101 protein-coding genes and 1 riboswitch (1 of these 102 running past the window's edge) are annotated in these 115,343 nt (G+C 50.3%); of the genes, 84 read left to right on the top strand and 17 right to left on the bottom strand.

Features of this window, described 5'->3' with window-relative positions:
* From V8F51_RS07250 to V8F51_RS07170, 17 genes are all read left to right on the top strand, one after another.
* Window positions 1–646, top strand: the end of a protein-coding gene (locus V8F51_RS07250) for a RelA/SpoT family protein (RefSeq protein ID WP_337099503.1). It extends 1,535 nt beyond the left edge of the window; only the last 646 of its 2,181 coding nucleotides appear in the window; its start codon lies beyond the left edge, outside the window; it ends in the stop codon at window positions 644–646.
* Window positions 647–808: 162 nt separating this feature from the next.
* Window positions 809–1,252 (top strand): D-aminoacyl-tRNA deacylase, encoded by a 444-nt coding sequence (gene dtd, locus V8F51_RS07245; protein WP_337099502.1) that lies wholly within the window; start codon window positions 809–811, stop codon window positions 1,250–1,252.
* 90 nt (window positions 1,253–1,342) lie between these two features.
* Window positions 1,343–1,504, top strand: coding sequence for a hypothetical protein (locus V8F51_RS07240; protein ID WP_337099501.1), 162 nt, complete (start codon window positions 1,343–1,345; stop codon window positions 1,502–1,504).
* A gap of 827 nt (window positions 1,505–2,331) precedes the next feature.
* Complete coding sequence (hisS, locus tag V8F51_RS07235) at window positions 2,332–3,591, top strand: histidine--tRNA ligase (RefSeq protein ID WP_337099500.1); 1,260 nt, start codon at window positions 2,332–2,334, stop codon at window positions 3,589–3,591.
* 60 nt (window positions 3,592–3,651) lie between these two features.
* Window positions 3,652–5,463, top strand: coding sequence for an aspartate--tRNA ligase (gene aspS, locus V8F51_RS07230; protein WP_337099830.1), 1,812 nt, complete (start codon window positions 3,652–3,654; stop codon window positions 5,461–5,463).
* A 33-nt stretch (window positions 5,464–5,496) separates the two neighbouring features.
* Window positions 5,497–6,252, top strand: coding sequence for a tRNA threonylcarbamoyladenosine dehydratase (locus tag V8F51_RS07225; protein ID WP_337099499.1), 756 nt, complete (start codon window positions 5,497–5,499; stop codon window positions 6,250–6,252).
* Entirely contained in the window at window positions 6,249–6,920 is a 672-nt protein-coding gene (locus tag V8F51_RS07220; protein WP_337099498.1) for a YdeI/OmpD-associated family protein, read from the top strand. Before V8F51_RS07225 ends, V8F51_RS07220 begins: the two co-directional genes overlap by 4 nt.
* Before the next feature lie 311 nt (window positions 6,921–7,231).
* Complete coding sequence (locus V8F51_RS07215) at window positions 7,232–8,542, top strand: replication-associated recombination protein A (RefSeq protein WP_337099497.1); 1,311 nt, start codon at window positions 7,232–7,234, stop codon at window positions 8,540–8,542.
* A 170-nt stretch (window positions 8,543–8,712) separates the two neighbouring features.
* Window positions 8,713–10,149, top strand: coding sequence for an LLM class flavin-dependent oxidoreductase (locus tag V8F51_RS07210; RefSeq protein ID WP_337099496.1), 1,437 nt, complete (start codon window positions 8,713–8,715; stop codon window positions 10,147–10,149).
* Between the two features lie 10 nt (window positions 10,150–10,159).
* A complete protein-coding gene (locus tag V8F51_RS07205) occupies window positions 10,160–11,467 on the top strand; it encodes a 4-hydroxyphenylacetate 3-hydroxylase C-terminal domain-containing protein (RefSeq protein ID WP_337099495.1) in 1,308 nt (435 codons plus the stop codon).
* Window positions 11,464–12,381 carry an ABC transporter ATP-binding protein gene (locus tag V8F51_RS07200; RefSeq protein WP_337099494.1) on the top strand — a complete coding sequence of 306 codons (918 nt, stop codon included), beginning with the start codon at window positions 11,464–11,466 and terminating at the stop codon, window positions 12,379–12,381. Before V8F51_RS07205 ends, V8F51_RS07200 begins: the two co-directional genes overlap by 4 nt.
* A 24-nt stretch (window positions 12,382–12,405) precedes the next feature.
* Window positions 12,406–13,836: a 4-hydroxyphenylacetate 3-hydroxylase family protein gene (locus V8F51_RS07195; protein ID WP_337099493.1), complete on the top strand. Its 1,431-nt coding sequence runs from the start codon at window positions 12,406–12,408 to the stop codon at window positions 13,834–13,836.
* Window positions 13,833–15,470 carry a copper resistance CopC/CopD family protein gene (locus V8F51_RS07190; protein ID WP_337099492.1) on the top strand — a complete coding sequence of 546 codons (1,638 nt, stop codon included), beginning with the start codon at window positions 13,833–13,835 and terminating at the stop codon, window positions 15,468–15,470. Before V8F51_RS07195 ends, V8F51_RS07190 begins: the two co-directional genes overlap by 4 nt.
* Before the next feature lie 40 nt (window positions 15,471–15,510).
* On the top strand, window positions 15,511–16,149 hold the full coding sequence (locus tag V8F51_RS07185; RefSeq protein WP_337099491.1) for a YcnI family copper-binding membrane protein: 639 nt from the start codon (window positions 15,511–15,513) through the stop codon (window positions 16,147–16,149).
* Window positions 16,150–16,185: 36 nt separating this feature from the next.
* Window positions 16,186–17,271 (top strand): ABC transporter substrate-binding protein, encoded by a 1,086-nt coding sequence (locus V8F51_RS07180; RefSeq protein WP_337099490.1) that lies wholly within the window; start codon window positions 16,186–16,188, stop codon window positions 17,269–17,271.
* Window positions 17,272–17,321: 50 nt separating this feature from the next.
* Window positions 17,322–18,104 carry an ABC transporter permease gene (locus V8F51_RS07175; protein WP_337099489.1) on the top strand — a complete coding sequence of 261 codons (783 nt, stop codon included), beginning with the start codon at window positions 17,322–17,324 and terminating at the stop codon, window positions 18,102–18,104.
* 18 nt (window positions 18,105–18,122) lie between these two features.
* The gene (locus V8F51_RS07170) at window positions 18,123–19,103 is read left to right on the top strand and encodes an ABC transporter substrate-binding protein (protein WP_337099488.1); all 981 of its coding nucleotides are present in this window, start codon (window positions 18,123–18,125) and stop codon (window positions 19,101–19,103) included.
* A 59-nt stretch (window positions 19,104–19,162) separates the two neighbouring features.
* Here V8F51_RS07170 and V8F51_RS07165 read toward each other — a convergent pair whose 3' ends face one another.
* Window positions 19,163–20,248, bottom strand: a complete 1,086-nt coding sequence (locus V8F51_RS07165) for a copper resistance D family protein (RefSeq protein WP_337099487.1) — start codon at window positions 20,246–20,248, stop codon at window positions 19,163–19,165.
* Complete coding sequence (locus V8F51_RS07160) at window positions 20,249–20,833, bottom strand: copper resistance CopC family protein (protein WP_337099486.1); 585 nt, start codon at window positions 20,831–20,833, stop codon at window positions 20,249–20,251.
* A gap of 279 nt (window positions 20,834–21,112) precedes the next feature.
* On the opposite strand from V8F51_RS07160, the gene V8F51_RS07155 reads away from it, so the two are divergent.
* The gene (locus tag V8F51_RS07155) at window positions 21,113–22,459 is read left to right on the top strand and encodes a hemolysin family protein (protein WP_337099485.1); all 1,347 of its coding nucleotides are present in this window, start codon (window positions 21,113–21,115) and stop codon (window positions 22,457–22,459) included.
* 274 nt (window positions 22,460–22,733) lie between these two features.
* Here the strand turns inward: V8F51_RS07155 and mnmA are convergent, their stop codons facing one another.
* Window positions 22,734–23,870, bottom strand: coding sequence for a tRNA 2-thiouridine(34) synthase MnmA (gene mnmA, locus V8F51_RS07150; RefSeq protein ID WP_337099484.1), 1,137 nt, complete (start codon window positions 23,868–23,870; stop codon window positions 22,734–22,736).
* Window positions 23,871–24,084: 214 nt separating this feature from the next.
* Here mnmA and cymR point away from each other — a divergent pair, with 214 nt between their 5' ends.
* The 17 genes from cymR (at window position 24,085) to V8F51_RS07065 (ending at window position 41,484) form a co-directional block, all read left to right on the top strand.
* Window positions 24,085–24,504, top strand: coding sequence for a cysteine metabolism transcriptional regulator CymR (cymR, locus tag V8F51_RS07145; protein WP_337099482.1), 420 nt, complete (start codon window positions 24,085–24,087; stop codon window positions 24,502–24,504).
* A 20-nt stretch (window positions 24,505–24,524) separates the two neighbouring features.
* Window positions 24,525–25,676, top strand: a complete 1,152-nt coding sequence (locus V8F51_RS07140) for a cysteine desulfurase family protein (protein WP_337099829.1) — start codon at window positions 24,525–24,527, stop codon at window positions 25,674–25,676.
* A gap of 25 nt (window positions 25,677–25,701) precedes the next feature.
* Window positions 25,702–26,238 (top strand): PRC-barrel domain-containing protein, encoded by a 537-nt coding sequence (locus V8F51_RS07135; RefSeq protein WP_337099481.1) that lies wholly within the window; start codon window positions 25,702–25,704, stop codon window positions 26,236–26,238.
* Window positions 26,239–26,251: 13 nt separating this feature from the next.
* Complete coding sequence (locus V8F51_RS07130) at window positions 26,252–26,455, top strand: hypothetical protein (protein WP_337099480.1); 204 nt, start codon at window positions 26,252–26,254, stop codon at window positions 26,453–26,455.
* Between the two features lie 171 nt (window positions 26,456–26,626).
* Complete coding sequence (locus tag V8F51_RS07125; protein ID WP_337099479.1) at window positions 26,627–27,697, top strand: AI-2E family transporter; 1,071 nt, start codon at window positions 26,627–26,629, stop codon at window positions 27,695–27,697.
* A gap of 357 nt (window positions 27,698–28,054) precedes the next feature.
* Entirely contained in the window at window positions 28,055–30,688 is a 2,634-nt protein-coding gene (gene alaS, locus V8F51_RS07120; protein WP_337099478.1) for an alanine--tRNA ligase, read from the top strand.
* Window positions 30,689–30,791: 103 nt separating this feature from the next.
* A complete protein-coding gene (locus V8F51_RS07115; protein WP_307200181.1) occupies window positions 30,792–31,055 on the top strand; it encodes an IreB family regulatory phosphoprotein in 264 nt (87 codons plus the stop codon).
* A 56-nt stretch (window positions 31,056–31,111) separates the two neighbouring features.
* Window positions 31,112–31,528: a Holliday junction resolvase RuvX gene (gene ruvX / locus V8F51_RS07110; RefSeq protein WP_337099476.1), complete on the top strand. Its 417-nt coding sequence runs from the start codon at window positions 31,112–31,114 to the stop codon at window positions 31,526–31,528.
* An 8-nt stretch (window positions 31,529–31,536) separates the two neighbouring features.
* Window positions 31,537–31,833 carry a DUF1292 domain-containing protein gene (locus V8F51_RS07105; protein WP_307200178.1) on the top strand — a complete coding sequence of 99 codons (297 nt, stop codon included), beginning with the start codon at window positions 31,537–31,539 and terminating at the stop codon, window positions 31,831–31,833.
* Window positions 31,833–32,144 (top strand): DUF1292 domain-containing protein, encoded by a 312-nt coding sequence (locus tag V8F51_RS07100; protein WP_337099473.1) that lies wholly within the window; start codon window positions 31,833–31,835, stop codon window positions 32,142–32,144. Before V8F51_RS07105 ends, V8F51_RS07100 begins: the two co-directional genes overlap by 1 nt.
* Window positions 32,145–32,469: 325 nt before the next feature.
* Window positions 32,470–33,510, top strand: a complete 1,041-nt coding sequence (gene mltG, locus V8F51_RS07095; RefSeq protein ID WP_337099828.1) for an endolytic transglycosylase MltG — start codon at window positions 32,470–32,472, stop codon at window positions 33,508–33,510.
* 109 nt (window positions 33,511–33,619) lie between these two features.
* A complete protein-coding gene (locus tag V8F51_RS07090) occupies window positions 33,620–34,552 on the top strand; it encodes a peptidase U32 family protein (RefSeq protein ID WP_337099472.1) in 933 nt (310 codons plus the stop codon).
* A 19-nt stretch (window positions 34,553–34,571) separates the two neighbouring features.
* On the top strand, window positions 34,572–35,834 hold the full coding sequence (locus V8F51_RS07085; protein WP_337099471.1) for a peptidase U32 family protein: 1,263 nt from the start codon (window positions 34,572–34,574) through the stop codon (window positions 35,832–35,834).
* A gap of 23 nt (window positions 35,835–35,857) precedes the next feature.
* On the top strand, window positions 35,858–36,133 hold the full coding sequence (locus V8F51_RS07080) for a DUF3886 domain-containing protein (protein ID WP_337099470.1): 276 nt from the start codon (window positions 35,858–35,860) through the stop codon (window positions 36,131–36,133).
* A gap of 186 nt (window positions 36,134–36,319) precedes the next feature.
* Complete coding sequence (locus V8F51_RS07075) at window positions 36,320–38,536, top strand: methyl-accepting chemotaxis protein (protein WP_337099468.1); 2,217 nt, start codon at window positions 36,320–36,322, stop codon at window positions 38,534–38,536.
* 149 nt (window positions 38,537–38,685) lie between these two features.
* Window positions 38,686–39,474 (top strand): N-acetylmuramoyl-L-alanine amidase family protein, encoded by a 789-nt coding sequence (locus V8F51_RS07070; protein WP_337099466.1) that lies wholly within the window; start codon window positions 38,686–38,688, stop codon window positions 39,472–39,474.
* 141 nt (window positions 39,475–39,615) lie between these two features.
* Complete coding sequence (locus tag V8F51_RS07065) at window positions 39,616–41,484, top strand: peptidoglycan D,D-transpeptidase FtsI family protein (protein ID WP_337099465.1); 1,869 nt, start codon at window positions 39,616–39,618, stop codon at window positions 41,482–41,484.
* Between the two features lie 71 nt (window positions 41,485–41,555).
* Here V8F51_RS07065 and ytvI read toward each other — a convergent pair whose 3' ends face one another.
* A complete protein-coding gene (gene ytvI, locus V8F51_RS07060) occupies window positions 41,556–42,758 on the bottom strand; it encodes a sporulation integral membrane protein YtvI (protein WP_337099463.1) in 1,203 nt (400 codons plus the stop codon).
* 162 nt (window positions 42,759–42,920) lie between these two features.
* Between ytvI and V8F51_RS07055 the strand changes: the two genes are divergently transcribed.
* Window positions 42,921–44,327 carry a polysaccharide deacetylase family protein gene (locus V8F51_RS07055; protein WP_337099461.1) on the top strand — a complete coding sequence of 469 codons (1,407 nt, stop codon included), beginning with the start codon at window positions 42,921–42,923 and terminating at the stop codon, window positions 44,325–44,327.
* A 153-nt stretch (window positions 44,328–44,480) separates the two neighbouring features.
* Here V8F51_RS07055 and ilvD read toward each other — a convergent pair whose 3' ends face one another.
* Complete coding sequence (gene ilvD, locus V8F51_RS07050) at window positions 44,481–46,166, bottom strand: dihydroxy-acid dehydratase (protein WP_337099459.1); 1,686 nt, start codon at window positions 46,164–46,166, stop codon at window positions 44,481–44,483.
* Between the two features lie 281 nt (window positions 46,167–46,447).
* On the opposite strand from ilvD, the gene V8F51_RS07045 reads away from it, so the two are divergent.
* The 18 genes from V8F51_RS07045 to V8F51_RS06960 all read left to right on the top strand — a co-directional run bounded on the left by V8F51_RS07045 (window position 46,448) and on the right by V8F51_RS06960 (window position 64,731).
* Window positions 46,448–47,176 carry a response regulator transcription factor gene (locus V8F51_RS07045; RefSeq protein ID WP_337099458.1) on the top strand — a complete coding sequence of 243 codons (729 nt, stop codon included), beginning with the start codon at window positions 46,448–46,450 and terminating at the stop codon, window positions 47,174–47,176.
* A 16-nt stretch (window positions 47,177–47,192) separates the two neighbouring features.
* Entirely contained in the window at window positions 47,193–48,269 is a 1,077-nt protein-coding gene (locus V8F51_RS07040) for a sensor histidine kinase (protein ID WP_337099456.1), read from the top strand.
* A 99-nt stretch (window positions 48,270–48,368) separates the two neighbouring features.
* Window positions 48,369–49,370, top strand: a complete 1,002-nt coding sequence (locus V8F51_RS07035) for a D-alanyl-D-alanine carboxypeptidase family protein (protein ID WP_337099454.1) — start codon at window positions 48,369–48,371, stop codon at window positions 49,368–49,370.
* 745 nt (window positions 49,371–50,115) lie between these two features.
* Window positions 50,116–50,421 (top strand): urease subunit gamma, encoded by a 306-nt coding sequence (locus V8F51_RS07030; protein ID WP_337099452.1) that lies wholly within the window; start codon window positions 50,116–50,118, stop codon window positions 50,419–50,421.
* Between the two features lie 29 nt (window positions 50,422–50,450).
* Window positions 50,451–50,819: an urease subunit beta gene (locus V8F51_RS07025; protein ID WP_337099450.1), complete on the top strand. Its 369-nt coding sequence runs from the start codon at window positions 50,451–50,453 to the stop codon at window positions 50,817–50,819.
* Entirely contained in the window at window positions 50,816–52,531 is a 1,716-nt protein-coding gene (gene ureC / locus V8F51_RS07020) for an urease subunit alpha (protein WP_337099449.1), read from the top strand. Before V8F51_RS07025 ends, ureC begins: the two co-directional genes overlap by 4 nt.
* Window positions 52,532–52,549: 18 nt before the next feature.
* Window positions 52,550–53,242, top strand: a complete 693-nt coding sequence (locus V8F51_RS07015) for an urease accessory protein UreF (protein ID WP_337099448.1) — start codon at window positions 52,550–52,552, stop codon at window positions 53,240–53,242.
* Between the two features lie 37 nt (window positions 53,243–53,279).
* Entirely contained in the window at window positions 53,280–54,008 is a 729-nt protein-coding gene (gene ureG, locus V8F51_RS07010; RefSeq protein WP_337099447.1) for an urease accessory protein UreG, read from the top strand.
* Window positions 54,008–54,925 carry an urease accessory protein UreD gene (locus V8F51_RS07005; protein ID WP_337099445.1) on the top strand — a complete coding sequence of 306 codons (918 nt, stop codon included), beginning with the start codon at window positions 54,008–54,010 and terminating at the stop codon, window positions 54,923–54,925. Before ureG ends, V8F51_RS07005 begins: the two co-directional genes overlap by 1 nt.
* Window positions 54,926–55,081: 156 nt before the next feature.
* A complete protein-coding gene (locus tag V8F51_RS07000) occupies window positions 55,082–55,540 on the top strand; it encodes a MarR family winged helix-turn-helix transcriptional regulator (RefSeq protein ID WP_337099444.1) in 459 nt (152 codons plus the stop codon).
* A 213-nt stretch (window positions 55,541–55,753) separates the two neighbouring features.
* Complete coding sequence (locus V8F51_RS06995) at window positions 55,754–56,812, top strand: BMP family lipoprotein (protein WP_337099443.1); 1,059 nt, start codon at window positions 55,754–55,756, stop codon at window positions 56,810–56,812.
* A 121-nt stretch (window positions 56,813–56,933) separates the two neighbouring features.
* Window positions 56,934–58,448: an ABC transporter ATP-binding protein gene (locus V8F51_RS06990; RefSeq protein ID WP_337099442.1), complete on the top strand. Its 1,515-nt coding sequence runs from the start codon at window positions 56,934–56,936 to the stop codon at window positions 58,446–58,448.
* Window positions 58,426–59,490: an ABC transporter permease gene (locus V8F51_RS06985; RefSeq protein ID WP_337099441.1), complete on the top strand. Its 1,065-nt coding sequence runs from the start codon at window positions 58,426–58,428 to the stop codon at window positions 59,488–59,490. The genes V8F51_RS06990 and V8F51_RS06985 overlap by 23 nt, the downstream gene beginning before the upstream one ends.
* Window positions 59,477–60,397 (top strand): ABC transporter permease, encoded by a 921-nt coding sequence (locus V8F51_RS06980; RefSeq protein WP_337099440.1) that lies wholly within the window; start codon window positions 59,477–59,479, stop codon window positions 60,395–60,397. The genes V8F51_RS06985 and V8F51_RS06980 overlap by 14 nt, the downstream gene beginning before the upstream one ends.
* A 36-nt stretch (window positions 60,398–60,433) precedes the next feature.
* Window positions 60,434–61,108 carry a sulfite oxidase-like oxidoreductase gene (locus V8F51_RS06975; RefSeq protein WP_337099439.1) on the top strand — a complete coding sequence of 225 codons (675 nt, stop codon included), beginning with the start codon at window positions 60,434–60,436 and terminating at the stop codon, window positions 61,106–61,108.
* A 3-nt stretch (window positions 61,109–61,111) separates the two neighbouring features.
* Entirely contained in the window at window positions 61,112–61,843 is a 732-nt protein-coding gene (locus V8F51_RS06970) for a nucleoside phosphorylase (protein WP_337099438.1), read from the top strand.
* Window positions 61,844–62,184: 341 nt separating this feature from the next.
* Window positions 62,185–63,108, top strand: coding sequence for an AraC family transcriptional regulator (locus V8F51_RS06965; RefSeq protein WP_337099436.1), 924 nt, complete (start codon window positions 62,185–62,187; stop codon window positions 63,106–63,108).
* A 120-nt stretch (window positions 63,109–63,228) separates the two neighbouring features.
* On the top strand, window positions 63,229–64,731 hold the full coding sequence (locus tag V8F51_RS06960) for an alpha-glucosidase/alpha-galactosidase (RefSeq protein ID WP_337099435.1): 1,503 nt from the start codon (window positions 63,229–63,231) through the stop codon (window positions 64,729–64,731).
* 17 nt (window positions 64,732–64,748) lie between these two features.
* Here the strand turns inward: V8F51_RS06960 and V8F51_RS06955 are convergent, their stop codons facing one another.
* Entirely contained in the window at window positions 64,749–65,372 is a 624-nt protein-coding gene (locus V8F51_RS06955) for a 3'-5' exonuclease (RefSeq protein ID WP_337099434.1), read from the bottom strand.
* 535 nt (window positions 65,373–65,907) lie between these two features.
* Between V8F51_RS06955 and V8F51_RS06950 the strand changes: the two genes are divergently transcribed.
* From V8F51_RS06950 to V8F51_RS06940, 3 genes are all read left to right on the top strand, one after another.
* Window positions 65,908–67,209: an MFS transporter gene (locus V8F51_RS06950; RefSeq protein WP_337099433.1), complete on the top strand. Its 1,302-nt coding sequence runs from the start codon at window positions 65,908–65,910 to the stop codon at window positions 67,207–67,209.
* Between the two features lie 6 nt (window positions 67,210–67,215).
* Window positions 67,216–68,355: a glycerate kinase gene (locus V8F51_RS06945; RefSeq protein ID WP_337099431.1), complete on the top strand. Its 1,140-nt coding sequence runs from the start codon at window positions 67,216–67,218 to the stop codon at window positions 68,353–68,355.
* Window positions 68,356–68,490: 135 nt separating this feature from the next.
* Window positions 68,491–69,096, top strand: coding sequence for a pentapeptide repeat-containing protein (locus V8F51_RS06940; protein WP_337099430.1), 606 nt, complete (start codon window positions 68,491–68,493; stop codon window positions 69,094–69,096).
* Window positions 69,097–69,123: 27 nt separating this feature from the next.
* Here V8F51_RS06940 and V8F51_RS06935 read toward each other — a convergent pair whose 3' ends face one another.
* Complete coding sequence (locus V8F51_RS06935) at window positions 69,124–69,858, bottom strand: EcsC family protein (protein ID WP_337099429.1); 735 nt, start codon at window positions 69,856–69,858, stop codon at window positions 69,124–69,126.
* Between the two features lie 310 nt (window positions 69,859–70,168).
* Between V8F51_RS06935 and V8F51_RS06930 the strand changes: the two genes are divergently transcribed.
* The 3 genes from V8F51_RS06930 to V8F51_RS06920 all read left to right on the top strand — a co-directional run bounded on the left by V8F51_RS06930 (window position 70,169) and on the right by V8F51_RS06920 (window position 72,187).
* Window positions 70,169–70,645 (top strand): GNAT family N-acetyltransferase, encoded by a 477-nt coding sequence (locus tag V8F51_RS06930; RefSeq protein ID WP_337099428.1) that lies wholly within the window; start codon window positions 70,169–70,171, stop codon window positions 70,643–70,645.
* 31 nt (window positions 70,646–70,676) lie between these two features.
* On the top strand, window positions 70,677–71,654 hold the full coding sequence (locus V8F51_RS06925) for a phosphotransferase enzyme family protein (protein ID WP_337099427.1): 978 nt from the start codon (window positions 70,677–70,679) through the stop codon (window positions 71,652–71,654).
* Between the two features lie 74 nt (window positions 71,655–71,728).
* Window positions 71,729–72,187: a shikimate kinase gene (locus tag V8F51_RS06920; RefSeq protein ID WP_337099426.1), complete on the top strand. Its 459-nt coding sequence runs from the start codon at window positions 71,729–71,731 to the stop codon at window positions 72,185–72,187.
* A gap of 98 nt (window positions 72,188–72,285) precedes the next feature.
* On the opposite strand, the gene V8F51_RS06915 is transcribed toward V8F51_RS06920, so the two are convergent.
* Window positions 72,286–73,293, bottom strand: a complete 1,008-nt coding sequence (locus tag V8F51_RS06915; RefSeq protein ID WP_337099425.1) for a DUF1835 domain-containing protein — start codon at window positions 73,291–73,293, stop codon at window positions 72,286–72,288.
* A gap of 37 nt (window positions 73,294–73,330) precedes the next feature.
* Window positions 73,331–74,512 carry an ArnT family glycosyltransferase gene (locus V8F51_RS06910; protein WP_337099424.1) on the bottom strand — a complete coding sequence of 394 codons (1,182 nt, stop codon included), beginning with the start codon at window positions 74,510–74,512 and terminating at the stop codon, window positions 73,331–73,333.
* 246 nt (window positions 74,513–74,758) lie between these two features.
* Between V8F51_RS06910 and V8F51_RS06905 the strand changes: the two genes are divergently transcribed.
* From V8F51_RS06905 to V8F51_RS06855, 11 genes are all read left to right on the top strand, one after another.
* On the top strand, window positions 74,759–75,169 hold the full coding sequence (locus tag V8F51_RS06905) for a GNAT family N-acetyltransferase (RefSeq protein WP_337099423.1): 411 nt from the start codon (window positions 74,759–74,761) through the stop codon (window positions 75,167–75,169).
* 94 nt (window positions 75,170–75,263) lie between these two features.
* Entirely contained in the window at window positions 75,264–75,803 is a 540-nt protein-coding gene (locus V8F51_RS06900; RefSeq protein WP_337099422.1) for a DinB family protein, read from the top strand.
* Window positions 75,804–75,829: 26 nt separating this feature from the next.
* Window positions 75,830–76,333, top strand: coding sequence for a DinB family protein (locus tag V8F51_RS06895; protein ID WP_337099421.1), 504 nt, complete (start codon window positions 75,830–75,832; stop codon window positions 76,331–76,333).
* A 399-nt stretch (window positions 76,334–76,732) separates the two neighbouring features.
* A complete protein-coding gene (gene csaA / locus V8F51_RS06890) occupies window positions 76,733–77,065 on the top strand; it encodes a chaperone CsaA (RefSeq protein ID WP_337099419.1) in 333 nt (110 codons plus the stop codon).
* A gap of 42 nt (window positions 77,066–77,107) precedes the next feature.
* Complete coding sequence (locus tag V8F51_RS06885; protein ID WP_337099418.1) at window positions 77,108–77,455, top strand: VOC family protein; 348 nt, start codon at window positions 77,108–77,110, stop codon at window positions 77,453–77,455.
* 117 nt (window positions 77,456–77,572) lie between these two features.
* Window positions 77,573–78,508, top strand: a complete 936-nt coding sequence (locus V8F51_RS06880) for a nucleoside hydrolase (RefSeq protein WP_337099827.1) — start codon at window positions 77,573–77,575, stop codon at window positions 78,506–78,508.
* 2 nt (window positions 78,509–78,510) lie between these two features.
* Window positions 78,511–79,449 (top strand): phosphotransferase family protein, encoded by a 939-nt coding sequence (locus V8F51_RS06875; protein WP_337099416.1) that lies wholly within the window; start codon window positions 78,511–78,513, stop codon window positions 79,447–79,449.
* A gap of 96 nt (window positions 79,450–79,545) precedes the next feature.
* Window positions 79,546–79,625: riboswitch (ZMP/ZTP riboswitch) on the top strand.
* A 56-nt stretch (window positions 79,626–79,681) separates the two neighbouring features.
* Window positions 79,682–80,527, top strand: coding sequence for a bifunctional 5,10-methylenetetrahydrofolate dehydrogenase/5,10-methenyltetrahydrofolate cyclohydrolase (locus V8F51_RS06870; protein ID WP_337099414.1), 846 nt, complete (start codon window positions 79,682–79,684; stop codon window positions 80,525–80,527).
* 43 nt (window positions 80,528–80,570) lie between these two features.
* Entirely contained in the window at window positions 80,571–81,566 is a 996-nt protein-coding gene (locus V8F51_RS06865) for a hypothetical protein (RefSeq protein ID WP_337099412.1), read from the top strand.
* A 121-nt stretch (window positions 81,567–81,687) separates the two neighbouring features.
* Window positions 81,688–82,383: an SDR family NAD(P)-dependent oxidoreductase gene (locus V8F51_RS06860; protein WP_337099411.1), complete on the top strand. Its 696-nt coding sequence runs from the start codon at window positions 81,688–81,690 to the stop codon at window positions 82,381–82,383.
* Window positions 82,384–82,413: 30 nt separating this feature from the next.
* Window positions 82,414–82,776 carry a hypothetical protein gene (locus tag V8F51_RS06855; RefSeq protein WP_337099410.1) on the top strand — a complete coding sequence of 121 codons (363 nt, stop codon included), beginning with the start codon at window positions 82,414–82,416 and terminating at the stop codon, window positions 82,774–82,776.
* Between the two features lie 89 nt (window positions 82,777–82,865).
* Here V8F51_RS06855 and V8F51_RS06850 read toward each other — a convergent pair whose 3' ends face one another.
* Window positions 82,866–83,171, bottom strand: a complete 306-nt coding sequence (locus V8F51_RS06850; protein WP_337099409.1) for a hypothetical protein — start codon at window positions 83,169–83,171, stop codon at window positions 82,866–82,868.
* A gap of 202 nt (window positions 83,172–83,373) precedes the next feature.
* Between V8F51_RS06850 and V8F51_RS06845 the strand changes: the two genes are divergently transcribed.
* The 4 genes from V8F51_RS06845 (at window position 83,374) to V8F51_RS06830 (ending at window position 88,155) form a co-directional block, all read left to right on the top strand.
* Complete coding sequence (locus V8F51_RS06845) at window positions 83,374–83,967, top strand: DUF2087 domain-containing protein (RefSeq protein ID WP_337099408.1); 594 nt, start codon at window positions 83,374–83,376, stop codon at window positions 83,965–83,967.
* 262 nt (window positions 83,968–84,229) lie between these two features.
* Window positions 84,230–84,781 carry a guanylate kinase gene (locus tag V8F51_RS06840; protein ID WP_337099407.1) on the top strand — a complete coding sequence of 184 codons (552 nt, stop codon included), beginning with the start codon at window positions 84,230–84,232 and terminating at the stop codon, window positions 84,779–84,781.
* A 254-nt stretch (window positions 84,782–85,035) separates the two neighbouring features.
* The gene (locus V8F51_RS06835; RefSeq protein WP_337099406.1) at window positions 85,036–86,535 is read left to right on the top strand and encodes a malate:quinone oxidoreductase; all 1,500 of its coding nucleotides are present in this window, start codon (window positions 85,036–85,038) and stop codon (window positions 86,533–86,535) included.
* A gap of 123 nt (window positions 86,536–86,658) precedes the next feature.
* Window positions 86,659–88,155: a glycoside hydrolase family 32 protein gene (locus tag V8F51_RS06830; protein WP_337099404.1), complete on the top strand. Its 1,497-nt coding sequence runs from the start codon at window positions 86,659–86,661 to the stop codon at window positions 88,153–88,155.
* Between the two features lie 552 nt (window positions 88,156–88,707).
* On the opposite strand, the gene V8F51_RS06825 is transcribed toward V8F51_RS06830, so the two are convergent.
* The gene (locus V8F51_RS06825) at window positions 88,708–89,511 is read right to left on the bottom strand and encodes an HAD family hydrolase (RefSeq protein WP_337099403.1); all 804 of its coding nucleotides are present in this window, start codon (window positions 89,509–89,511) and stop codon (window positions 88,708–88,710) included.
* 351 nt (window positions 89,512–89,862) lie between these two features.
* On the opposite strand from V8F51_RS06825, the gene V8F51_RS06820 reads away from it, so the two are divergent.
* The 4 genes from V8F51_RS06820 to V8F51_RS06805 all read left to right on the top strand — a co-directional run bounded on the left by V8F51_RS06820 (window position 89,863) and on the right by V8F51_RS06805 (window position 95,242).
* Window positions 89,863–90,816, top strand: a complete 954-nt coding sequence (locus tag V8F51_RS06820; protein ID WP_337099402.1) for an ABC transporter permease — start codon at window positions 89,863–89,865, stop codon at window positions 90,814–90,816.
* An 18-nt stretch (window positions 90,817–90,834) separates the two neighbouring features.
* On the top strand, window positions 90,835–91,734 hold the full coding sequence (locus V8F51_RS06815; RefSeq protein WP_337099401.1) for a carbohydrate ABC transporter permease: 900 nt from the start codon (window positions 90,835–90,837) through the stop codon (window positions 91,732–91,734).
* 117 nt (window positions 91,735–91,851) lie between these two features.
* Window positions 91,852–93,648, top strand: a complete 1,797-nt coding sequence (locus V8F51_RS06810; protein ID WP_337099400.1) for an extracellular solute-binding protein — start codon at window positions 91,852–91,854, stop codon at window positions 93,646–93,648.
* 172 nt (window positions 93,649–93,820) lie between these two features.
* Entirely contained in the window at window positions 93,821–95,242 is a 1,422-nt protein-coding gene (locus tag V8F51_RS06805; protein WP_337099399.1) for a response regulator transcription factor, read from the top strand.
* 90 nt (window positions 95,243–95,332) lie between these two features.
* Here V8F51_RS06805 and V8F51_RS06800 read toward each other — a convergent pair whose 3' ends face one another.
* The 3 genes from V8F51_RS06800 to V8F51_RS06790 are packed head-to-tail and all read right to left on the bottom strand — an operon-like array spanning window position 95,333 to window position 98,617.
* On the bottom strand, window positions 95,333–97,168 hold the full coding sequence (locus V8F51_RS06800; protein WP_337099397.1) for a CotH kinase family protein: 1,836 nt from the start codon (window positions 97,166–97,168) through the stop codon (window positions 95,333–95,335).
* Window positions 97,169–97,193: 25 nt separating this feature from the next.
* Window positions 97,194–97,901: a DUF4956 domain-containing protein gene (locus V8F51_RS06795; RefSeq protein ID WP_337099396.1), complete on the bottom strand. Its 708-nt coding sequence runs from the start codon at window positions 97,899–97,901 to the stop codon at window positions 97,194–97,196.
* 2 nt (window positions 97,902–97,903) lie between these two features.
* Window positions 97,904–98,617 carry a polyphosphate polymerase domain-containing protein gene (locus tag V8F51_RS06790; protein ID WP_337099395.1) on the bottom strand — a complete coding sequence of 238 codons (714 nt, stop codon included), beginning with the start codon at window positions 98,615–98,617 and terminating at the stop codon, window positions 97,904–97,906.
* 171 nt (window positions 98,618–98,788) lie between these two features.
* On the opposite strand from V8F51_RS06790, the gene V8F51_RS06785 reads away from it, so the two are divergent.
* Complete coding sequence (locus V8F51_RS06785) at window positions 98,789–100,039, top strand: metallophosphoesterase family protein (protein ID WP_337099394.1); 1,251 nt, start codon at window positions 98,789–98,791, stop codon at window positions 100,037–100,039.
* 671 nt (window positions 100,040–100,710) lie between these two features.
* Here the strand turns inward: V8F51_RS06785 and V8F51_RS06780 are convergent.
* The 3 genes from V8F51_RS06780 to V8F51_RS06770 form a co-directional block, all read right to left on the bottom strand.
* Complete coding sequence (locus V8F51_RS06780) at window positions 100,711–102,219, bottom strand: sensor histidine kinase (RefSeq protein ID WP_337099393.1); 1,509 nt, start codon at window positions 102,217–102,219, stop codon at window positions 100,711–100,713.
* Window positions 102,216–102,908: a response regulator transcription factor gene (locus V8F51_RS06775; protein WP_337099392.1), complete on the bottom strand. Its 693-nt coding sequence runs from the start codon at window positions 102,906–102,908 to the stop codon at window positions 102,216–102,218. Before V8F51_RS06775 ends, V8F51_RS06780 begins: the two co-directional genes overlap by 4 nt.
* A 123-nt stretch (window positions 102,909–103,031) precedes the next feature.
* Window positions 103,032–103,811 carry a helix-turn-helix domain-containing protein gene (locus tag V8F51_RS06770; protein WP_337099391.1) on the bottom strand — a complete coding sequence of 260 codons (780 nt, stop codon included), beginning with the start codon at window positions 103,809–103,811 and terminating at the stop codon, window positions 103,032–103,034.
* 125 nt (window positions 103,812–103,936) lie between these two features.
* Here V8F51_RS06770 and pyk point away from each other — a divergent pair, with 125 nt between their 5' ends.
* The 4 genes from pyk to V8F51_RS06750 form a co-directional block, all read left to right on the top strand.
* Window positions 103,937–105,355 carry a pyruvate kinase gene (gene pyk / locus V8F51_RS06765; RefSeq protein WP_337099390.1) on the top strand — a complete coding sequence of 473 codons (1,419 nt, stop codon included), beginning with the start codon at window positions 103,937–103,939 and terminating at the stop codon, window positions 105,353–105,355.
* Window positions 105,356–105,799: 444 nt separating this feature from the next.
* Complete coding sequence (locus V8F51_RS06760; RefSeq protein WP_337099389.1) at window positions 105,800–111,235, top strand: InlB B-repeat-containing protein; 5,436 nt, start codon at window positions 105,800–105,802, stop codon at window positions 111,233–111,235.
* A 153-nt stretch (window positions 111,236–111,388) separates the two neighbouring features.
* Entirely contained in the window at window positions 111,389–113,944 is a 2,556-nt protein-coding gene (locus V8F51_RS06755; protein WP_337099388.1) for a LuxR C-terminal-related transcriptional regulator, read from the top strand.
* Between the two features lie 820 nt (window positions 113,945–114,764).
* Window positions 114,765–115,343, top strand: a 579-nt coding sequence (locus V8F51_RS06750) for a peptidoglycan-binding domain-containing protein (protein WP_337099387.1), incomplete at its 3' end; no start/stop codon positions are given.

Raw genomic sequence — 115,343 nt, 5'->3', positions numbered from 1 at the left:
TGCTGCTGGCAAGTTCGCATTCAACGATATTGAGGATATGATGTCGGCCATCGGCTTTGGAGGCATAACGGCAGCACAGATCTGCACGAAGCTGACGGAGAAGATGCGCAAGGAAGCCGAAGAGGCGAATCTGATCGAGCTGACAAGCGAGCCGAAGGAGCTTAAGTCTCCCGGTGCGAAGAAACCGCGCCCGAATCATGGCGTTACGGTGAAAGGCATCGATAACCTGCTCGTTCGTTACGCACGCTGCTGCAATCCTGTGCCTGGAGACGCGATTGTCGGCTATATAACGCGCGGGCGCGGCGTATCCGTTCACCGCATGGATTGCCAAAACATCCCGTTCGGCATGGACGGTGAAGAAGCGGAGCGCGTAATTGAGGTCGAGTGGGAAGAATCGACGGACGCCAATTACAGCGTTGACATCGAGATCACCGGTCATGACCGCCGAGGTCTGCTGAACGAGGTGCTGCAGGCGGTATCCGAGAGCAAGACGAATATTTCCGCCGTGACAGGCCGTTCGGTCAAAAACAAAATGTCGCTCATCCATATAACGGTGCTCATCCGCAACATCGATCATCTGTCATCCGTGGTCGAGCGCATTAAGCGAGTGCAGGACATCTATTCCGTGCAACGGACGATGCAATAAACGAAGGAGCGTCAGCATACATGCTTGTGTGCTGGCGTTTTACATAAAATATAGGAGTATAAATTTCACTCTTATACATGCGCCTATATTTCATCCGCGAAACGTTAGCATACGCCGCCAAAGGACGGCGATAGCCGTTTACGCTTGTGGGGGATTAGTGAAGTGAGAGTCGTCGTACAACGAAGCAAGCAAGCGAAGGTAGTTATTGATGGCGAGACCGTAGGAGCAATCGACTTTGGTCTCGTGCTGCTGGTAGGCATTACGCACGAGGATACGATTGACGATGTGAAATGGATGGCTGACAAAGTGGCGGGACTGCGTATTTTCGAGGACGAGTCGGGCAAAATGAATCTAGCCGTAACCGATATCGGCGGACAGCTGCTGTCGGTATCGCAATTCACCCTGTATGGGGACTGCCGGAAGGGGCGGCGACCGAACTTCATGGCGGCAGCTAGGCCGGAGCAAGCGGAGCCGCTGTATGATGCGTTCAACGTTGCGCTGCGTGAACGCGGGCTTAAAGTCGAGACTGGACGTTTCGGCGCGATGATGGACGTGGAGCTGATTAATTCCGGACCGGTGACGCTTATTTTGGAGAGCGGCGCTTAAATGGTGCAGGAGCGGGCAACAATAAGCATGATACGGCGGCTTGCCGAAGGCGGGCGGCTTTAATATGTGAATTGGAGGAAGATACCGCTTATGCATCAATCACGCAAGGAGCAAGGGATAGAGCGCGCGATGAGAAGGCTGCTTCATCCGGATCGACGGGAAGCGAGAGCGATGGCCGAGCTGGAAGAGGATGTAGAGGCGGCCGAGGAGTGGGCAGGATTTCCCCAGCATCCGCGGCGCGACAATCCTTAGCTTCGATGAAACAGTGAGGCTGACTCACTAAAAGGTGAAGGTGATTTCACTATATTATGCAAATGACGATTGCTTAATCGAGTTAGTGAGGTAAATCTCATTACCCATGAAGCTAGGTTCACGGGAAGTTAGGTTTGCCTCACTGCTTGTGCGAGAAACGAAGCAGGCGGTCGATTTGAATGAGGATGGCATCAGAAATAGTGAGATTTGCCTCACTTCTAGATGGTTTAGACAAGGCATAGATTACAGTGGCAAAGGTTCGTCGTAAAAACGCTTACGAATTTGTAATATTACTGTAATCAATCTCTAACTTTTTCTTAACACTGCTGTCCTATAATAAACCTCGACCCCCTTTTTTAAAATATATTTTACTTTTGGACCTACAACTCGTTTGTAGGTTTTTTTCTTTGTATGGGCAGCATAGATAAGAGCCGCTTGACTTTACACGTCGCGACAGGTAAAATAAGTCCTCAGTATAACTAAATTGGATTTGTTGATGGGAAAAAGTAATTCTTCTCGTATACCCAGAGAGGGACGCCACTTGGCTGCAAGCGTCCTTATAACGATTGAATGAACAGACCTCCCGGAGAACAGACAGTGAACCTTGTAGTGCGCAAGCTATCAAGCTTGACCTCACGTAGAAGTAGCTGGCTGCGGCTAACGGACGTTAACCGTTTTGAAGCGAGTCACCTTCCATTAGGAAGCGGCTCGGAATGTGGGTGGTACCACGGGAGATACACTCTCGTCCCTTTCGGCGCAAGCCGTTAGGGCGAGAGTTTTTTTGTGTTTAAATGAGCAAATGACTAACAATGGCAGGGGGCTTTACAATGGCATTTCAAAAATCTCCGGGAACGCAGGATATTTTGCCGGGCGCGGTGGAGAAATGGCAGTACGCGGAACAGAAGGCCCGCGATATTTGCCGCCGGTATAATTTTCGCGAAATAAGAACGCCGATCTTCGAATCGACGGAGTTGTTCCAACGCGGTGTCGGCGAGACGACGGATATCGTGGAGAAAGAGATGTACACGTTCACCGATCGCGGCAACAGAAGCGTTACGCTGCGCCCGGAAGGAACGGCAGGCGTTGTCCGATCATACGTCGAGAATAAGCTGTATGGCGAGCCAGACGTAACGAAGCTCTATTATGTGGGGCCGATGTTCCGGTACGAGCGCCAGCAAGCGGGGCGTTACCGTCAGTTCCATCAGTTCGGCATCGAGGCGCTTGGTTCGGTAGATCCGGCGATTGATGCAGAGGTAATTGCGCTCGGCTACACATTCTACACCGAGGTTGGTCTGAAAGGCGTCCGCGTCGAGATCAATTCGGTCGGTACGCCAGCCGTTAGAGCGGTGTTCCGAGAGCGTCTGCTTGCTTTCCTGGAGCCGAAGCGGGAACTGCTTTGCAAGGACTGCCAGTCGCGCATTGATCGCAATCCGCTGCGCGTGCTTGACTGCAAAGTGGATCAGCAGCACTTCACGGACGCGCCGTCGATTTTGGACAGCTTGGACGAGGAATGCAGCAACCATTTTGACAAAGTAAAAATGTATCTTAGCGACATGGGCATCCCGTTCGAGATTAATCACAGACTCGTCCGCGGTCTCGATTACTACACGCATACCGCTTTCGAATACAAGTCGGAAGGCATTGGCGCGATCGATACGATCGGCGGCGGCGGCCGTTACAACGGTCTTGTCGCAGAGATTGGCGGTCCCGATCAACCGGGCGTCGGCCTCGGCCTTGGACTTGAGCGGACGATCATGCTGCTTGAGCATCAGGCAACCGAGCTGCCGGCGCTGAATGAGGTGGATGTATATCTCGTAGCGTTGGGCGAAGCGTCCGAGCGCGAAGTAACGAAGCTTGTCTATCAATTGCGTCAGCGCGGCGTACGCGCGGAGCGCGATTACCTCGGCCGTAAGATGAAGGCGCAGATGAAGTCAGCCGACCGTCTGCAAGCGAAGTTTACAGCTATCCTTGGCGACGACGAGCTTGCACGCGGCGAGATTGCGCTGAAGGATATGGCCAAAGGCGAGCAGCGCCAAGTCGCGCTGGATAAGCTTGCCGACGAAATATTGGGTACAAGCAACAATTAAATAGATGAACGATGGAATGAATTTATCACCCATTAGAAGAGGAGCATGAACATTATGACTATGATGTTAAAAACGCATAACTGCGGCAGCTTGACGAAAGCCGACGTAGGCCAATCGGTAATCTTGAACGGCTGGGTACAACGTCGTCGCGACCTTGGCGGCGTATTATTTATCGATCTGCGCGACCGCACGGGTATCGTACAAACGGTATTCAACCCCGATTTCTCCGGTGACGCGCTCGCAATAGCCGACCGTGCCCGTAACGAATTCGTTCTTGCCGTAGAAGGCAAAGTCGTAGAACGCGATCCGGAAACGTACAACGCGAACCTGGCAACAGGCGAGATTGAAATTCGCGTAACGAAGATTGAAGTATTGAACGCAGCGAAGACACCTCCGTTCCCAATCGAGGACGGCGTTGAAGTAGACGAATCGCTTCGTCTTAAATACCGTTACCTGGACCTGCGTCGTCCAGAGATGCAAAAAACATTGCTGCTTCGCTCGAAATCGGCTAAGATTTTCCGCGATTTCCTTGACGGCGAAGGCTTCATCGACATCGAAACGCCAATCCTGACGAAGAGCACGCCGGAAGGCGCTCGCGATTACTTGGTACCAAGCCGTGTGCATGAAGGCGAGTTTTTCGCGCTTCCGCAATCGCCGCAAATTTTCAAGCAATTGCTGATGGTCGGCGGCATTGAGCGCTACTACCAAATCGCACGCTGCTTCCGCGACGAGGATCTTCGCGCTGACCGTCAACCGGAATTCACGCAAGTCGACATCGAGACTTCGTTCCTGTCGCAGGATCAATTGCTGGCTCTTATGGAACAGCTTGCTGCTAAGCTGCTTCGCGAGACGATTGGCGTCGAGCTGGCGCTTCCTTTCCAACGCATAACTTACGCGGACGCTATGAACAAATACGGCTCCGACAAGCCGGATCTTCGTTTCGGCTTGGAAATTCAAGACATTACGGACATCGTATCGACGAGCGAAGTGAAAGTATTCGCAAGCGTTGCTGCTGGCGGCGGCGTTGTCAAAGCGTTGAACGCGAAAGGCTGCGCAAGCTGGAGCCGCAAGGAGCTTGATGATCTACAACCGTTCGCGGCACGCTACGGCGGCAAAGGTCTTGCTTGGATCACGGTGAAGGACGGCGAATGGCGCGGTCCGATCGTGAAGTTCTTGAAGCCGGAAGAAATCGCGGCATTGACAGAGCGTCTTCAAGTCGAAGAAGGAGACTTGCTTACCTTCTCCGCCGACAAGAAAAAAGTCGTTGCCGACGTGCTTGGCAACCTGCGCCTGAAGCTCGGCCGCGACCTAGGTCTGATCGACGAGTCGCAATTCAAATTCGCATGGGTCGTTGACTTCCCGCTGCTTGGTTATGATGAGGAAGCGAAACGTTATGTTGCGGAACATCACCCGTTCACGCGTCCGAACGAAGAGGACATTCATTTCTTCGATACCGACCCAGGACAAATCCGCGCTCAAGCGTACGACCTTGTTCTGAACGGCTACGAAGTAGGCGGCGGTTCGATGCGTATCTACAAACGCGACGTGCAGGAGCAAATGTTCAAAGCGCTTGGTTTCTCGATGGAAGAAGCGCATGAGAAATTCGGCTTCTTGCTTGACGCGTTCGATTACGGAACACCTCCACACGGCGGTATCGCCTTCGGCTTCGACCGTCTCATCATGTTGCTTGCCGGACGCACGAACCTGCGTGAAACAATTGCCTTCCCTAAGACGGCAAGCGCAACGGATCTGCTCTGCGATGCGCCTTCCGAGGTGGAATTGTCGCAGCTTGAGCAGCTTCATATTCGTACCGTGCTTAAGCCAAAGCCGGCACCGGCAGCAGTTGGAGCAGCAAAGGAACAAGGCGAATAATAAACGAGGATTAGCAAAGGAGGCGGCAGCTGAATGCTTCATCAATTTTCACGTACGGAGCTGGCGATAGGACCTGAAGGGCTCGAGCTGATGAAGGGGAGCACGGTTGCCGTGCTCGGCATCGGCGGCGTAGGCTCGATCGCGGCTGAGGCGCTGGCGCGTACCGGCGTCGGCCGCATTATTCTGATCGACAAGGACGTTGTCGATATTACGAATATCAATCGGCAGATTCATGCTTTGACGACGACAGTCGGAGAGCCGAAGGCAGATTTGATGCGCGACCGCATTAAGCTTATTAATCCGGAATGCGAGGCCATTTCGCTGCGGATGTTCTATACGGAAGAGACGTATGAGCAATTGTTTGCTTATCCGCTCGATTACGTTGTGGATGCATCGGATACGATTTCGTACAAAATCCACTTGATCAAGCAATGTCTGGAGCGGAAGATACCGCTCATCTCCAGCATGGGCGCTGCTAATAAAATGGATCCGACGAAGTTCCAAGTCGTCGACATCTCCAAGACGCATACCGATCCGATAGCGCGCGTCGTTCGCACGAAGCTGCGCAAGGACGGCATCAAGAAGGGCGTTAAGGTCGTATTCTCGTCCGAGCTGCCGAATAAGCCTCGCGAAGATGTTACGCAGCGAATCGTGCCGGAGAACGCGCCGGAAATTCGCAAAGCGCAGCAGCCGCCGGCAAGCAACGCTTTCGTTCCGCCAGTTGCCGGACTTATTATGGTCAGCGTTGTCGTTAAGGATATGTTGGAGGCCGGAGGCATCAAGGTATGAATGCGGAGCTCGTCAAGAAGCTGCGCCTAAGTTCCGAGATGGCAGTGCTCGTCATTCAGCCGCCCGATAGCAGCTATTTGACGGAGCTTGGCTTATCCGAGCGGGCTGTGGAGGCTGAGGCTGGCGAAGGGCATTACGATTACGTCCTGCTGTTCGCCAGCACACTCGCCGATCTGCAGGCGAGAGGTCCGTCCGTGATTCGCTCGCTTAAGGAAGACGGCATGCTTTGGATCGCGTATCCGAAGGGGACGTCGAAGATTAAGACCGATCTGAACCGGGATACGGGCTGGAAGCTCATGCAGACGATGGGGATGGAAGGCGTTGCGATGATCTCGATGGACGATACGTGGTCGGTCATGCGCTATCGCTCCGCATCTGCTGTCAAGAAGAAGCCATCGAACGCGAAGAAATCTGCTGCCGCTTCTGTGACATCGGCGGTGCAATCCTCTTCGATCCAGGCCGAGACTGTAATCCCTGAGGATGTAGCCGCAGCGTTCGGCCAGTCGCCGGCAGCCGAGCAGTTCTTCGGAACGCTGACTGCTGCCATGCGCCGCGATTACGTCAATTGGGTAACGGAAGCGAAGCGCGAGGATACGCGTACGAAGCGGATTGCCTCGATGATCGAGAAGCTGGAGCACGGCCTGAAGCGTCCGACGGACAAGCTTTAAAATGAGAAAGGACCATGACTTAAACGGCTAGTGCCGCTTAGGTCAGTGGTCCTTTTTGTGTCTGTAAGGGCACATATGCTCTTACAGACACAGTAACATTCCCGACCTCCCGCTGTAAGCTCATATATGCGCTTACACGCAGTCTATAGTGTGCTCCAACCTATACATTTGCTTTGTAAGTGCACATGTGCCCTTACAGACACCGTAACATTCTTAATCTCCCGCTGTTTGCCGCAACGCTGGCGAACAAATGTGCTTGTATGCTATGATCGAGCTAATAGATTAACAGGTGGAGAAGGTAGAGGGACAACATGGACTTATTTTCATACCAAGAGGAAGAAGCGCCGAGGGCCAGGCTGCTGGCTGATCGAATGCGTCCGCAGACGCTGGATGAATATATTGGACAAGAGCATATTGTGGGAGAGGGCAAGCTGCTGCGCAGGGCGATAGAGGGCGACCAAGTGTCATCGATCCTCTTATACGGTCCGCCGGGATGCGGCAAGACGACGCTGGCTCATATTATATCGCTGAAGACGGCAGGAGATTTTGTTAAGCTGAATGCGGTCGATGCGTCGGTGAAGGATGTGCGGGAGGTTATCGACCGTGCCCGAGTAAGCAAATCGATGTACGGCAAGAAGACGATCCTGTTTCTGGACGAGGTGCACCGGTTCAACACGTCGCGTCAGGACGCTCTGTTGCCTGCGGTGGAGCAGGGCATTATTATTTTCATAGGGGCGACGACGGAAAATCCGTTCCATCATGTGAACGGCGCTTTGCTGTCGCGCTCGACGCTGTTTCAATTGGAGCCGCTAGGCGAGGAGCATGCATACGAGGCGATGCGCCGGGCGCTCGTGGATCGCGAGCGCGGCCTCGGCTTCATGACGTTGCATGCCGATGAGGAAGCGCTGCAGCATATCGCTTCGATGGCCGGCGGCGATATTCGCCGGGCGCTCAATGCGCTTGAGCTGGCGGCGGTGACGACGCCTTCCGAGCCCGACGGCTCGGTGCGCATTACGCTGGAGGTTGCGCAGGAGTCAGTGCGCAAGCCGTCCATACGCGCCGACATGTCTACGCAGTATGACGTGCTGTCGGCGTTTCACAAGAGCGTGCGGGGTTCTAGCGACGCAGCGCTGTTCTGGTTCTTGTACGCGGTAGAGAAGCTGGGCATGGACCCGATGACGTTCATTCGGCGGCTTATCGTCGCGTGCAGCGAGGACATTGGTCTTGCGAACCCGCAGGCGATGATCCAGGCAGTGACGGCGATGGACGCCTATCACAAGATCGGCTGGCCGGAGGCGAAGTACAATATCTCGCAGGCAATTCTATTCGCGGTCGAGAGTCCGAAATCGAACGCCACAGCGATCGCCATCGGCAATGCAACCGCAGCGATCGAGCGGGCGGGCAATGCCGAAGTACCGCTGCATCTGCGCGATACGCATTATAAGGGCGCACTGCAGCTCGGGCATGAAGGGTACAAGTATCCGCATGATTACCCGAACCATTACGTGAAGCAGCAGTACTTGCCCGACGCTTTGCACGGAGCTGCTTTCTATAAAGCAACTGACCAAGGCACGGAAAACAAAATACAACAAAACCAAAATCATCGAAAATCGTCGCAATAAAAAATTTTGGAAAATCCGATTGACGCTGGAAATTTTATATGATACCATTCAAAACATACTAATCCACTAGGAATAAACGGTATACCGGTTAACCGGAGACCCTATCTAATCAGATAGCGCGTCTTCGGTTTTTTTATTTTATTAACGCAATTGAACGAGGAGGCAGACCAATGAGTAAGGCAAACAGGCAAATCAAGCTAGGCGCTTTCTTAATGACGCCCGGCCATCATGTGGCGGCGTGGAGATATCCGGATACGGAAGCTTCGGAAGTGTTGAATTTCAAGTTTTACAAAAAGCTGGCCCAAATCGCGGAGCAAGGCAAGTTCGACTTGTTATTTCTTGCTGACGGTTATGCAGTATCTGAAACGTATCCAGAAGCGGTTACTCAGACGGTTACGGTGCGGCCAGAACCGATTACGCTGTTGTCCGCGCTATCCTCGGTAACCGAGCATGTCGGACTGGTCGGGACGGTATCAACCACGTACAATGAGCCGTTTCACGTAGCCCGCAAATTCGCATCGCTCGATCATCTTAGCGATGGCCGGGCAGCCTGGAATGTGGTTACATCGGGAAATTCAGCCGAAGCGAAAAACTTCAACAAGGATGACCATTTGCTCCATTCGCTTCGTTACGAGCGCGCGCAAGAATTTCTTGATGTGGTGAAGGGCTTGTGGGACAGCTGGGAGGATGATGCATTCGTCTATGACAAGGATAATGCGGTATTCGCCGATAGAAGCAAGCTGCATACGCTTAATCATAAAGGGGAATGGTTCTCCGTTCGCGGTCCGCTCAACGTGGCTAGACCCGTACAAGGGTATCCGGTCATTGTGCAAGCAGGTGCTTCCGAGCCAGGCAAGGAGATTGCTGCAAGAACGGCAGAGGTTATCTTCACCGCCTGGCAGACGCTAGAAGAGGCACAAGCCTTTTATGCGGATGTGAAGGGACGGCTAAGCAAATACGGTCGTTCGCCGGATGAGCTGCTCATCATGCCGGGGGTATTCCCGATCATTGGACGTACGGAAGAAGAAGCGATAGAGAAGAAAGCCCAATTGGAGCAGCTGATTCCTTTGGAGGCTGGGGTAAGCTTGCTCTCCAATCTGATTAGCGTGGATCTAAGTCCGTACCCTGTTGACGGCCCGTTGCCGGATCTTCCGGAGCTCGAGCAAATTAACGGAGGGAAAAGCCGCTTCACGCTGCTGAAGGATTTGGCGGAACGAGAGGGCTTAACGATTCGACAATTGTATCAACGAATCGCAGGAGCTAGAGGACATCGTGAGATTCTTGGCACACCTGTCCAGATTGCCGATCAATTGGAGGAATGGTTCGTTAATGGCGCGGCAGACGGCTTTAATGTTATGCCTCCTTATTTGCCAGGCGGCTTAGAGGATTTCACCCGGCTCGTTGTACCTGAGCTGCAGCGCAGAGGGTTATTCCGTACCGAATACGAGGGAACGACGTTAAGGGGCAATTTAGGACTCAAAAGACCTCCGCACCCTGCCGTTGCTCAATCATCATTCGAGAGCACAATCGAAACCGACCGGTCAACCGGAGGTCTTGTCACCCCTAATAGGGCGGATGAGGCCTCTTTTCATTCCGTGAAGAGGTAGGAGGAGAAAGATGACGACGAACAAAAGTCAGGAGACAATCGCAACGACAAGCCGGCGTTCCATTCGACTGGGTGAGAAGCTCATCGGCGCTGCGGAGGAGCATGCAGCCTATGTCCGTGAATGGACGAAAGTCGCGCACGTAACGGACAATGCAGAGCATCCGCTCCGGGAGCAGGCCTATCTGCTGCCGAGCTCACTGGATGAGCTGAGGCGCAAGAGAACCGGATATTACAGCTTAACGGGCGGCGGTTCCATATTCGGAAACGGTTGGGCTGATTACGCACATTCCTTGCTTGCGGGGTGGTACGGACATGTATCCTTGTTATCTTCGGTGAATCCGCCAGCAGCTAAAGGACGATTGGCGGTACTGTTCCAGCAAAGCTTAAAGCAGCGTTCGATTATTACGACTTCGCTCCAGCCTATAGTTAGAAAAAACGCGGATCTGCCGATTGTTCAGCATACGAAGGAAGGTATAACTTTGCATGGCGAGCAGACCTTTGACTCCGATGCGCTGTTCGCGGACGAATTACTGGTGTTCATTCGCGAACAAGGGGAAGCAGCGCCTGCTTCTGCAGTTCTTATTCCCGTACAATCTGCTGGATTGGAACTCAGACCGAATGGAGTCCAATCAGAGAGCCTGAGCGCGGGTGTTCAGGTGTCGTACGAACAAGTAGCGATACCGAGGGAGAGGATATTGCACGATAACGATGCTCCCGAGCTTCGCAGGCTGCTTGGTCATCACCAAGTCAAAGCAATCGCCGACTACCAATGGGTATCGAGACAGCTTGATGCGCTGGAGCTTGTTACGGGCACGGCATTCGCTCTGGCGGAGTTGACAGGTGAGGTCAAGGAGCTGCATATTCAAGGCGACTTAGGCGAGGTTATTCAAAATGTGGAGACGTTAAAAGCGCTGATCCATGCTTCGGAGATTGGGGCGGATGCCAGCTTAACCGGAATTGTTCTGCCTTCGAGTGTTCCGCTGGAAGCAGCTCGCAAAGCGGGCGGCCTCTATTATGCTCATGCCGTGCAAGTGTTGCAAAGAATAGGAGCCGGCATATTTTTGCGTGACCAGCATCTCTTGCAGCAAAGGGAGTTGGGGGAGAAGCCAACGATCCTCCAGCTGGCTTGGCGGCTCTCGGGAAGCGCGGAGGCTGCTAAGCGCAAGCTGCATGAGCTGCATGCGTTTGGAGATCCAATTGTGCAGTCGTCAGAGTTGTTCAGACAATATCCCGTACAGGTGCTGCGTGAAAGATATAAGCAATTCTGGCACGGTATTGATGCAAGGTCGAAAGCAAATCCAAAGGAGGCTCAGCTATGACGGTAAAGATAGCGGCGAGAAAGGTTGGCATGCAGTTTAAAGCATTAAATGAGGCTGGCAAGAAAGACAGTATATCCGTGCTCGACGACTTCGATCTAGACGTCAAAGAAGGAGAATTTCTAGCTATACTCGGACCGAGCGGCTGCGGCAAGTCGACTTTCTTGAATATATTGGCGGGGCTATCCCGCCAGACGGAAGGAGATATCGAGGTTGACGGCAAGCCGATCAACGGCGTCGACAAGAAGCACGGCGTCGTGTTCCAAGGTTATGCGCTGTTTCCTTGGCGCACGGTGCTTCAGAACGTCGAGGTTGGCCTGCAAATTCGAGGGGTTCGAGCGAAAGAGCGGAAGGAAATCGCGCGTGAATATATCCAGCTTGTCGGCTTGCAAGCGTTCGAGAACCGTTATCCGCATGAGCTGTCCGGCGGCATGAAGCAGCGTGTAGCGATTGCCCGTTCGCTCGCTTATGAACCGGATGTGCTGCTCATGGATGAACCCTTCGCTGCGCTTGACGCGCAAACGAGGGAAATCCTTCAGTCGGAGCTGCTTCGTATTTGGGATTCGAAGAAAAAAACGATCGTGTTCATCACGCACAGTCTGGATGAGGCGATCTTCTTGGCGGATCGGGTCGCGGTCATGACGGCAAGACCCGGAAAAATTAAAGAGTTGATCGACATTCCGCTGGAGCGACCGCGTCCGGCCGATATTCGCAATTCCGAGGCGTTCGTTAAGCTGCGCCAAAGAGCGTGGGAGATATTGAAGGATGAAGTAGATAAATCCGATTCATTGGGTCAACCTGGAGTTAAGCCGGCGCCTGCGCACACCGTTGTAGCAATAGCAGGGGGGCATGGGGGAGGGCAGCCGTACCAGGTTGCCGCTGAATTATTGCCCGAGAAGGCAGCGAACCATGGCTAGGACAGATGAAGGATGTGAGTGCCTATGACGGCAGGAAGCCGCTATATACAAAGATTGAATGACGGAAGAAGGGTATGGCTGAACGGAAATATCGTGCCGGATATAAGGTCGTCCCCCGCGTTTCGGGGGACGATTGAATCGGTGGCAGCCATTATGGATCTGCAAGACGACCCGTCTGTAGAGCAGCAGTTAACTTTCATTGCCGAGACCGGGTCTAGAGCGAATCTAGCCTTCCTCATACCGGAGCAGAAGGAGGATTTATTTCGTCGCAGCCATTCTTTCAAACTATGGTCGGATGCTACATTCGGCGTTATGAGCCGCGTCGGCGGATTTTATCGCTCGCAGCTGACCGGCTGGCATATTGCCAGAGGATTGATCCGAGATGAGCAGCCGCAATTTGCCCAAAAAATATCCGATTATTTCGCTTACGTAAGAGATAATGACTTGCTTCTTACAGCGGCGGGCCATGATCCGCAGATCGACAGGACGAAGCTCGCGTCGGAATTAGGCGATCTGTACACTGCGGTTCGCATCGTACGCGAGACGGAGGACGGAATCATCGTAAGGGGCGCGAAGATGATTGCTACAGGCGGACCTTATATGGATGAAATCATGGTCTCCCCTCACAGCAAAAAAACAGGCGAAGAACAGCAATATGCCGTCATGTTCGCCATTCCTGTCAATCAAGAGGGTGTTCATCTTATTTGTCGGGAATCGTTTGCCTCGGAACGAGATGAATGGGAGGATCATCCCCTAAGCGCGCATTACGATGAGATGGATGCCGTGCTCGTATTCGAAGATGCGCTGATTCCTTGGGAGCGGGTATTCATTAAGGAAGATCCTGAAGCGATCTGGAAAATCCGCTCTGATCGAACGGTATCTTCGCTCAGCCTGCACGAGAACATCGTTCGTTTGGTAAGCAAGCTGGAATTTACGGCAACGGTCGGCAACGAGCTTGCTGAATCGATAGGCATTACGAGATTCGCGCATGTTCAGGATAAGCTTGCCGAGCTGTTCTTCCAGCTGGAGTCGATCAGATCTCTTCTTTTATCCGCCGAGCATCATGCGATCTATAGCCCGCATGGCGTTTGGGAGCCCGCGTTTCAACCGATCTTGACGGCCAAAAACCTAGGCAATCGTTATTATCCGAGAGCGCTGGAAATCCTTCAGCAGCTGTCGGGCGCCGGGATGCTGCAAGTACCGTCGACTATTGCCGAGCTGAGAGGTCCGCTAGGCACACAGTTACAAACCTATTACCGGGGTGCGGACCGTGGAGCAGAAGAGCGAGTCAGACTGCTTAAGCTGGCTTGGGAGCTGGTGGGCAGCCAGCTGGGCGCCAGGCATGAGCTGTATGAACGCTTCTATGCGGGCGATCCCGTACGTACATACGCAGGCCAGTATACCGAGTATGACAAACAAGCGCTGCTCGATAAGGCTTTGCGTATATCCGTATGATCCCTGTCATCCGGCAACGTTTGTACCGTATTGCGGCCGGGTATACGCTACTTCTAATGGCGCTTCTCGCATTCCCTTATGCGTCTGTATCCGCACATTCCTCATTGACGAGAGCAATACCGGCACCGGATAGCCGTATGGAAGCTTCGCCTCCGGAGGTTACGCTATCGTTTAACGAAAGAATTGAAAATACAGGCTTTGAGGTAAAGGTATATAACCGTCAAGGGCTCCCGGTTACGGATTCCGAGGCAGTCATAGATAAGAATCGAAGAACGTTGACTTTAGCACTCCCGCAGCTGGAGGACGGAGGTTATACCGTCACTTATCGTCTCCTGTCGGCAGACGGTCATCCGATCAAAGCATCGTATGTATTCACGGTAGGAGCAATGACTGACGCCAATATCGGCTATTCCTCGGCTGCGCGTCTTCATGAAGAGCATGACATCGGGAAAAATGCAGGTTATTGGGCCATAAGAGCTTTCTATTATCTCGCTCTGCTTGCCGCGACTGGCTGGGCTGGCTTGCAGCTATACGCCAAAGGGCTCGTCGATGAGAATCGTCGGAAATATAAGCTATGGCAAAAGCTTCTGCTAACGGTATTGTTGCTGGCGTACGGGCTGCTTGCTTGGAGCGATTACCGCAATTTGGCGGAGGGATTCGAAGCGTCTGACCTTACTGCTGTACTGACCCGTACATCGATTGGTATTTCTTACATGCTTTCCTTGATTATCGCCGTCGCCGGATATTTCATATTAGGCAGGAAGAAAGGCGTCGATGCGGGTTGGGTGCTGTTGCTTTTCGGCGCTAAAGGCTTGAATGGTCATGCTATGGGATTTGCAATTCCGATCGTGACATTCGTGCTAGATGTAGCACATTTGGTTGCGGCGAGTCTATGGGCAGGTGTTCTGCTTGCATTCGTAGCGTTCGGAATAAGAAAGAGAAGCAGTAGTGTCGAATCGTATTATCCCGTGCTCTCGCAAACAGCGCTTATAGCAATCGCTCTGCTCGTCGTCAGCGGCCTGACCACTGCGATCTTGTATACGGACGGCTTCAAGCATCTGCTCGATACTTGGTGGGGAAGGCTGATGCTTGGCAAAGCCGGGCTTGTGCTGCTCGTGATTGCAACAGGCGGACTCATTCGCTCGCAAATCAGGAAGCGAAGGCGTGGCCGATTGCTTGCGTGGTTAGGTGTGGATCTCGCATTGTTCGTGGCCATCGTCGCAATAACCGGCATATTCACGTACCTGAATCCGCTCGCCGCGACAGGGCCACTATTCTGGCATGAGAACGTGAAGGGCGTACATATTGCTGTCATTATTACGCCTAACGAGCCGGGATCTGTCAACCAGTTCAATGTTTCCATCGGCGGTCAAGCCGCAGGAGGCGGCGAAAAAGAGCTTAGAAAGGTAACGCTGCGGCTGCATTATGAGGATAATCCGGATATTGCGCCGGTCGATGTCGCGTTGAAAGAGGTCCGAACGAACGGAAGCCCGTTAAGTCTTTACGACTTTAATTACAGCGTAGAAGGTAACTATCTCGCGTTTCCCGGCAAATGGAGGCTTGAGGTGCGCGTTCTGAACGCCGACGCGGATGAATTCGTAACCGAGAAAATGTTCTATAGCGAAGCAAGATAGAAAACCAATTCAGCAACAAACAGGAGGAGAGGGAGAGGTTATGAGAAGAGTATTTCCGATAGCGATTATCGCCGTACTATGGCTGACGCTATTCGCCGGAACGGCTTCGGCGCATGTAACGGTATCTCCTGCGGAAACGACGCAGGGGTCCTATGAGGTGTTTACAGTAAGAGTTCCGACGGAGAAGGAGTCGGCGACGACGAAAGTGGAGGTGTTATTCCCGGACAGCGTATCGATTAGCCGCGTACAGCCGCAAGCAGGGTGGAGCTACCGTTTCGATACGAATGCGGACGGCAATCATACGGCGATTGTATGGATGACGGAAGGAGAAGGTCTGAAGGACGGCGAGTTCGGCGAATTCAAGCTTCAGGGCAAGGTGTCGGATGACGCGAAGGAGCTTGTCTGGAAAGCGTTCCAAACGTATGCGGACGGTTCAGTAGTGGAATGGATCGGAGGCGCAGAGGCGGATACTCCTGCTTCGGTAACGAAGGTGCTTCCCGGAACAGGCAGCGACGGCCACCATGCTTCAGGCGCAGGGCATGTTCTAGCCAGCTCATCGCCCAATTCGGGTTATGAAGGTTGGTTAAGCTCTTCCGCCTTCTATGTCGCGCTTGCGGCGCTGGCCGCTGGAGTTGTGGCCTTGTCTTTGACGCTGCGTAGAAGAAAAGGAATTGCTTAACGATAGTTACTATTTTCATATGAGGAGCGTAAAAAAATGATAATCGACAAATTAGCAAAAAAGGGACACTTAACAAAGCTGGCCGCCATCATCGTGCTGGCGCTATCGATCAGCGCATGCGGCAATGCCGGCAATAAAGAAGAGGATTCAGCCGCAACTGGCAATAGCGGGGCAGCATCGGACATTAAGGAAATCGTAGAATTCAAATATCCTGACAACCCGGGCTTTGATCTCGTTTACTTGGCAGATGAGCTCGGTTATTTCGACGGAACGACTACAAAACCCAAGTATGTCGGCAAAATAGCCGCGCCGCAAATTATTCCATTGGTCGGTACGGGCGACATCGATTTTGGCTCCCGAATGGTGCCGCTTGTCATATCGGCTATTGCTAGCGGCGCCGACATTAAAGTCGTCTCCGCAGGAGGCAAGACGCTTCAAGAAGCACCGCATATGAAGTATTTCGTAAGGGATGACGGCAGCATCAAAACGCCTAAAGATTTGGAAGGCAAGACGATTGGATTCAACAGCTTCGGAGCCTGCGCGGAATTCGTATCGAAGAAATGGTTCAAGGAGCAGGGGGTCGACATTAGTAAAATCGAGTTCCTCGTCGTACCTGACGATAAGCAGGAGCAGACGCTGGAGCAAGGCGGAATCGATCTTGCCATTATCCATGCGCCGTTCTCGGGCAAAGCGGAGTACAATGAGAAGCTGGTCAAACTATGGAGCGACTACGATCTTGACGGCGGGTTAGGTGGAATGGCCCCTTACAGCGTCAACGGCAAATTCGCGAAAGAGCATCCGCAAGCGGTTAAGGATTTTGTATCGGCAATTGCCAAAACGGCGAATTGGGTCAATGAAAATCCGGATGAGGCAAAAGGAATTATTGCGAAGCGGCTCGGCGTAGATGTGAAATATATCGATCGTTTTGCTTATGTGGATGACCTGGTTGTAACGGAGGATCCGATTCAATACTATATCGATATTTTGGAAGAGTACGACAAAATTCCGAAGGGTAAGATTACGGTCAAGGACGTATATACGAATGAATTCAATGAATTTGCCCGGAAGACGGCTGCTATAACGGGCACCGACAAAGAGAGCGGCAGCGATGCTACTACGTAACGGAATCTTTGTCGTCATAAATCCGACTAAACCAATGAAAGGAGTGCAGTATGAAATTGAACACGAAATGGCTTTCAAAAACGATCGATCGCAGTTTGGCGATTCTATTGTTCTTCGTCGTATGGGAGCTGCTGCCTCGTCTCGGCATTGTTAACCCGGCCTACTTAAGCCCGCCGTCCGATGTTGTCATCTCCATTGGGAAGCTAATCTCGAACGGAGAGCTCTGGACGCATGTCTCAGCAAGCTTGCGCAGGTCGTTATCCGGCTTGCTGCTCGCGATTGCATCCGGTACGCTGCTCGGGTTGCTGCTGGGCTGGTTCAAGCGATTCGAAACGATTCTAGACCCGTTGCTGCAGCTGGCAAGGCAGGTATCGGCATTCGCCTTGTTCCCGGTATTCATTCTTTTCCTCGGTATCGGCGAATCATCCAAAACGGCTATCATTTTTTGGGCATCATTCTGGCCGATTCTGCTCAATACCGTGAGCGGCGTCAAGCATGTCGAGAAGCTGCTTATCGATTCGGCAAAGTCTATGGGCGGCTCGCAGCTGTTCATTTTCTTCCGGGTTATCTTGCCGGCAGCCGCTCCCAGTATTTTTACGGGCATTCGCTTAGGCGGGGCATATTGTATCACGGCATTGGTAGCTGCAGAAATGATCGGCTCCTCGGCGGGGCTTGGTTTCTATATTCTCAACTCGCAGGAAATATTCCAAATTCCAGATATGTACGCAGGCATTATTCTGCTTGCGGTTGTAGGCCTGCTGCTCAATTATGTGCTTGCATTGATTGAGGCGCGGTTCACTCGCTGGCGGAAAGGTCTGGCGAATAATGCCTAGCTTTAGGAGGCAGTCGGTATGATTAGGTTGCAGGGCGGCGTAGCTTGTTTATTCCTGCTGGCGGCTATGTCGCTGCTGATTGGCTGTACTGGGCAGCAACTTGCTGCCGAGCCATCTGCTGAGCAATCGATCCGTCTGCCGGTCGAAGCAGGCAAGCTGAAATTCGGCTACAGCGGCAACAGTATCTTCATCGGACTTAAGGAGCAAGGCAAGCTTGAGGCTAAGCTTGCCTTGCAGTCGATTGTTCTGGAATGGACGTCGTATGATGACGATGCGGCATTGTATGAAGCGATTGAGGCGGGGCGTGTCGATATCGGCTCGGTAGGCGATGCGACCCCCGCTTTCTTGTATAGGGAAGGTTCATCGGTTGTTTATTTGGCTGCCGAGCCAGCGAATCCGACCGCCTATGCCGTTGCGGTGCCTCTGGACTCCGACATCTTTTCGGCAGATGATCTGAAGGGAAAGAAAATAGGCTACACCGCTTATTCGAATGAGCACTTGCTGCTTCTTCAGGTCCTTGCGAGCGTACAGCTGGAGCAGAAGGATGTGAAGTCCGTAGAGCTCAGTCCAACGGAAATAGAACCCTCCTTCGCGGAAGGGAAGGCGGACGCTTGGGTGATCGGCGAGCCTGAACGGAGTGAGATCGAAGCTCTTGGCTTGCGAGTCATTGCAGATGGCTCTGCTTCGTCGGCGAGGCGCGATATTTTAGTATCTACACAAGAGAGTATGGAGGAAAGAGAGGCGTTATTCGAGCTCGTATTAGCGGAAATCGGAGTTTACGAGGAATGGGTGACAAGCAACGTTCACGATGCAGCCGAGCTGCTTACGACTCATACGAGCATCGAACATATCAGTTGGTTAGGTGCGTTCAGCCGCAAAGCTTACGGTACAGCGCCCTTGCTGGAGAGTATCGCCAAGGATGAACAGCATGTCATTGACACGGTCGCTTCGCTAGGCGGGAGAAAGAAAGGGTTCGGCATTGATGAATTATTAAAATGAAAAGGCAGATCCCGTGTTGGCAATTATGCTGCCAGCGGGATCTGCCTTTTTTTCAGAGATTAAACAAGCGAGAACATGAGGCCAAAATATCCGAACGCCGCTACGAGAAGCCCCATCAGAAATGCGGGCATCAGGCGGTTCGTGCGATACATCCAAATGAGTCCGCCTGCCATTAACAGAGCGGCTGCAAACATCAGAATGCTCTCGAGGCCGGGCTTGAATGCAATCGAAATGTCCGGACTAAAGCTGCCTTGATACAAGCCGGTGAACAATGGCGACGGCGACACGGACTGCAGCGTTTCCTTCACCGTATGCGGCGGCGCTTGTTGACCTAGAACAGCGGTTGCAATCAGCACGAGAAGCGCTACGATACTTTCTGCCTTCAACCATCTTCGCGGATTAAATGATGCGTCGCGTGCGGCAACCTTCTTGTATACGAACCCGTTCGTGAAGGCGAAGAGGAGAAGCGGCAGTATGAGCAAGTGCTTAATAAGAAGCATCTGGCCGTAGGGCAGCATCCAAGCGTTCACATATTCAGGCGTTGTAAATGTCATTAACATAATGCCTGCGCCGATCGCAACGAGGACAGCCCCGATCGCAACAGGCGAGAACCAGCCGAGGAACGCCTTCCAGTTGTCATTGTTGACCGAGAACCAGCTTACGACGAACAATGTGCCGATCCATATGCTGACTGCCAGGAAGTGCGCTGAATGGACGACGAGCCCTTTAAACCCGTACAACGATGAGGCATGCCCTGCATATCCGAGCCAAACGATAAGCAGCAAGGTGATGAACAAAGCGACCTTCGGCATATGCTTGTCTGTGTTGAACGCTTTGATGCCGAGCAGACAGATCAGACCGGCTGAGCCGACAACGGTCCAAATCCACGCCTTGCCGATGTTAAAGTCGAGCAAAATGCTTTTTAATATAGAGCCGTAAGACATATCGAAGTCCCGAACATAAATGACGGCGTTGTTATGTATGGGAACGAATGAGAGCAAAGGGATAGCGATGGTGCATACAACGAGCAACCAGTTCGGTACTCGGACATCGGGCCTTTTCTGCTCCGGAATAATCCGGAGCAGGAAGCCGCCTGTCAATAGCGCAAAGCAAATGTACAGTAAGCTTTCGCTAATGTAGGTCATCTATTTGCGCCTCCGAGCAAGTAATACTACAGCTGCAACTACGATGATTGCGCCAATGACGATTACTGCGGTAGTCGTCCCGCTGCCGCCAGAGCTATCCTCATCGCTTGAGCTCGTGTCGGGAGCTGCTGTTTCTGCAGGATTGTCATTAGCGGCAGGCGGGTCGGTAGGCGCCGTTGTGGGAGCTGTCGTTGCTGCCGGCTCATCCGTTGCAACCGGTGCGACGGTAGGTTCAGCGGCTTGTACGGTGAATGCATATTCGCCTTCTACGGAGTGTCCGTCCGTTCCGATAATTGTCCATTTGACGGTGTAGATACCATTCTGCAAGGCGCTTGGAACCGCGGCGCTCATCGTCTTGCCGTCAACAACGGTCTTATCGGTAGCAACCTGTTCACCAGCAGCATTGAACAGCTTCAGATTGCTCAGGTCCTCGATCTTCGTATTATAGGAGAGCTCGATGCTCTGCGGCGACACGGCAACAGTAGAATCTTTCTCGGGTACTGCCGTTTCAAGTTTGGAATGGGCAGATGCAACTCCCGGTACGAGCCAGAGTGCTGCGAGCAACAGTAACAGTATTTTTTTCACGGTAATCCTCCTGAAAGATAGTATGGTAAAGACGGGTCGTATACAGAAGCTGATTGCATTATATCAGATTAGCGTTTGCGTTAGCTTAAAAATAAATGGCTTATTCGTCTCAGCATTATGACAAATTTATGTCCGAACGGGCTTAAGGTATGCATGTTGGCGGGCTTACGGCGAATATACTTCATTACACAATACACAAAGATTGCCGAATCTTTGTCTAACAAAGGAGGTGCGCCTGTCATCGCCGCAGGCTGTGCCTAAGCGATCGGCAGGAACCGATTGGGTGAACCTCTACCGCTCGGATTGTCTTTAACGCTCATTGTCGTTTTGGTGTTTATGAACGGTTTTTTTGTCGCTGCCGAATTTGCGATGGTCAAGGTACGGGGAAGCCGTATCGACGCGCTGATCTCCGAGGGACACGCTCGCGCGAAGCTGGCCTCACGCATGACGAACAACTTAGACGCCTACCTGTCCGCTTGCCAGTTAGGTATTACGCTTGCATCGCTTGGTCTCGGATGGATTGGCGAGCCTGCCGTCGCCAGCATGCTTGCGCCTTGGTTCGCTCAGGTCGGCTTTCAGAACGAAGTGTTCGTCCACACCGTCTCGTTCATTATTGCATTTAGTTTTATTACGGTTTTGCATATCGTGCTTGGGGAACTCGCTCCTAAGACGGTCGCCATTCGGAAATCCGAGACGGTAACGCTGCTGACGGCGACGCCGCTCGTTTTTTTTCACAAGCTGATGTATCCCTTAATATGGCTGTTGAACGGCACGGCTAATCAGTTGCTTAAAGCGATCGGCATCGAGCCGGCAACGGAGAAGGATGCTGCGCATACAGAGGAAGAAATACGTATTCTGATGAAGGAAAGCCACAAGAGAGGACTCATCGACAATACGGAGCTGACGCTTGTTGATAATATATTTGATTTCACAGAAACGAACGCGCGCGAGATTATGATTCCCCGCACCGAGATGATCTGTTTGAACACGGCGCTAACAATAGATGAGAACAAACGAATCGCGCTTGAGCAGATGCTGACGCGGTATCCGGTGTGCGAGAACGATAAAGACAATATTATCGGCTTCATTCATATTAAGGATTTGCTGAAGGACACGGCGCATAGCATCACCGATATTGCTCAAATTACGAGGCCGATTACGTCTGTGCCGGAGTCCATGCAAATTAGCATGCTGCTCAAGCTTATGCAGAAAAAGAAGACGCAAATCGCGATTCTGATCGATGAATACGGCGGCACATCGGGGCTTGTAACGCTCGAAGATATTATGGAGGAGATTGTCGGGGAAATCCAGGATGAGTTCGACGAGGAGCGGGCCGATATTGAGAAGCGGGATGATGCTTCCTACTCCATTAACGGACTCATGTTAATTGAAGCGGTTAACAGCTACTTCGGTCTGGATATTGACACGGATGATTTCGATACGATTGGAGGATGGATCTATTCGCAGATCGATATTCCGCCTAAGCGCGATCAACGGGTGCATTATCCCGGCGGGTTCACCTTCATCATCGAGGAAACCGATCATTTGCGCGTATCCCGCATTAACGTGCGCAAGGATGACTGGGATAAGGGCGACGATAGCGGAAGCTCCAGCCGGTTTGGCTAACTAGTCGAAAAGAAAGGCTGTCTCTCGGTCGCATTGGACCTTCTGAGACAGCCTTTTTTTGGGAATAGGTTCGCTACATTGGATTTCTGTAGTATAGAACGCCATATGCAGTTTCGTTGCTAAGCTATACTGGATTTCTGCATCAACTTTGCTCTCGATTGCAGATAGGAGGCGATTCAGGGCAAAGTTAGTGCAAATATCCAACATAGGTTCAAAAAGTCGCTACAACGGGCAAAAGTTACTGCAATACTCCAACATAGACACTTTGATCCACTTATGCTTGAAGCTGAGCTTCGAAGGCTGCTGCGTCGACCTTGTGGACGACGTCGATCGTGCCCCCGCCCAGGCATACGTCGCCGTCATAGAGAACGACGGCTTGGCCAGGCGTGACTGCCTTCTGCGGTTTGTCGAACACAATGTCGGCAGTGCCGTCCGCACGCATCGTGACCGTTACGCCTTGGTCTTGCTGGCGGTAGCGGAACTTGGCCGTGCAGTGGAACGGAGCATCGGGCAGCGTTGGCGCGATCCAGTTAAAACCGCTCGCGGACAAGCTGTGCGAATATAGGCTGGCATGCTGCTCGCCTTGAACAACGTACAGAACGTTGCTCTCCAAATCTTTGTCGGCAACGAACCACGGCTCGCCCGTGCCTGAACCGCCGATGCCAAGACCTTGTCGCTGACCAAGCGTGTAATACATTAGGCCGTCGTGGCGGCCTTTCTTCTCGCCGCTGCGAATATCGATCATATCGCCGGAGCGGGCAGGCAAGTATCCGCTTAGAAATTCCTTGAAATTGCGCTCGCCGATGAAGCAAACGCCGGTGCTGTCCTTCTTCTTCGCCGTATACAACCCAGCCTCTTCGGCAATTCGGCGAACTTCGGGCTTCGGCAGATGGCCGATCGGGAACATGGCCTTCTCCAGCTGGCGCTGATTAAGCGAGCTAAGGAAGTAGGTCTGATCCTTATTCGAATCGACGCCGCGAAGCAGCTTCGTGACGCCGTCCGCATCGCGCTCTACGCGGGCATAGTGGCCGGTCGCCAAGTAATCCGCCCCGAGTTCAAGCGCGCGCTGCAGGAAGTCTCCGAACTTAATCTCGCGATTGCACATGACGTCCGGATTAGGCGTGCGTCCCCGTTTGTATTCATCCAAGAAATAAGTGAACACTTTATCGAAATATTGCTTCTCGAAATTAACGGTATAATAAGGGATGCCGATCTGATCGCAGACACGGCGAACGTCCTCCGAGTCTTCTTCGGCCGTGCAATGGCCGAACTCGTCGGTATCGTCCCAGTTCTTCATGAATATGCCGACTACGTCATAGCCTGCTTGCTTGAGCAGCAGCGCCGTAACGGAGGAATCAACGCCTCCGGACATGCCGACGACAACTCTTGTGGAGCTGATTGGTTTTGTCATAGGTGAAACACCGCCTTGCTTGTCATTTCGTGAAAATCACGTCTATTGTAACATACGCGCAAAAGTTTTTCATGAAGATGACAACCTTTTTGCACATGGCAAGCAGGGGATATGTTAACATAGAAGTGATATGGGAATACAGTGAATTAGAGAGCAACATGATCAACGATGAATGCAACAACAAAATATGATGAATTTAAAGGGGTGCCTACACTTGAAAATTTCAACGAAGGGCCGTTATGGCTTAACTATTATGATGGAGCTGGCAGCTAAGTTCGGCGAAGGACCAATCTCGCTGAAGAGCATTGCGGAACGCAATCATTTATCCGAGCACTACTTGGAGCAGCTCGTCGCTCCGCTTCGCAACGCGGGGCTCGTTAAGAGTATTCGCGGCGCATACGGCGGCTATATTCTATCGAAGGATCCCGAGCAAATTACGGCGGGAGATATTATACGAATTCTTGAAGGACCGATTTCGCCGGTTGACTTCACGGAAGAGGACGATCCTGCCAAGCGCGACCTATGGCTTCGCATCCGCGACAGCATTGCAGAAGTGCTGGATTCCACGACGCTTGCCGATATGATCAACTTCCAAGATGCAGGCAAAGCAGACAGCTACATGTTCTATATCTAAGTAAGGATGCGACTGCAATGATGAATAGATATTACTTTGACCATGCGGCGACGACGCCGTTGCATCCCGAGGTTGCGAGAGCGATGCTTGAGGTCATGCAAGGGCCGGGAGGCAATCCTTCCAGCATGCATGCGTTCGGAAGAGAAGCGAAGCAGAAGGTGAACCGCGCCCGCGACCTCATCGCGGCGGCGATCGGCTGCCGACCTGCTGAGCTGCTGTTCACTTCCGGCGGAACGGAGAGCGACAACGCGGCGCTGGTCGGGGCGGCGCGCGCGATGCGGCGGCGCGGCAAGAGCCATATTGTAACAGCGGCAACTGAGCATCACGCCGTCCTGCACACCTGCGAGTGGCTGAACAAGGAGGAGGGCTTCACGGTAACGTGCCTTCCTGTTCAGGAGGATGGACGAATCTCTCCAGATTCAGTCGCGGCTGCAATGACTCCGGAGACGGGGCTCGTCAGCATCATGCATGGCAATAATGAAGTCGGGACGATACAGCCAATCGAAGAGATAGGCAAGATTGTAAGAGCGGCCGGTGCGTTGTTGCATGTGGACGCCGTCCAGGCTTTGGGCAGCGTGCCCTATCGCTTGAGCGAGCTGCCGATCGATCTCATGAGCTTCTCAGCGCACAAGATTAATGGCCCGCAAGGCGTGGGCGCATTATATATAGCGAATGGTACGCCATATGAAGCAATTCAGCATGGCGGCTCGCAGGAACGCAAGCGCCGGGCAGGCACTGAAAACGTGCCCGGCATTGTTGGTTTTGCCGCGGCTGTTGACATTTGTGTGAACGAACGCAATCAGAAGCAACCTTTTATGGACAAGCTTCGTAATAGATGGGTAGAGCTGCTTAGAAACACTTTGCCTGATGTGGAGATCGTCGTAAACGGGAGCGAGCAGCATCGCCTGCCTCATATCGTTAATATTAGTTTCGTTGGTATCGATACCGAGACGATGCTGATGAACCTCGATTTGGAAGGCATTGCGGCTTCAAGCGGATCGGCCTGCACCTCAGGGGCGCTGGAGAGATCCCATGTGCTACGAGCGATGGATATTCCGCAAGAGCGGCTTCTATCAGCGGTAAGATTTAGCTTCGGTTTGGGGAATACTATGGAGGAGTTAGAAGAAGCCTCACAGAAAATAGCGACAATTGTGCGGCGTATTCGAAAGTAACCTTTAGGAGGCCTCGAATCAAGGCGTGATTAAACTTCAACGGCTTATTGGACTGCCCGTAATTGTCATTCATTCGGGTAAGCTGGTTGGAACGGTTAAGGATGCATACTTCGACGAGCATTGGCAGTTGCAAGGGCTTGTACTAGAGAGTCCGAGATGGCTCGCTTCATCACTTAAGATCGTTCGATGGCCAGACGTGCTGACATGCGGAGAAGATGCGGTCATTATTGGCAGCGATGATGCGGTCTCGAGGCTGAAGCCGAGGGAAATGCTGCGATCCTTCTATACCGGGATCATCAAGCTGAAGGATTTGCCCGTCGTAACGGTGCAAGGAAATCAACTGGGCCGAGTATCGGATGTTTATTTTTATCCGTTTCAGGGTACACAAATAGTAGGCTACGAGCTTACGGACGGTTTTGTTTCGGATCTGATGGAAGGGCGTAAATGGCTGAAGGCGCCGAGTGATCCAGATACCGTATTACTCGGGGAAGACGCGATTATCGTTCCTGCTGTCAGTGAAGCGGAATTGGAGCCTGTCGCAGCTTCCAATTTCAAAGGATAGGGAGAAATGTTAGATGATGAGATGTCCGAATTGCAATTCGAAAGATATCGGCAAGATCGGTTCCCACCAGTTCTACTGCTGGGGCTGCTTTATTGAACTGACTGTTAACGGCGACAAAATGTCGGTTTACCAGGTGGAAGAGGACGGAACGTTAAGCTCGCTTGACGATTTGTTCTTCGAAGAAGAGATTGCGGGATCGCAGGTTCAGATTAACTAGTCGGCCTGCGCCATTCGATATGAACGTTAAAGCGCGGCCCTATGAGGGGGCCGCCTTTTTTTTGCCGCCTCAAGGATGATTTGCACCGCTTGTACATATACTTTATCAGATCCGGCATGTGCCCCCGGAAGACAGCGAAAGCAGGATGAAGATTGTACGGAGGTGTGGACGGTGGAGCGTTTCACGAACAGCCGTCTGTTTGTTTGGCTGGTTTATCTAATACTGGGCTTAATCGCGATTTATTTGCTGCTGCTTATTAAGCCGCTGCTGCTTAATGTATATGTTTTTTTGCGAGCGGTGCTCGCTCCCTTTATTATCGCTATGATCATATCCTATGTGCTTAACCCGATCGTCTCGATGCTGCATGAACGCAAAGTGCCGCGAACGATCGCCGTGCTCTTGATCTATGCCGTGTTCTGCGCTGCCATTACGGTGTTGCTCGTCAATCTGATTCCGATGTTCATCGAACAAGTGCAGGAATTCAACCGTCATGTTCCGGAACTGTCCATGCGCGCCCAAAATATTGTGTCGGACATCAACAATACGTCTTTCTTGCCGGAGAGCTTCCGCGGGGGCATCAACAAGTCGCTGCTGACGATGGAGAAGAAGGTATCGGAGAGCTTGCTCGGCTTCATTAACAATATCGGCTCGATGTTGAACGCCGTATTCATCGGCTTCATCATCCCGTTCCTCGCTTTCTATATCTTGAAAGACTTCGATGTGTTCGAGAGAACGGTCATTACTTACGTGCCGAAGTCGCATCGCAAGAACACGGTCAGACTGCTGAAGGACATCGACTCCGCGCTCGGGAGCTACATTCGAGGTCAGTTCCTCGTCTGCTTGATCGTTGGCGTGCTTGCCTATCTAGGCTATCTTATTATAGGAATGCCTTATGCGCTTCTGCTCGCGGGCATTGTGGCGATTACGAACGTCATTCCATATATGGGTCCGTTCTTCGGCGCTGCGCCCGCGCTCTTAATCGCTTCAACCGTATCTCTGAAAATGGTGCTGCTCGTCGCCATCGTCAATACGGCTTGCCAAATTCTTGAGGGCAACGTCATCTCGCCGCAAGTGGTTGGCAGAACGCTTCATCTGCACCCGCTGCTCATCATCTTCGCATTGCTTGTCGGGGGTGAACTTGCAGGTGTCGTCGGCATGATTCTAGCCGTGCCGATCTTCGCTGCTTGCAAGGTCATTGTACAGCACATGTTCGCTTACTACGTGCGAAGAAAGATCATTTGACAGCGGCTGACGGCGTAGCTATAATTTGATACTAGTAGAATAGTGCTATACACTAGGAAAGCTTTGACGAAATGAAGTAAGCCGCTGCCCGTCAGCCAGAGAGAAGCCTCTTCGTTGTCTGTCCCGATATAGGGCGGCAGCGTCGGTTGAGAAGGCTTGATGACGAAGAGCGGCCGAAAGCTGATTTCGGAGCGTGAATGAACTTCGCCGGTTGGACCCGTTATCGTCTGCTAAGGCGATTGCATGTGCGTGGAATAACGGCGCAGCAATAACCAGGGTGGTACCGCGAATACATTTCGTCCCTGTCTCTGACAGGGGCGTTTTTTGTTTTCCCACAATAGAGGAGGCGTACTTATTATGAAAGCTAGTGAAATACGTGCCAAATGGCTTGCTTTCTTCGAAAGCAAAGGCCACAAAATCGAACCAAGCGCATCGCTTGTGCCGCATAACGATCCGTCCTTGCTATGGATCAACGCAGGCATGGCACCGCTTAAGCCTTACTTCGACGGACGCGTCGTGCCGGAGAATCCGCGCATTACGAACTCGCAAAAATGCATTCGCACGAATGACATCGAGAACGTAGGCAAGACTCGCCGTCACCATACGTTCTTCGAAATGCTGGGCAACTTCTCTATTGGCGACTATTTCAAGGAAGATGCAATAACGTGGGGCTGGGAGTTCTTGACGAGTCCGCAATGGATCGGCTTCGATCCGGAGCGTCTGTCTGTAACGGTCTATCCAGAAGATGAAGAAGCTTTCGCGCTGTGGAACAAGAAGATCGGCCTTCCGGCGGAACGCATCTACAAGCTGGACGAGAACTTCTGGGATATTGGCGAAGGCCCTTGCGGTCCGTGTACCGAAATCTTCTACGACCGCGGCGACAAATACGGAGATCTATCCGATCCTGAATGCTGGCCAGGAGGCGAGAATGAGCGCTTCCTCGAAGTATGGAATATCGTATTCTCTGAATTCAATCATAACAAAGACGGCAGCTATACGCCGCTTCCGAATAAAAATATTGATACTGGCGCAGGGCTGGAGCGTTTCTCTTCGATTCTTCAAGATGTGGACTCGAACTTCGATACGGACTTGTTCATGCCGATTATCGATCGTACTTGTTCCCTTGCAAATGTTAAATATCATGTTAACGAAGACCATGACGTTGCTCTTAAAGTCATTGCCGACCATATCCGTACGGTTGTATTCGCGGTAGGAGACGGCGTTATGCCGTCGAACGAAGGGCGCGGCTACATTATCCGCCGTTTGCTCCGCCGCGCTGTGCGCTACGGCAAGACCATCGGCATCGACCGTCCATTCCTTTATGGATTGACAGGTATCGTAGGCGAAGTGATGGGCGTTTATTACCCAGAGGTGGTAGACAAACGCGAGTTTATCGAGCGCGTTATCCGTACAGAGGAAGAACGATTCCATGAAACGTTGTCCGACGGCCTTGCCATGCTCGCTGAGCTGGTAGCTGCAGCAACGAAGGCGGGAAGTAAAGAGATTAGCGGCGACGATGCGTTCCGCTTATACGATACGTACGGCTTCCCCTTCGATTTGACGGAAGACTTCGCTGCAGAGAACGGGATGACCGTTGATCGCGCAGGCTTCGATGAAGCCATGGAGCAGCAGCGCGAGCGCGGCCGCGGCGGCCGTCGCGAGACTGGCAGCATGAAGGTGCAAGGCGGACCGTTGTCCGACTTCACGGTTAAAAGCGAATTTGTTGGCTATAATGAACTGGTAACTGAGTCCCAAATCACGGCTATTGTTGCCGGTGAGGAAATGGTTGAAGCGGCTGGCGAAGGAAGCCAGGTAATCGTTATTCTTGACCGCACGCCATTCTATGCGGAGAGCGGCGGTCAGATCGGCGACCGCGGTACGATTACGGGCAATGGCTTCACGCTGCAAGTCGAGAACGTGACGAAAGCGCCGCACGGCCAAACCGTTCATCATGCGGTCGTATCGTCTGGATCGGTACGGTCAGGAGAGACGGTGCAAGCTGTCGTAGCGAAGCCGATCCGCGAGGATATTATCAAAAATCATACGGCAACACACTTGCTGCACAAAGCGCTTAAGGAAGTGCTCGGCGATCACGTTAACCAAGCGGGCTCGCTCGTAGAAGCCGAGCGTCTGCGCTTCGACTTCTCGCACTTCGGCAGCATTACGGCAGAAGAGCTTGTCGACATCGAACGTCGAGTGAACGAGCAGATTTGGCTTAGCACGGGCGTTACAATCGAGAACAAATCCCTTGACGAAGCGAAAGCAATGGGCGCTATGGCGCTATTCGGCGAGAAGTACGGCGACGTTGTACGCGTCGTGCAAGTCGGCAGCTACAGCCTCGAGCTATGCGGAGGCTGCCATGTAACGAACACGTCGCAGATCGGATTGTTCAAGCTTCTGGGCGAGAGCGGTATCGGCTCCGGCGTAAGACGTATCGAAGCGGTAACCGGCAAGCATGCTTATAACTACTTGGAAGGCCAGCTCGATCTGTTGAAGCAGTCGGGGGCTCTTCTTAAGTCGAACACGTCCGATGTGCCTAAGCGGATTGAAGCCTTGTTCGGTCAAGTGAAAGAATTGTCACGCGAGAACGAATCGCTGCAAGCTAAGCTTAGCCGCATCGAAGCGGGATCACTTGAATCGCAAGCGAAGACGGTTAACGGCATCTCGGTGCTTAGCGCTAAAGTCAGCGCTCCTTCGATGGACGCGCTGCGCAGCATCGTTGACGAGCTCAAAGTGAAGCTTCCTTCGAGCGTCATTGTGCTTGGCGCTGTGCAGGACGATAAGGTGAACCTGGCGGCAGCGGTGTCAGCTGATCTCGTGAAGAAAGGCTTCCATGCCGGCAAGATCGTGAAGGAAGCGGCTGTTCATTGCGGCGGAAGCGGCGGCGGCCGCCCGGATATGGCCCAAGCAGGCGGCAAAGACGCATCCAAGCTCGATGAAGCGTTGAAACTTGCGGAAGAACTAGTTGTAAGCAGCGCAAATGTGATATGATAAGGATGTATATCTAGCCGAATAAGGGGGCAAAAGCAAGGAAACGCGCTTTACGCCTCCTTAGGCGCTTGTAAATGCAGTTTTGGAAAGCGAGGTGCTGGCGATGAGTTCAATGGACCAAACGATGAAGTTTAATGTGAAGGCGGAGGGAGTAGAATCTTCTTCTGGAGACATCCTGCTTGCCGTACACGAAGCGCTTCTAGAGAAGGAATACAACCCGATCAACCAAATCGTTGGGTATTTGTTGTCCGGAGATCCTGCGTATATTCCGCGGCACAACAACGCCAGAAGTTTAATCCGCAAGAAGGAACGGGACGAATTAATTGAAGAGCTTGTCCGCTTCTACTTGAATTCTAAGAAATCATAGGTCTCGCGCTTGTACCATAAGAACAATACGATTAAGCTTAGGAGCCAACGCAAGAGATGAGATTGATGGGATTGGATTACGGAGATCGGAACATCGGCGTCGCGATAAGCGATGCGTTCAGATGGACGGCGCAAGGAACGGGCGTCATCGAGCGCAGGCGCGATGGGGGAGAATTCGACCGCATTGCCGAGCTGGTGAAGGAACATGAGGTTAGCGAGATCGTTGTCGGCTTGCCGAAGAACATGAACGGAACGATCGGGCCGCGTGGCGAAATTTGCATCGCATTTGCAGATCAGATCCAGCAGAAACTAAACATACCAGTTCACCTTTGGGATGAACGGCTGACGACGGTAGCAGCCGAGAGGACGCTTATCGAAGCGGACGTCAGCCGGAAGAAGCGCAAGCTAGTCGTGGACAAAATGGCGGCGACGCTGATTTTGCAAAATTATCTCGATTCTAAAACGAAAAGGTGAGGGTAACGATGACAAAGGACGACATGCAGTTTGAAGAGCCGGAAATTATTTATATTCCGGATGAGGACGGCAACGAGGAAGAATTCGAAGTCATCATGAAGTTCGAAGTTGACGGCTCGGATCAAAAATATATGATGGTCGTTCCGCTTGCCAGCGACAACGAGGAAGAGGACGAGGTGTACGCTTTCCGTTACGAAGAAGAAGGCGACGATCTCAAGCTCTACACGATTGAGGACGAGGAAGAGTGGAATATGGTCGAGGAGACATTCAATACGCTGCTCGGCGAAATAGAGGAGCAGGATTAATGTCTACGACTGAAGGCGGAGCGCCAAAACGTCTGTCCGTGCTTAAGGAAGCATTCGGCAAGGAGATTGAGCTTGTCGCTGAGGACGGCGGAATGGAGCTGTACGTAATTAAGGCTGAATTCCAACTAGGCGACATCGTATACGCAGCGCTCCAGTCTGAGGCTATGAGCGGCGAAGATGAAGTGGAGCTGTTCCGAGTCATTCAGGACGGCGAAGAGCCGGAGCTTGAAACGATCGAGGACGATGAAGAATGGGAAGCGGCTGCCGAGGCCTATGACGATCTGCTCTTTGCAGACGATCAAATGCCTTAAGCGACCGCAAGCGATATACAAGCAAGAAAAAGGGCGGTCTACAACCGCTCTTTTTCATGACCACGTCGGAATGATTAAGTTCTTTAAAGCGATAAAGCTTAAAAAACTTAATCATTCCGATTGGCGATAAAAACTTCTTTGCTTCCGAAGTGAGTTTGCTGCGCAAACTTTTAGATCGCTCATCATTGATTTACTCCGATAGAAGTTTTTCTCAATTCGTTTGTCATAAGTGTCGAGGAGGGTTAACAGGTTGGACAAGTCCATTCATCGGCAGGAGCAGAGCGAAGGTAAGGCTCGTTCCGGTCCGAAGCGCAGCCGCATCACGATGTGGGTCATATTGAGCTTGCTAGGCATAATCATTGTCGGTGCCGGCAGTGTTGCCTACTACATCTGGAACGGATTGCAGCCGACAGCTGCAGGGGAAACGAAGCGAATCGAAATTGCTAAAGGGATGTCTGCCATTAAAGTTTCCGATTTGCTGGAAGAGCAAGGCATTATTCGCAATTCATTTATTTTCAAATATTACTTGAAGCTGAACGATCAAGGAGCTAGGTTCCAAGCCGGGCAATACGATCTGAATCCCGGGATGGAGCATGACGCCATTATCGCGAAGCTGAACGCTGGCGATACGGTGCAGGCAGAGACGATTCACTTTACGATTCCGGAAGGCTTCACCGTGCTCCAAATTGCCGATAAGCTTGCCGAACAGGACTTGATCGACAAGGCGAAGTTTCTAGACCTTGCAGCTAGTCAGACAGCATGGGGCGATGCGGAGTCTGTTCGTCAAATTCCGGATAATGCCGAGCTGCATCAGCGGCTGGAAGGCTACTTGTTCCCTGAGACCTACGAGATGAAGGTCGGCAGTACGGAGGAAGACATTATTAAGCGCATGACAAGCGAGCTTGATCGGAAGTTAGGCGAGCTGTCTGAAGATTGGACGGATGAGCTGGAGGCGAAGAAGCTGACATTGCATGAGCTTCTGACAATTGCCTCGCTTATTGAACGAGAGGTTGTCGCCGATGAGGAGCGCGCGCTTGTTGCAGGCGTCATCTATAACCGCATAGCCGAAGGAATGCCGCTTCAGATTGACGCTACCGTTCAATATCTGTTGGACAAGCCTAAAGAACGGCTAATGGAGAAAGACCTGCAAATCGAAAGTCCTTATAATACGTACAAGATTAACGGGTTGCCGCCGGGACCGATTGCAAGTCCAAGCATAGCTTCGATTGAAGCGGCATTGAATCCGGAGCCTTCCGAATACTTTTATTATGTAACGAAGAAGGACGGCACGCAGACGCATCTGTTCGCGAAGACGTACCAAGAGCATTTGAGAAATATCGATAAGAGCAACGAGACAGCGGGTTAACGTTGTGTCATGCAAGATTAGTTAGCGCGGCAAGTCTAGGGGATACAATGGGCCCCTGCGACTTGCTGCGCGAAGCTGTTTTATGAGATTCGCCTGGGAGGAATGGAAGATGGCTTACAAGCCGGAATTACTAACGACGGCTGCCTCGATGGAAGAGCTGGAGCGGTTAATGGAAGCGGGCGCTGATGCGTTCGTTATAGGGGAGTCGCGTTACGGCGCTAGACTCGCGGGACAATTCACTTTGGAAATGATAGCTGATGCGGTTAAGCTTGCGAAGCCGCGCGGCGTCAAAATATATGTTGTCATTAACAATCTGATCGATAATGCAACAATCGAGTCATTGCCGGCTTATATATCCGGCCTTGCGGCAGCAGGTGTAAATGCCATCGTGTTCGGCGATCCAGCCGTTCTAATGGCAGCTCGGGCGAATGCGCCGGGCATGCCTCTTCATTGGAATGCGGAGATGACATCGACTAACTATGCGACTGCTGATTATTGGGGTCGCAGAGGAGCAACTCGTTTCGTGCTTGCCCGCGAGCTTAATATGGAGCAGATCGTTGATATCAAAGCGAATACGAAACTGCCGATTGAGGTTCAAGTGCACGGCATGACGAACATTTATCACTCCAAGCGTTCGCTTGTGAACAGCTACATGGAGCATCAGCAAGAGCCGGAGAAGCTTGATGACTCGAGCTTGGAGCGCGGCCTGTATGTGATGGAGGCCGAACGCCCTGACGAGAGGTTTCCAATCTATGAGGACGCTAACGGTACGCATATTATGAGCTCTGGCGACATCTGTATGCTGGATGCGCTGCATGAGCTGCTTGAAGTCAGCGTGGACAGCTTGAAAATTGAGGGCTTAATGAAGCCGATTGAATATAATGAAACGGTCGTACGGGCTTACCGCAAAGCGATAGATGCCTATACAGCCGATCCGGAAAGCTATGAATTCCAAGAACAATGGCTTGACGACATTCGCGAGGTTCAAGATCCGAAGCGCGAACTAACTTATGGTTTCTTCTTTAAAGAGCAAGTGTATTGATAGAAAGGTGGGACAACAATTGACAGCAACGACAAAAACAACCCCGCGTTATCAGGGGAAACGCCATAGGCTGGATAAACCGGAGCTGCTTGCTCCTGCGGGAAATTTGGAGAAGCTAAAATTTGCTATTCATTATGGCGCGGATGCGGTATATATCGGAGGGCAGAAATACGGTTTGCGTTCGAATGCGGACAACTTCAGCTTCGCCGAAATGAAGGAAGGCGTCGAATTCGCGAACCGATATGGTGCGAAAGTGTTCGTAGCGACGAATATATATGCCCATAATGAGGATATTGCAGGGCTAGAGGATTATTTGCGGGCTCTTCAGGAGGCTGGAATCTCCGCCATCATTGCAGCTGATCCGATTATAATCGAGACGGCGCAGCGAGTAGCGCCGCTCCTTGAGGTGCATCTAAGCACGCAGCAATCGACGCTGAATTGGCAAGCCGTGCAATTCTGGAAAGAAGAAGGACTGCCGCGCGTCGTGCTTGGCCGCGAGACAAGCTTCACAGAAATCGAAGAAATTAAGAAGCATGTCGATATCGAAATCGAAGCTTTCATCCACGGCGCGATGTGCTCCTCGTATTCGGGCCGATGCGTGCTGTCGAACCATTTCACAGACCGCGATTCGAATCGCGGGGGCTGCTGCCAATCATGCCGCTGGAAGTACGATTTGTTCGTGGATGACGCGCCGTTGTACGGCGAAGGCGAGGATCAATTCACGATGGGCTCCAAGGACTTGTGTATGATCGAATATTTGCCGGAGCTGATCGAGGTTGGCGTAGACAGCTTCAAGATTGAAGGCCGCATGAAGAGCATTCATTACGTTGCAACGGTTGTTAACGTATATCGTCAAGCGATTGATGCGTACTTTGCCGATCCTGAACAATTTGAGCTGAAGCAAGAGTGGGTGGAAGAGATCAACAAGGCGGCGAACCGTCCGCTGAATACAGGCTTCTTCCTCGATACGCCGGGTGCGGAGGATCATATATACGAGCCGGAAGAGAAGGCTGCGCCTTATGACTTCGCAGGCATTGTCGTCGATTACGATGCAGAGACGGGATTGGCAACCGTACAGCAACGAAATCACTTTAAACCGGGACAAGAGGTGGAGTTTGTCGGACCGGGCGGCAGATTCTTCAAGCAGACCATTACCGAATTGTTCGATACGGAAGGGCAGCAGCTTGACGCTGCTCGTCATCCGCTGCAGCATATCCGCATTCGTACCAGCGAACCGGTTAAGGCGATGGATATGATGCGCAAGAAGATCGGCAAAAAATAATCATTCGCAATGAGGGAGCGCAAATGGCCAAGCACAAGAAAAAGCAAGGGGCGCCATTCAAGAGTACGCAGCCGAAGGAAGAGAAGGATAATGGGCTGTTGTTGGGCGACTTGCTGAATGCAGATACGATCAAGAAGCTTAAAGGGCAAGCGGAGGAGCTGAAACAGCAGGAAGCTGCCAAGAAGCTGCAAGCTCGCCAAGAGGAAGAGGAGCGCAAGGCACAGGAGCAGAAGCGTAAAGAAAACGATTTTGCTTATTTACTGGAGAACAGCGATCCGAATTGGAGCAAACATAATTAATTACTAGGACTAAAGCCTTATCTTCTGCAGAAGATAAGGCTTTTTTTAAATCTATTATTTCTAATTGACAAGTATCTTCCGATATAAAATAATAGACTGTAAATAGGTATTCCAAATATCGGCAAGATTCGCTAGCATCAGACGAATCCTTATAGGCTAACAATTAAAAAGGCGGTGTCTTTCCTAATGAAGAGCAAAGAGAATAAAGAGCAAAAGCCCAAAAAAGAAAAGAAGCAAAAACTGCCCAAGGGCGTTAACGACAACCCATCAGCAGCCGTTTTGAAAGCGCAAACAGGGTTAAAGAAAGCAACAGGTTTGTTGCAGTCGGTAGGAGGCGCGCTCAAAGAAACGAAGATATCCAACCCGGTTAAGTCGGTCGGGACAAAGCTGTTTTTAATCATTTTTTGCTCCATCATCGCCTGCGTATTGACGGTAGGGCTAATGGCATACTCGCAAGCAAAATCAATCGTAGAACGCAAAGTATCGGATGCAAGCTTCCAAACCGTTAATCAGGTAGCAAGCAATCTAGACGTTATTTATAAAACATATGAAGATTTATCGCTTCAAATTTTGATCGACAAGGATTTCCATACGATCGTGCGTTCGATTCTAGAAGGGGAAGACGATTACACGAAGTTCGAGGCGAGTCGCAAGCTAGGCGACAAGATGCAAAGCTATGTTATGGGCAATAATTCAATTCTTGGCATGGTGCTGCTGCCGATCGTTCCTGAATTGGACATCGTGACGGTAGGCAGCTCCACGACGACAAAGGCCGAAGAGCTTATGAAGAGCGAATTTTTCCAAAAGGCGATTGACGGCTCCGGCAAGACGGTATGGATTGCTCCACAGGCAAATGGATTATCCACGACAGCAGGGCAAGCTTCCTTTGGCGTAAGCCGGTTGATTAAGGACAGTACGTCGAATGAAGCGTCTTACGTGCTTCTCATTGACATTGGATTGAACAGCCTAAGTGAGCGTTATAAGGATGTGCGGCTTGGCGAAGGCAGCCAAATGTCGATTATTGATGAAGCAGGCAATTATGTTGCCAACCTGGATGAAACGCTGATTGGCCAGCCTGCAAGCATTGGGTTGCCTACAGAAGGTGAAGAAGCGTGGGAAGGCTCGATTAAGACCTCGGCTCAGAACGGCGACGACGTGCTGGCAGCCTACAAAACATTCGAAACGATGGATTGGAAGCTGGTCGGAACGATTCCGGTCAACGAGCTTGTGAAAGACGCGAAAGTTATTCGCAATATGACATGGATTACTGCAGCGGTAGCTGTATTGATTGCAATCGCAATCGGTGCCCTTGTCCTTACGACAATTGCTCAGCCGCTCGTGAACATACGCAATCTGATGAACGAAGGAGCGCGCGGCAACCTGACGGTTCGATCACGGATGAAGACACGCCAAGACGAGATCGGTGAGCTTGGCAGCAGCTTTAACCTGATGATGACGCAGATTACGGCACTGGCTCAGCAGACGACGCGTTCGGCGGAGGATGTGCTTAGTACGGCAACCGAGTTGAGTGAAGCTTCCCGCAAGACATCCGTATCGGCGAAGGAGATCGCAGTCGCGACAGAGGAGATTGCAGGCGGAGCAACTAGCCTTGCAATGGAAGCTGAGAGAGGCACAGATCTTACGAACAATATTAACGAGCAGATGAAGCAGGTTATCGAAGCCAATGAGCAAATGGCAAGATCGGCGGGCGAGGTCGACCATGCAAGTAAGCAAGGTACAACCTACATGGGCGTTCTCATTCAGAAGACGGGCATGACCGAGGAAATGACGCGCTCCATGGTCGAGAAGGTTGATGCGCTTAAAGAAAGCACAGGCTCTATCGTTAAGATTCTCGACGTGCTTAACAACTTAACAAAGCAAACTAACATTTTGTCGCTAAACGCAACGATTGAAGCTGCTAGAGCAGGGGCTGCGGGTAAAGGATTCATGGTCGTAGCCGACGAAATCCGCAAGCTGGCTGATCAGTCCCGTCAATCTATCGACGTAGTTGCTAAGATTACAGAGAAGATTCGGAAGGAAATTGACGAGACGGTAAGCGTGCTGTCGGATGCTTATCCGTTGTTCCAAGAGCAGATTGGCTCGGTTAAGGAAGCGAACCAAATCTTCTTGACGGTACAAGGTCAGATGGGTCAATTCGTTCAGAAGCTGGATATGGCAACTGAGTCGATCAGCAAGCTGGATGAAGCACAGGGGGTTATGGCGGAAGCGATGACGAATGTAAGTGCCGTAGCTGAGGAATCCTCGGCAACATCAGAAGAAGTGGCATCGCTCAGCAGCGAGCAGCTTAGCGTAAGCCAAAGCTTGGTGCATCTGTCCGAGAAGCTTGACGCTGTATCGCGCGAGCTGAAGGAATCGTTGTCCGCATTCAAAATCGAATCATAATAGGAGGAGCCCGTCTAATACCGTGAAATTTGCGGTTAGACGGGCTTTTTTTGCTTAAACGAGATCCTCGCAAAACGTCTATCTTTGATAACTAGCTATCACAGCTGTTCATGCAAACTCATAGGATAGAGAACGAGAGGAGGATGAAGATGGTTAAATTAATAGCAATAGATGACGGTCATGGACTGGAGACCCCTGGCAAGCGAACGCCGTCTCTTCCCGATGGTACGGTCATGAGGGAAAACGAATTCAATAGAGCGGTGGCTGCGCAGCTGGACGTGCATTTAAAGCGCTGCGGCTTTCAGACGCTGCTCGTTGCACCGGGAGACACGGACATCCCGCTTGGCAATCGTACGAATACGGCGAATAAAGCGAAAGCCGACTTCTACATTTCCATTCATGCGAATGCGTATGGCGACGGCTGGAACAACGTAAGAGGCATTGAAACTTATCATTATCCCGGCAAAATCTCTGGTCAACAAGCGGCCAAAATTATTCATAATCAGTTGATTCAAGGGACAGGGCTGCCAAATAGAGGCGTCAAGGAAGCGAACTTCCATGTGCTGCGCGAGACGACTATGCCTGCGGTCCTTGTCGAGCATGGTTTTATGACAAATATGGAGGATGCCTTGCTGCTGCTGCTGTCGGAGGCTTATCGCGCGGAGTGTGCGGTCGAGCTGGCGAAGGGCATTTGCCAGCTGTTCGGTGTCGCTTATATCCCACTTGTGGTTGCAGAGCCGAAGCCTGAACCCGAGCCGCCGGTAACGGAGCCAAATGAACCGGAGGAGGGAATTGCATCGCTCTCTGTGGAGGACGCTAACAAAATCATTGCTTTCTTGTCTGCTTCTTATATGGCAACGACCAACAAGGAGGCTCGCAAAGAGTTCAATCGATTAGCGAACGAGCTTCGTAAAGCGAGCGGACAAAAGCCGAAATAAAGGGAAACGTCGATCGGATGATCGGCGTTTTTTTTTGACCACGAATAACCGCATACGCGAAAAGCGCTGTCTAGGAGGTTTGGTGATCAGGGGAGAAGGGAGATACTGTACGTAACAGGCAAGCAAGGGAGATTAGGGTTTATGGCAAAAGGGATATCAAGACGAGTATGGGCGGCGGCGCTCGTTCTATTTTGTATTATGATCTTATTCATTGTACGTCTTGCATGGCTGCAATTATTGCCTTGGAGTTCGCAAGCGGCGGTTCATGCTGCCGTGAATCGGGGCGGGTGGCAGCGGCTATCGGTTATTCAGCGGCAGCGTAATCTTGTGCTCGACAGCGGTAGAGGTGATTTTGTCGACCGCTACGGGCAGGCGATTACCGGTGAAACGTATTCGGCTGCTGCTTTTTTTCCTGTACGCCCGGACGCAAGGGGGGGCGAGGGGGCAGTTCGCCAGCTTGCGGTACTGCTCGGCGTGTCTCATGAGCAACTGCAAAGCTATTGGGATGCGGTCCGCGAGCCGGTGTTCTGGACGGCAGGTGACGGAAAGCTGCCGCTGCGGCTTAAAGCGGAGCAAGCTGAGGCGATTGAGCGTCTCGGTCTAAACGGCGTAAGCGTGCTGCCATATCGGAATCGTTATGTGAGCGGCTTCGAGGCGAAGCATATGATCGGCTTCACAAGCCAGCATCCGGAGTGGCTGACCGCCAACCACTCGAAGGAGCTTGCAAGCGGGAAGCGGAAGCTGAATGAGCAGGTTGGCGGGGCGGGACTTGAGAAGTCGCTAGACAAGCTGCTGCATGGTATCGGCGCAACTTCGGTGTCTTATTTCATCGATGGCCGGAATGCGCCTGTCCATGGTCTAGACTATCGGATTACGCAGCCAGGAAATAACTATTACCCGCTGAAGGTGCAGACGACCATTGATTTGATTTTGCAAAATAAGCTGGAGGCCTATGCAGACGAGCAGGGGCTTAAGGAAGGCGCGATTGTCGTACTCGACGCTGACAATGCCGACGTCATTGCGATGGTGTCCCGTCCGAAGCTGAAGCCTGGGCAATTCGAATCATCGGACGGCAGCGAGTGGAGTAATCATGCTCTGACGGCTGTTGCTCCGGGCTCGATCTTTAAGCTTGTGACGGCGGCAGCAGCAATGGAAGCCGGCGTCGTCAGCAGGAAGGAGAAGTTCCATTGCAATGGCGAGTACGGCAAATACGGACTTAGCTGCTGGAAGGAGGGCGGCCATGGAACGATTACGCTTCAGGAAGGCCTTGCCCAGTCCTGCAATATCGTGTTTGCTACGATAGCTGAGCGTATGAGAGCCGCAGAGCTGCAGCGTGTAGCCTACGCGCTTGGTATCGGGCGCAAGGCAGGCTGGCATCGGGACAAGCCGTTCGGACCGTTCCGCAGGCCGCTTAGGCTGCTTGAGGAGGAAGAGCAGGGACAGCTCTTCGCGGGTGTTGATAGAGGCGCGACGGGGGGAGTGTCGCAGCAGGCACTTGCCGCCGTAGATGGCGGCGTTATGGCGCAGAGCGGCATAGGGCAGCGGGACGTGAGAATGTCGCCGCTTCAGGCGGCGAATTTGATCGTGACGCTGCTGCACGAGGGGCGCGTCATGGAGCCGCGCCTTGTCAGCGAGATCCGCTATGCTAACGGCCAGCGGATGGTGAAGCTGCCCGCGCAGCGGGCGCAGGGCGGGCGTGTCCGCATCCATGCGGGCACGGCCCATGCGCTGCTGCGCGGCATGCGGGAGGTCGTCGACCATGGAACCGGTCGATCGATCCGCCATGGGGTCTGGACGGTAGCCGGCAAATCCGGCACCGCCCAGACCGAGCGAGCGGGCATACCCCTGAACCACCAGTGGTTCACGGGCTACGGCCCGGTCAAGTCGCCCCGCTACGCCGTTGCCGTGCTTGCGGCGAACCGTACGCCTGGCAGTCCGCATCAGGCGACCAAGCTGTTCCGCGGCGTCATGGATATCGCCGCCCACAACGAAAAAGAGATGAAGCGCTAACTTGCGTTAAACATCGTGCGGTTAGGACAAAAAAAGCGGTGGTACAGGTTCAACCTGCGCCACCGCTTTTATTATTCCTTCTTATCCGTGCCCGCAAGTCCCGTTGCCGACTCGGCGGTTAACGTTGTGCTGGCCTTGCTCTGACCGGCAGCCTCGCCGCCCGCATCCCCTTCGGCGGAAGCTGTGTCGAACTCGCCAAGCGGCGCTCGAATCCAGCGGTGGAAGTAACCCTGATCGTATAGCGACTTAATGAGGATCATCAGAATTGGTGACAAAATAACGCCTGAGATGCCGAATAGTTTCAAAGAAACGATCATGAACGCAAGCATCGTGAAGGCGGATACGCCAAGGGAATCACCCGTTATTTTTGGTTCTAATATTTGGCGTGTAATGACGACAACAAGGAATAAAGCCGACAACCAAATCGCGAGCGATATTTTGCCGACGATAATCAAATAAATGATCCAAGGGATGAACACCGTTCCGACTCCAAGCAATGGCAATATATCGAAGATCGCAGCTACGACCGAAATGACGAATGCGTTCTCGACGCCAAGCAGCACGAGCGCGACTAAAATGACGATGAATGTGATGCTGATCATTTTAGCTTGCGCTTTAATGTATAGCGCGATTCCTTTGAACACGTTGTCGCGCAGGAAGAAAAACACCTTTTTGAACGTTTTTGGCGTTTTGTCTTCGGCCGTTTTCTTCCATGATTTAATCTCGATACTTAAGAAGTAGGCGAGGATCGTACCGATAACGACGTTTACGACAAACGCGGAAAACGAAGAAACGTAATTGACTAAATTAAGCAGGACGGTTTTGCCGAATCTCCCCAAATAGTCGGAAATGCCGCTAATAAGATCGGTCGAGCGCTCGACAAGATTTAAGTTCGGCGGAAGCGTCTCCAGCTGTTCTTGAATTTGAGCGGTGCTCTTGGCGACTTGCTTCTCGAGCATCTCCTGATACTTCGGAAAGTTGTCGATCAGCTCCGAGCCTTGCTTCGTTATCAGGTAAGCGGCGCCGGAGAAAGCGCCAAGGATTAGAATGATAAACAATAATATCGAGATGCCGGTTGCAATCGACTTCTTAATGCCGAGCTTGTTCAATCGGCGGGCAAGCGGCTCGATGCACATAAAGATTAGGAAGGAGAAAAAAATCGGAGTCGCAATCCGATACAAATAGCTGAATGAGTACATAATGAGATAGACCGTGAGTGCGATCAACGCAATGTCGAACGCCGTTCTCCAATATTTTTTATAAAATGGCAGCATGTCGTGGCTCCTTCTTCCAAATTCATATTTCCAATAAGATTGTACTATAGTTTTTAAAAAAATGCCTATTTTTTAGTGCAATATGCTACAATTAAAGTTATCGTTGTTGTTTTGTACCGCTATCCATTCGTCGACTAAATCATATAACGGTGGGGAAAACAAATGGTAAATTTGTTGTTGTGGATTTTATATTTTGCGACTTTATATGCGTTCCTGCCTGGACTTATTAGCCGGACGTTCGGCTATCGCGTATTCAAGCGCGGACGCGTGGATAAAGAGATCGCATTGACGTTCGATGACGGTCCGGATTCCGTGTTCACGCCGGAGTTGCTTGATTTGCTCGCTCGCTACAATGCGAAGGCGACTTTTTTTGTCGTTGGCTCGCATGCGGAGGGACAGGAAGAGCTGTTGTCTCGAATGAAAGCGGAAGGGCATGTTATCGGCATTCATAATTATGTTCACAAGTCCAACTGGCTGATGAGGCCGCGCACCGTTCAACGTCAGATTGAGATGACGAACGACATCATCGAGAAAGCGACTGGCAAGCGTTCGATTTATTATCGTCCGCCTTGGGGGATCGTAAACGTATTCGACTTTGCGAAAGCAGGGTATTTGCACATTATTTTGTGGTCGGCGATGTTCAGTGATTGGAAGATGAACGTAGGGGCCGAGAAGCTGAAGAAACGGATGATGAAGCGACTGAATCCGGGCGAAGTACTGCTGCTGCATGATTGCGGAAGAACGTTTGGAGCGGATCCCGAGGCGCCAAAGAACATGCTGATTGCGCTCGAGTCGTATTTGGAGGAAGGCACGAAACAAGGCTTTCGCTTCATCGGCATCGACGAGATGATCAAGCTGACAGAGGCGGCTCGCGTAGGACATGCGTCGATTTGGAAAAGAAGTCTCATCTCGGTATGGCTCGTATACGAAAAAGCTTATCATGTGATGTTCCGGTTGAAGCAGGTTGGAAAAGGCGATCCAACCTTTTATTATCGCGTTACGAAGTATAACGGAGAGCCTGTGCAGTTGGAAGAAGGCAGCCGCATTGTGAAGGGCGATCATATAGCCGAGCTGCATTTTGACAACAAAATGTTGTCCAGCATTGCGATGCAGGCGAAGTCGCCTCTTGCGGCGGGCATTAAGATGCTGCGCGAGATCGATGAAGCTTTGCCGCAGCTCGCAGATCAGTTGGCTGTGGATGCGGAAGCGCAGGACATTAAGGCCGTGTACGGCGTTACGATGATACACCGGGGCGCAGATCGCCTTGGCTTCGAAATATTCCATCTGCCTGAAGGTTGGTTCGCTCGCGTTACAAGAGTTTATTTGAAAGTTCTGATGAGTGTGTTGACGAACAAGCCGCGAACACTGAAGAAGAAGCAAAGCCAGAACAAAGAGGCGTTCTCCCCTCGGATGCTGCTCATGCCGGCTTCGACGATCAGACGTTATGCGACGAATAAGCTTAATAAGCTGCAAGAGGAAACCGAGCGTCTCACGGACGCCGTGGAAAGATCGATTGGCGCAGCTGCCGACGAGGCTGCTCAATTAGGTACGAAGACAACAGCCATATAAGAACGGATCGGAATGGTATTATTGTTAAAATATTGCCGGTATATCGAGGGTAACTCCTTTATATACCGGCTTTTTTTCTTTGCAGAATGTAAATACACAAAAAGGCGGAACATGGGATCCCATGTTCCGCCTTCGTATTATCGGTTAAGCAAATTACATTTTCATTACGCCGCCCGTGCTTGCGGATGTAACGAGGTGAGCGTAACGCGCAAGGTAGCCGCGTTTGATCTTAAGCTCGAAGCCAGGCCATGCGGCGCGGCGTTTCTCGAACTCTTCGTCGCTGATGAGCAGGTCCATCGTACGGTTGTTCATGTCGATCTCGATGATGTCGCCGTCTTGTACGAAAGCGATTGGTCCGCCTTCAGCCGCTTCTGGCGATACGTGGCCGATGCTGATGCCGCGGGATGCGCCGGAGAAACGTCCGTCTGTGATAAGGGCAACTTTCGCGCCTAGTCCCATACCGACGATTTGCGACGTAGGAGCGAGCATCTCAGGCATACCAGGGCCGCCGCGCGGTCCTTCGTAACGGATGACAACAACGTGGCCTTCTTTGATCTTGCCGTTAGCGATACCGTGAAGCGCATCGTCTTGGGAATCGAAGCAGATAGCAGGACCTTTGTGGTAGCCGCCAACCGACTTGTCGACTGCGCCTGTCTTAATGATTGCGCCGTTAGGAGCAAGGTTGCCGAACAATACAGCTAGGCCGCCGCGAGCAGTATGCGGGTTGTCGATCGTGTGGATGACTTCCGTATTCTGGATCTCGCAGCCTTCAACGTTCTCGCGAAGCGTCTTGCCTGTAACCGTCAATGTAGTGCCGACCAATGCGCCTTCCTTCTTGAACAGCTCGTTCAGAACGGCGCTAACGCCGCCTGCTTCGTGCACGTCCTCGATGTGCCAATCGGATGCAGGAGCGATCTTAGCTAGATGCGGAACGCGCTCTGCTACTTCGTTGATGCGCTCGATTGGGTATTCAATGCCTGCTTCGTGAGCGATAGCAAGCGTGTGAAGTACAGTATTAGTCGATCCGCCCATTGCCATGTCAAGCGCAAATGCGTTGTCGATTGCGTCTTTCGTAACGATATCGCGCGGCTTGATGCCGAGATCGATAATTTTCATAAGCTGGCGAGCAGCATCTTTAACGAATTCTTTACGTTCCGGGGATACGGCAAGAATCGTGCCGTTGCCTGGCAATGCAAGGCCGAGGCCTTCAGCCAAACAGTTCATCGAGTTCGCTGTGAACATACCGGAGCATGATCCGCAAGTCGGACAACCGAATGCCTCAAGCTCGAACAATTGCTCGTCGTTGATTTTGCCTGCTTGGTGAGCGCCAACGCCTTCGAATACGCTGGATAGCGAGATCGAACGGCCGTCGGATGTTTTGCCGGCTTTCATCGGTCCGCCGCTGACAAGCATCGTAGGAATATTGACGCGAAGCGCGCCCATGATCATCCCTGGCGTAATTTTGTCGCAGTTCGGAATACAGACCATGCCGTCGAACCAGTGCGCGTTAACGACCGTCTCGATCGAGTCTGCAATGATCTCGCGGCTTGCGAGCGAGTAGCGCATGCCGATGTGGCCCATTGCTATACCGTCGTCAACGCCGATTGTGTTGAATTCGAAAGGTACGCCGCCAGCTTCGCGGATCGCTTCCTTAACGAGCTTGCCGAATTCTTGAAGATGCACATGACCGGGAATAATATCGATATAGGAGTTGCAAACTGCGATAAAAGGCTTGTCGAAATCTTCCTCTTTAACGCCTGCGGCACGCAATAAGCTGCGATGCGGTGCGCGGTCGAATCCTTTTTTGATCATGTCTGAACGCATTCTTTTAGCCGCCATTATAAAGCCCCCTTAACATAATTGGATCATTGTGGAATAATAAAATTCGTCATGCATGCATGACGTTACAAAAAACATCGATACTCACCAGTTTATCATATCGGACAACCGTTGGCTACAGAGTTGCCTGCTCATTAATGAAGCGTTAGGCAACGTATGGCAAAGGGGAAGAAAGCTAAAGAAAACATTAAGAAACGCTTAAACATTGTGAAATTGCGCCGTACGACAGGACATGTCGAATCGAATCCTGTATAGTGAGCTCATCAAAGCTTGCGGACTCAATGACGAAAGGGTGGTTAAAAGTGGATCGACGCATATTAATTGTAGACGATGAGCGGGAAATTGCCGATCTGATCGAAATTTATTTGAAAAACGAAGGGTTCGAGACGGTGAAAGCTTATGACGGTGAACAGGCACTGGATACATTCGCGAAGCACTCGTTCGATCTCGTCATTCTCGATATTATGATGCCCAAGATGGACGGACTTGAAGTATGCAGACGACTGCGGCAGGATCAAGCCGTGCCGATTCTCATGCTGAGCGCGAAGACGCAGGATATGGACAAAATAATGGGACTGATGACGGGTGCGGACGATTATATGATCAAGCCGTTTAATCCGCTTGAGCTGCTTGCGCGGGTACGCTCCTTGCTGCGCCGTTCGTACCAGTACAATACGCCTCCGGCAGAAGCGGTCGTGTCTGCGCGCGAAGATCGCGAGCTGCGTCTCGGCCCTCTCCGCATCGACAGGCTTAGCCATACGGCGGAAGTGAACGGCAAGGCGCTGCATCTCACGTCTACGGAATTCGGCATCCTATATTTGCTTGCGGGCAACCCGGGGCGCGTCTACAGCGCGGAGGACATTTTCCATCATGTATGGAAAGAGAAGTACTTTGATTCAAACAATACCGTTATGGTGCATATAAGCAAGCTGAGGGATAAGCTCGATAAGGAGCTTGGAGAAAAGCTCATTATTACGGTGTGGGGGGTTGGCTACAAAATTGAAGGGTAACATCGCTTGGCGTCTTATGTGGCGCTTGATTTGGCATTTGGCGCTCAGTATAATTCTGGCCGTTGTTTCGGTTGCCGCTGCATTAATGGTCGTTGAAACATTAGTTTCCGGCACGGTATTTCGATACTACCTGCGTGATATTGTCGATATTTTCGGAATGAGCGTATTGACGTATACGGCTGGCGTTATTTTATTTTTTGTTTATTTTTTCATATTGCAATGGTTGCAGTATCGTTACCTGATAACAATTAATGATACGGTAGGCCGGATCGCAAACGGCCAACTCGACTTCGATTACCAAATGGAAGTGAATGCGCGCTCGCCCTTTGGACCAATGGCTGGCAATCTGAACCGTATGGCTGGCAGACTTGATCAAGCGCTATTGGAAGAGCGTCGGGCAGAGCAGGCCAAGAACGAATTGATCACGAATGTATCGCATGATCTTCGGACGCCGCTCACTTCCATTCTCGGGTATTTGGGATTGATCGAGCAGGATCGATATCGGGATGAGGTGGAGCTTCGCCATTATGTGCAGATTGCCTATGACAAGTCGCAGCGGCTTAATGTGCTCATCAACGATTTATTCGATTATACGCGCATGAGGCATGATTCCGTGGCGATCCAGCGTATAAGCTTCAATCTGATCGAAGTGCTTGGTCAGTTGCTTGTCCAGTATCATATGCCGCTGCAGGAAGCGGGAATGGAAGGGCGCCTGCATACGGTTGAAAAATCGATGATCGTTAGCGGAGACCCGATCATGCTCGTGCGCGTATTCGAAAATTTAATCGCTAATGCGATGTCATACGGCAAGGAAGGCAAGCTGGTGGAGCTGAGCGTTCAGCGCGATGCTTCGGGGTCGAAGGCCACTGTAGAAGTCATCAACTACGGCGAGCCGATCTCCGCACTTGATCTGCCGCACATATTCGAACGTTTCTACCGTGCGGATAAGTCGCGTACCGAGTGGGCCGGCGGCTCGGGGCTCGGGCTTGCGATCTCAAAGAGCATCGTCGAGAAGCATGGAGGATATATTGATGCGGTCAGCGATGCGAGCCGGACGGCATTCCGGGTAACCTTGCCGGTTGTTAAGGAATAGTGAGATCATTTTAAGGTTTTCTTATGATTTATTTACGTTCTCCTTAAACTGCAGCTTCTATAATGAAGCCAAGCATGAAGGAGAGGGGTATGAATCATAATGAGACAACAAGCAGGACAAACGAATCGGAATGCTAACGGCGGCGGATTTAAGGTGAGAGTCGTTGGAGTCGCGGTTGTTGCTATAGCGTGTTTTTATTTGATTAACGTTTGGCAAGGAAAGACTGGCGCGGCTGCGCTACATGTTGAGGCGACGGCTGCGATCATGATGGATGCTGACACTGGTGAGGTGTTGTTCGAGAAAAATGCGGACGAAGCGCTTCCGCCGGCCAGCATGTCGAAAATGATGACGGAGCTGATCGTGCTCGATCTCGTGGGCGAAGGCGCACTGAACTGGAACGAAGATGTAACGACGAGCCGATATGCGGCAGGCGTACCGGGCTCCCAGATTGGCTTTAACGCCGGTGAGAGCTTCACGGTACGGGAATTGTTCGAAGCGCTGACCGTTCATTCGGCTAACGATGCTGCAGTCGCCATTGCCGAGTATGTGGCGGGGAGCGAGCCGAAGTTCGTTGCCCTGATGAATAGCCGCGGGAAGCGAATCGGAGTGTCTGAGCAGGCTGTATTCGCGAATGCGACAGGATTGAATCGCAACGACCTGACGCCTTTCGCCGAATCCGCTTCGGATGGTGATACAATGCTTACTGCTTCCGATATCGCGCTGCTCGCCGGACATCTGTTGAATAAATATCCTGAGGTGCTTGAAGTGACGAGCAAAAGCAGCATTAAGCTTGCGACCTCTGGACAACGACTTGCCACTACGAATCAGATGCTGGAAGATATGCCGTTCGCCTATCCGGGCAACGACGGTCTAAAGACGGGTTATACGCCTGAGGCCGGTTATTGTTTTACCGGTACGGCTAAGCAGGACGGACGTAGGTTAATCACCGTCGTCATGGGGGCGGCAACATCGGAATCGCGGTTCGAAGAGACGCAGCAGTTGTTCAAGCTTGGGTTCAACGGGCAGAACGGTGGACTGCTCACCGCTGTTCAGAATAGTCTCGGAATAATGGGAGAGACGCTCATTGGTATTGGCCGTTAGATGAATGTTTGGTTTTCTATATAGATGGATGAGCAGTCCAGTTGCTGGCATTTATGCGGCGGCTGGATTTTTTTTGCATGCTGGAGACTGACAAGCATAAGCTTCTATTAAATAAGGCCTCTTCTCATGATTTGAATGGAGTTTCGAGGCTGTCGATTAATTGTGACTAACCAATAGTTGTACTTGTACGATTTATCGTATAAACCAACCTTACAGTTAGGTCAAATCAAGGGTTTTGATCGAAAAATCGTGCAAAATCATCGGCTGCGAGGATGATCTAACCACTTTTGTATGATAAATCGTATACGTATTGACAGTTTGCATTTTGTTTTACTGGTCTTGTGTGAAAAATCATATAAATTGAGATCATATCTAAATTGGTTAACAGTTAATTGACAGTCTCGTTTCTCCAATCAAAAGGTTAATTGGTTTGAAAATAACGGTTTAAATTGTATGTATTCCACTCAAACGTCCATTTTTTTCAGATTAGTATTGTTACATTGGATGAAATCCAATCAAATGACCAACTTGAAGATAGTTAGCATGTTAGATTTCAGTACGTCAAACATGCGAAGATAAGATGGAGTTGCCATCAAGGGCTAGTTTATGTCACCTTCGCAAGTGGAAATTCGTTTTCTATGGAAATACATGTATGCACATGTCATTAAATATGACATCAATTATTTACTTCCATTGTGGGGGTGTCTATAATGGAAACATTAGGAGAAAAAGATGAGGTGGAACGATGCAGTTAACCGAACGCGAGAAAGAAAAGCTGCTCATCACAGTTGCGGCGGATCTGGCTAGACGCAGAATGAATCGCGGCGTGAAGCTGAATTATCCGGAAAGCGTCGCTCTCATTACCTCTGAAATCATGGAGGGCGCTAGAGATGGTTTGACGGTAGCGCAGCTTATGGAATACGGGACGACTATACTGAAGCGCGATCAGGTCATGACCGGTATTCCGGAGATGATCCATGAAGTACAGGTCGAGGCGACGTTTCCGGACGGGACGAAGCTGGTAACCATTCATCATCCGATAAGCGGCTGACAGGACATTATTGTGAAGGGGGCATGGCCTTGATACCAGGACAATATCGGACGGCTGCTGGAGAGATCGAGCTTAACGCAGGCCGCAGAAGAGCACAGCTTATCGTTGTGAATACGGGCGATCGCCCTGTGCAGGTTGGCTCTCATTATCATTTTTTTGAAGTGAATCGCGCATTGTCCTTTAATCGGGAACAAGCTTTCGGCATGCGCTTGGACATTGCCGCAGGCACGGCGGTTCGTTTCGAGCCTGGCGAGGAGAAACCGATCACGCTCGTGGAGCTTGGCGGTTCGAAGCTCGCATACGGCCTAAACGGTTTAAGCCGCGGCAAAGCGGAGATGGGCCAAATGCCGGATGACGTTCGCGAGCGGCTCGCCGCTTGGGAAGGGGGACAAGCATGAGCAGAATGGATCGTCAAAGCTATGCTGCCATGTTCGGCCCAACGACAGGCGATGCGGTCAGACTGGCCGATACAGAGCTGTGGGCGCAGATTGAGAAGGATTACACCATATACGGCGATGAATGCAAGTTCGGCGGCGGCAAAGTCATTCGTGACGGCATGGGACAGTCCAGCGGTGCGCTTAGGGATGAAGGCGTGCTCGATACGCTAATAACGAATGCTGTCATCATCGACCATTGGGGCATTGTGAAGGCAGATATCGGCATTAAGGACGGCTTGATCGTAGGCGTAGGCAAAGCGGGAAATCCGGATATTATGGATGGCGTAACACCGAACTTAATAGTTGGCGCAAGCACGGAGGTCATCGCAGGCGAAGGCAAAATCGTTACTGCGGGCGGCATCGACTCTCATATTCATTTTATATGTCCGCAGCAGATTGAGACGGCATTATCGTCCGGCGTTACGACGATGATCGGCGGCGGGACAGGTCCGGCTACCGGGACGAATGCAACAACCGTAACGCCAGGAGCCTGGCATATGAGCCGTATGCTGGAGGCGGCAGAGCATTTCGCGATGAATATCGGTTTCACGGGCAAAGGCAACGCCTCGTTCACCGCTCCGCTCATTGAGCAGATCGAAGCGGGCGCGATTGGACTTAAGCTGCATGAGGATTGGGGAACAACTCCGGCAGCCATTGATGCTTGCTTGCAAGCTGCTGATCAATACGATGTGCAAGTCGCGATTCATACCGACACGCTTAATGAAGCGGGGTTCGTTGAAGATACGCTCGCGGCCATCGGCGGCAGGACCATACATACGTACCATACGGAGGGAGCGGGCGGCGGCCATGCGCCGGATATTATCGTCGCTGCAGGCGAGCTTAACGTATTGCCGTCATCGACGAATCCGACCCGCCCGTTCACGATCAATACGATCGAGGAGCATCTCGATATGCTCATGGTCTGCCATCATCTGGACAGCAGCATACCTGAGGATGTCGCTTTCGCCGATTCGCGGATTCGGCCGGAGACGATAGCGGCGGAAGATATATTGCATGACATGGGCGTGTTCAGCATGATCAGCTCCGATTCCCAGGCGATGGGCCGGGTAGGCGAAGTCGTCATCCGTACTTGGCAGACTGCCGACAAAATGAAGCAGCAGCGCGGTCCGCTCGCTCCAGACACGGAAGAGGGCGATAACTTCCGCATTAAACGGTACATTGCCAAATATACGATCAATCCAGCGATTACGCATGGGATCTCGCATATCGTCGGTTCGATCGAGCCGGGCAAGTTCGCCGATCTCGCCATCTGGCAGCCGATGTTCTTCGGGGTTAAGCCCGACCTTGTGCTGAAGGGCGGCATGATCGCTTATGCGCAGATGGGCGATCCTAATGCTTCGATTCCGACGCCTCAGCCGGTATTCGGCCGGCCGATGTTCGGCAGCTTCGGCAAGGCTGTGCAGAGCAGCTCGATTACATTCGTGTCGCAAGCGGCTTATGATCGCGGGATAGCAGAGAAGCTTGGGCTTCAGAAGCGGATCGAGCCGGTGAAGGGCTGCCGTTCGGTGACGAAGAAGGACATGATTCATAATGATGCGACACCGACGCTGAAGGTCGATCCGGAGACGTATCATGTGACGGTCGACGGGGAGCATGTCACCTGCGAGCCTGCCGAAGTGCTTCCGATGGCTCAGCGTTACTTCTTATTTTAAGAGGAAGGGGGTAGCCGGTTGAACGACAATGTACGATGGCTCGCCATGCAGCAATTGCTGGATTCCGCGCTCCCGATCGGCGGATTCTCCCATTCCTTCGGTCTGGAGACGCTCGTGCAGGACGGAAGATTGACGACATCAACCGCATTGTTCAACTATGCAAGTACGATGCTGCTCCAAAGCTGGGCCACATCAGATGCGATGGTTATCAAAGCGGTATACCGTGATGCGCCAATTGAAAGCTGGGAATCGCTATGGGCGGTCGAACGGCTTGTGCATGTGCAGCGAGTATCATCAGAGACACGCGGCGGTGTAGAAAAGATGGGGCGGCGGTTGTTGCAGCTCGCTTCTGCGATTCATTCGCAGCTCGATTGGCATCCGCTTCAATCGGCTTTGAAAGAAGGCCGATGTTTCGCGACTCATCCGTTAGTTCACGGTTATGCATGCTGGAAGCTAGGATTGTCCGAAGAGCGCGCGATTCAAGGTTATTTCTACACTAGTATTGTCACATGCATCAATAGCGCGCTTCGGCTAATGTCGATTGGTCAGACAGAAGGCCAATCGCTTATTGCGAGGTTGACTCCGTTAACGGATGACGCGCTCGCCACAGCCGCTCGGTTGCAGCCTGAGGAAGCTTACTCCAATATGCCGATGGCGGAGCTTGCCATGATCCGGCATGAGCGTTTGTACTCGCGGTTATTTATGTCATAAAAAACTATAAACCATAAGCAAAAACGGAGGAATGAATATGTGCCAAGGACAAGGACATACACATCAAGAATGGGAAAGCCCGATTATAGATGCATCAAGACCGATCCGCATCGGCATTGGCGGTCCGGTAGGCTCAGGCAAGACGGCGCTTGTTGAAAGATTGACGAGAGAGCTTCATGAAAAATACAGCTTGGCTGTCATTACGAACGATATTTATACGAAAGAGGACGCGCGTATTCTGTTCAATACCGGAGTCCTTCCCGAAGAACGGATTATTGGCGTGGAGACGGGCGGCTGCCCGCATACGGCGATTCGCGAGGACGCTTCGATGAACTTCGAGGCAATTGAGGAGCTGGAGCGCCGCTTCCAGCCGCTTGAGCTGATCTTCATAGAGAGCGGCGGCGACAATCTGGCGGCTGCCTTCAGTCCGGAACTGGTTGATCGGTTCATCTACATTATCGATGTAGCGCAAGGGGAGAAAATTCCGCGTAAAGGCGGCCCGGGCATTATGCGCTCCGACCTGCTGGTTATTAACAAGATCGACCTGGCGCCTTACGTCGGCGCTAGCCTTGAGGTGATGGAGGCTGATTCACTGCGGATGAGAGGCACGCGCCCATTCGTATTTTCCAATATGCACGGCGGCGACGGCGTAGATGAGATTGTAAGCTGGCTGGAGCATGAGATTGCCCATGCACGCGGTCATGCCCACTCCCATACGATCCAACTGGACAGCACTCCTCCAAGTCATCGCCATTCAGCTTCCTAATGAAGCAAGAACATAATGCGGCTGACGATGTTCGCATAGAGCAAGAGCAGCTCAGCATTGCATCAGGCAGCGGCATGCCCCTTAGAGTTTCGGAGCTTCGCGCGGTTTTCGCTGCGGGCGTTGGTCAGACGTATGTGGCAAGCAAATATCATACGGCTCCGATTAAGATCGCCAAAGCTTTTCCGGTCGACGGACAGCTCGCGGTCATCGTTATGGATGTATCGCCTGGACTGCTGAACGGCGACCGTTATGTAATGGATTGGATTTGCGAGGCTGGCGCGCATGTGATGATAACTAATCAATCCTATATGAAGGTCCATCCGAGCATACCCGGCTGCGGTTCGTCGATGCTTCAAACCTTTGCGCTTGCCGACGACGCAATTGTCGAGAATATGCCTGAGCCGGTTATGCTCTTCAAAAACGCGTCGTTCGCGAATGAGTCGATCGTACACCTTCGCCCCGGCGCTGTATGGATGCAAGCCGACGTCCTCTGTCCAGGGCGGACGCTGCGGGGCGAAAGCTTTGACTATGTCAGCTACCGTAATTCGTTAACGGTGTTCTATGAAGATGAACTTATATTCGCGCAGCGTCAACGGATCGAACCGAAGCAGCAACGGCTTGAGGATGCAGGCTGCATGGCCGAGATGACGCATTTGGCGACGTTTTATTTGTTCTCCGATCGAATTACATCCACACATCTGGAGCTGCTGCAAAATAAGTTGGATGAATACAGCGGCAATGAGTCTTCCGCCCGTCACAGCATAATAGCAGGAGTGTCCCGAACGCATCGGCACGGAATTGCCGTTACAGCTGCATCTACGGCAGCGTGGCCGTTGCAGGCGCTCATGCGCGAAATATGGCAGTCATGCCGAGAAGGGTTGCTCGGCAAGCCGCCGCTTCGTTTCATGCAAGGGTAGCGCTGGTGCTGAAGCAGCTAATATGCTGTCCCTTAAGGTGATTGTTTGCCTTGAGGGACGGCTTTCTTTTTTTAGCCAGGATTGACGCCGCAAGGTTTAAAAACTTATACTTCTCTAAAAGTAAGCCATTTACGACGATTAGGGGAGATGGCAGGTTTGAACGAAAATAATAATGACAAATTAAGTTTAATGCGGCAACTCGACGAGTCGTTTCGTCTCGTTCGAAGACAAATCAATAATGAATGGAATAGCTACAACGTACATGGATTAGGCATCACGCATGGCAGAATGCTCGTTATTCTTGGTGAATGCGGTGCTCTTAAGGCTTCCTCGCTAGCCGAACAGCTCGGGATTACGAGCGGCGGGGTAACCGGTATAGCGGACCGGCTGATTGAGCTTGGCTACATTGAGCGCGAGCGGGGCGAGCAGGATCGGCGTGTCGTCATGCTTAAGATTTCGGATGAAGGCAAAAAGATGGTTGAATTAATCGATCAAGTACGCGATAAAATGATGGTTAGGCTGTTCGACGGCATGACGTTAGAGGATATGCAACAGAGCTTGCGTATCTTTCAAATTATGGAGAAGAATATGGAGAAAACGAAGTCTAAGCCCTAGGATGCGATTCGATTGGCTTATAGAAAACGCTCTTATCGCATGAAAGCGTATGATTTTGTTACAAATCGATGTATTATTCGACATTTATCACCATCGGACCCTGAAATGATGTAGAATAGAGAAGAAATTTGTCGAATGAATAGGATTGACAAATTCCAATAATACAACTAGGATTAAGAGGAATTAGACATCAATTATTTAGGGGAGATTAGGATGAAGAAAACAATCGTACTGGCTCTAGCATTGATTCTGATGGTAGGCTTAGTCGCTGCTTGCGGCGGTAACAAAAACAACAATGCAGGTAACACAACAAATAACGGCGCTGCTGAGGGCAACAACGGTGGCGATAAGAAAGACGCAAAGAAAATCGCGCTCGTATTGCCTGAGAAAATCGGCGTTAACAAGTTTTTCGTATTGATGGATGAAGGCTTCAAAAAAGCTGGCGAAGAATTCGGCGCAGAAGTAAAAACGATCGAGTCGACTGACCCTGCCGGATTCGAGCAAAACCTTCGCGCAACTGTTAATGAAAATTATGATCTGATCATCACGGCTACGTTCCAAGCAGAAGACGCTCTGAAAAAGGTTGCAGCTGAAAATCCGGACAAGCCGTTCGCGATTATCGATACAGTCGTAGACCTTCCTAACGTGCGCAGCGTTAACTTCCGTGAGCACGAGGCTGCTTACTTGATGGGCGCTCTAGCCGGCCTGTCCACAAAATCAAACACAGTAGGCGCTATCGTAGCAATGGATGCACCGTTGCTTAGCAAATACACTTCCGGCTTCGACCAAGGTCTTAAGAGCGTGAACCCGGATGCGCAGTTCCTCGTGAACTACGTAGGCAGCTTCGCTGATCCAGCGAAAGCGAAAGAACTTGCTTTGCTGCAATTCGACAAAGGCGCTGATTACATCGCAGGTATGGCGGCAGTTGGCGACAACGGCGTGTTCGAAGCAGCTAAGGAAAAAGGCTTCTTCACTTCCGGTCAAGATACAGACCGTACGGACGAAGATCCTGCGCATGTTGTTCTGTCCCAGTTGAAAGGTACAGACGCGGTTGCTTACGAGACAGTAAAAGCATTCGTAGAAGGAACTTTCGCTTACGGCGCAGCCGACTACGGTTTGAAAGAAGGCGGCGTAGGTCTTACTTACGTAACGAAAGAAACGGCAACTCCGCTTAACAGCTTCATCAGCCAAGAAAATGTCGACAAAGTAAAAGCAATTGCCGAAGACATTATTTCTGGTAAAATCGTAGTTGAGAACCCGCTTACGAAATAATAGCCATTATCGGCTGCTGAACTGCAGCCGGCTAGTTATCTCCTTCAATAGAACCTACCTCTGCTGCAAATAGAGGCGGTTCTTTTGTTGTGATTAGAGAAGAAAGGAGCTGAACGCCTTAATGCTGCTGCAAATGGACAATATTACAAAATCGTATGGAAGCGTAACGGCCAATAGCGGCGTAAGCTTCAACCTGCAGAAAGGCGAGATCCATGCCTTAATTGGCGAGAACGGCGCCGGCAAAACGACGCTGATGCGTATTTTGTACGGAATGGAGAGCCCGACAAGCGGTGAAATTAGGTTGAACGGGCAAGCCGTTTCATTTGACAGCCCTGCGGCTGCAATCGCGAATAAGATCGGCATGGTTCATCAGCATTTCATGCTGTTCCCCTCGTTCACCATTGCTGAGAACATTGTAATCGGACGAGAGCCGTCCAAGGCCATAGGCTTCGATCGCAAAACGGCGATTGCCGATGTTGATGCGCTGAGCAAGCGTTACGGGATGCCTGTCGATCCTACGCAAAAGGTGGAGGAGTGCTCGCTGGGCGTTCAGCAACGCGTCGAAATATTGAAGGTACTGCATCAAGGCGCGGAAATCATTATTTTGGACGAGCCGACCGGCGTGCTGACTCCGCTTGAGGTTAAGGAGCTTTTAATTGCGATTAAGGAGCTTGCCCGTACAGGCAAGAGCTTCATTATTATTAGCCACAAGCTCCAAGAAATTATTGAAGTTGCCGACCGTATTACGGTTCTCCGCGACGGTAAAGTAACCGGTTCGATGAGAGCGGCGGATACGAATGAGGACGAGCTATCGCGTCTCATGGTTGGACGTGAATTAGTACAGTTAACGCGCAACGAAGCGACTCCCGGCAAGCCGGTATTGGAAGCTCAGAACATCTCGATCCGCGGCTCAAGGACGAAGCCGACGCTTGATGGGATCAGCTTGCAAGTGAAGCAAGGCGAGATTGTCGGTATTGCCGGGATATCCGGTAACGGACAGTCTGAACTTATTGGAGCGATCGCCGGTCTAGTGAAGATTGATAGCGGCTCGATTAAGCTGCTGGGACAAGAATCGGCAGGGGCACCGGTTCGCACCATTCGCGAGCGAGGTCTTGCCCATATTCCGGAGGACCGTTACCAATGGGGCGTTGCGAAGGATGCGACCGTAACCGAGAACGGGCTGATGGGGCATGCGAATAAGCAGCAGAAGTACGGCATGCTGCGCGGTGCATCGATCCGCGATATGGTCGCGGAGTGGGTCAAGCGATTCGGCATAAAGACGGGATCGTTGTCGACGAAAGCGCAATATTTATCGGGCGGCAATCTGCAGAAGCTGATCGTTGCGAGAGAGCTGGCGCAGAATACGCCGTTCTTAATCGCTGCCGAACCGACAAGGGGCGTCGATGTCGGCGCAATGGAAATCATTCATGGCGAATTATTGAAGAAACGCGACGAGGGCGGCGCCATATTACTTGTTTCCTCGGAGCTTACTGAAATATTGAAGCTCTCGGATCGGATCCTTGTTATGTTCGAGGGACGTATTGTCGGTGAGCTTGAAACGCATTCGGCAACGGAAGAGCAGATTAGTTTATTAATGGCGGGAGGGAAGCGGCATGGAAAAGCTGAAACAACTTAGCAGCGGGATGCTCCAGCCGCTTCTGGCGATCATCGTCGGATTGGCAGCCGGTGCAATTGCGATTGCCGTTGTCGGCGGCAACGTGCTTGAGACTTACGGCGAGATGTGGAAAGGGGCTTTCGGAAGCTTCTTCTTCGTGACGAATACGCTGGCGAGAGCAACACCGATCATACTCATCGGTCTTGGCGTAGCGCTCGCATTCCGAGCCGGATTTTTCAATATGGGCTCTGAAGGACAGATGGTGCTCGGCGCGTTAAGTGCCGCGCTTACCGCTATTTATTTGCCCGGTCCGGGCTGGTTGAAGCTGATTGCTGCGCTCATCGCAGGAATTATTTCCGGGGGAATATGGTCTGCGTTCGCAGGCTGGCTGGATGCAAGATTCAGAATGAATTTGCTTATTACGACACTGCTTCTTAATTATATAGCGACCTTGTTCGCCGGTTATATTGTATCTTATCCTTTGAAAGACAAGACGGGTTCAGCAGCTATGGCACAGACGGTCATGATCGAGAATAGCGCTTGGCTGCCGAAGCTGTTCAGCGGCATGAGCTTGCATGCCGGATTCCTATTCGCATTCGCCGGAGCGCTGCTTTTGTACTTCTTCATGAAGTATACGGTGAAGGGCTACGAGATTCGAATGCTTGGCGGCAATCCGTTGTTTGCAGGCTACGGCGGCGTTAATCGCGGCAAACTAATGATGTTCAGCATGTTCGTGAGCGGCGGCTTCGCAGGACTGGCCGGTTCTGTCGAGGTGCTTGGTACGCAATACCGGTATATCGACGGCGCTTTAACGACGCCAAGCTATGCCTGGTCGGGCATTATGGCGACGCTGCTCGCAGGCTCAAATCCGATAGGCACGGCAGTCGCTGCTATCCTATTGGCCGCGCTTCAGACAGGCGGCATGGGCATGGAACGTAATACCGAAGTGCCGCTGGAAGTATCGAGCATTATACAAGCGGTACTCATCTTGTTCGTATCGGCGAAGTTTACGTATTCCTTTATTAAACGTAAGAAAGCGAGGGGTGACAATGGAACTGTTTGATGTCTCGCTCTTTGCTTCCATGCTTCGGCTGGTGACGCCGATTCTGCTCGCGGCGCTCGGCGGCGCCATCTGTGCCCGTGTCGGACTGTTCAACGTAGGCCTCGAGGGCTTAATGCTGACAGGAGCATTCTCGGCTATCGTCGGTAACTACTATACCGGCAATGTGTGGCTAGCCGTCCTCTTCGCGGTATTGTGTACGGTGATCTTCTCGATGCTGTTCGCTTATATGAGCATTCATCTAAAGGCGAACGCAATCGTTGTCGGTATTTCTCTTAACTTCTTGGCAGCCGGATTAACGACATTCCTGCTGCGTGTTATATTCGATGTGAAGGGCGCTTATTATAACAAGGATATGGTGGGCTTGCCCAAGTGGGATGTTCCGCTGCTGCGCGATATTCCATGGCTCGGTGATGTATTGTCTGGCCATACTCCGCTCGTATACTTATCGATCATACTCGTTATCGCGCTTCAGCTGTTCTTCTTCAAGACGGTTACGGGCTTCCGCTTGCTGGCATCCGGCGAAAATCCGACTGCCGCGAGAAGTCTCGGCATTAAGGTTACGCGCATTCAATATGGAGCGGTGCTGCTTTGCGGCGTGCTTTGCGGTCTTGCCGGAGCTCAGCTGTCGCTCGGCAACGTGACGATGTTCACGGAAGGAATGACAGCGGGCAGGGGCTTCATCGCACTCGTCGCGACGATGCTTGGTCAGTCGAATCCGCTAGGCGTAGCGGCGTCCAGCTTGCTGTTCGGACTTATGGATGCGCTAAGCTTGAGATTGCAGGGCTTCTCGCTGCCGACCCATTTTACGATGATGCTGCCTTATGTGGTAACGATTGTGGCTATGCTTATATTCAAAGACAAAAGCTATATGCAGGAAGCGCGCAAGGCGAACGAAAGCTCGCGATAAGGCGGGCTTGCCTGCAAGACAAAGGAGGTACGGTATATGCATAATAAAGCAGAACGACTGAAGAAGGTGAAAGCGGTCAAGCAGGCCGCCGTCGCGCCTGAGATCGCTCATCGCGTGCCGCCGGGCCAGACCGTTACGGAACGATTCCCGATTCTGCATGAAGGCGACGTGCCTGAATACGATCTAAGCACATGGTCGCTTCGTGTATTCGGCGAGGTCGAAGAGGAGCGCAGCTTCAGCTTTGACGATCTGCTCGCGTTGCCGCAAACGTCGCAGGTAAACGATATTCATTGCGTGACGCGTTGGTCCAAGCTGGATACGGAGTGGGAAGGCGTTCGCTTCATCGATGTGCTGCCGCTGCTCGGCGTGAAGCCGGAGGCGAAGTACGTGATGATTCATGCAGACGAAGACTACGATACGAACTTGCCGTTGGAAGACATGATGCGTGAAGACGTGCTGCTTGCTCATCGCTTCGACGGTGAGCCGCTAACGGACAAGCATGGCTGGCCAATGCGGCTTCTCGTGCCTCACTTGTATTTCTGGAAAAGCGCCAAGTGGATTCGCGGTATCGAGTTCATGAAGGAAGATCGTCCTGGCTTCTGGGAACGCAACGGCTTCCACAATTATGCTGATCCATTCCTTGAGCAGCGCTTCACTAGCGAAGAGAACGAAATGCCCGAGGATGAGTGGATGAAGAAGGAGTTTGATTAATACATGTCTACTATGTTGCCTATATTGCAAGTAAATCCGGAAGACTTGCCGGCGTACGCGATCGTATGCGGCGATCCGGGACGTGCGGAGCTTATATCGCGAAAGCTGACGAATGCGAAGGAGTTGGCGTTCGCGCGCGAGTATCGCACGTTCGTTGGTGAATACGAAGGTGTTGCTTTGGCCGTTGTCAGCCATGGCGTCGGTTCTCCAGGGGCAGCCGTATGCTTCGAGGAGCTGATCCGCGGCGGCGTGAAGACGTTGATCCGCGTTGGTACGGCGGGCTCGTATTCGGCTGACCATCCGGCGGGAAGCTTGATTGTCAGCACGGCTGCCGTGCGTGCGGAAGGACTTACCCATCAGCTCGTACCGGCCGGCTTCCCAGCCGTTGCCGACAGCGACATCGTTGCGGCGCTATACGAATCCGCTTTGGAGAGCGAAGGCATCGTGAAGAAGGGCATTACGGTAACATTGGATGTGTTCTTCTCGGGCGTCGTCGATGTTCCGCACAAGCAATACAAAGCCGCAGGCGTGCTTGCCGTAGAGATGGAGATTGCGGCGCTGTATGTGGTTGCATCATTGCGCGGCGCAAGAGCGGGTGCGATCCTTGCCCTAGACGGCTACGCCGACTCCGATCTGGCGGGCGAATACGATCCGCATACCGATGTCGTCGCGAAAGCGGTCGAGCGCGAGATTGATACGGCGCTTAAGGCGATCGTGAAGCTTGCTTCTGCTTAGCAGAAGGCGATCGACTCGAGAGCATAAAACGCACTTAACACACTTGGTCGAATAACTGGAGAAACTCCCTCTATTTCAGAAGAATGGATCTAATTCTGAGGAATAGCTGGAATTTCTCCAGTTATTTTTGCTTTGGAGGCTCTTTTTGAGCGAACGGATAGGAATTAACGGGAGTTTCCCCAGTTGTTTTTGAATTAGGCTCGACAGGCCTGAAATTAACGGGAGTAATTCCCGTTATTGTTCAGGTTACGGTTACTATTCATACGGACGGTTGCGGCTATGTCATTCTTTCGACAGGTTTGATATGCTAAGGGGAATAGAGGAGACAGGGGGAAACGGTTGTGAGCGGCGCGTTATTCAAGTCGGACTGGCTGGATCAAAATGTTCATCCGCATGTATATGCCTATTACTTTAAGGAGTGGTCGAACTATACGATGAGCGATCATCGGCATGATTCGATCGAGATCATGTATGTGATATCGGGTCAGTGCCGAATTGAGCTCTCGGCTACAACACGCCGTCCGGAGCGTTCCTTCTCGCTGAAGAAAAACGAGTTCATCATTCTAGACGCGAACGAGCCGCATCGGCTTATCGTGGACGAACGCGGCCCATGCCGAATGCTGAACGTGGAATTCGATATGCGCGAGAAGGAAACGGCGTTTCCTTCGATCCGGCAGCTTGCCTCCGAGGATGAGGATGTGAACCTCTTGGTTGTGCAGCCATCATCTTATTTGGTGCTGCGCGATACGAATGATCTATATCCGGTGCTGAAAAATCTCGTTCTCGAGCTCGACAATCGGGAGAAGTCGAGCCGCGTGCGGACGCAGCTGCTTTTCGCCCAATTGATTATGACGATTGCACGTATCTATAGCGACGATCTGAAGCAGGGCGCGAATGCGGCGGATCTCTATGTGAAGCAGGCTACGGAGTACATGCATCACCATTATGATCAGGATATACAGGTGAAGGACATTGCCGCAGCTGTCAATCTGCACCCCGGCTACCTGCATCGCCTATTCACGGCGAATACGGGCAAGACGATTACGGTGTACTTGACGGAGCTGCGGATGGAGAAGGCGAAGATGCTGCTGCGTCAGACCGATATTGCTATAGCCGATATATGCGATTATGTGGGAGCGCAGAGCCGACAATACTTTCATGCGATGTTCAAGAAGTATACGAATCAGACGCCGATTGCTTACCGCAACTCGTTCAATACGCATAACATGGACGGCTGGAGAAAACCTGAAGGATTAGGAATGTGACGATTTCTGACAGGTTGCCGCATAGGTAGTCACAATATTGATAACGCTTCCGATTTATCGTTGCTACAATGAAGTTGAGCTTGAACAACGATAGTTAATTATGAATCGGAGGGTGAACATATGTCATCATTCAAAATCGCATTTATCGGAGCCGGGAGCATCGGATTCACGAGAGGTTTGCTGCGCGACCTGCTTGCTGTACCGGAGTTTCAAAGCATTGACGTCGCTTTTACCGATATTAACGCACATAATCTGGGCATGGTAACGGAACTGTGCCAACGCGACATTAACGAGAACGGCTTATCGATTCAAATTCAATCGACGACGGATCGCCGCGAAGCGCTTAAAGATGCGAAATATATTATTTGTACGATTCGCGTCGGGGGACTTGAAGCTTTCGCTACGGATGTGGACATCCCGCTGAAGTATGGCGTCGATCAATGCGTGGGTGATACGCTGAGCGCGGGCGGCATTATGTACGGGCAACGCGGCATCGCCGAAATGCTTAATATTTGCCGGGATATCCGCGAGGTTGCCGCTTCTGATGCGCTGCTGTTGAACTATGCGAACCCGATGGCAATGATGACGTGGGCTTGCAATAAGTATGGAGGCGTACGTACGATTGGTCTATGCCACGGCGTACAGGGCGGCCACTGGCAAATTGCTGAAGCATTCGGACTGAAGCAAGAGGAAGTCGATATTATTTGCGCGGGCATCAACCACCAAACGTGGTATATCCAAATCAAACATAATGGCGAGGATCTGACCGGCAAGCTGCTCGAGGCGTTCGAAGCGCATCCGGACTTCAGCCGCACGGAGAAGGTTCGCATTGATATGCTGCGCCGCTTCGGCTATTACAGCACGGAATCGAACGGACATTTGAGCGAGTATGTCCCTTGGTATCGGAAGCGTCCAGAGGAAATCATGGATTGGATCGATCTCGGTTCATGGATTAACGGCGAGACGGGCGGTTACCTGCGCGTATGCACGGAAGGGCGCAATTGGTTCGAGACCGATTTCCCGAATTGGATGAAGGATCCGGCAAATGAGTTCAAGAGCGAGCTTCGCAGTCATGAGCACGGCTCATACATTATTGAGGGGCTCGAGACAGGGCGTGTCTATCGCGGACACTTCAATGTCGAGAATAAAGGTGTCATTGCGAACTTGCCTAATGATGCGATTATTGAAGCACCTGGTTACGTTGACCGCAACGGCATCTCGATGCCGACAGTCGGCGACCTGCCGCTAGGTGCGGCAGCCGTATGCAATGTGAGCATATCGGTGCAGCGTTTGGCTGTTGAAGCAGCTGTTCATGGCGACGATAAGCTGCTGCGCCAAGCGTTCATGATGGATCCGCTTGTCGGAGCTGTGTGCAATCCGAAGGAAATTTGGCAAATGGTCGATGAAATGCTGGTGGCGCAGGAGCAATGGCTGCCGCAATATACGGATTCTATCGCTGCTGCGAAGAAGCGCCTGGCGGAAGGTCCGTTGCTGCCGACGAAGGATTATGCAGGTGCGGCTCGCCTGAAGGTGAAGACGGTTGAGGAAATGCAGCAGGATCGTGATGCGGCGAACAAAAACGCCGGCGAGTCCGACAAAGGCAAAGAGCGCGCCAGCGTATAGCACGCTCCAGTCCCTTACTAGCCCAAACGAGGCGCGTATTGCAGCTCAATAGGAAAGAGTACGGCATTGTCCGGACTCCATTTGGGCGGACCGTATTTCTTAATATAACCGAGCTTATTCAGATCGCTTGCTGCGGATTGCTCTCTGTCCATCTCACGGAACAGCTCCCAGCAGGCGATTACGTCGTTCAAGGCACGATGCCCGCCGATGAGCGGAATGCCGTATTTGTCGCACATATCCTTGAGCGTATGCGGGTAGTGATGGCGCATACGGCTCATCGTCAGCGTGTCGATGAACGAGTTGCGGAACGAACGGCCGGCAATGCGCATTAGCGAATGGTGAAGGAAGCCGAGGTCGAACAGCGCGTTATGGGCAATCAGCACATTGTCGCCGATCATTCGGTTCAGGATACGGAACGCCGTATCCTCGTCCATGCCTCCGGCGGTCATCTTGTCCGTGATGCCCGTCAGCTCAGTAATCTTCGGCGACAACTTGCCGTCGAACGTTACGAGCGTGCTGAATTCGCTGGCGATCTCGCCGCCCACGCAACGGATAGCAGCGATCTCGATGACGCGGTCCTTAGCCGGATCAAGTCCGCTTGTTTCAAAGTCGATAACCGTATAGTTAAGAGCATTATTCATTGCTGGAATCACCACATTTTCATCATATAATAAGTTCGGAAGGTTAACGTGCTACAATAAAATATTCGACAACGTTCGTTAGATCCCTTTCAAAGCAAACAAAAAAACGCCTCATTCCGCTCAAGAAGAGCTGAAGAATGAGGCGTTCTTTATTTCGTGTATGGAAGCTTTAGTGGTTGTTGCCGGATGCGTTTCCTTTTTTGTCGGACGATTTCGTTGTCGTGTTTTTGGCGCCTTGGCCTTGCTGTTTGGACATGTCTGTTCACCTCCTATCGATGGGATCAGGTTAGTATGCGATGCGATTATAGTAGGCTATACTCCAAAGCTGGGCCGTTTCATCGAAGTTTGCGGTTTTCAAGCAGGGAATGGGCGTTTAATTAGAAGAACAACCGAATAAGAAGGAGGAAACAGGTTGCTGCGTTGCGATTATCCGACGATAACCTGCTTTTTCACGAAGAGAGCGCTTTCGCAGGGCAATGCCGACCCGCAGTCCTATGTTAGAATGGACGCAAAGACATAAAAATACAAAAAAATGATGACGGTTAATCGGGGGATGCAGCAAATGGCAGGGACGAGCACGAGTTTGAGTACCAGGTTAAGGTCAATGTGGGGGTTTGCGAAGAAAGAGCAGCTGCCGCCGGAACGAAGACTGAGCAAGGATGCAGTAACAGCATTAATTATTCATAGCTGCTTTCAATTTGGCGCATCGATGTCGGGGCTGTTTCTTAATCTGTATTTATGGCGGCTAACGCAGGATTTGACGGTCAACGGTATCTATAACATCGTCGTCTTCTTGCTGACACCGCCTACATTCGCGCTTGGCGGATGGCTGTCGAAGCGTCGCGACCGGATGGTTACTTATCGTCTCGGTATTGTCCTCATCGCATTATTCTACTTGATGGTCGTTATTGCTCAAGAGCAAGTTGCTCAGTATTACATAATGTTCGCTATCTTTAACGGTATAGCTGCAGGTCTGTATTGGACCGGTTACCTCGTCATTCAATATGATGTGTCGACAGATGCGAATCGGATCAGGTTTCTTGCAATCAACATGGTCGTGTTCAATTCTGCTGGGCTTGCCGGACCAGCGCTTGCGGGATTCATTATTCAGAGGAGCGAAGGGTTGCAAGGCTATATCTTCATCTTCATGCTCGCGTTCATCATGTTCGTCATTGCCGCTATTGTCAGCTTCCGCATCCCGATGGTGCGATCTCATCATAAGGCGTATTATTTAAAGTTCATGGGGCTTGTGATGAGCAAAAATAGACAGTGGCTGAAGGCGTTATACAGCTTCCTCGTGCTCGGTTTGTTCCAAGGCATTATGCTGTTTCTTCCCAATATTATGTTGTTCCAAACCGTAGGCCGTGAGGATTGGGTCGGTTATTTGGGTGTATTCTTCTCGTCGCTGACGGTTGCGACCGGATATGTCATTTCGAGGATGGCACAGAAGGAGCATGTTCGCAAATATGTGATGTTGTCTACAACGGGAGTCGTGATTGGATCGGCGCTGCTGCTGGTGCAAATGGAGTTTTGGTCGGTAGCTGTATTCATGATCCTTTTCTCGATCTGTAATCCGCTGGCAGTCAACACGCTTACTTCTTATTACTATCGGTTGATTGGCACGCTACCGCTCAAAGGTCAGCTACGCGTCGAGTCGGTCGTCATGCGCGAGTTGTTCCTAAATGTTGGCCGGGTTGTGTCCATCACGCTGCTCATCTGGCTAGCCGCTGATTTAGAGTCGGCATGGATGCCTATTGTGCTGTTCACCATGGCAGGACTGCAATACGTGCTTGTGCTGCTGATCAAAGAGAAGCAGGAAGCGGTAAAGGAGAGCTGAGAAGAAATGAAAGTTGTACTGGCATTTGATTCGTTCAAGGGCAGCTTAAGCTCGGAGGCTGCGGGAAGGACGGCGGCTCGAGCGATCCGTTCGGTATTTCCGGATGCCGAGTGCGACGTTATTTCTCTAGCCGATGGAGGAGAAGGGACGGTCGTCGCAGTGGTCGAGGCTGCCGGCGGTTCCTATGCATCGCTGCAAGTAACAGGTCCTCTTGGGGAAGAAACAGCTGCTGCAATCGGAATCATTCATGATGATATAGTCGAAGGACCGACGGCCGTACTGGAGGTAGCTTCGATATGCGGTCTAACGATTGTGCCGGAAGGGGACAGAGATCCTTATCGTACAAGCTCTCAAGGAGTGGGCGATGTCATTATTCAATTGCTTGATCAAGGGATTCGAAGTTTTGTTGTAGGACTTGGTGGGAGCGCGACGAATGACGGCGGAATGGGCATGTTGGCTGCGCTCGGAGCAGAGTTTAAAGACAGCTCGGGCAACCGGCTTCGCGGGAGCGGGGGAGACCTGGGTTCTATCGCATCGATTGAATGGTCGGGAATAGATTCTCGGCTTCAGGAGAGCGAGATCAAAATAGCGACCGATGTGAGCAATCCGTTATGCGGTTCTACTGGCGCAACGATGGTGTACAGCAAGCAAAAAGGCGCGACGCCTGAGCAGCAGGTTAGTCTTGAACGGACGATGGAGACGTATGCCGATTACATTGAGGAGGCAGCCGGATCCTCCTGGCGGCTAATTCCCGGGGCAGGAGCGGCAGGGGGTCTCGGCTTTGCGTTACTCGCGCTCGGCGGGGAAGTTGTCTCCGGCGCAGGCTGGTTGATCGATGCCGTATCGCTCAGAGAACGAATTCGAGACGCCGATTGGGTCATAACAGGCGAAGGACGCAGCGACAATCAAACGGTATATGGCAAGCTGCCGATTCAAGTAGCGACTGCGGCGTCAGAGACAGGAACGAAGTGTATGCTTCTATCAGGCTGCCTTGGCGATCAGATTGAAGAGCTGGAAGAAAAATTCGATGGCTGCTTCTCTATCGTCAACGCGCCTGCCTCCTTGGAAGTTTGCTTGGAGCAGGCGGAGGAGCTGCTGGAACAGGCAGTCCGTCAGTTGTTCAGGCTGGTGCGCGCGGTTCGGTAGGTGGCAACGTTGTCCCAATAAAAAAATAAAACGCTTGACTTTTGATTGAAATTAGACGGCTCTTGACTCCCCTGTGTTATATTGAAAAAAGTTATTTCATGCTTTAGCTCAATAGACAGGCACAGGAGGTTTATCATGTTTCAACACAGCAGTCAAAGATACGAAGGGGTAGACTTTAGCTCACAGGATTTAAGGTATGGGGAGCTGATCAGTTGTACCTTTAATCGTTGTACGTTTGCAAACGGCTCGCTTGAGGAGATTACTTCGAGCAACTGTCGGTTTATTGAATGCGATTTTCGTGGGGCTATGCTTAATGGCTCGATACATAAAGAATCGGCGTTCGAGAACTGCAGCTTTAATGGAGCGAATCTATTCGTCACGAAATTTGATAAATGCAAAATGACGGGTTCGGATTTTTCCGGCTCATCCATGGATGGGATAACTATATTTCAAGGGGATTGGTCCTATACGAACTTAAGATACACAAGATTAGTCAAGCAGGATCTGCGCGGAATTAAATTCTTTGAAGCGGACTTGTCGGGAGCTAATCTGGAAAAGGCCGATCTGAGAGACAGCGATCTGACAATGGCTTTGCTGGCGAAAGCAAACGTACAAGGGGCTGACTTAAGAGGAGCGAATATGGAAGGCGTCGATTTTAAAACCTTTTCCATCACCGGGATGAGGATGGATAAGGAGCAAGCTGCATTGTTTTCCATTTCGCATGGAGCTAAGGTGATTTAGACCTTCGTCTACATCATGTAGTACGTTTCAATAGTCTACTTTCAATTTTCGCAAGCGGTAAGCGTTCATTGCCGATTCGCCAAGCTCCTCGAGAATGGTGTAATTCGCCCATGCGCCTGCCACCGCTCCGATCCCCGGCACCATTTGCAGCATTTTCCGAAAATCGATTGCGTCGCGGTATTCTTTTTGGAATGTCTCCCAGTCCATATGCTTGGAGTACTCGTTATCAGAGAACCATAGTTTCTTCTCCCTATCCCAATGCTTTATCGAATCTAGTAGCATGGCACGTTGATCGGGGCCGGAGAACGCCAGTTGGAACACTTTAAGAATGAACACCCGCTCGGGAAAATGTTTCGTGTCGTACCCGTAGACATGAGCCAGTTCAAATAAAAATTTCATCTTGATTGCGATTAACGCAGGAAAGTCCACGATATTAAGCATAATGCCGCCCGCCCCCGTACCTGCGCCTTCGGCAGTCGCGATTTTTTGGTATAGGGACAGCAAACGCTTCGCCTCTTGATCGGCGAGTTCAAGATGGATAGTCTGCTGGACCGGCCTCTGAGGAGTATATTCAGCTCCGAACAGCGCTGTACGCACGATCGACTTGATGGTGGCCGTAATGACATCGTGTACCTTGGGTGGAATCAAGTCGTTAATTCGCTTACCGATCGTCTTCGAGGTTCTCTCCAACCATCCCGGCGCTTTGAATAACTTCTGCTCCCAAGCTGTGATTTCGTCGTGCACTTTCTGTTCGTAATTCAATGCCGATCGCTCCTTCAACTAATTTGGCTATATTGTACCGGAGAACGCCGCGAATCGGAACGGCCTGCAGCCGGTGGCGGAACCCGACAAAAGTCGTGGAATTGGGGTTACAAAAAGCCCGTCAGCTCACAGTAATGGAGCTGACGGGCTTTTCGTATCATTCAATTGACTCCCAAAAAAAGCCATGGATACATAATAGTCTATAAAAAATTTCAACATAAGTCTATACCTTTTTTTGCATAAATTGTATGGTATTAAAGCGGCCGCGGTTAATAAGTAATTTACTAAGAGATTGAAGGGAGAGCCCTGCATGATAACGCTTAGAAAAATCACGTTGGATAACCGACGTGCCATCTTTAACCTAGATGTAACGGAAGATCAACGGCGCTTCGTTGCGTCCAATCTGTCGAGCGTGGCTTCGTGTTACGTCCTAGCAACCAATGGGGGACATCCTTTCCCGTTTGCCATTTACGAGGATGAAGAGCCGGTCGGTTTTGTTATGATAACTTATCAAATTACCGGATATGAGCTCCCGACATTCGCAGACGACAGCTATTGCATCTTGCGACTGATGATTGACAAGCAGCACCAGAACAAGAGCTACGGCCGGGAAGCGATGCATAAAATATTGGAATTTATCCGAACCTTTCCGGCAGGGCCGGCACGGTATTGCTGGATTTCTTATAAGGCGGATAACCTGCCAGCCAACAAGCTTTATGAAAGCTTCGGATTTCGAGATAGCGGGGAAATCATTAATGACGAGTTAATAACCGTATTGTCACTTTGATTTACTATTATATTCGATTAGGGGATCGACCATGGATTATACGAAAAGTTACAAGGAAGTTTTAAAGCATTATTATTTTGTTAACCCGATCGTACATTGGATTCGGCATAATGAAAACATCACTTACAAGGTAAGCGATAGTGGTTCAGCGAAAACGTATTTGTTGCGTATTCATAAACCGATTACGACAAACATGCAAGGTGTGCAGAACATATACGAGGCTATTCAATCGGAATTAGAGTTTCTGTTAGCCTGGTCGACTCATTCCCAAATACCCGTTCAAATTCCTGTACCAAATGTGCATGGCAAGCTGGTTACAACCGTTTGGATTGAAAATGAAGAAGTGCACTGCTCAATCTTAGAATGGATTGATGGGGAAACCATGTCCAAGAACGATTTGGAAAGTGAAGAGAGGGTTAGTGCCCTTGGGAAAGAAATTTCGCTATTGCATCGATTTTCGCAAAGTTATCAACAAGGTTCAAGCTTTGCAAGACCCGAATATGGACTAGAGTGGACAGAAACGATGCTAAGCAAATTGCGATCAGGCGAGGAAATCGGTATTATCTCTACTAAACATTTTCAGATTGTTGAAAATACGTTTTCATTGATAAACGACCGAATGAAAGTGATGAGCAAAAAGAATGAGACTTGGGGTTTCATCCATGCCGACATTAACTATAGTAATTTAATCCTCTCAGCAAGGGGCATTTCATTCATTGACTTTGGTTTATCGGGGTTTGGCTATTACGCAATGGATGTCGCTATGAGTGCCCTGTTGACCAGGAAAGAGTTGCGAGATATTCTACTCGCCAGCTACACGAACCTGATTCCCGGAAGAATAGACATCGAGGAACTTGAGGGCTTCATGTTTTTGGCAATAGCTGCATATTACGCATTTCTGGTAAGCAACAAGGATCAACATGCATGGATACGCGATAAAATGCCGGGTCTGATTGAGCATTTTTGCAATCCTTTCTTAAACGGCAAAACGGTTTTTTACACGATTTGATTTATTCGATGGGCGGCTGTTGCTATGTGCGTCGCGAACAATAAATAACTAAATTGAAGCTTTTTCATAATCACTTGACCATTGAACTGCTTTGTCCGTTTTTAGGATTTAGTCCTGAAATGTGGGAGTTATCCAATTTGTTTCGCCAGAAGATATTTGAAGCATTCTCAAAAACGGATTCATACGGAATGATATTTACTTATGTATGGTCATTTGATTCGAAAGAAGATTGGGATTATGTAGATAAGGTTTGTGAGATTTTTGAGGGGAATGGCGGAGAAGTTTATTTGGTAGAGCTCGAGGCAGATTTGGATGAAAGAATTAAACGAAACAAAACCCCGCATAGACTGGAACATAAACCTTCCAAAAGGAATGTCGAACAATCCGAACAAAGAATGAGAACGGCAACAGAAAACCATAGGTTAAATTCATTTGATGGAGAAATTGCTAGAAAGAACTATATGAAGATTAACAATACCAAGTTAGCCCCAGCAGAGGTAGCCAGCAGGATTAAAGAAGAGTTTAGCTTATAAGTATTACTCGGTTAAGCGGCAGTCTGCGATTTTATTTTCTGATCCATGACTGCCGCCGCATTATCAAGTATTGAGGTCAATCAGCTTCCATAGTTACTTCAATGCTGGACCAAACCTCCGGCCAAATCATCAAAGCGCCAAGAAACCTCGTGTCCGTGGAGATGCAGTCCCCCAAACCATTCGTCGATCCCCTGAACGGCAATACGGTCCTTTGATCCGCTCAGTACCTCATTGCCTAACACAGTCAGAGTTACTGGGCGGTTCAGAAAGTCGGGTATTCTCCTTACATCAATGCCGCTCTCGCCCCCTTCAATAACGAGCAAAGGATGTTCGCCTTGCATCAAAGCGCGAATAACTTTCCAGTATTCGAGATCGCCCATGCCCAGCACATGAAGGGAATCCGTTACAAGACGGAACAATTCTAGCGGAGTACTAACTCCGTTACGAACAGCCTGAATTGTAGTCTGTTCCACAATACCAAGACCATTCCGTTCAGAAGGCAGTCGCTTGAGATGCGCTGTGAAGGCATCATAAGCGTATGGCAGGCTCGATGCGGCGAGCTCTGCTTTCTTATTGCTCAATAATGTGGACAGTTGAAGAGGGTCAGGTGAAGCATACGCCTGCCAAAGCTCGCTGCCGAGCTCCAATTCATGCAGCCCAATGGCTCGCCAGGTCCCGGATAATGTCTGAAGCTGTGCCGGGGTTAGCTGTCCCAGACCATAAAACCGTTCGATTCCCGGATAATCTCCAATACAGAGCAGACTCAGCTTTGTGCGGCCCAGCTTCTGTCCTTTGAACCAGTGGAGTAGATAGGCGAGCATGCTCTGATCAAACAGGTCGTGCTCAAACCATAATACGACTTCATCGTACTTGGTATATTCACGAAGTCTCTGCTCTTGTTCCTCACAGCTCTTTATATAATCGCTGGCCGGAATTTCCATCGTTTCTTGAAGGACACGGGCACGCATTGCCCGTTCTTCTACCCCTGCAGGATTCGTAAATATCGGGCCTGCAGGATATACCTCTCTCCACACAAGCACATCTCCCTGAACAACTCCTTGCTTCAGCTTATCACCGACAACATCTCCGTTAACGATATGTAGCATGTCCAAGCCTCCTTGGTAATAACTTTTGAACGGAGCGTCAAACAGTCCTCTCCTTGATAACAAGGTTGTGGCTGTTCGACGCTCCCCTATTCATATATTTTGCAACAGCCCAATTAATAAAGAAGCCTGCGGCCAGAAAGATAAGGAACACATTCGGGTAACCATATCGGTTGAAGGCGACGAACGGAACATAGATCACAGTAAAATAAGCAAATGAAAGCAGTATGAATAAATAGGGAATATTGTTTTGTCGGAAGGCTCGCAAAAGCATAATTAGCAAACCGGCTGCTCCAAGCAGCATGAATACGACATGATAGACAGCTGCGATCCATATATTTACACCAAATACTGTTTTCCAATAATAAGGGGATGCATATAATCCAAATACTTTATCGATCGTATACCATTTCAAATATTTCAATGGCTGATTCTTGAAGCCGAAGATGATCATTTTTTTGGCCGTTTCGGTCAAAGCAACGTCTGAGCCAATAAATATATAATCACTGTTGCCCTCATACTCCGGATGAGCGTCGATGAAGGCTTTTGAAGGCGCCCCGTAGTCAATAAGCGCACCTAATAGAATCGGATTGCCTGCGGACTGAGTGAATGGAATGAATTTATCAAACGTGATGTAATTCCTAACCCACCATGGAGATAGAAGAAGGATCATCGTTAGTGAAACTACTGCCGTAAACTTCACAATCTTTTTCCAGGATATCCTCTGCACAAGCCATAAAACGAACCAAACAGCTGGGAAAAGCACCGCATGCGGTTTGAAATAACAAGCTAGTCCAACTATAAAGGCCGCGATAACGTAATACCTCGTTTGCTGGCTTCTTAAGGCGAGAAGGCTGAAGCAAATAAGCAATAGGATAAGGGTACGGAATATGGATTCCGATAAAATAACGCCGGAAGAAAAATAATCAGGTAAATAAAGTGCAAGCGCGATACTGGAAATAATAGCTGCCCTACTATTAAACAGCTGATTTGCCGCTATAAAAACGAAATAGATTGAGAAGGCCTGCAAGGCTGCTTGCAAGACTCGGAATGCGATTATCGCTTCATCTCCTTGTCCGAAGATAAGCATGAGAACGGCCAGTACGACCGGCATTCCCGGCATGATGTATGTTGACGGCTTCTCGCCGCTGTTATAAGTAATCGTATGCGTATCCAATAAAATCCTAGCGCTATTTACATATTTGACGTCGTCATTATTCATTTTCTCATAAGACCCTATTAGAAAATGATCGCCATAAAACAGAACAGATGCGGTGCTTATCATGAAAACGAGAATAATGGTAACGAATAATGTATTACGAATAGGAAGGCTTATACCATTAAGGTTAAACAGAGCTTACACACCTTTCGCTTACAAATTCGACAGGTACAGGATATCCTTTATACTATAATAGAATCATGCTTGGAATGGAAATGGCATCGAATGCGACATATAGGAGAAGTTAAGATGAAGATCGTTTTTGCAACTGATTCAGACTACGGATACATACGAGAACGTGACCTTCATATTTCAGAGGGCTTAATACAATCAAAAATAAACGGAAAAGAAATATACATCCTGAGGAATGAAGACGATAATTATATCGGATGGATGAGGTATGGTTATTTTTGGGACAACACTCCTTTTTTGAACATGATCTGGATCGACGAACCCTATCGAGGAAAAGGTGCAGGTAAACAAGTTGTCCTTTTCTGGGAAGAGCAAATGAATCAAAGGGGCTTCAAATTGTTAATGACATCGACTCAATCGGATGAAGGCGCTCAACACTTTTATAGAAAACTAGGCTACAAAGATGCAGGATGCTTAGTACTAGATACGCAACCTATGGAAATACTGCTTACTAAGAAGTTAAGCTAAGCTGTTTTTGTGAAATAACACTGACATACAGTTGTCAGGTTTACCATTGTATGATGAGTACATAAGTAAACAGTGAAAACCGGAGGTGATTGAAATGAAGGATCATTGTTTGAGATTTTACGACTATCACGTTTGGGCCAATAAAATAATCTTTAATCGATTAAAGGAGCTTCCGCAGCACCTGTACAATCAGGAAATTCAAAGCGTGTTTTCGTCGGTATCGAAGGTCATGGCACATATCTACAAGGTGGATTGCGGTTGGCTTGACATCTTGATGGGTAAAAGCATGAATGATGCGATGAAAGATTCTTATCATATCGAAGCGGATGCAGAAGCTAGAAGCCTTGAGGAACTGGAAGCCATGTATGACAATTTGTCCGTGAGATTCAGAGCGTGCATTGACGAGCATCCGGATCTTGAGAAAGAGGTTGTCTTGGATAATCCTTACGCTGGAATTTTGAAGACCAGATATTCAGAATTCATTATCCAAGTAGTGAATCATGGTACGTACCACCGAGGCAATCTGTCGGCTATGCTTCGTCAACTGGGCTCGTCCTCGGTTATGACGGAATATGGACTTTTTATGTACCAGGATGAATTAATTCCAAGTATGTCGCCAGTGCATGCCAATTAGGAAAATGACAAAAGGGAGATGTTAATATGTATAAACACATTGAGGATTTTGCCGCAACTTGGCGGAATGAAACGGCAGCAACATTGCGGACACTAGAGACGCTAACAGATGAGTCTCTATGTCAACAGATCACTAGCGAGCATCGAACGCTTGGACGTCTTGCTTGGCACCTCGTACAGACGTTGCACGAAATGCCAACGCGGGCTGGATTGTCTTTCGAAGGCCCAGGTGAAGAAGAGTCGGTGCCAGCGTCGGCAGCATATATTGCGGCGGCCTATAAGAGAACCTCACAAGCGCTCCTTGATGCTGTACAGACCAGCTGGAAGGATGAGAATCTGCTTATTATGAGCGACATGTACGGCGATCAATGGCCGAACGGCTTAGTGCTGGATGTCCTCATCAAGCATGAGATTCATCATCGCGGTCAAATGACGGTCCTTATGCGTCAGGCAGGTCTTCGAGTACCGGATCTTTATGGCCCGACGAAAGAGCAGTGGGCCGAGTTTGGAGCGCCGGCTCCGGTCATATAGAGTAAGATTAAATCCCGTTTTGGCCGGTTGGCTGAAGCGGGATTTTTAAGTTTTTATTATGAATGATATTATTGCATTTGTTGAGGTGATGGCATTCAAAAAAGGCTATCACCGTATCGTTCAGTTTAAACCGTCCATTCCCTTTTACTTTGCAACAGCTCTTTGTACGATTAATAGATCTCAGAGGCAAAAGTGTTGAAGAGTTTTGGACAAGATAAGTTTATTCTTCTTCAAGCTGAATCGCTTGCGGGTATGACGGTCGGAGATCCCCGGTACGATGAATCACTAGCAATTGGAAAGTTCCAAGGTGACGAAGGAAGAAATTGAATATTTCGAAGGACTTTACGAGTTTTTTTAAACCGTTACGCTAACTGGATACGATGAGAAGGGGAATGAAGGATGGCAACGATCGATGATTTTATGAAACTCGATATTCGTGTTGGAACAATTACTCATGCAGAGTTTTTTGAGGAAGCAAGAATACCCGCAATTAAACTTCAAATTGATTTTGGGCCCGATATCGGAATTAAATCGTCAAGTGCACAAATAACAAAACGATATAAGTCGGAGGACCTTATAGGGAATCAAATAATAGGTGTAGTTAACTTTCCGACTCGACGTATAGCGGGTTTCAAATCAGAAGTATTAGTTATTGGCGGAATACCGGAAAAGGGCGATGTGGTTTTATTGAAACCAGATAGTACCTTACCTAACGGAACTCCTATTGCTTAATCGTACTGCTAAAAATCTGATGACAGACAGGAGTTGGAGATAATGATAAAGGGTTTCGGAGGAATATTTTGGAGAACTAAAAATCTTGAAGGCACAAAAAAATGGTACAGTGAAGTGTTGAAGATTGAAATAGATAATTGGAATGGGACTGTGATAAAACCCCAATTAGGAAATGAGACTATCTTTTCTTTCTTTACCGAGAATGACAGTTATTTTCCGACAGAACAACAAGTGATGTTGAATTTCCAAGTACATAATTTGGACGAGGTTATTAAGCATCTTGAACAAATTGGTGTACCACTCGCAAAGAAACAAGAAATTAGTGAATTTGGAAAGTTTATTTGGATTGAAGATCCTGACGGTCGAATGGTCGAGCTTTGGGAGAAATAACGGTCAATACAGTTTAAATAAAAGTTCTAAAAAAACCACACATAAAGCTGAAAAATATTCATTTATATGTTTTCTGTTACATGTTATTTTTTAGAAAACATAAAAGGTGTGGATAAAATGAAGATGCCGTTTGAAGTTCCGGAAAAGAAACAAATTCGTGTTATCATTAATTCGGATGCTAAATGTGAGGCTGATGATCAATATGCAATCGTGCATGCAATGTTATCCCCGCGTCTGCAAATAAAAGGATTAATCGGAGCGCATTTCGGTACACGAAGTGCAACAGGTGCGGAAGATTCCTATCAGGAAATTCTACATGTGCTAGATCTAATGGGGATGAACGAGAAGTATAAAGTTGTCAAAGGAGCTAACCATAAAATACCTAATATACTAACACCGGTCCCTTCTAAAGGTGCTGATTTGATCATAGAAGAAGCGATGAAAGATGATCCGCTTCCCCTATTTGTAACATTCCAAGGGCCGTTAACCGATCTAGCATCGGCTTATTTGCAAGAACCGCGAATCGCAAATCGCTTAACTGCCGTTTGGATTGGCGGTGGAACTTATCCGGATGGCGATACTGAATTTAACTTATCTAATGACATCGAAGCTGCCAAAGTCGTCTTCGATTCGCCAATACCGTTGTGGCAGGTCCCGAAAAACGTTTACGATATGGTTCGCGTTGGTTTGGCAGAATTGGCCGTCAAGGTTAGACCGCATGGGGAAATAGGCCGCTACCTATATGAATATCTCATTCAGCACAATATAAAAAACGGCAATCGGCCTGAGTGGCCGAAAGGGGAAATATGGGTTCTCGGCGACTCTCCTGCAGTCTCTTTACTACTTGACGATCAAGTCTTCGACTATGATCTCATAGAAGCGCCTGAAATAACTCCAGAAATGGGATATAAGCGCAAACTGGGAAATCGCAAGATACGGGTATACCGGAGTGTGGATTCGCGATTTATATTAGAGGACTTCTATGCGAAATTGGAGCTATTTATTAAATTTAATCAAGGTGAAGTTGTTCCGGGAGTTAAAGGGGGAAGGTAGAGATGATTACTGGTTCTGCCGTTAAACGAGCGGAACGATTTGCAAGCGATTTTCTTCTTGAGCAAGTGAAAACTTCATATCAGATCATAGATAAAGGCATTGTAAATCAGGTTTGTGTAGTTGAGACAGAGAACTGTAAAGTAGTTGTGCGTATGAACGATATAGGATCATATTCAAGCTATTTCAAAGAAAGATGGTGTATCGAACAGTCTGCTGCGGTTGGCATTCCAGGACCAGAGGTGCTGTCTATTGGTATAACAGATGACACTGCGTATATGATCCAAACCTTCGTAGATGGAGAAAACGGGCTGGACAGTTCGGTTCCCAAATCTAGTATTTGGAGGCAGCTTGGCGAATATGCCAAACGTTTTCACTCCATTCAGGTGAAGGGATATGGGGAAAATCTGATTGATCCCGTCCATGGTGAGTTTCAATCACCTCCTCATGCAGGATCGGATGGCAGTTGGTTAGGGTATGTGCAATATAATATCAATAGTTTGACGGAACTTGATCCACTGATTGGACTGGGGGTAATCTCTCCTGTGGAATCGCAGAGAGTGCGTAAACTGTTCGGAAATATGAAGGAAAGAACGTACCGCTTCGGATTAATTCATGGAGATATCTCATTGAAGAATACGATTGTCACTCAGGCTGGACAAGTTATGTTAATAGATTGGGGCTGCGCCGAAGTAAGCACGGTACCGCATGGAGATATTATCTATCTGATGCAGCGCTATATACATAGCGAAGGTCCAAACAGTGAGGAATTCGAAGCATTTATAGACGGTTACGGTATAAGTGAAAAGGACCTTGATGACTCTAGACATATACTGATATTAAGATCTTTCGATAAACTCAGGTGGGCCATTTATCGAAGCCCTGATCTGATCGAACCCTATGCTGCGTACGCGAAGAAAGCGGTTAAGATGATTATGGACTAGCAATTAATTGGAATGGCTGCTTTGACTATGTAATAGCTATCCTGAAACGCTTGCTTTTATTTGAATTTTCGGACTATAATCAAGTTAAAGTCATTATTAGGTATGTGTGACTGGCGTAAAGTGGGAAACCACGAGGGAGCACATATTTCATACAGCCGTACGCCTGGGCAGAGGTAAGGGGGATATCCCCTTACCTTTTTATGTTTCAAGCAGAATAGAAAGGGCTGATAACATGAAAGTAGAAAAATTAATACTTGACGGTAATCGAGTTGCTGACGATATGAAGGAACAATTAGTTGTTAGAGTAAAGGAACTCTCTGGCAAAGGGATTGTCCCATGTCTGGCCACCATTCTAGTAGGTGACGATCCTTCATCAGCTACTTATGTACGAATGAAAGGAAATGCTTGCAAAAGAATCGGTATACATTCTATACGAGTTGATCTTCCTTCGAGTACCACAACGGATGAATTAATTGCTGCAATCAATAAACTTAATGATGAGCCTACTGTTCATGGAATATTGTTACAGCATCCGGTTCCCCATCATATAGACGAGAGAGCTGCATTTGAAGCCATCCGTATTGAAAAGGATGTAGACGGTGTAACCACTCAAGGTTTTGCTCAAAATGCTTTTGGCTTGGCTGACTATCCTTCCTGTACACCAGCAGCTATTCTTGCTATTTTGGAGTACTACAATATTCCTATCGAAGGAAAACATGCAGTTGTCATTGGAAGAAGTCCAATCCTTGGGAAACCTGTATCCGCAATGCTTTTAAACAAGGATGCAACGGTGACAACTTGCCATTCTAAAACGACCAATCTGGAAGATATCGTTCGATTAGGCGATATTGTTGTTGCTGCTGTTGGTAAACCGAAATTTGTTCAAGGTGATTGGATTAAACCAGGTGCCGTAGTAATTGACGCTGGTTATAACAAAGGTAACTTAGGGGACGTTGACTATGATGCTTGTTTAAAGAACGCTTACGCAATCACACCTGTACCAGCAGGAGTCGGGCCAGTAACAATTGCTACTTTACTCAAACATACCGTTGAAGCCGCTGAAAAATGTGCAATTTAACAAAAATAATTTTGAAATGAGTGGATAACAATGGAGGGAAACTTTGGAAAGTCGTATGGGCGGTTTTGGTTTTAAAATATACAAAAAAGGAGTAATAAATTTGAGACCTTTACTTTCAGCAAACCTTGAAAGAATACTGAAAAGACTTGGGAATTCTGATTTGATTAGTCTCTTAACAAAGCAGATCTCGAGTAGCGATCTAAATACACTTCTTTTGAAAGTTTTTAATGAAAAGGTTAAAATGTCTTCTCCAAGCGACCTGCTTAAAAGATACACGGAAAACCGATTTGTTCATCCAGCAAAAGTGGATGCACTTCAACTAAAGCAACTGGAGCTGGAAATTCTAAAAATTGCAATGAATCATGGAGTTTCCCCTATCCAGTTATCACCTGTAGCGCCTTTGGGTTGTACCTCAGTAGTAGGTACGGTTGATCAAAATAAGGTCATTTCGGCGCTACGGGGGACGGAAGTTGTTTCAGATGCGACGAATCTTATCTCGTTACATATCGCAGATTTGATTAAATACAATAAGTACTCTAGAAAGGATTATTTGCGCTTCTCTACTACCCATAGGCATGTACGAGCACAATATTTTGGTGATACTCCAGGAATGCTTGCTCATTTTCACTTATTTTGTATGGTGACATCTGGAGTTGACCAAGGATCATACGAGTTCGAAATAAAATCATTGTGGGAACATATAAAAGTTTACCAAGAAATATTCAAATCACTCTTTAATTCTAAGATAGAAGTTATTTTAAGTGAGCGAGGCGGATATAAGGACAGTGCTGGCTTGGTATCAAGAATCACTGAATATGGATATGGTTTGGAGTTAGATGATGTGATTATTAGTACAGGTGCTGCCCAAAAGGAAAATCAATACTATAAAGGTTTGCAATTCACTATAAAGACAGTTATTGAAGGTAGGGAATATTACATTGGTGATGGAGGGTATGTTGACTGGACACAGAAGTTGCTGGGAACTAAGAAGGAGAGATTATTAATCAGTGCAACGGGATTGGATCGATTATTATTATGATATTAAAAGTGGCGAAAAGGAAACGGATAAATGATCTAGTTATAAATTTTCCTATATAATAAATATGGTGAAATCGTTAGTCGTAAAGATACATAAGTTAGCTGGAGGAAAGAGGTGGCTTATGAAAGCATTTATAGTAACAGGTACGTCGCGCGGATTAGGTTTTGAGATATGTAGACAACTTATTAATCCTAATCATCTAATCATTTCTTTAGCTAGAAATAATAATGATACTCTAGTAGATTTAGCTCTGAAAAACGGTTGTGAAATGCATTTTGTGAAATTCGATTTGCAGAACACGGAGGGGATCCCAGACCTCATTCAAGGGATACTTGAACGGGCAGCTCATCCCGAGCTAGAGTCAATAACCTTAATTAATAACGCAGCTCAAGTCACGCCATTAGGTTCAATAGATTGTTGTTCGCCGGAAGAAACGATAAGAAATGTAAAAACAAACCTATTAGCTCCGATCTTACTAACCCAAGCTTTAATAACGCAGACCGAGCAACGGGCGATTCAAAGAGTCATCGTAAACATCTCCTCGGGTTCAGCAAAGCAAGCGGCAGCTGGCATGAGCGTGTACTGTGCTTCGAAAGCTGCATTAAATATGTTCACATCATGTATACAGCTGGAAGGCCATCGTTCTTTGACGACCTACACCGTGGATCCTGGTATGGTTGACACCGATATGCAGGCAGAGGCCAGAAACGAAGAGGGATTCCCCCTATCGGCTTTTTTTAGAGATGCTAAAGAACAAGGTTCTTTGAAGTCTGCCGCGGATGTCGCAAAAAAGATAGTCAAGAGGGACTTGTCCTAAATTATTAATTCCTAATAACGGAGGGAACCCATGAGAGCAAATAAGCTTCGACCGTTTATTCCATCAGGCAAAGATTATATCCTTGCACAGCATTTTTTTGAAGATCTTGGTTTTGAGAAAATCTACTCCGACGACGGATTAAGTATCTTTCGAATAGGGGAACAGGAATTTTTTCTGCAAAACTTCCATAATCAAGAGTTCCAAGAGAATTACATGTTAGAACTAGTCGTTGAGGATTTAGATGGTTGGTGGTCACATATCCGAACCATTATTTTATCGAAGAAGTATCCGGTAAAGGCAAAGGAACCCAAAATGTTTCCTTGGGGGAAACGCGAGATCAATCTTATAGATCCCGCTGGCGTTTGCTGGCATATTTCGGAAGAAGTTAAATAGGTTATTGGATTCCAGTTCATACTGCTTTCAAACTTAAGGACACCTTATTGGTGTCCTTCATGTTTGTGTTCCGCATTTCAATCATCACATTACGGTCCAGGATTCAATTGGTAAGTGAAGGAAGTGGTTACGCCTGATTGTGATACGGGGTCTACTGCATCATAAGAGATGATTGTCTTTGGCGTTTCTCCTAGATCATTAAGTATTCGCACCCGAGTGGGGGATTTGAAACCAGCTGATCTTAACAACGCTCTCATTTGCAGAACTCTTTTGTTCGTGCCCGTTTGTGTGTCGCCGATGATCGCAACAAACTTCTTTCTGAATTGCTCGTCGCTTGCCAATTTCGCAGATAATTTGGCAATTTGAATTAATGCGCATTTAACTGATCTGGCCATAAGATCACTCCTTAAAATAATATAGGACATCTTATGAACCAGTGAGAGAGTGTGCTTGTACTAATGACTTGTTGACCTCTAACTTTGCTAGATTTGTTTACTGATGTGGTTGACAAATCCTTCTTATTTCAATATTATCTAATTTAATATATATCTAATTAGGTGATTGTTAAATTTACTTTTTGGATAGGTGGTCAATTTAATGCAGTTAGACAAGGTAGTTAATTATCATAAAGCTCTTGCCGATCCTACAAGAATAAAAATTTTAATACTGTTGGCTGAGGGAGAGCTTAATGGACAAATATTGGCGGGAAAGTTAAGCGTAACGCCTGCGACAATCACACATCATGCTGCGAAACTGCGCGAAGCTAGCTTAATTAATGAACGACGGGATAAAAATACTATTTATTTTTCATTAAATCATTATTTCATCAAGAATAGCGCCAGTGCTACGGAAAACCTGATATACCGAAATGACAAAGGAGGTTTGACAAGTATGGAAGACGAACATAAACGAATCAAAGAATCCGTCATAAAAAACTTTTTTACAAACGAAGGGAAATTGAAAAATATTCCTGTGCAACTTAAGAAGAAGCTTATTGTATTGGAACTAATGGTTTCTAAATTGGAAATGGGACGACAGTATAGCGAGAAAGAAATCAACGAATTTATAAAAACATTCCATAGTGATTTTGCAACGATAAGAAGAGAATTTATTATGCATCAATTCATGTACAGGGAGAACCAAATTTATGAGTTAAATCCGCAAGAAATGTGGGCGAAGACTAACCAATAGTTGTACGATATATCGTATAAACCAACCTTGCAGATAGGTCCAATGAAGGTTTTTGATCGAAAAATCGTACAAAACCATCGGATGCGCGGATGGATTAATCACTTTTGTATGATAAATCGTATAAGTTGTGACAATGTACATCTTGTTTAACTGGTCTTGTGTGAATAATCATATAAATTGATATCATATCTAATTGGTTAACCTACAATTAATAGAGATATAACAGGTTATTAATCTCATATGAAAAGGTTGTTCAAACATTATGAATCTATCATTAGTAGTTCTTCAGGGGCCAAGCGCTTCTGGCAAAAGCACCATTCAGTCCATGCTGGGACTTCCGCGCGTTGTAACCTGGACATCTCGATCACCACGCCCCGGCGAGGTGGACGGAGTCGATTATTTTTTCAAAACAGAAGCAGAAATGCAAAAGCTTTACGAGCAAGGTCAAATGATCGAAATGACCAAATATCACGAAAACCTATACGGTACACCGACGCAGTTAATTGAAGGGATCATCCGAAATTCGGAACGGAGATCGGTTATTTTGGATGAAGCGGGCGCGAAAAGAATCAAACAGCTATACAGCGACAAGGTGCTTCTATTTGGAGTGAAAGCGGAACGCCATGAATGTGCTCGCCGACTTGAAGCTCGCGGTCATAGCCCCGTGGAGGTTAACGAGCGTCTCAATTCATTCGAGAAGGAGATCAGCGCATTGTCCCATTGCGACCTTGTGTTGAACAATACGGATGAGAATAAGAGCAAGATTGACCATATCGCGGGTTGGCTTATGGATTCGTTCGCAAGGAAACATTGAGCTTGCGTGCAGCATAGGATAATAAAGGATGGCATCCTTAAATTGGCTAGCCAAAATAGCCGAAAAAAAGGTTCATGGAAATGTACGATTATTTAAATCTATGACTATTAGTGATACACTATAATAGATTAATAATTGTAGATTCAGAAAAGATGTGTGACTAGGTCGCGTCCTGGCTTGCTCGCTTATTGTGCTGCGCTTAAGCAGGTTCGCTACATCCTTTCTGTAAATTTTAGGATATAAGGATGGTAAAAATGAGCAACGGAGAAACGAAAACAGACGTCATCTTAATTGGTGCCGGAATCATGAGTGCGACTTTAGGGACACTTCTGAAAGAACTAGTACCGGAATGGAATATTAAAGTGTTCGAAAAGCTCGAAAGCGCTGGTGAGGAAAGTTCCAACGAATGGAATAATGCAGGTACGGGGCACGCGGCGCTGTGCGAGCTTAACTACACGTCTGAGAAGCCAGACGGTTCTGTAGATATTAGCAAAGCTATCAACATTAATGAGCAGTTTCAGCTTTCCATGCAGTTCTGGTCTTATCTCGTTAATAGCAAGCTGATCAGCAATCCGCAGGACTTCATTATGCCATTGCCTCATATGAGTATGGTGCTGGGTGAGAAGAATGTTGCTTTTCTTAAAAAACGTTATGAAGCGATGACCAAAAATCCTCTATTTAAGGGTATGGAGTTTTCCGATGACCCTAAGAAATTGATGGAATGGATCCCGCTTATTATAAAAGATCGTTCATCGAATGAACCTATAGCGGCGACCAAAATCGACACGGGTACGGATGTCAATTTTGGCGCTTTGACGCGCATGTTGTTCAATCACTTGAAAAGCAAAAACGTTGAGATTAAATACAATCATGGCGTTTCTAATATGAAGCGTGCCGCTGATGGCTCGTGGAAACTGAAAGTCCGCAACGGCAATGGCAACATTGAGAACCATGCTGCTAAGTTCGTCTTCATCGGAGGCGGCGGAGGCAGCCTGCATTTGCTGCAAAAATCCGGCATCCCTGAAGGAAAACATATCGGCGGTTTCCCAGTCAGCGGTATATTTATGGTGTGCAAAAATCCAGAGGTTGTTGCGCAGCATCATGCGAAGGTTTATGGCAAAGCGAAGGTCGGAGCTCCTCCAATGTCCGTCCCGCATCTGGACACCCGGTTTATCGACAACAAAAAATCGTTGCTGTTCGGACCGTTTGCCGGCTTTTCGCCTAAGTTCCTGAAGACGGGTTCCATGTTCGACCTAGTGACTTCCGTCAAACCGGATAATCTAGTAACGATGCTCGCAGCAGGCGCCAAAAACATGTCTTTGACTAAATACTTGATCGAGCAAGTGCTGTTGTCGAAAGAAAAACGCATGGAAGAGCTGCGCGAGTTTATCCCTAACGCGAGAATCGAGGATTGGGATTTGGTCGTAGCCGGTCAGCGTGTACAAGTTATTAAGGATACGGAAGCTGGCGGCAAGGGCACGCTTCAATTCGGTACCGAAGTTATTACTGCCGGTGATGGTTCGGTTGCTGCTTTGCTTGGCGCATCGCCAGGTGCTTCGACTGCTGTACATGTCATGCTCGAGGTCATTAACAAATGTTTCCCGCAGCATAAGAAAGAATGGGAACCTAAGATTAAGGAAATGATTCCTTCCTATGGCCAGTCGCTGTTGAAAAATCCGGAGCTTCTGAAAGAGATTCATACTTCTACCGCGAAAGCGCTTGGACTAAGCGAGAAAGAACTAGCTTATAATTAAGTGATCATATGCAGGAACAATGCAGCGGCAGTTCGGACATCATTATGTTGTCCTAGACGGCCGCTGTTTATTTATGAAATGCTGGTGTCCGAATAATCGATGGAGAAGGATAGGTGAACTTAGTTGGAGCATCCTTTTAGCAGGCATAACGAGCATCAGATTTTTATTAATAAGGCTGGAGAGACGCTGAAGGAGAACTTCAAAGCGTTGGACACGGCGTATCGTCTTCATTACCATATGATGCCTCCCTCAGGGTGGATGAACGACCCGAACGGTTTGATTTATTTTAAAGGCGAATACCATTTGTTCTATCAGCATGACCCTTATCAGGCCAAGCAAGGACCGATGCATTGGGGACATGCGCGCAGCAAGGATCTTGTTCGCTGGGAGCATCTTCCGGTAGCGCTTGCTCCGTCGGAGCAATATGACAAGGGCGGAGACCATGGCCAGGGCTGTTGGTCGGGCAGCGCCGTTGACGATAACGGCATACTGAAGCTTATCTACACCGGGCATGTGGATGGCAAAACGCCGGAAGAGGTGCAATGTCTAGCCGGGAGCGAAGATGGCGTATCGTTCCATAAGCATCCTTCTAATCCGATTATCGACGATTCGCCGGATGCTCGGCGTTTTGGCTTCCGCGATCCAAAGGTATGGAAGCAGGGCGATAAATGGTATATGGTCGTCGGCTACGGCAAGGACGGCTTGGGCAAAGCGATTATGTACATGTCAGACGACCTGCTGAGCTGGCATTACAAAGGCGCTGCGGTAGAGAGCGACGGAACGATGGGCGATATGTGGGAATGTCCGGATCTGTTCCCGCTAGGCGGTGAAGACAGCCATGTGCTGCTTATTTCGCCGATGAATATCGCTCCGGTCAAAAACTTGTATTTGTCGGGACGGTTCGATTACGAGAATTGCCGGTTCGAGAAAGGTTACGCCGAGCAGATCGATTACGGCTTCGATTTCTATGCGCCGCAAACGCTGATTGACGGGCAAGGACGCAGAATCATGATCGCATGGATGAACATATGGGGAGCGACGATGCCGGAGCAGGAGCACGGCTGGTACGGCGCGATGACGCTGCCTCGCGAACTGACGTTGGCTTCGGACGGCACGGTTCGCAGCCAGCCGGTTTCGGAGCTGGAGTCGCTGCGAGGCAAGCATACTGCCGAGTCTTCCCTTATACTGGAAGATGACGCATATGTCGAAGTTGACGGCGTGAGAGGCGATTCGATAGAGCTGGCTGTCTTGTGGGATATCGCGCAATCGGATGCGGCGGAATTCGGACTGCGCATCCGATGCTCAGAAGACAGCTCGTCTTATACGGAAATCCGCTATATGCCTAGGGAGCAAAAGCTGTTCATGGACCGTGAGTTAGGAGGTGCCGGAGACGGTGGCGTAAGCGCTGCGCCACTTGCCCCAATGGCGGATGGCCGCGTGCGGCTTCGCTTGTTCATCGACCGCTCTTCGGTCGAACTGTTCGCGAACGATGGTCGCATGGCGATGACGAATCGGCTGTATCCGAATCCGGCAGACACAGGCATCCGCTTCTTCGCACGCGGCGGAACAGCTGTTATCGAAACGCTGGACGCTTGGAAGCTTGCGCCGATATGGGAGTAAGAAACGGTGATAGCGGCGAAGTATTTGATGTCGTTGCGCTGGGCGAGCTGCTGATCGACTTTACGCCGCATGGCTTATAAGAGCAGGAGCTGCCGCTGTACGAGCTCAAACCGGGCGGTGCGCCCATGCCTGCGATCGAGCATGTGCTTGCCTTGCAAGCTGAATGATAAACAGGGTTGCCTCTTTCTATGAGGCAACCCTTTTTTTTTCTAAAGCGGCTCATTTAACGAACATACAGATTTCTTTGTATTGAAGCGTATGCGTATTGTCTAGTCGTCGTTTTGTTTGCATGGCTAACGGACATACAGGACACTAATGGCCATTATTCGGCCGCTGCTGCATCGTTACGGACACCACAGACCCTAACTGCGCCAATCGAAGCGATTTCGCTCCCAAACACATCAGTAAGAGTTTTATATGTCCGTAAGAACAGCTAAAATCGTCAATCAAGCCTATAAGGACCTCTGGTGTCCGTTAGCGGGAGCAGATTTTTCGTATGCTCATTTGTCAGTCGTCCGGTTATTTATAGGATAAATCCTCTGTGAATTCTGTTCACCTGCCAGAGAGCAGCAAGCCGGGAAGCTCGCTTAGCGTCAGCGCTATAAACGTAGGCTTGATCGAATCCGGGAGTGGAGCTCCGTACCGGTTCACCCAGACGCTTGGAATGCCGGTCCGATTGGCGCCTATGATATCGGTGTACGGATTGTCCCCGACCATGACGGCTTCCTCGGGCTCGACTCCCAGCAATTCGAGTGCATGGCGAAAGATCGATTCCGCCGGCTTGCCGACGCCGTAGTCGCCCGAGATGACGATATGTTCGAAGAATGAGGAAAGTCCGGCGATGCTATCGACCTTCTCCTGCTGTAGGTCAGGCGTTCCATTCGTCAACAACAGCAACCGATAATCGGTGCTAAGCCATGTTAATGTATCAAGCGTATCGCTGTAAATATATGCCCTCGCTCTACGCTCATTCAAATAACGCTCCACTAGCAGCTCGGCAAGTTTCGGATCATGGCAGCCCAAGCCTAGCAGTGCCATGTTCCATACGTTAAATCGATAGGCAACAGCAGCCTGCCGCATAGCCTCGAACCTTTCATCGCCTTCCGTTGAGGCTGCGTCGAAGCGAGCCCATAGCGCTTCCAGCGCCGTGACCTCGATCGAACTGGCAAATTCGAAGAAATCGGAGGCGGCGAATTGCAACTCCGCTTCGCTTACAACGGCACGGATTAGATTATCCGGGGACAGATCTGCCGCACGATCCGCCGCGTACCCGCAAACGGCCTCTAAAGCCTCCTCGTTGGCGCGTTCATCCCAATAAAGCGTATTGTCCAAGTCAAATATAATGGCTTTAATCATATTGTTTTGTTCCGACCTTTTGTTGTTTTTACTTTATTGTTGTGGAAACTCTGATCCGAGTCAATCGATCGATTGTGAAGATATTGTAATCGGACCGATAAACTCCGATGGCCCAATAATAGATTTTTATAGAGGCAGTACGAAAAACGTTCACACGGGTACGAATCTTGTTCGCTAGAAGGCAACAGGAAACGTCAATCTTGAAACCGCTACCACTCCCGTACTGAAGCGCCCAACCTATACACTATTAGCAGGGAAACACAAAAAGAAGCTCTCAAGTTCAGTAGGTGGTAAGCGCTTACTACAAATGGACAGGGCAGCGGGATGTCACACTTAAGTAGGAGGGATTGCATGAAGACGGCTATCCGAAGGCAGAGCTCGCTCGCGCGAAGCAGCGGCAGCTTCATCTCTGACCGGTTCCGGTTATTTCTGTTCGCGCTGCCGTTTCTGTTGCTCATACTCGTATTCAGTTATTTTCCATTGTACGGCTGGCTCTACGCTTTTTATAACTACCGACCGGGCTTCTCGTTATTCGATACGCAGTTCGTCGGTATGCAATGGTTCAGATCGATCATCTCCAATCCGACGCAGACGCAGGAAGTTCTCCGTGTCATGCGCAATACGCTGGCGATGAGCGGACTCGGCATCATAACGTCGGTCTGTCCGGTATTGTTCGCGATTTTCCTAACGGAGATCAAGACGACCTGGTACAAGAAGACGGTGCAAATCTTTACAACGCTGCCGAACTTCATCAGCTGGGTGCTCGTTTACGCGATCGCGTTCATGATGTTCTCCGTCGATAACGGCATCATCAACAAGTTCATGATGGCCATCGGCTTGCAGGAAGCTCCGGTTAATTATTTGGCCTCCTCGGAATGGATTTGGCTGAAAATGACGTTTTGGGCGCTGTGGAAAGGGCTAGGCTGGGGCGCAATCATGTACATAGCAGCGATCGCTTCGATCGATCAGGAGCTGTACGATGCGGCGAAGGTCGATGGGGCGGGACGTTTCCGCATGATCTGGCATATTACGGTGCCTGGCATTATGCCGACCTACTTCGTTCTGCTGCTGCTCTCGATCGCGAATCTAATTAATAACGGGATGGAGCAATACTTCGTATTTCAGAACGCGCTTAATCGGGATACGATCGAGGTTCTCGACTTGTACGTGTACAACACGGGGCTGCTCGGCTTTAACTTCTCGTTCGCGACAGCGGTCAGCATGCTGAAGTCGATTATTAGCATTATTTTATTATTCGTAGCCAATCGCCTGTCCAAAATGGTACGCGGAGAGTCGATCATCTAACGGGGGAGGAGGCAGTCTATGCTAACACGGCGCAAGTACGGCGATGTGTTGTTCAACGTACTGAACTATACGTTTTTTGCAGTGTTCACAATCATTTGTATATTTCCGTTCTATTACTTGTTCATCAATACGATTAGCAGCAATGATTTAAGCTCGCGGGGACTCGTTACCTTCTATCCGAAAATGATCCATCTGACCAACTATGTCGAGGTGCTGCAGGTGAAAGGGCTGTCGCAGGCGGCGCTCGTATCCGTCGGTAGAACGGTCGTCGGCACGCTTCTCACGGTAGTAGCGTCGGCGTTCCTCGGCTTTCTGTTCACGAAGCAGAAGATGTGGGGCAGGCGGTTCTGGTACCGATTCGTCGTTATCACGATGTATTTCAACGCCGGCATCATTCCATGGTATATCATCATGATGAATTTGAACTTGACGAACAATTACTTGGCCTATATTCTTCCGGCCATCGTCTCGCCTTTCTACGTCATTCTCGTGAAGACGTTCGTTGAATCGATTCCCGAGGTGCTGCAGGAGTCGGCGGAGATGGACGGAGCGGGTTATCTGACGATTTTCAGCAGGATTATTATGCCGCTTATTACGCCGATAGCCGCTACAATCGCGATCTTCTCGGCCGTCAGCCAGTGGAATTCATTCGTCGATACGCTGTTCCTTATGACCGACAGCAAGTATTACACGCTGCAATTCGTCTTGTACAAATATTTGAACGAATCGACATCGCTTGCAGCCATCATCCGCAACTCGCAGGGCTCGGGCGGCAACATCGATTTGACGAATATGCAGACAGCTACATCCGTTCGTACGACCGTTTCGATGATCGTCGTCCTGCCAATTCTATTCGTGTACCCGTTCTTCCAACGTTTCTTCGTGAAGGGCATTATGATCGGTGCTGTTAAAGGGTAGGAGGTTTGAAGACGGAAATGCTGAAGGGAGGTGAGCGCGGCAACTGGCGATGCAGCTTGGGGAGGCACACGCGAGGTAAACCCATTCATGAGGACAAAAAAAGGGAGGCTCATCTCATTGAAACCCATTCGTAAATCACTGACATTGATTCTAGCGATTATTTTAATCGTAAGCACGGCGGCAGCTTGCTCCTCGAACAACAACAAAAGCGGCAATAATACTGCGACCAATAAGCCGGCCAGCACGGACAAAGCGGCAGAGGAAACGGCTCCTCCGAAGGAAGAGCGTGAAGAGATTACGATCGACGTGTTCTCGATGCTCTCGAACTTCGCGGGCGAGCAATCCGGCTGGTATGCGAAGCTGATCAAAGATAAGTTCAACATTAAGCTGAACATTATCGCATCCAATCTAGAAGGCGGCGGCGATACGAAGTTCGCGACGATGATGGCTTCGGGCGATCTTGGCGATCTTGTCGTATTCGGCGATGACGGCCAAAAGTATCTCGATGCGATCAAGGCCGGCATGCTAGTAGACTGGACGAAAGATGGATTGCTGGATACGTACGGCAAAAATATTTTGCAATATGCGCCTAAAGCGATCGAGAAAAACAAAGCCAACTTCGGCGGCGGCTCAAGCGTATACGGCGTCGGCTTCGACGTCGGCGACAACAAGGACGGCCCATCCGAAGGCCAAGACTTGACGTATCACCCGAACCTGCGCTGGGATTTGTACGATGCCATCGGTCGTCCGCAGATCAAGACAATGGAAGACTACTTGCCAGTGCTCAAGAAGATGCAGGAGCTGCAGCCGAAGAGCGATTCCGATCGTCCGACGTACGCTTTCTCCTTATGGGCGGATTGGGACGGCAACATGATGATGAACGCGAAGGCTTGGGCAGGTCTGCACGGCTTCGACGAAGGCGACGGCTTCAACCCGGGCGGATTCTCGCTCGTATCCGCAGATTCCGACGAGTATCAAGGCGTACTGGACGAGGACGGCTACTATCTCCGCGCGCTGAAGCTGTATTATGACGCGAACCAAATGGGGCTGCTCGACCCGGATTCGGTAACGCAAAAGTTCGAAGACGTCGTGAACAAAATGAAGGACGGACAGCTGCTCTTCACTTGGTTCCCGTGGCTTGACGATACGTACAACACGCAAGAGCATTTGAATGAAGGCAAAGGCTTTGCGCTTGTGCCGTTCGATGAAGAGCGTACATTCTCATACGGCTTTGACCCTTATGGCGGAAGCCGCGTATGGGCGATCGGCTCGAAAGCGAAGCATCCGGAGCGTGTTCTTGAATTCCTCGACTGGCTGTACAGCCCAGAAGGCATGATGGTCAGCAACAACGGTCCGGAAGGACTCACATGGGAGATGAAGGACGGCAAAGCGGTATTGACGGACTTCGGCGTTGAGGCGCTTCCGTCTAACGATACGGCCGTACCGGAAGAATTCGGCGGCGGCTCGTTCAAGGACGGCAAAAGCCAAATCAACAACACTTCGTTCAAGTTCACGAATATTAATCCGAACACGAACGAGCCTTACGACTACAATCTGTGGACATCGGTGCTCGAGAAGTCGCCGACGAAGCTGGATCAGAACTGGCGCGCAGCGAACGGCGGCGCTTTGACGGCTAAGGATTATTTGATCAAGAACAACAAACTCGCTGTACTGAAGCCAATCTTCACAGGCACTGCACCGGCTGTTAGAAGCGATGAGCTGGAGCAAAAACGCGGCCAAGTGGCTGACGTGATCAAACAATATTCGTGGAAAATGGTATTCGCGAAAAATGACGGTGAATTCACGAAGCTCCGCACGGAAATGATCGACAAAGCGAAAGGCCTTGGCTATGAAGAGGTACTCGCTTGGGGCGTTGAGCAGAACAAAAAAGTGTTTGAATACCGCAAGCAATAGTTTGTTTCGCATGGCTGGAGACGGAAATGGAAAATGGAGAGGAGAGCCTGCTTGCGAGCAGGCTTTCCTTCCTCTTGTTTTACTGCAGCAGGCATAGTCGGAATCGCATATTGACCATAACTTGTTATTGGACCAAAATGGAGATGTAAGCGCATTACGAAGGAGGGCTTTGATGATTAGAGCGATCGTCGTCGACGATGAAAGACTGGTTCGCAAAGGTTTTATTGCGTTATTCGACTGGACCTCGTTCGGGATCACCATCGTAGGCGAAGCAGCCGACGGGAAAGCAGCGCTTGAGCTGCTGGAGCAGACGGAGGTGGATTTGCTATTCACCGATATAACGATGCCGAGGTTGTCGGGCTTCGAGCTTATTAGCCAGGTAAGACAGCGTTATCCGCGAGTGCGCTCGGTCGTACTGACATGCCATCATGAATTCGATTATGTCCAAGAAGCGCTTCGATTGGGCGCTATTGATTATATAGTAAAGACATTGCTTGAGCCGGAAAGCGCGGACGAGGTGATGAGCCGGATCGTCGCTCGGCTGGAATGGGAGATTGGTAATCTAGGGGAGCGTCTGCTGGGATCGGAGGAGGAGAAGCTGCAAGCGTCGGAAGCACTGCTGTTCTATCCTTCGAATCGTGAAGAGAACAGCAATGAATTACTGCGCCTTGCCGTCGTGAAGCGTAATCCGCTGCTTGCGGTTAAGCAGATGTGGCTTGTACCGATCATGCATACCGTGTCTAGAGCAGAGATGAATAGGGAGCTGGCTCATAGCTTGAGCAGCCGCTGGCAGCCGGTATGGATTACAGGCTTATATGGACAACCTCTTGAAGAAGTGAGGCGGGAGCTGGCCGACAGGATGGCGGATGAGTTGTTTTATAAGCTGCGTCCGAATGACGAACCAATGGAGCTTCGCTACGATGAGCTGAAGGATACGGCAAATGAGCGATGCAAAGGATTGGGCGGAAATGAGCTTTCTACTAGTGATGGGATAAGCATGAAATGGATGCTTAGCGCGCCCGACTGGGAGCATTTTATAGGGAAGATTGAGCAGCAGCGTCCATCCTACGAATGTATCGAGGCTTTCGGAGAAGGATTATGCGATGATTGGCGCGGTTTACTGATGAAGGAGAGCGAAAGCTTGGCGATGCGAAGCGATATCCGGCGCAATCATACGTGGGCGGAATGGCGTTTGTGGCTGCGTCGATTCTCCGACCACGTCCAGCGGCGTATGATGGAGCTGGGCTTCTCGAAGGAGGTTATGCTCTGCTTAATCCGCGCAATCGTATATATGCGTCAGCATTCCAGCGGCAAGCTGAGCCAGGCCGATGTCGCCGATTATGTGAAGATGAGCCGCAGCTATTTCAGCCAATGCTTCGCGAAGCTTGCGGGCGAGCCGTTCGGCGTTATGCTGCGGCGGATGCGGATCGAGCGTGCGAAGACGCTGCTGCTCGAGACCGATACTCCGGTATACGAGATCGCGTTCGCCATCGGCTTCGAGGATGATAAGTACTTCAGCAAGCTGTTCCGCGAGCTCGTCGGCAGACTGCCTAGCGAGTACCGCGCAGACGGCGCGCTGAACGGCACGCGGTAGTAAAGGGCGGAGTGTGAGGTTGGCAGGGTATAGGTATGTGAAAAGTAACAAGGAGAGGATGCGTATGGCTTCCTCTCCTTGATTCGTTTATTAGAGGCGTCTGCGTTTGTAGAATACGACGAAGACACATGAGAGCAATAAGATAACGATGGCTATGCCTGCTGTGTAAGCTTCTTCGGCAGTGCCTTGCCGCGCAGCGGTTTGTTGACCGGGCTGGCCGCCGAAACCGCCCATTCCACCCATGCCACCGCCTTGACCTTCCGGCGGCTGCATGCCGCCACCAAAACCTCCGCCGCCGAAGCCGCCTTGACCACCACCCATGCCGCCTTGTTGGCCGTTCGCGTTAGCATCGCCTTGAGCAGGCTGTTGCCCGTTGCCGTCAGCAGATGCATCTTCTTGAGCAGGCTGCCCATTGTTCCCGCCGACAGAGGCATCATCTTCAATGGTGCCTACAGCAGTTAATTCGTTCTGCGAAGCTCCATTGCTGCCGGCACCTTCTTGCGTGTTCGGCATTTGCGGCATCTCACCATTTGCGCCGCCTTGGCCTTCGGGCATCATGCCACCCATACCGCCCATGTTACCTTGGCCCCCGAAACCGCCGCCGCGTCCACCACCACCCATGCCGCTGCTTCCGCTGCCCGAGCCGTCTCCCGAGGAGGGGGTCGTTCCGTCAAGCTGCTGAGCGATGGAGGCTGTTTGCGTTAAGTTGAACGAAACGACCTGTGCTACGCCTTGCTCATACTGCTCATAGGTATAGAAGGCTGAAGGATCGGACTTCACCGATTCGGAGATCATTGCAGAGAGCTCCGTAGTTCGCTTAGCAAACGCCGCTTCGGATAAATAGCCGTCCAGCATCTCAGTGATTATCGAGTGATACTGTTCCAAATATGCTTCATTCTCCAGTAGTTTAGCGACTAGCGGCCGATCCGCGAGTGTGCCGGATGTCGGCTCGTCGATCAGTATTCCGGATCCCCCGAAGCCGCCGAACGACATATTGTAATCCCATGGAAGAATATTGAAAATGCCGTCGTCTTCGTACAAATAGTAGTTATGCTTCTTCTCCGATAAGTAGCTGTCCATATTGCCCGCCACGGCGTTAAGGGCAATAAATTTCAGCGCTTCCTCCACATCCAGAACGCTCTCGTAATCCGTTCCATTATTCAGTTGATCCAGCATGGTCAGCAAAATATCGTCGTTCGACTTGTCCGACTTCAGATCAAGTCCCGTATAGGCATCGATCGTCTCCAGCCAGTTCAGTTCGCTGCCATTGCCGCCGTTTGCTTTGTACAACGCGCCATACGAGTTGCCAAAGTTGCGCTCCAGGTACGCGTCGCCAATTTGCTCGACTGCTAGATAGAAGCCCCATAACTCGCCGTTCACATAGACGTTGACATAGCTGTATTTTGGCGTGGGTAAGCCCATGCTCTCAGCAAGCTCATACGACAGAAACTCCCGCATATAAGAAGCATCGCTGTAATTGTTGTTCAGGTTGATTTTGCTAATGCCGGCCAATGTCTGGCCCACATATTCGTCGAACGACAGCTTGAAGCTGTATCGATCCGAATCGGCCATATTGACGACGCTGTTCAAGCTTAGATTGCCTTTCGTCCGTATACCGACATTGTTGAAGTGCTGACCGTTATAATCAACCGACGCTTCATGCATCTCCTCGGCGCTGGCATTGTCCAGCATGTTCTGGAACTCTTCCTCGTCAATCGTGATTTTTACGTCGATAATTTCGTCTTTCGGAAACACTTCTTCGTCGAGCTGTTGCTCTACCTTCGTTGCTGCTGCCTCGGAATCTGAGTCCGTTAAACCGATGAGGGAGGCTAGGTCGGTGTTCGTGCCGGCCGCGCATCCCGTCAAACCGATTATGAGGAGCAGAGAGAACAGCACGAGAAGGAAGCTGTGGAACTTCGCATTCATACGTGTTACCTCCTATTCCTCTCCTTTAGGAAACATAATCCCCGCTGTAGCTAATAAGCACGGCGTTCTTAACGCCTCCAAGACTTGACAGCTCATTGACGAATTTGCCTTCCTGGTCACGCAGGCGCACTTCGAGCGTCATCTCGATATTGCCTGCCGTAACTGTTTTTTGCTTCACGTTGTAACGTTTGACCAGCTTGCCCATGCGGTTGTGAATTTCCTTTTCAGTTGCGTCTCCATCGCAGTTAACAACAAGCAAGTAAGGTGTTTCTACAGAGCCGCCTTTAATGAAGAAGAACAGAATAAGGCCGACAAATACGGAACCGATGACGGCTAACGTGAAGAAGCCAGCGCCCGTTACGATACCCGCGACTGCTGCCCAGAACAGGAAGATCAGGTCGGTCGGGTCTTTAATCGGCGTTCTGAAGCGGACGATCGACAAGGCGCCGACCATGCCGAGCGACAGGACGAGGTTGGAGTTGATCGCGATAATGACCACAGCCGTAATCATCGTCATGCCGATGAGAGAGACGTTGAAGCTCTTCGAATAGAGCACGCCGCTGAAAATCCGTTTATATAGAACGAAGATGAAGAATCCGATCAGAAAAGCGACAGCGAGCGTAATTAATATTTTCGCAATGCTGATGTCCGAGCTGACGTTTTCGAGTACTGAATTTTTGAGAATATCGGTAAAATTAGTTGTAGTATCGGATGTTGTCGTGTTTGTTTCCATTTTTAATAATCCTCCCAAGTGTTGTATTTCAGAAACTTGCGGCAAATGACGTATTTGGACGCCGATTGCCTGTTCAAGCCTTCGAGCTGCAGCGCGGTTCGGATATATGCCGGAATATATTCGTCGTATTTCACCTCAAGAATAATGAGATTCTCGTCGATCGCTCTAACAGGCTCGAGATTGTTATCGAAAATATCAAGCGAATGCAGCCCGGTACGCAGCTCCTTGTCGAATGTAATTCGGACGTTCCCGTTCTCGCATACGTAGGGCTCGCGGACGTAATCGACGATGACTTTGGGCCTCAGCAGCTTTTGTTTCATCTCGTTGTACAGCTCCAGCATGAGCGGCTTCAAAGGATTGTTGAGCACCTCATAATTGCCATTCATGATTTCATCGTACATCGCTCTCGTGATCGGCACCTTGAACTTGGCGATATAATCCTTGAATTTGATTTTTTTCTCAAAATGAATGACGCTATCGCTTACGTTGTATATGCGAATGCGGTATTTGGAACGATCGCGAATGCCGCCCAGCTTCTCATGCAGCGCTTTATTGTTTACGTCATCGAAATATAGGCTTCGGATATGATACTCGCCAGTCGGGCCGACATGATCGTCCTGCTTCATCAGGTTTTTCAAGCGCTGGCGAATAATGAAGTATTGATGCTGGTTAATGAAAAACTTCAATTCATTGCGGTATTTTAATGTGGTTGTCATGTTCACACCTCGTTTCTTTTCCTGTTCGCATGCGCTGCATACCGGTGTTACTTACTGGAGCAATTGTACTTGTCTTTACTGATTCTTAACTTAATGCCGGCTGAAAGATTGCTGAATGCGCATTATGTAAAGTTTTTGTTAAGATTAGGGGAGAGGAAGGAGGCGGTACGATTGATTAAGAGAAGAGATACTTGGCTGTTGCTGCTGTTCTGCATGCTTTTGGTTGCCGCCGTGTACGGCTTCGAGAAATGGAGAGCTATGGATGGAGATAAGCCTTATGCAATTGTGACTACATTCAAGAGTGACCCGCAGACGAGCCGCGCGTTCACTTGGCATACGAAGCAAGCCGGGGATAAAGCTGTTCTGCAGCTTGTAAAGGGTACTGATGCTGATTTCGATGGCAAAAATGTCATGACGGTATCAGGCGTTACGATTGTTGAGGAGCTTGGCGGGAATGAGAAAAGGGGCGTGCACAAAGCGGAGGCAACCGGTCTCGAACCGGGCGTTAATTATACGTACCGGGTGGGAAGCGGAGAAAAGGGCGGCTGGAGTGAGGCTGAATCCTTCGTAACTGAGTCTGCAGGTGCAGAGGAAGAGGAGCAAGAACCATTCACGTTCATTAACGTAACGGATTCGCAAGGCGTGACGGAGCAGGATTTTGACCTTTGGAGCAACACGCTTGATCGGGCTTTCGCTACGTTCAAGGATGCGAAGCTGATCGTACACAATGGAGACTTGACCGAAAATCCCGACGATGAGAGCAGTTGGACGTATTTGTTCGAGAAGGCGGCCAAGTGGGTGAGAAGCGTGCCGTTCATGCCTGTTGCCGGCAATCATGACGAGGTCGACGGCAATGCGGATAGGTTCGTCTCACACTTCAACTTGCCGGGCAACGGTGCGGATGGCTCCATTGAAGGAACTACCTACTCCTTCGATTATGGACCTGTCCACTTCGTGATGCTGAACTCGGAGTCGAATCGCAAGGCGCAGACCGAATGGCTGCGTGAAGACCTTGCGGCAACGGACAAAAAATGGATTGTAGCCTCGATTCATCAAGGGCCGTACGGCGGGAATTCCTATAAGAAGACGCTCGATTGGGCGGAAGTGTTCGACGAGTACGGCGTTGAACTCGTGCTGCAAGGCCATAATCACGAATACTCAAGGTCGTATCCGTTGAAGGGCGGGGAGATTGTCGGAACAGGTGACGGTGAGGAAGGGAATCGCGAAGGCACTGTCTACGTCGTTACGAATGCGTCAGGACAGAAGTTTAACGAGAAAAAGGATGACCAGTTCTACCACAAGGTTCATTTCCAAAATAATAAGCAGATGTTCGCTGGTATTACGGTCGACGGGAATAAGCTGACGTATGAGGCGTATGACGTGGATGGTGCGAAGCTGGATTCGTTTGTGATTGTTCGGTAGTAGTGAGCAGCTTTCGGCTCTCGTTGCAGTTTGTGCAACAGAACTATCCACTGCGTCGGTGAATGAGCATTGTCGTTGCACTTATTGCAACAGAATCTGCCTCTGAGTCTGGCATAGACGTCATTTATGGCGGATCAGTTGCAGTTTCTGCAACGAGGGATTCTAATAGGGGGGATTTTCCGCCATCAGTTGCAGTTTCTGCAACGAGGAGTGAATATTTAAATCTCAAACCACACACCACAGTAACTCAGCAATGGAGCACCCCAGCACCCCAGCAACTCAGCCTTCCAGCAATATGGTATCCAAGTAACCGAGCAACTAAGCCCTCATTTACTCCCTCAACTCAACCTCCAGCTACCCAACCCCGCCAACTCACTTTTTGCCCTGAGTGATCTCAGGGTTTGAGACTATATTGGATATTGGCAGTAACTTTATTCATTTAGTCGGTGAATTTTAGGCTATGTTGGATATCTGCACTAACTTTCTGCGGCAAAGGCCTCGATAGACTGATAATCAGAGAAGTTGATACAAATATCCAACATAGCAGCGGATAGAGCCTCAAAGTGGCTTCCTATAATGCAGGAATCCAACATAGCTGTTACTAGTTAGGAGATCGTGGGGAGACAATGCTAATCGTGCAAGACGTCATACGTTGTCAGCAAAAAACGAAGCTAACCTCCGAGCGGCAGCAGCACGCGGAATTGCGTGCCGACGCCGGGCTCGCTTGCGACTTCGATCGAACCGTTATGCGCATCGACGATCGATTTGGTAATCGATAGCCCGAGTCCGGCGCCGCCGCTTTTGCGCGTGCGCGACGATTCGCTGCGGTAGAACCGCTCGAACAGTTGCGGAATATGCTCGGCGGCAATGCCCGTGCCGTTATCTGAAACGGTAAGTTGAGCATGGCTGCCGCTTACGCCGAGGGAAAGCGAGATGCTGCCTGTATCGGAGTCTGTGTGCTGGACGGCGTTCAGGAACAGATTTAGCACGATTTGTTTCAGCTTGTCGGCATGATAACGTCCTGTAACCGGATTGCCGTCAGTCTCGATCTGTACCGAACGGCTGCCGGCGAGCAATCGAAGCTGCGGCTCCATCTCCGTAAGGAGCAGATCGAGCCGTACCGGAGCAAGGACAAGCTCCGGTGCCTGATCAAGCTTCACGATCGTGAGCAAATCCTCTACGAGCTTGTTGATTCGCCGCGATTCGAGCCCCATGCTCGCAAGCGAGCGGTTCAATTGCTCGGGACTCACTGCCGCACCGCGCTGAAGCACCTCGATGAAGCCGTGAATCGAGGTGAGCGGGGTGCGCAGCTCGTGGGACGCGTCGGCAATAAAACGCCGCATCCGCTCCGTCGTTCGCCGTTCGGCTTCGAACGACAGCTCCAGCCGCGCAAGCATGCCGTTGAACGCTTCGGACAGCCGATCGATCTCCAGCTGTCCTTGGTGCGCGGGCAATCGGATGTCTAGATTGCCTGCATCGGTATCTGAAGCTGCCTGCACCACTCGCGACAGCGGCGTCAACGTCTTGCGAAGAAGCGGCAAATAAAGCGATAGTCCAGCCGCCAGCGCTAGGACGGCGAGCGAGATGAAGATCGCAAGCTGCGTAAACAGCAGCTTCTGAAGCGAGGCCGTCTCTGCTCCAGCTTGAACCATGCCGGCCGCCCGGTTGCGAGGATCGGCGAGCCTGAGCACGACAAGCTGCTCATGACCGTTGACGTCGTCCACGATGCGATAGCTGATCGACTTGCGGCTCAAGAGCTCTGCCTTTATATTCGCATATTGCTGCGCGGTCAAATGAGGCGAAGCAAGCTCTGGATTATTGGTTAAGTCGTCTACGACCCCGTCGTTGCCGACGAAAGCGAACGACATGCCCGGCTGATAGAAGACGGGCGCTTGCGGCCGCTGCTTAGGCGGTTCCATTCGAGGCGCAGCGCTTTTGCCCTCCCTATCGTCAGGCTTGCTGACGCTCACGCCAAACCAGTCCATTGGCATCGATAGGAGCTGGGCACCCAGCGTGTTGGCTTTATTTTCATAGACGAAATCCTTCATCAACACATATTGCAAGACGCCGATTAATAGGAGCAGCGCCGCGAGCAGAAGAAGCGTTCTGCTTAATAGCTGGTAACGAAGGGAGCTGGGGGCAGCGAAACGCATGATTCGCTTCATCCACGGCTGCTTCATGGCAAGTCGAGACGGTATCCGGACCCGCGCAGCGTACGGATTAGCCGGTGCTCCTTGTCGCCAAGCTTGTCTCGAAGCGAACGGATGTACACCTCGACAATGTTCTCTTCTCCGCCGAAGTTATAGCCCCATACTTTGTCCAAAATAAGCGATTTGCTGAGAACGACGCCATTGTTCATGACAATGAACTTTAGCAGCTCGTATTCCGTAGGAGATAGCTCGAGCACTTGATCATTATAAATAAGTTCCTTGCGGCGGTCATCGATGCGGAACGGGCCATAAGATACTTCGCTTAGCAAATTCGGGAATTGATTCCGCAGTCTTGCCCCGATTCGGGCCAGCAGCTCGCTGAAGCTGAACGGCTTCACCAAATAATCGTCGGCGCCGAGCGTAAGCCCCTTCACGCGATCCTCTACTTCATCCTTAGCCGTAAGCATAATAATGGCTACTTGATTGCCTGACCGTTTGATAGCGTCGCATACTTCGAAGCCGTTCATGCCCGGCATCATGACGTCCAAGACAACGATATGGGGCTGATGCTCCCGATAGCGCTCCAACGCGCTTTCGCCATCCGGCGCCGTATAGATCTCGAACCCCTCGTTCATGAGTCCAAGCTCAAGAAACTCCAATATATGCGGTTCGTCATCGACGAGCAGCAGTCTGATTCCTTTCTTATTCGCAGCAGGCATCGATCATTACCCCTTTCCAAGGACCTAAGATCATTATCGAATATGTGGACGATTGTTGCATCTTTTTCATTGTTCTTTCAGCAAACTTTAAGCGTGTGTGCTTACGGCTGGCTATTAGCGCGATCAGCTTGGACGGTTATGCGCGAATTGCGCAGGTGTGCTTCCGGTCGTTTTTTTGAACAATTTATGAAAATAGGATACGTCATTATATCCCAAATAAGCCGCGACCTCGCTCACGGTAAGCAATGACTCGTTCAACATGTAGATCGCCGTGCGGATGCGGACCGAATGGACGTATTCACTGATGGTTTGGCCCGTCATTTTGCTGAACAGGGTGGCGGCGTAGTTAGGCGTTACGCGGATGCAGGCGCCTAGCTGCTCCTTCGTTATTTTCTCGCGATAGTGTTCGGCGATGTAAGTCTTCATGCGTTCGACATTAGCCTTGGCGCCCAAGGAGGAGGCGCTTTGTTCCAGCTCCCTGCTCCATAAGGCGAGCAGCTCAGTTACTTTCGCTTGCCCTCTAATCGCGGCATACGGCAGCTCCTCTATCCACTCGGTATAGGTTACTTTAAGCAGATCAAGGATGAGCTCGTAATAACCAACTTTGGACTTCAGCCGCTGTCTGCCAGCTAGTATTGGAAGCTTTGCTTCTTCATCAGCCAGCGTGTTGAATCGAACGACATATTTTTCATGGAAGACGGTTGGGATTGTTTTGCCGTAATAACGGGTGCCCAGGGGCAGCAGAAGCATTTCGCCCTTCTCGACAATGACCTTCTCATCTTCGATCCAGTACACAACTTTGCCATAAGTAACGAGCACGATGGAGAACGAGGATTCCACGCCGTTATAATCCTCATACCAGTCCATGCCTTGGTCGCGACGTACGGTCTGTAGCTCAAGCATCGGCACGTAAACCTTCTTTCAATTACAATACTATATTACATGTAGTGTACTATAGTTTATTTCAATGGGATACCTATCCTTTTATAATTAAATAAAAAACTACGTGAACTTGAAAGGATAGACAAATGAGAAAAACAAAAATTGTATGCACAATGGGACCAGCGTGCCAATCCGGTGAAGTGATGCAACAAATGATCAAAGCGGGTATGAACGTTGCCCGGCTCAATATGGCACACGGCGAGCTTGAAGATCACAGTGAACGGATTAGAACGATTCGCGCAGCAGCGGAAGCTACGGGCAGCGTCGTTTCCATCATGATGGATATTAAAGGACCTGAGGTTCGCATCGGCAAGTTGCAAGGCGACTCGTACGAGCTTGTCAAAGGCAATAAGCTGACGTTAACAACAGAAGAGATTCTGGGCACAGCCGAGCGCATCTCGGTTAATTACTCGGAGCTTCCTTTGGTCGTAAGCATTGGCGGCAAAATCCTTCTCGATGACGGTTTGATCGAACTCGAGATCGAATCCGTGGAAGGAACGGAAATCGTCTGCACGATCATCAACGGCGGCATCATCAAGCCGAGAAAAGGCGTTAACCTTCCGGGCGTACGCACTACGCTTCCAGGCGTTACGGAACGCGACATCATACACATTAACTTCGGGATCGAGCAAGGCGTCGATATGATCGCCGCTTCGTTCGTTCGCAAAGCCGAAGATATATATGAAATCAAGCAAATTCTTGAAGAATCGGGAGCGAGCCACATTCAAGTGCTTTCGAAAATCGAGAATGAAGAGGGCGTCATCAATCTTGACGCAATTATTGAAGCTTCGGACGGCATTATGGTTGCCCGCGGCGACCTCGGCGTAGAAATTCCGGTCGAAGACGTGCCGCTTATCCAGCGCGAAATGATCGAGAAGAGCAATCGTGCAGGCAAGCCGGTTATCGTAGCGACGCAAATGCTTGATTCGATGCAAGTGAACCCGCGCCCTACGCGCGCGGAAGTAAGCGACGTTGCAAGTGCGGTATTGCAAGGCACGGATGCGATTATGTTGTCGGGCGAGACGGCTGCCGGCAAATATCCGATTGAATCGGTGCTGAAAATGGCTTCTATTGCCGAACGCGCCGAGAGCATTTTCGATTACTCCAGCCATTTCCAAAAACAAGCGGAACGCCAAGCGACTTCGATTACCGAAGTAATCTCGCAAGCGGCCGTCAGTTCCTCTCGCGAGTTGGGCGCGAAAGCAATCATCGCTCCTACAGAGAGCGGCTTCACGGCGCGCATGGTATCGAAGTACCGTCCTGAAGCGCCGATTATGGCGATTGCAACGGATGAGAAGACGTTGCATAAGCTTTCGCTCGTATGGGGCGTTATACCGGTGAAGGGCAATCGTCCAGCATCTACGGATGAGTTGTTCCAATCTTCGCTTGAGAAGGGACGTCAAGGCGGATTGCTTGAATCGGGAGATTTTGCGGTCATTGCCGCAGGCGTTCCGATCGGTAAGACCGGTGCTACTAACTTGATCAAGATCGTACAAGCGGACTAATTATATATGGTTGAGGGAAAACGGGAGGGCGGATGCCTTCTCGTTTTTTTATTTGGCAGCACTAAAGCATGATCTCTTCCTTAAGGAATCTAGACAGGCTTATTTATTAATTCCAGAGGTAATTTGGTATGTAACGAATCGTAGTATTGTTATCTCATCGCGTTGTCGGTGGGATTCAAGTACTGGATTCGCGGTCAAACCGTTGAAGATTGTCTATTGGGCAATCTTCATTTTTTAGTGCGCCATGCATGGCGCGTAACTACGCCGAAATCCGCAAAAGCTGGAAGCATCGGCAAGTAGAGAACCTGACAAAGCGACTGCACAGAGTCAGTTTTTGTCGATCCTACCCGAATTACCGCATTAACCTACCCTCGAGGGTAGGTTAATTTCATTCCGTAATGCTTTATAGTTTTCCTATAGAAATGTTTAAGGGAGAGACTGCTCTTGTTTAGAAGACTAACATCACTATTATTAGCCCTATTTATTTTGGCGGGAATATGGCCTGTCGCAGCCCCTAAGGCTTCGGCGGATGTGGCGGCCGATGGAACGGTAAATAATCTGATCTATGCGGATGGCAAGTTTGTGGCCGTCGGCGTGGGGAAAGACTTCTTGGGAAGAAGCGTCGGGGAGATCTGGACTTCCGAGGATGGATTAAGCTGGGAGAGCTACAAAACGAATTCACTATATGAGCTATACGGAGTTGCCTATGGAAACAGCCTCTATGTGGCAGTCGGCAAAAGCGGAGGGATAGTTACCTCTCGCGACGGAATCACCTGGACGAATCAATACTCGAATACGAATAATTATTTGCTTGATGTTGCTTATGGGGAAGGGCAATTCGTCGCCGTGGGCATGGGGGGGACGGTGCTAACCTCCAATGATGGAATTAGCTGGACCCCTCAAGCTTCCGGTGTAACGAACGCGTTAAGCGGCATTGCATACGGCAACGGTGTTTATGTTGCAGTCGGGGCAACCGGGATGATCGTCACCTCGGATGATGGAGTATCGTGGACGAATGCCTCGATCACGTCCGGACAGTTGAACGACGTCGTTTACGGCGACGATGGATTCGTGGCGGTCGGTTACGCCGGAAGCATTTTACATTCCTCGGACGGAGTAAGCTGGCAAAGTTATTTTACGCCGGAAGGATTGGCTGAGCTGAAGAGTGTCACGTATGGCGAAGGCCGCTATGTGGCTGTCGGGACGAAAAACGCTGCTTATACGTCCGACGATGGAGTGACATGGGAGAATCGTCAATCGGGAGCGTCGGAAGATTTTTTTGGAGTGGCATATGGCGCGAGCAAGTTTGTCATGACGGGCACCAATGGTTTCTCTATTTTCGGTGACGGCAACAGTTGGACATATCCGGTATCGGGCACGTCCACGGACATCTATACCGTCGCTTATGGGAATGGGTTGTTCGTCGCTGGCGGGAATATCGGCTTAATCCTCACCTCCGCTGATGGGACCCATTGGACACAACTCCCTGCGGTGTTCGAGGCTTATATGGATTCCGTCTATGCAGGACGAAGGTTCGTGATGGTCGGGCTTAACGGGGTCATCAAGACTTCGGTGAACGGCACGGACTGGACCGCAGCCGCATCAGGCGTAAAGGATGCGTTATACGGAGTCGAATATGGCAACGGTACGTTCGTAGCTGTAGGCTTAGGCGGAAGGGTACTGACCTCTGCCGATGGGATCAACTGGATCGTTCAGACATCGGGCGTGACGCAAAGCTTGATTGATATCTCTTACGGAGAAGGCCAGTTCATTGCGATTGGGAATGGAGGAGGAATGTGGACGTCTCCAGACGGCGTAACCTGGACGAGTCGGGATCCGTTCAATAACCTGTATCCGACGTCAATTGCTTACGGCAATGGCAAATTCGTTATGACAGCTTCGGCGGGGAAGATAGCGACCTCGAACGACGGCGGAGTCAGTTGGTCCGTTAAGCAGGTTATACCGTACTTATATAATTGGAAATCCATTGAATATGCAAACGACACTTTCGTAGCGGTAGGTATTTATGGACATATTTACACTTCCAATGACGGTTTGGCGTGGCGAGACTTTAGGGGAGCGAAGAATACCGAGATCTCCCAATGGGCTGCAGCCACGTTCGAGGATGTGGTCTACGGCAACGGCATGTATGTGGCTGTCGGTTCTCGAGGCTTGATTGCGCAATACAGCGTCGCGAATTTAAGCTCTTTGCAGGTAACGGGCGGGGTGCTCCAACCTGACTTCACTTACGCGAAGACCCGGTATATCGTTAATGCTGCGCATGATGTCAGCAGCTTTACGGTGACGGCGACAACCGCGGTTTCCGGAGCGGGGCTGCAGATCAATGGCGTGGCGACGGCCAGCGGGGGTGAATCGGCTCCTATTTCATTGAACTTGGGAAGCAACGATGTCGACGTGGTCGTAACCGCGCTGGACGGCACCAAACAGACCTATAAGCTGAACGTCATTCGCGAGGTCGATCCTCCCGTTAACGTAACGTTTGACTCTCAGGGAGGCAGTACGGTAGCTAGCGTGATCGGCGTAAGCGTCGGCGCAAAACTCGCGAAGCCTGCCGATCCGACTAGAACGAACTATCTATTCGCGGGCTGGCACAAGGATGCGAGCTATGCGACGCCGTGGAGCTTCGAGATCGATAAGGTGAAGACGGCAATGACTCTTTACGCGAAGTGGACGGCACTCTATCAGGTGACGTTCGACTCGCAGGGAGGCAGCACGGTGGCTGGCGTGACCGGAGTCGTCGACGGCACTGCCGTCACGAAGCCTGCCGATCCAACGCGAGCGGGCTATTATTTCGCGGGTTGGTATACGGATGCAGGCTATACGACGCCATGGAGCTTCGCGTCCGATAAGGTGAACGCAGATCTTACCTTATATGCGCGGTGGGAGCTCATCCCCGTTATCACGTACACGTTGACGTACGATACGCAAGGTGGAAGCGCCATATCCAGCGAGACCGGCATCATCTCCGGAACGACTGCCGTGCAGCCCGCCGAACCGACGAGAGCGGGATACGCGTTCGAGGGCTGGTACAGAGAAGCAGAACTGTGGACGTTTTGGAGCTTCAATGAAAAGGTTACGGACAATATGACGCTGTACGCGAGATGGAAGGTCGCCTACACGGTGACATTCGATTCGCAGGGAGGCAGTGCCGTGGCGAACGCAACCGGAATCATCTCTGGCGGAAGCGCCCCGAGGCCGCTTGATCCGATGAGAGAGGGCTATGCGTTCGTGGGATGGTCTACCCGAAGCGACTCCTTTATTCCGTTTGATTTCGCAACCGATTCGATAGGCGAAAGCCTCGTGTTATACGCGATTTGGGAGCTTATTCCGCCGGATACGTATACGGTAACGTTCGATTCGCTGGGAGGAAGTCTCGTGGCGAGTCTGATTGGAATTCGGCAGGGGGATAAGATTGACGAACCGGAAGAGACGACGAGAAGCGGCTATGAGTTCCTAGGCTGGTATGACGCGGACAATAATAAGTTTTGGGACTTCGCGACGGATACGGTGAACGGCAATGTGATCCTTTATGGGCTATGGAAGGATGTCACCTACTCGGTACTGTTCGATTCGCAGGGGGGCAGCATAGTGGCGAACGCGCCAACCATTCCCGCCGGAACGACCGTTGCGAAGCCTATTGATCCGACGAGAGCGGGCTATGCGTTCGCAGGCTGGTATTCGGATACAAGCTATTCGACGCCATGGAACTTCCTGGCGGATACAGTTAATGCGAATACGACGCTGTACGCGAAGTGGACGGCGGACGCTAACGCGCTGCGCACGGTGACGTTCGATTCGCAAGGAGGCAGTGCCGTGGCTAGCGAGACCAATGTCATCGCTGGAACGACGGTTCCGAAGCCGAGCGATCCGACAAGAGCAGGTTACGCGTTCGCGGGCTGGTATAAGGAAGCGAGCGGCACGACAGCGTGGAACTTCGCGACCGATACGGTTAGCGCGAATCTTACGCTGTATGCGAAGTGGGACGTCGCTTACACGGTAACTTTCGATTCGCAAGAAGGCAGCGCGGTGGACATCGCGACTGGCGTAAGAGCCGGGACGACCGTCGCGAAGCCAACTGATCCGACGAGAGAGGGTTATACGTTCGCGGGCTGGTATAGGGAAGCTGGTTATGCCACGGAGTGGAACTTCGAGTCCGATGCGGTGAACGCGAATCTCACGCTTTATGCGAAGTGGGAGACCGAAAAGTATATGGTGGCGTTCGATAAGAACGACGGAAGCGAAACGACATTCATTACCGACCTCAGTTGGGGGGATAAGATCAGTGAACCGCCGATTCCGACTAGGTTGGGCTACATCTTCCTTGGTTGGATTAATATGTCGAATGGGTTGTCGTGGGACTTCGAGACCGATACGGTGACAGAATCTACCTTGTTACTAGCTACATGGGTTTCCGGGGTCATGACCTATACCGTAACGTACGATTCTCAAGGAGGCAGTGCGGTCGCAAGCGCGACCGGCGTAAGCGCCGGAGCGACGATCACGAAGCCGGCCGACCCGACGCGAGCGGGCTACACGTTCACAGGCTGGTACCGTGAAGCTGGCCACGTAACATCGTGGAGATTCGGGACGGATACAGTGACGGCGAATACGACGCTGTATGCGAAATGGACGGCGATTCCGGCCAATACGTACACGGTGACGTTCGATTCACAAGGAGGCAGCGACGTGGATAGCGCGACCGGCGTAAGCGCCGGAGCAACGATCACGAAGCCGGCCGACCCAACTCGAGCGGGCTACACGTTCGCGGGCTGGTATCGTGAAGCGGCCCATGTAACACCATGGGAATTCGCAACGGATACGGTAAACGGAAATATCACGTTGTACGCGAAGTGGAAGGTCGTATCGAGCGGAGGCGGCGGTTCGGCCGTGCCGGATAACAGCGAAGTTTTCTCCGACAATGGCGAGTTGTCGCTTCCCGTCGGCCGGCCGGGAGAAGTTAGCCTGAACGGCGATGAGATTACCATCGAGATACCTGCTGACGCGATGGGCGAGAACATGCGATTAACGATCGAAACCTTGCTTGACACGGAAGAATTGCTTGCGAATGATGAAATGCTGTTAAGTCAAGTATTCGAAGTGTTGAAAAATATCCCGGGTAACTTCAAAAGAAGCATTAAACTGACGCTTGCCTTCGATCCGGCGAAGCTGAGCGGCGACCAGAAGGCATCCATCTTCTATTATGACGAAGTGAAGAAGGAGTGGGTGGAAGTTGGCGGTACAATAAGCGGCGGTTTCATTACCGCGGAGGTCGATCATTTCACGAAATTTGCCGTGCTGGCGGTGAGCGGGGCGTCGACGCCTGAAATTGAATTTAGCGACATCGCCGGACACTGGGCGGCGGAAGCGATCCGTCAAGGCGCTCGCGACGGCATCGTGACTGGCTATTCGGACGGAACGTTCAGGCCGGATCTCAAGGTTACCCGAGCTCAATTCGCAGTGATGGTAATGAACGCGGTCGCGCATTCGGGAGAGGCGGCGCAATTGAACTTCGAAGACGCGGCGCAAATTCCTGCCTGGGCTAGTAACGCGGTGGCGCAAGCCGTGCAGGCAGGCATTATTACCGGATATGAGGACGGTACTTTCCGCCCGAACACCGAGATTACACGAGTCGAAATGGCGGTGATGATCGCGAAGGCGCTTGGGCTGAATGGCGAATTGGATTCGACCGGCTTCGCAGACGACGAGAGCATTCCATCATGGGCTAGAGGTGCGGTGGCGGAACTGAAAGCGCTAGGTCTTATGCAAGGTGCAGGGGGGAATCGATTCGATCCCGCCAGCAATGCGACGAGAGCAGAGGCTGTGAAGATTTTGACCGCGTTAGGTAACGTAAGTAAATAGTTATTCAGGAGACAGTACCCGCGTGGTACTGTCTTTTGTTTGTTTCTCAGCACATCGACAAGCACGATTATAGGAAAAATATTCTAACAAATCGAAAATAATCGGATATAATCGAGTGTATATTGATTTATTCAGCATTCGGAGGCCGTAATCATGAATTGGAGTACAAAACTGCTTATTCCCCCAGCGCGAAAATCCTTGGTGTCAAGGCCGCGATTGACGCGCAAGCTGGAGGAAGGCGTGGAGACCAAGCTGACTTTACTATCTGCCCAAGCCGGCTACGGCAAAACGACATTGTTAAGCGAATGGGCGAGGCAATGCGGTCGCCCGGTTGCCTGGATCTCGCTAGATAAATACGATAACGATTGGAGCGCGTTCTGGAACTGCATCTTGGCTTCCATACGAGAAAGGTTGCCGCGGTTCGGGGAATCGATTGGATTTCTGCTGGAGCAGGAGTCCGAAGCTTCCATTGATTCCTCAGTTTCGGCTTTCTTGCATGAGCTAAGCTCGATTGACGGCGATTTCGTTCTTATTCTGGATGACTACCATGTCATTGAGAATGCGTCTGTAAACGAATCGATACGATATATGCTTGAACATCTGCCTCCGCACATTCATCTGTATATAGCAAGTCGTACCGAGTTACCCTTTCCAACGGCCAGACTGCTTGCCAGAGGGGAAATCAATGTCATTCAAATCGAGGATATGCAATTCGAGCTGGAAGAGGGGGTTGTCTTCTTCCGGGACACGACGGACTTATCGTTAACGAAGAACCAAGTAATCGAGTTGTTCCGTCAGACGGAAGGCTGGGTGAGCGGACTGCAGCTTGCGGCCATCTCACTGAAACGAAGCGGCAATATTGCCGATACGATTCGTCAATTCAATGGTCAACAGCGCCATATCTCCGATTATTTGTTGGAGGAAGTGTTTGAGCATTTATCGGAATCGTTGCGGGAATTCCTGCTGGCAACCTCCGTTCTAAGCCGCATGAACCGGGAGTTGTGCATGGCGGTAACGGGGCAGGCCGACAGTCAGGGTCAATTGGAACAACTGGAAAAGCTGAATTTGTTTCTTATTCCGCTGGACGATCAGCGCAATTGGTTTCGGTATCATCAGTTGCTGTCCGATTTCTTGCAACAGCTGGGCTCTAGACAACATCAGGAACTGTGGAGACAATCCCATCAACGAGCTGCGGCTTGGCATGAGAAGGAGGGGCTCTATGAAGAAGCGGTGGAGCATTACATCAAGGCGCAGCAGTCAGAGGATGCTGTCCGGCTCATCGACCTCATCATGCTGGATCTCATGCAATTGAAGGGGAATGTGCTGCTGAGGTGGATTAATTCCTTGCCGGAGAGCAGCTATGAGCACAAGCCAACGTTCGCATTGTACTATATCTCCCAATTACTGATGGATGGAGAATGGGATCGAGGGTTGCAGAGGGCAAAGCAAGCGGAGAAGCGATTCGAAGCGATGAGGCCGTTCATCCCCGAACCGGACTGGAATCAATTGATGGGAAATCTTTATTATTTATGCGGGATATTCTCCTACCTGCAGCAGAACCTCCCGCAGACTTCGCAATATTTCGAGTTGTTGGAGCACTATTTGCCGGAAGGAAGCAGCTTCCAGAAATCTTCAAGCAAACGATACATAGGGCACGAAGGATTTATGGATCTTCTCTCGTTAACCAACGACCTTCCTGAGGTGGAACAATTTCTATTGAAGTGGATTAAGACTTGGGAGAAGAAGATAAACTACCCGTTTATCGGATACCACTATTTATCATACTGCTTGCTTCTATATGAGTGGAATCGGCTGGACGAAGCGGAGTCGTATTTAGGACAGGCGATGAGCAGAGAGGATATGCGGACTAACGTATGGATTTGGATTCACCTTGGACTTGCTTCATCTTGGACTCAACATGCTCTGGGGAGAGAACATCAAGCAATCGAGTGGCTTAGCGTGCTCGGATCTAGCGTCGATTCGCCCGATCAGCATCTCATTGGGAAGAGGATCAAGGCGGAGCAAGCTCAACAGTTCCTCATTCAGGGGCATCGTAAGAAGGCATACGATTGGTTCGAGCAAAGCGGGATGTCACATCTGGACGAGGTTTCGAACCGCCATTCCGATGAGTATCTGGTACTGGTAAGAGTTCTCGCGGCGAACAACCGGATCGAGGATGCGCAGCAATTGCTCGAGAAACTGGAACGGCTGGCGGAAAAGGAAGATCGTTTGCGAGAACGAATTAAGCTGAAGATTGTGCAGAGTATGGTGCTCCGGCAATCCGAATTTCCTCAAGCGGCATTTGATTCCTTGAGGATCGCCTTAAAGCTCTCGGAACCGGCGGGCTATATTCGCAGCTTCCTTGATGAAGGTCCGCTGATGATCGAAATGCTGGCCGAGCTTTTGAACGAACAGCAAGAAGCTGCGATGCAATTGGTGCCCTTGAATTATATCCGTCTGCTTCTTGAAGCCGCAGGCAGCGGCAGCGGCCGATCCCATAAGTCTTTGGCGGAGGAGGCTTTGACCGAGAAGGAGGAGAAGGTGCTTCTCTTGCTCACAGAGGGATTCATTTATAAGGAGATTGCCGCTCAGCTGAATATTACAATGGACACGGTAAAGTTTCATTTGAAGAACATTTATCGCAAGCTTGAGGTTCATAATCGGGATCAAGCGGTTCAACGCGTCAAGCAGCGCCGGCACCTGGGTTGAAGGTCGAGTTCGGCGGAACGGATAACGGGCAACGAAAGCCCCGATATAGAGGCGGCAGTGAAGGACGTTATTTCCCCGTCCAACGCTGCCGCTGTTTTTTATGTATTTCAATCCAAATTTTTTTCGGCTTATACTAGGATACAAAATACGATTAGTATATCCGCGGTCGGCAGATTCAGGTTATGAATTGGTTCAGTTGGAGAAGGGGGAACGCATTCACCATGAACAAAAGAGCAAGGTTAAGCTGCTGCTGACCGCCAGTCTGGTACTTTCGGTGTTATCGGCGTGTGCCAATCAAGTGAATCACCGAGGGGATTCAACGGGTTCACCAGGCGCCGTAGAGTCTTCTAGTTCCCCGCCGGCTGTAAGATCAAGCGTTAGCACCAAGACGCAAGATCCGCTAGGCAAATATGCCGAGCACGTAACTGTTACAGTAGTCCGCGGGTACAACCCGCCGGATTCCACAGTTTCTAATAGATCATCCGTATTGCAAGCATGGGAGTATGCCAACACAAGAAAAGGCTACTGGAGAACATCCAAGAGCCCGATCCTCTCCAAGTCCCTCGAAAACAACCTCCTCAAGCAACTCGGGTTTCTATTCTTCGCAGATTATTACCGACAAGTCACGACCTAAACTTAAGAACCGCCGTATACCGAACGGTAGGTACGGTGGTGTGGGAGGTCGGCTACTCACTAATGGGTAGCCTCCTACCCGATTTTTGAAAATAGTTATCTATCCATGCAAGCATTTTGAATTATTGGGGATAGTAATTGAGGGATCACGAGAAATAATTTCACAAAAAGGAAGGTGTCTAGTTGGATGCAACATCATGAGGAAGCGGCCCGTCCGCGCAAAAAAGGTACATTTGGCCGGAACATAGGCAAGTTTTTGGGGGCAGCGCTTCTTGGGGTTACCTTGACGTTCAGTATGCCGCATACGGGTCTCGCGGTTGGCAAAAACGCCAAAGGGCCGGAAGTATACGTCATCCAAGGGATGCTGAAGTCATTGGGGAGCTATAGCGGTAAAATTAATGGATACTATAACGCAGATACGGTTCGCGGCGTTAAGTATTTTCAGAAGAAGCACGGACTGCCTGTAACTGGTGCGGTTGATGCGAAGACGCTCAACTCCATCACTTACTCTTATACGACATTGAAATCGCCTAGCAAAGCGAAGAGCAAATCGCAAAGCAAAGCGAAGTCGATCGGCAATGGCAGCGGAGCTGGAGGCGGCGCAGGCGGCGGAGCTGGTGGCGGCGCAGGCGGCGGAGCTGGAGGCGGCGCAGGCGGCGGAGCTGGTGGTGGCGCAGGCGGCGGAGCTGGTGGTGGCGCAGGCGGCGGAGCTGGTGGTGGCGCAGGCGGCGGAGCTGGAGGTGGCGCAGGCGGCGGAGCAGGCGGC

The organism is Paenibacillus sp. YIM B09110 (genome assembly GCF_037167145.1).
Taxonomy (GTDB): domain Bacteria; phylum Bacillota; class Bacilli; order Paenibacillales; family Paenibacillaceae; genus Pristimantibacillus.
The sequence above is the reverse complement of the archived record's forward strand: the minus strand, read 5'-3'. Positions and strand labels throughout refer to the sequence as shown.

Coding starts and splice junctions, on each gene's coding strand:
- V8F51_RS07240 (WP_337099501.1), top strand. CDS start 1,343: ATGCATCAATCACGCAAGGAGCAAGGGATAGAGCGCGCGATGAGAAGG.
- hisS (WP_337099500.1), top strand. CDS start 2,332: ATGGCATTTCAAAAATCTCCGGGAACGCAGGATATTTTGCCGGGCGCG.
- aspS (WP_337099830.1), top strand. CDS start 3,652: ATGATGTTAAAAACGCATAACTGCGGCAGCTTGACGAAAGCCGACGTA.
- V8F51_RS07225 (WP_337099499.1), top strand. CDS start 5,497: ATGCTTCATCAATTTTCACGTACGGAGCTGGCGATAGGACCTGAAGGG.
- V8F51_RS07220 (WP_337099498.1), top strand. CDS start 6,249: ATGAATGCGGAGCTCGTCAAGAAGCTGCGCCTAAGTTCCGAGATGGCA.
- V8F51_RS07215 (WP_337099497.1), top strand. CDS start 7,232: ATGGACTTATTTTCATACCAAGAGGAAGAAGCGCCGAGGGCCAGGCTG.
- V8F51_RS07210 (WP_337099496.1), top strand. CDS start 8,713: ATGAGTAAGGCAAACAGGCAAATCAAGCTAGGCGCTTTCTTAATGACG.
- V8F51_RS07205 (WP_337099495.1), top strand. CDS start 10,160: ATGACGACGAACAAAAGTCAGGAGACAATCGCAACGACAAGCCGGCGT.
- V8F51_RS07200 (WP_337099494.1), top strand. CDS start 11,464: ATGACGGTAAAGATAGCGGCGAGAAAGGTTGGCATGCAGTTTAAAGCA.
- V8F51_RS07195 (WP_337099493.1), top strand. CDS start 12,406: ATGACGGCAGGAAGCCGCTATATACAAAGATTGAATGACGGAAGAAGG.
- V8F51_RS07190 (WP_337099492.1), top strand. CDS start 13,833: ATGATCCCTGTCATCCGGCAACGTTTGTACCGTATTGCGGCCGGGTAT.
- V8F51_RS07185 (WP_337099491.1), top strand. CDS start 15,511: ATGAGAAGAGTATTTCCGATAGCGATTATCGCCGTACTATGGCTGACG.
- V8F51_RS07180 (WP_337099490.1), top strand. CDS start 16,186: ATGATAATCGACAAATTAGCAAAAAAGGGACACTTAACAAAGCTGGCC.
- V8F51_RS07175 (WP_337099489.1), top strand. CDS start 17,322: ATGAAATTGAACACGAAATGGCTTTCAAAAACGATCGATCGCAGTTTG.
- V8F51_RS07170 (WP_337099488.1), top strand. CDS start 18,123: ATGATTAGGTTGCAGGGCGGCGTAGCTTGTTTATTCCTGCTGGCGGCT.
- V8F51_RS07165 (WP_337099487.1), bottom strand. CDS start 20,248: ATGACCTACATTAGCGAAAGCTTACTGTACATTTGCTTTGCGCTATTG.
- mnmA (WP_337099484.1), bottom strand. CDS start 23,870: ATGACAAAACCAATCAGCTCCACAAGAGTTGTCGTCGGCATGTCCGGA.
- V8F51_RS07140 (WP_337099829.1), top strand. CDS start 24,525: ATGAATAGATATTACTTTGACCATGCGGCGACGACGCCGTTGCATCCC.
- V8F51_RS07130 (WP_337099480.1), top strand. CDS start 26,252: ATGATGAGATGTCCGAATTGCAATTCGAAAGATATCGGCAAGATCGGT.
- alaS (WP_337099478.1), top strand. CDS start 28,055: ATGAAAGCTAGTGAAATACGTGCCAAATGGCTTGCTTTCTTCGAAAGC.
- V8F51_RS07115 (WP_307200181.1), top strand. CDS start 30,792: ATGAGTTCAATGGACCAAACGATGAAGTTTAATGTGAAGGCGGAGGGA.
- ruvX (WP_337099476.1), top strand. CDS start 31,112: ATGAGATTGATGGGATTGGATTACGGAGATCGGAACATCGGCGTCGCG.
- V8F51_RS07105 (WP_307200178.1), top strand. CDS start 31,537: ATGACAAAGGACGACATGCAGTTTGAAGAGCCGGAAATTATTTATATT.
- V8F51_RS07100 (WP_337099473.1), top strand. CDS start 31,833: ATGTCTACGACTGAAGGCGGAGCGCCAAAACGTCTGTCCGTGCTTAAG.
- mltG (WP_337099828.1), top strand. CDS start 32,470: ATGTGGGTCATATTGAGCTTGCTAGGCATAATCATTGTCGGTGCCGGC.
- V8F51_RS07090 (WP_337099472.1), top strand. CDS start 33,620: ATGGCTTACAAGCCGGAATTACTAACGACGGCTGCCTCGATGGAAGAG.
- V8F51_RS07080 (WP_337099470.1), top strand. CDS start 35,858: ATGGCCAAGCACAAGAAAAAGCAAGGGGCGCCATTCAAGAGTACGCAG.
- V8F51_RS07075 (WP_337099468.1), top strand. CDS start 36,320: ATGAAGAGCAAAGAGAATAAAGAGCAAAAGCCCAAAAAAGAAAAGAAG.
- V8F51_RS07070 (WP_337099466.1), top strand. CDS start 38,686: ATGGTTAAATTAATAGCAATAGATGACGGTCATGGACTGGAGACCCCT.
- V8F51_RS07065 (WP_337099465.1), top strand. CDS start 39,616: ATGGCAAAAGGGATATCAAGACGAGTATGGGCGGCGGCGCTCGTTCTA.
- ytvI (WP_337099463.1), bottom strand. CDS start 42,758: ATGCTGCCATTTTATAAAAAATATTGGAGAACGGCGTTCGACATTGCG.
- V8F51_RS07055 (WP_337099461.1), top strand. CDS start 42,921: ATGGTAAATTTGTTGTTGTGGATTTTATATTTTGCGACTTTATATGCG.
- ilvD (WP_337099459.1), bottom strand. CDS start 46,166: ATGGCGGCTAAAAGAATGCGTTCAGACATGATCAAAAAAGGATTCGAC.
- V8F51_RS07045 (WP_337099458.1), top strand. CDS start 46,448: ATGACGAAAGGGTGGTTAAAAGTGGATCGACGCATATTAATTGTAGAC.
- V8F51_RS07040 (WP_337099456.1), top strand. CDS start 47,193: ATGTGGCGCTTGATTTGGCATTTGGCGCTCAGTATAATTCTGGCCGTT.
- V8F51_RS07035 (WP_337099454.1), top strand. CDS start 48,369: ATGAGACAACAAGCAGGACAAACGAATCGGAATGCTAACGGCGGCGGA.
- V8F51_RS07030 (WP_337099452.1), top strand. CDS start 50,116: ATGCAGTTAACCGAACGCGAGAAAGAAAAGCTGCTCATCACAGTTGCG.
- ureC (WP_337099449.1), top strand. CDS start 50,816: ATGAGCAGAATGGATCGTCAAAGCTATGCTGCCATGTTCGGCCCAACG.
- ureG (WP_337099447.1), top strand. CDS start 53,280: ATGTGCCAAGGACAAGGACATACACATCAAGAATGGGAAAGCCCGATT.
- V8F51_RS07005 (WP_337099445.1), top strand. CDS start 54,008: ATGAAGCAAGAACATAATGCGGCTGACGATGTTCGCATAGAGCAAGAG.
- V8F51_RS06995 (WP_337099443.1), top strand. CDS start 55,754: ATGAAGAAAACAATCGTACTGGCTCTAGCATTGATTCTGATGGTAGGC.
- V8F51_RS06990 (WP_337099442.1), top strand. CDS start 56,934: ATGCTGCTGCAAATGGACAATATTACAAAATCGTATGGAAGCGTAACG.
- V8F51_RS06985 (WP_337099441.1), top strand. CDS start 58,426: ATGGAAAAGCTGAAACAACTTAGCAGCGGGATGCTCCAGCCGCTTCTG.
- V8F51_RS06980 (WP_337099440.1), top strand. CDS start 59,477: ATGGAACTGTTTGATGTCTCGCTCTTTGCTTCCATGCTTCGGCTGGTG.
- V8F51_RS06975 (WP_337099439.1), top strand. CDS start 60,434: ATGCATAATAAAGCAGAACGACTGAAGAAGGTGAAAGCGGTCAAGCAG.
- V8F51_RS06970 (WP_337099438.1), top strand. CDS start 61,112: ATGTCTACTATGTTGCCTATATTGCAAGTAAATCCGGAAGACTTGCCG.
- V8F51_RS06960 (WP_337099435.1), top strand. CDS start 63,229: ATGTCATCATTCAAAATCGCATTTATCGGAGCCGGGAGCATCGGATTC.
- V8F51_RS06955 (WP_337099434.1), bottom strand. CDS start 65,372: ATGAATAATGCTCTTAACTATACGGTTATCGACTTTGAAACAAGCGGA.
- V8F51_RS06950 (WP_337099433.1), top strand. CDS start 65,908: ATGACGGTTAATCGGGGGATGCAGCAAATGGCAGGGACGAGCACGAGT.
- V8F51_RS06945 (WP_337099431.1), top strand. CDS start 67,216: ATGAAAGTTGTACTGGCATTTGATTCGTTCAAGGGCAGCTTAAGCTCG.
- V8F51_RS06940 (WP_337099430.1), top strand. CDS start 68,491: ATGTTTCAACACAGCAGTCAAAGATACGAAGGGGTAGACTTTAGCTCA.
- V8F51_RS06930 (WP_337099428.1), top strand. CDS start 70,169: ATGATAACGCTTAGAAAAATCACGTTGGATAACCGACGTGCCATCTTT.
- V8F51_RS06925 (WP_337099427.1), top strand. CDS start 70,677: ATGGATTATACGAAAAGTTACAAGGAAGTTTTAAAGCATTATTATTTT.
- V8F51_RS06915 (WP_337099425.1), bottom strand. CDS start 73,293: ATGCTACATATCGTTAACGGAGATGTTGTCGGTGATAAGCTGAAGCAA.
- V8F51_RS06910 (WP_337099424.1), bottom strand. CDS start 74,512: ATGAATAATGACGACGTCAAATATGTAAATAGCGCTAGGATTTTATTG.
- V8F51_RS06905 (WP_337099423.1), top strand. CDS start 74,759: ATGAAGATCGTTTTTGCAACTGATTCAGACTACGGATACATACGAGAA.
- V8F51_RS06900 (WP_337099422.1), top strand. CDS start 75,264: ATGAAGGATCATTGTTTGAGATTTTACGACTATCACGTTTGGGCCAAT.
- V8F51_RS06895 (WP_337099421.1), top strand. CDS start 75,830: ATGTATAAACACATTGAGGATTTTGCCGCAACTTGGCGGAATGAAACG.
- csaA (WP_337099419.1), top strand. CDS start 76,733: ATGGCAACGATCGATGATTTTATGAAACTCGATATTCGTGTTGGAACA.
- V8F51_RS06885 (WP_337099418.1), top strand. CDS start 77,108: ATGATAAAGGGTTTCGGAGGAATATTTTGGAGAACTAAAAATCTTGAA.
- V8F51_RS06880 (WP_337099827.1), top strand. CDS start 77,573: ATGAAGATGCCGTTTGAAGTTCCGGAAAAGAAACAAATTCGTGTTATC.
- V8F51_RS06875 (WP_337099416.1), top strand. CDS start 78,511: ATGATTACTGGTTCTGCCGTTAAACGAGCGGAACGATTTGCAAGCGAT.
- V8F51_RS06870 (WP_337099414.1), top strand. CDS start 79,682: ATGAAAGTAGAAAAATTAATACTTGACGGTAATCGAGTTGCTGACGAT.
- V8F51_RS06860 (WP_337099411.1), top strand. CDS start 81,688: ATGAAAGCATTTATAGTAACAGGTACGTCGCGCGGATTAGGTTTTGAG.
- V8F51_RS06855 (WP_337099410.1), top strand. CDS start 82,414: ATGAGAGCAAATAAGCTTCGACCGTTTATTCCATCAGGCAAAGATTAT.
- V8F51_RS06850 (WP_337099409.1), bottom strand. CDS start 83,171: ATGGCCAGATCAGTTAAATGCGCATTAATTCAAATTGCCAAATTATCT.
- V8F51_RS06845 (WP_337099408.1), top strand. CDS start 83,374: ATGCAGTTAGACAAGGTAGTTAATTATCATAAAGCTCTTGCCGATCCT.
- V8F51_RS06840 (WP_337099407.1), top strand. CDS start 84,230: ATGAATCTATCATTAGTAGTTCTTCAGGGGCCAAGCGCTTCTGGCAAA.
- V8F51_RS06835 (WP_337099406.1), top strand. CDS start 85,036: ATGAGCAACGGAGAAACGAAAACAGACGTCATCTTAATTGGTGCCGGA.
- V8F51_RS06825 (WP_337099403.1), bottom strand. CDS start 89,511: ATGATTAAAGCCATTATATTTGACTTGGACAATACGCTTTATTGGGAT.
- V8F51_RS06820 (WP_337099402.1), top strand. CDS start 89,863: ATGAAGACGGCTATCCGAAGGCAGAGCTCGCTCGCGCGAAGCAGCGGC.
- V8F51_RS06815 (WP_337099401.1), top strand. CDS start 90,835: ATGCTAACACGGCGCAAGTACGGCGATGTGTTGTTCAACGTACTGAAC.
- V8F51_RS06805 (WP_337099399.1), top strand. CDS start 93,821: ATGATTAGAGCGATCGTCGTCGACGATGAAAGACTGGTTCGCAAAGGT.
- V8F51_RS06800 (WP_337099397.1), bottom strand. CDS start 97,168: ATGAATGCGAAGTTCCACAGCTTCCTTCTCGTGCTGTTCTCTCTGCTC.
- V8F51_RS06795 (WP_337099396.1), bottom strand. CDS start 97,901: ATGGAAACAAACACGACAACATCCGATACTACAACTAATTTTACCGAT.
- V8F51_RS06790 (WP_337099395.1), bottom strand. CDS start 98,617: ATGACAACCACATTAAAATACCGCAATGAATTGAAGTTTTTCATTAAC.
- V8F51_RS06780 (WP_337099393.1), bottom strand. CDS start 102,219: ATGAAGCAGCCGTGGATGAAGCGAATCATGCGTTTCGCTGCCCCCAGC.
- V8F51_RS06775 (WP_337099392.1), bottom strand. CDS start 102,908: ATGCCTGCTGCGAATAAGAAAGGAATCAGACTGCTGCTCGTCGATGAC.
- V8F51_RS06770 (WP_337099391.1), bottom strand. CDS start 103,811: ATGCTTGAGCTACAGACCGTACGTCGCGACCAAGGCATGGACTGGTAT.
- pyk (WP_337099390.1), top strand. CDS start 103,937: ATGAGAAAAACAAAAATTGTATGCACAATGGGACCAGCGTGCCAATCC.
- V8F51_RS06755 (WP_337099388.1), top strand. CDS start 111,389: ATGAATTGGAGTACAAAACTGCTTATTCCCCCAGCGCGAAAATCCTTG.